Here is a 115343-nt window from a genome sequence, read left to right on the forward strand (position 1 = left end):
TCTGTTTCTCATCACGCGAACATGCGAAGTCGGGCCGCTGGTGCGCAGTTTCCTGGCGAGCGAATAGCGAAAGAAACGCGTATCGTGTCGGATACCTCGGACTCGCATCGTGCTTCATGAACCTCATTCGCCTCGACATGCGGCGCGCGATTGTCATCGCCGCCGCCAGCTTCATGCTCGCGCTGACAGGATGCGCGTCTTCTTCACGCGATGCGCAATCGTCGCTCGATGCCGCCATTAACGGATCGCAACGCAGCGACAAGGCGAGGGCGCGCGACGTCTATCGTCATCCGAGAGAAACGCTGCAGTTCTTCGAGCTGACTCCGACCCAGGCGGTGCTCGAAATCGCGCCGGGCGGCGGGTGGTACACGGACATACTCGCGCCCTATCTGCACGATTCGGGTCAGCTTTACGAGGCGCAATATCTGAGCATATCCGCCGACCTCGCCGCCGAGGACAGCGAAACCGACGCCGCTTATCGGCGCAAGCTCGCGGCTGCGCCCGCGGTGTATGGAAACGTCGTCGTCGGCACGTTGCACGCGGGGCGCTTCATCGGCTTTAACGCGCATGAGCGGTTCGACCGCGTGTTCACGTTCAGGAACATCCATAACTGGATCAAGGACGGCCAGATCGATGCAAACCTGCGCGCGTTCAATGACGCGCTCAAGCATGGCGGCGTGCTCGGCGTGGAGGAGCATCGCGCGCGGCCGGGAACGACCGTGCAGCAAATGATCGATTCCGGCTACGTGACCGAAGCATTCGTGATCGAGCACGCGCAAGCAGCGGGTTTCGTGCTGGTTGCGCGCAGCGAGATCAACGCGAATGCAAAGGATACGAAGGACTATCCGAACGGCGTGTGGTCCTTGCCGCCCACTTACCGGGGCGGCGATGTCGACCGGTCGCGTTACGCCGCCATCGGCGAGTCGGATCGCATGACGCTCAGGTTCGTCAAGCCTTAGTGACGTCTCAGACCTGAGCGATGCCGCCGTCGACGAAGAATTCCGCGCCCGCGACGAAGCTCGATTCATCGGATCCGAGGAACAGCACGACCTTCGCGACTTCGTCCGGATCGCCGACGCGTCCGAGCGGCACGTTCGACGCCATGTAGTCGAGCAGGCCTTGCTGCTGCGCCGGATCGGGGCCGGCCAGCTCGACGAGACCAGGCGTTTTCACCGGCCCCGGGCTGACGACGTTCACGCGAATTCCGCGATCCTTCAGGTCCAGCGTCCAGCTACGCGCGAGGTTGCGCACGGCCGCCTTCGACGCGCTATAGACGCTGAACGCGGCGGTGCCCACGCTGCCCGCCGTCGACCCGGTCAGGATCACCGACGCGCCGTCGCGCAGCAGCGGAAGCGCCTTCTGAACGGTGAAGATCGTGCCCTTCACGTTGCGCCCGAACGTGTCTTCGTAGTGCTCTTCGGTGATCGCGCCGAGCGGCAGCATCGAGCCGCCGCCGGCGTTGGCGAACAGCACGTCGATGTGCGAATGCTTCTGCTGAACGGCATCGTAGACGCGGTCGATATCCGCGAGGTTCGACATGTCCGCGCGGATGCCGACGACGCGGCCCTTCATCGACTCGACAGCCGCGTCGAGCTCCTTCTGACGACGGCCGGTGATGAACACCGACGCGCCTTCCGCCGCGAAACGCGCCGCCGTTGCATAGCCGATTCCGCTGGTGCCGCCCGTCACGACCACGACCTTGTTTTCGAATTTGCCAGTCATTTGAGTTCTCCGTTGGTTTCGCGTCGCACGTTGCGTCGCGTTGAAGACATCATGCCGATGAGACAATCGGCGCGGTAGACTGCGAAACTGGGTTTGATAGTTCCAAAAATGGGTCAATCGAGGCAATCGGCATGGCGGACATCAACGATTACGTTCTATTTGCGGAAGTCGTCGGGCATGGAGGCTTCGCGGCGGCGAGCCGCGTCCTGCGCACGCCTAAATCGACGATCAGCCGACGCATCGCCGGGCTCGAAGCGCGGCTCGGCGTGCGCCTGATCGAACGTTCGACGCGCCGCTTTCGCGTGACCGACGTCGGACAGGCGTTCTACGAGCGTTGCCGGACGATCGTGCTCGACGTGCAGCAAGCCGATTCGGTCGTCTCCGAAGCGCTCAGCGAACCGCGCGGCGTGATCCGCTGCAGTTGTCCGCTCGGTCTCATGCCGACTTTGTCGAAGGCATACAACACGTTTCTGACGCGCTTTCCGAAGGCGCGCTTGCAGGTGATCGCCGTGGATCGTCCCGTCGATCTGATCGAGGAACGCATCGACATTGCCATTCGCGTGCGCGTCAGGCTGGACACGGACGCGTCGTTGATCGTGCGGACGCTGGGGCATTCGAGCCGCATTCTGGTGGCCGCGCCCGTCGTCGCGTCGCTTTGCACGAGCGGCGACATTGCGGTGTTATCGACATTGCCGACGCTCGCGACCACCGATCAGATGGGCGAGATCGAATGGCAATTCACCGGACCGGATGGCGCGTCGCATACGATCCGCAGCGAGCCGCGCATGACGTGCGTGGACTATGTCTCACTGCGCGATGCGACGATGGCTGGGCTCGGCGTCGCCTTGCTGCCGGATCACGTTTGTCGCGAGCAGGTCGCGAGCGGCGAGCTCGTGCATGTATTTCCGTCGTGGAAAACCGAAACCGGGATCGTCCACCTCGTCTTCACGACCCGTCGCGGGCTGCCGCCTGTCGTCCGCGCGTTCATCGATCATGTGGCGTCCATCTTTCAGCTTTGAATCTCGCTCACGGAATGCGATAGCTGCCGGTCTTCTTGCCGACGTAGTTATATGTCCCTTTGTCCGAGGGCAGGGCGACGACTTGCTGCCAGTCGAACTGACCTTCGATGCCCTTGTATTTTCCCGTGCCCGAGCCGATCGTTCCCTTGCCCTTGGGCGTGCCGCCCTGATACGTGTAGGACTCGATGAACTTGTCGCCGTCCTTGTCCGAATAGACGCAATATCCGGTCGCCGTGCCCGCGCTGAAGCCGGCTTCGACGCAGCGCGCGGTGACGTTCTGCATCAGCGGCGATTTGTTGTTCGTCATCAGGAGCGTGGATTCGAAGAGATACACGGCGTCATCGCCGCTCACGCTGATATTGCGCACATCCGCGCCGGATGCGGTGTACGTGGCTTCGATATTGCCTTGCTTCGGAAGCGTCTGCGCCCAAGCGGCGGATGCGCCTGCCATCAGGCTCAGAACCGGCAACGCAAGGAGTTTCGTTGAACAGGGGAAACGGGTCATGATCAACCTCCAAAATTTTCTTCAGAACATATGGTTCGAGTTCCTAACTAATTCGAGCGAGCTTCGTCGCGGACGGATGCCTTTCGGACGGCGCTTGCACATCCCGTTATAGAAGTTTCAATCTGAAAGGTCCAGCGATTCGTCCGCACCGGTCCGGACGTTCGCGATGAAGCACGAACGTACGCGTTCCGCGCTACGCCGCCCGGCGGCTATGACAAAATCGGCCTCATGAGGCCTCCTTCCCCAACCGTTCCCATCTCGGTCGTCAACGGCTTCCTTTCGGGCGCCGACCGCGCCGCGGTCATCCGGCTCGCGGAGCATTCCGGCATTCCGCACGAGCTGCTCGGCATGCCAGCCGCGCGCGTCACACAGGAGCAGTTTTCGACGCTTTATCGCCTGCTTGCGATGGAACTCGACGACGAGATGCCGGGAATCTTCGCGCGTCCGCTGCGCAACGGCACGCTCAAATTCCTGTGTTTGAGCCTGCTCGACGCGCCGCGTCTGGAGGTCGCGCTGCATCGCTTCGGGCAGTTCTTCCATCTGGTGCTCGATGAATTCCAGCTCGTGTCGCGCCGCGAGGGACCGTATGCGACCGTCGAATTCGTCGCGAATCCCGCTGGACCGCCCGCGAGCGCGCTCGCGCGGGAACTCGTGCTGAAGCTCGTGCACGGCGTCGCGTCGTGGCTGATCCGCGCGAAGATTCCACTCATCGAAGCGGCGTTCGAATTCATGCGGCCCGCGCAGTCCGGCGATCTGCTGTACCTGTTTCCGGGGCCGGTGCGTTTCGGCCGCGACCGCACGCTCATCGCGTTCGATGCGCGCTATCTCGGCCGCCCGATCCGTCAGCGCAAGTCCGATCTCGACGCGTTTCTTCAGCGCGCGCCGGAGGACTGGATTTTCGTGTCGTTCACGGAAGAGATGGTGTGTCATCGCGTGCGGCAGTGCATCGCGACGGGCCTGCCGTCGACGCCGACCGTCGATGCCGTCGCGCAGCAGTTGCACTATTCGATGCGCACGCTCTGCCGACGTCTCGAAGCCGAGGGCACGACCTTTCAGGCGATCAAGGACGAAGTGCGCCGCGACATCGCGATCCAGCGTCTCACCCGTTCGAACGATGCCATCGCGGCCATTGCATACGACGTCGGCTTCGATAATCCGACCGCGTTTCATCGCGCGTTCCGTCACTGGACCGGCAGCACGCCCGCGGCGTACCGGCAAAGAAAAGGCGAGTGACGCGCCCAAAAGCGGCCGGCGCGTTTGGCAGATTTTGTCAGTGAAAGGGCAGATTCCGGTAGCTAAGGATTCCGGCGGCGTTGATACCATGCATCGCAACACATCAACGTTTGTTTGCCACAGCGCGCGTTTCGTCGAAAGGCTGTGGGCCCAGGAGTCATCGATGAATTACACGCCGCCCGTCAAGGAAATGATGTTTGTCATGGAAAAGTTGGCAGATATTGCAAGCATCAGCCAGCTTCCCGGACTTGCCGATTCGAACGCGGACACAGCGCTTGCCATTCTCGAGGAAGGCGCGAAACTCGCCGCCGAAGTCATCGCGCCGCTGAATGCGCGCGGCGACCAGCAGCCGAGCGAGTGGCGCGACGGCGAAGTGACGGCGACGCCCGGTTTCGCCGATGCCTTCCGTCAATACACGGAAGGCGGCTGGCAAGGCATCAGCCATCCGGCCGAATTCGGCGGACAAGGGCTCGCGAAACTGATCGCGTCGCCGTGCATCGAAATGCTGAACGCGTCGAACCTTTCCTTCGCGCTGTGCCCGCTGCTCACCGATGGCGCCATCGAAGCGTTGCTGCTCGCGGGCTCGGACGAACTGAAGGCGCGCTATCTGCCGAAGCTGATCGAAGGCGTCTGGACCGGCACGATGAATCTGACCGAGCCGCAAGCCGGCTCCGATCTCGCGCTCGTGCGTTCGCGCGCCGAACGGCAGGGCGACGGCACCTACAAGGTGTTCGGCACCAAGATTTTCATCACCTGGGGCGAGCACGACATGGCCGAGAACATCGTCCATCTCGTGCTGGCGCGCACGCCGGACGCGCCCGAAGGCGTGAAAGGCATCTCGCTGTTCGTCGTGCCGAAGTTCCTCGTCAACGACGACGGCAGCCTCGGCGCGCGCAACGACGTGCATTGCGTGTCGATCGAGCACAAGCTCGGCATCAAGGCGAGCCCGACCGCCGTGCTCCAGTACGGCGATAACGGCGGCGCGACCGGCTATCTCGTCGGCGAAGAGAATCGCGGCCTCGAATACATGTTCGTGATGATGAACGCGGCGCGCTTCGGCGTCGGCTTGCAGGGCATCGCGCTGTCCGACGCCGCTTATCAGAAGGCCGCCGACTATGCGAAGGAACGCGTGCAGAGCCGTCCCGTCGATGGTTCGAGCGCGGGTTCCGTCGCGATCATCCGTCATCCCGACGTGCGGCGCATGCTCGGCACGATGCGCGCGATGACCGAAGGCGCGCGTGCGCTCGCCTACGTCGCGGCCGCGCACGCGGATATCGCCCATCATCACGACGACGCCGACACGCGCGCCCGCCATCTCGCGCTCAACGAATTCCTCGTGCCGGTCGTGAAAGGCTGGAGCACCGAAATGGCGAACGACGTGACGAGCCTCGGCGTTCAGGTTCACGGCGGCATGGGTTTCATCGAGGAGACCGGCGCGGCGCAGCTCTATCGCGACGCGCGCATCCTCGCGATCTACGAAGGCACGACGGCGATCCAGGCGAACGATCTCGTCGGCCGCAAGACGCTGCGCGATCGCGGCGCGACGGCGCAGGTGCTGCTCGCGCAGATCGACGAGACGCTCGACGCTCTGAAATCCGTCGATGCCGGCGATGCCGCGCGCGTTTTCGAATCGATGCATCGCCGTCTCGCCGATGGCCGCGACGCGCTCGCGAACGTCGTCGCCTACGTGCTCGAATCCGCGAAGCGCGATCCGAACGCGGTGTTCGCGGGCAGCGTGCTGTATCTGAAGCTCGCGGGCATCGTGTTGTCGGGCTGGCAGATGGCGCGCGCGCTGCTCGTCGCGCAAGCCAGACGGGCCGACGATCCGGCGTTCCACGGCGCGAAGATCGCGACCGCGCACTGCTTCTCCGAATACGTGCTGACGCAGGCGCGCGCGCTGGAAACCGCGATCGTCTCGGCGCACGGCGACGATCCGCTGTTCACATTGAGCGAGGCGCAATTCTGACGCCTGCGCGCGAAATCAACAGGAGCGATGCAATGCGTGAAGTAGTGGTGGCAAGCGGCGTGCGAACTGCGATCGGCGACTTCGGCGGCAGCCTGAAGGATTTCTCTCCGACGCAACTCGGCGCGATGATCGTGCGCGAAACGCTTCAGCGCGCGAACGTCGCGGGCGACGACGTCGGTCACGTCGTCTTCGGCAATGTCGTGCATACGGAACCGAAGGACATGTATCTCGCGCGGGTCGCGGCGATCGACGGCGGCGTCGCGCAGCACGTTCCGGCGCTGACGGTGAACCGGCTGTGCGGATCGGGCTTGCAGGCCATCGTATCGGCTGCGCAGACGATTATGCTCGGCGACGCGGACATCGCGATCGGCGGCGGCGCGGAATCCATGAGCCGCGCGCTGTACGCGTTGCCGGGCGCGCGCTTCGGGCAGCGCATGGGCGACGGCAAGCTCGTCGACATGATGCTCGGCGCGCTGCACGATCCCTTTCAGACAATCCACATGGGCGTGACGGCGGAAAACGTGGCGCGCAAATACGGCATTTCCCGCGAGGCGCAGGACGCGCTCGCGCTCGAATCGCATCGCCGTGCGGCGCGTGCGATCGCGGAAGGCCGCTTCGGCGAGCAGATTCTGCCGATCACCGTGCGCGCGAAAAAAGGCGATGCCGTCTTCGACACCGACGAGCACGTCCGCCACGACGCGCGCCCGAGCGACTTCGAAAGCCTGAAGGCCGTGTTCGTCAAGGAGAACGGCACGGTGACGGCCGGCAACGCATCGGGCATCAACGACGCGGCGGCGGCCGTGCTGCTGATGGAGCGTGGCGAAGCCGAGCGGCGCGGCGCGAAACCGCTCGCGCGGCTCGTGTCCTACGCGCACGCGGGCGTCGATCCGGCGTATATGGGCATCGGTCCCGTGCCTGCGACGCGCAAGGCGCTGGAACGGGCGGGTCTGTCCGTCGATCAGCTCGATGTCGTCGAGGCCAACGAAGCGTTCGCCGCGCAGGCGTGCGCGGTGACGAACGAGCTCGGACTCGATCCGCGCAAGGTGAATCCGAACGGTTCGGGCATTTCGCTCGGGCATCCGGTCGGCGCGACGGGCGCGCTCATCACGGTGAAGGCGCTTTATGAACTGAAGCGCATCGGCGGGCGTTACGCGCTCGTCACGATGTGCATCGGCGGCGGTCAGGGCATCGCGGCGATCTTCGAAAATCTTCAGTGAATCAGCCGAACGCGGGGACGACCTGCAGGAGCGGCTCGGGCTTCACCGCGATCTCGCCGGAGAATGGGCGGTCGTGCGAGAGAATCAGCAGCATGGTCGTCGCGAGACTCGCGCAGAAGAGCCCGATCGCGACGGCCGATGTCAGCCGGTTTTCGCCATGAACGAGCGCGATCGCGAAGACGAGACACACGGCGAGAAAGCCGAGGCACAGCCATTTGATGCCGCTGACTTCGGACCGGCTCACCAGAATGCGCTCGCGGCGCGCTTCGAGCGCCCGTTCCAGCGATACCGCTACCTGCCGCTGCGCGGTCTGCTGTCCGGGGGTTATCGCGGGCAGGGCGAGCGCGAACTGAAGCGCCTTGTTCAGCGTCGGCGGACTGATTTTCAGCGTGACCGCGCCTTGCGCCATCATCGGCCATTCCGTATTGACGGTGTATTCGATGTATTCGCGGATCAGCTTGCGCAACTGGATCTGCGCGTCTGGCGGAAAAGCGGCGGATAGCACGACGACGGATCGCAGCGCGCCGGCTTCGGCATCGACGGCGCCGTTGGCGCGCGCGGTGTCGTTCCAGACCTGCGCGGCGGTGAACGCGATGAGCAAGCCGAAGATGACGCCGATCGGCGAAAGCAGGCCCGGCGAAAGCGTCGTGAAGGCGCGCCGATGCGCGCTGGCCGCGAGCCGGCCCGTTACGAAGTGGATCGCCGCCCCCGCGACGCCCGTCGCGCCGAATACCACGAGCGTCATCTGCCAAAGCGGAAGGTTGTGCAACCAGGTGCTCGTCATCGGATGCGCTCCGTGGACCCGAACGGAGCACATTAAATCACAGTCGATGGGGGGCTTCGAAGGTGCCCGTGCGCATTTCGCCGCTGGGCTGATAGCGGGTGATAGCCGCTTCCGAACGTCAGCACATTCGCGGCGCGGAAATCGACGCGGCGGTGAGTGCGGGCCACGCGCTAGCGAATTTTCTGTTGGCGGTCGAGTTCGCCGAGGTTCGCGAAGAATTCGTCGCCGTCGACGTGGTCAGCGCGATCGATTTGCGTATGCCCGATGGCAAGGATATCCAAGAGCGCGTTCGTTACTTGCGCGGTGGCGCCGCTTTGCGCCGCTTCGCTCTCAAGATTGATCGTCGGTTTCATGGGGTCGGCTATGTTCACGGTCAATTCAGTCAAGGAATGAACAACCGAATCTCGACCATATTCAGTCCCGTAGCAACGCGATTCCGCCCAAAATCGCCCGATTCACCGCCCGAGCCCGCTCGCCGCGATCTGCTGCTCGACATACTGCGCGAAGAGCGCGTGCATGCGCGTCGTCGGATGCAGTTCGTCGGCGAACATGTACGTCTGGTCCGCGTTCGACGTCACGTAGGTCGCCGGCGAGCACAGCAGCGACGTATCGTGCGGCGTCTTCGACGGATCGCACGCCTGCGCCGTGTTCGACACGGTGAATCCGTTGGCCTGATAGTTCGCGATGGTCTGCGTCGTCCACGTATAGGAATCGACGACGATGACCTTGCCTTGCAGCCCGTTCGTCTGCAACGCCGAGGTCAGCGTCGCATTGAAAAGCTGCGACAGTTGCGTGAGGTTGCCGCCGCCATCGGACTGGCGGAGGCCATCGGGCGAGAGTCCGATATTCGGCACGTTCACCACCACCACATGCGTGGCTCCGCTCTGCACGATCTTGCCGACGAGTTGCGCGAGCGTCGTCGCGGCGGTCTGCACGGTCGTGTTGGCGGCGGGCGGCGTGCCCGCGCGCAGAACATCGTTCGCGCCGGCCCAAACGAGCACGAGCTGATTCGAATTGAAACTTCCGTGCGACGACAGATAGCTCGAAATCTGCTGATTGACCGGCATTTCGATATCGCCGATCACATCGGTCAGGAACTGGTTCTGATCGGCCGGCGTGGCGACCGTGGAACCGCCTTGCGCGTAGCCCAAACCGCTTTGCGGCTTCAACTCGTGTCCGAGGTCGATCGTGAATGCCGCCGTCAGCGTGTCGCCGTAATACTGCGCGACATTCTGCGTCCAGACCTGGCCCGGATTGGTCGTGAAGCGCCCGCCTTTGACCGCGCTCGCGATGGGCGCGTACGTGCCGACATCCGACAAGCTGTCGCCGAACGCGACGACCTGCAGCTTCACGCCGCCCGCCGGCGCGGACGGACTCGTTCCGCCCGAGTCGCTATCGCTGCCGCTGCCGCCGCCGCATGAGGTAAGCAGTGCAATCAGCACGGCAGAAATTGCGCGGCGAATGCCGGGCGTGATTCCGATCTGGCGCATCGCTCCTCCGTCTCATCCTTGTCCGGGCCGGCTTCGCGCGCGTCGACGGAATGTCGTCCGGCGAGGAAGAAGTCGCGGCTCCGGGTATCGATGGCAACGTCAAGCAAGAAAGATGCGCTTCCCACTCCAGCGTCAGTAACCCGCTTATTCCGTCCCGCAGTCGTTGCAGGTGTTGTCGATGTACCTCGCCGGTTTGCCGTGCGTGGGCGGGCTGATCTGCATATAGCCGCCATCCAGGATGTTGTGACGCACGACGTTCCCGCTATAGTCGACGCCGCCTTCGCCATTCGCCCCGCCCGTGATGTTGCCCCCGTTGACCATGCGGTTGCATTCGAGCACGTTGCCGCCGGTGTCCTGCGTGGCGTCGTTGTTCTCGGGGCCCATGCGGCAGTTGTCGGCGAGGTTATAGGCCACGCGCCCGTTCACCGAGCCGACGAGCGCGATGCCGTACAGCGGGCAGTTGGCGAACGAGTTGAACATCAGCACGGCGCCGGTGCCGCCGCCCTGGCCTTCGGTCTGGAACATAGACTGGCCGAAGAAATCGCGGAAGCTGTTGCCCGCGAGGACGAAGTTGTCGACCGCGCCATTGGTCTGGACGGGAATGTCGTATTCGCCGGGGCGATCCCATTCGCGGATACGCGTCGGATTCGCGCCCACGAAGTTGCAGCCGACGAGACTGTTGCCCGTCGACGGCCCTTCGTAATTGAACATGTTGCCGTTGTTGCGGATCGTCTTCCTGAGCGTCACGCCCGGCTCGCACTGTAGATGCCGGTTGCTGGCCGTGACGACGACCGTGTGATTGAGCAGATACGTGCCGGCGGGCACCAGCACATCGCCGGCATCGATGGCGGCCTGGAACGCCTTGGTGTCGTCGGTCTTGCCGTCGCCGGCCGCGCCGAAATCCTTCGGGCTGCGCGGATCGACGAGCTTCGGCGGCGTGAACGACGTCAGCGGGCAACTCGGCGTCGCCGGGACCGGCGAACTCGTGAGCGTGGCGCGATGCGCGCCGCCGTAGTTCTCGTTCCTCAGCCGATGCCACCAGCGCACGAAGGTTTGCCAGTTCAGCCGGTTCAGAACCCGGCCATCGTCCCAGACTGCGTAGACCGTCTGCACATGCTGCGTCACGCGTGGCGTGTTTATCGCGAGCACGGAAACAACAATCATTATTACAACAACCCAAATGGATTTCTTCATTTGCCTTCCGTACGCGCATTGAGATTCACGATGACGAGGCTCCGATGACGCCGCGCGCAGCCGCCACTCTCGCACGTTATGAACGTGGACTTCTGCACGGTAGCGCACCCGGCAAGCGCGCAAACTGGCCGGGCGTGCCAGCATGACCGTGCAGAATCGCGGGGTTCGCGCATGGCATCGGCGCGCGCCGTGCTGTGGCGAACAGTTCGCGCATGCCGTTTGATGCACTCTCCCCCGGTGCGCAAGCAAGCATCCGTCTTGCGCGGATCGAGGTCAATTTGCCGGAGGGAGAGTGCTGACCGCAACAGTGCAATCGCTAAGAGAACGTCTGCTCGGGGTTCATCAGGATCACAAGCGCATCGCGAGGAGCGCCTTCGTCCTGCTGCTGTTCGTTCTTGCCGGGAAGCTGATCGGCGCATCGAAGGAAATGGCGATCGCGTATCGATACGGCGTCAGCGGCACCGTCGATGCCTATCAGCTCGCGCTCACGATCATTACCTGGCTGCCCGCGACGATCACGAATCAGTTGAGCGTGCTGCTCGTGCCCGCGCTCGTCGCGCTCAGGAACGACAAGCACCGGCAGAACCAGCTTCTCAGCGAGCTCGAGGGCGCGGGGCTTGCCATCGGCATCGTGGTATCGCTGCTGCTGTATTTTTTGTGGCCGCACATGGTCGGTCTCTTCGCCGGAACGCTCTCCGAATCGACGCGCGAAATGTGCCGGCAGATGGTCGTCGGGATGACGCCGGTCGGCGTGCTGGCCTTCACGATCTGCATTTCGGCGGCGCGGCTCCAGGCATCCGAAAGGCACATCAACACGCTGCTGGAATGCGTGCCGGCCATCGCGCTGCTGGTGTTCGTGCTGAGCGCGCGCAACAACACGTCGATCATGCCGCTCATCGTCGGCACGACGATCGGCATCGTGATTCAGGCCGTGTGGCTGCGCATCCTCGCCCGGCGCGCCGATGGCGTGCCCGCGCGCCCGCGTCTCTCCGTGCGCGCGCCGCATTGGCCGGGCATGACGCGCTCGCTCGGCATGTTGCTGATCGGCTCGGTGGTGGCGAACCTGTGGCTTCCCGTCGATCAATACTTCATGGCGCATATGGGCGATGGCGCCATCGCGACGCTCGGCTACGCGAACCGGCTGCTGTCGCTGCTCGTGAGCATGGGCGCGATCGCGATCAGTCGGGCGACCTTGCCGATTCTTTCGGAAATCCTGCATCGCGGCGATCACGCGCGGGCGCGCAGCACGGCGCGTAAATGGTCGTTCGTGATGCTGGGCGTGGGAACGGTCGGCGCGATGATCGCCTATGCGCTTGCGCCGTACGCGATCAAGCTGCTGTTCCAGAAGGGGGCGTTCACGAGCGAGGACACGATCGCGGTCACGAGCCTGTTCCGCTGCGGGCTTTCGCAGATTCCGTTTTCGTTCGGGATGTGCGTGCTCATTCAGTCGTTCGCGAGCGAGGCGCGCTACAAGGCGATCACGGTCATTTCCGTGCTGGGATTCGCGACCAAGCTAGCGGCCACGGCGATTCTGATCCGCTTTTTCGGATCGCAGGGCGTGCTGCTCGGGACCGGCGTGGGCGCGGCGAGCGTCTTCATCTGCTACTTCTTCCTCACCAGCTTCGCGCCGACCGCTACCGCACCGCGTTCCGATAGCCAGTGATTCATCGGCAGTCAGCCGCTCCGTTCGCGCGAGCGGCTGACCCGCTGGCAAGTCCTACGCGCCCCGCACCATCACGCCATGACCGCGACGCTGCATTTCGGTGTCGTCCTCGGCGCTGTAGTCGCGGTCGAGCGCGGCAGCCGCCGCATACACGCCCGGTTCCTCGATGACGCCCGCATGGTTGCCCGGCACTTCCGCGACCGTCAGCCCACGGCGCGCAATCTTGCGCCAGAGCGGCAGCGGATCGCCCCGGTCTTCCTCGCGCGACGCGGCCCGTACGTAGACGATCGGGCCGCCTTCGTACGGCTTCGGCCGATAGTTGTTCATCGCGGCGCGGAACGTGTCGCGCATGCGCCGCAAAACCGGCGGCATCGGATCGGCGGATGCGACTTGCGCCGGCGTCTGCGGCACGCGGCCGAGGCGCATCGCCAGCTTGTTCCCGGCGGCCGACAACTTCGCGCCCGCAAAACCGACGCGTTCGCGCGGCGACATCCCCGCGAGCGTCTTCCATAGACGGCTCGCGTAATCGCGGCGGAATTCGAGCAGCGCGAACCACGGCAGCCAGCGTTCCTGCACGTAGGTGTCGAGCAGACACACGAACTCTGTCTGCTCGCCTGCGCCGAACAACTGCTGCGCGATTTCGAGCGCGACCAGTCCGCCGAACGAGAATCCGGCGAGCGCATACGGGCCGTTCGGCTGAACCTTGCGAATCTGCTCGACGTAAGTCTTCGCCATGTCCTCGACGCGGCGTTGCGGCGCCGTCTCGCCATCGAGCCCGAGCGCCTGAAGGCCGTACACCGGGCGCTCCTTGCGCATGTTGCCGATCAGGCGCGTGCATTCGAGCACCGATCCCGTCACGCTATGCACGAGGAAGAGCGGGACGCCTTCGCCTTCGCGCATCGGCACGAGCACTTCCGATGTCTGCGGCAGCGCGCCGTTGTCGATGACATCGGCGAGCTTCGCGATGGTCGGCGCGCGCAACATCGTCGAGAGCGGGATTGGCCGTCCGATGATCGGTTGCAGTTCCGCCAGCAGACGCGCCGCAAGCAGCGAATGTCCGCCGAGTTCGAAGAAATTGTCGTCGCGAGCGATCGGGGCGAACGCGAAGAGCTGCTCCCATTTGGTCTGCAACAGCCGCTCCAGTTCCTCGCGCGTCGCGTAGCTCTGCGGCACGTCGCCGGATCGCGGCTGCAACGCGGGATGATGACGGATCGCATCGAGCGATGCCGGATTGCGCAGCGCGGCGGCGTTGGTCACATCGAGCCCGTTGACGGCATTGCGCACTGCGGCTTCCGTCAGCTTGCCGCTATGCGTGACCGGCAGATCGTCGACGGCCGCGATCACGTCGGGGACATGGGCGGCGGACGTGCGGCTCACGAGATCGCGCCGGATGCGCGCGATCAGCGTGCCGGTGAGCCGCGCGCCGGCTTTCAGCGTCACGAGCAGCACGAGCCGTTCGCCGACCGGATTGCCGGGCGCATCGGCATCGGCATCGGCGGCGCGCACGCGCTGCTGAACGACGATGCCCTCGCGAATCTCGGGAATGTCGTTGAGCACGCGATAGATCTCGCCCGGCCCGACATTGATGCCGCGCACGACGAGCACGCCGTCGCTGCGTCCGTGCAGACGCGCCGTGCCTTCCGGCGGAAACTCGATCTGATCGCCGTGCGTCCACACGCCCGCATTGGCGCTGAAATACGCCTTGTGAAAGCGCTCGCCGTCCGGATCGTTGAGAAATCCGAGCGGGCGCGACGGGAACGGGTTCACGCACACCAGATCGCCGACGCCTTGCGTGCGCGCGCCGTCGCGCCACGCCTGCACATCGAACGCGAGGCTCTTGCATTGCGCCTCGCCCGCATAAACCGGCAGGTCCGGGTTGCCGAGCACGAAGCAGCCGAGGATGTCGGTGCCGCCGGAAATCGACTGCAATCGCAGCGGCTTCACGTTGTCGCGGACCCATTCGAACTGCGCGTCGAAGAGGATCGCGCCGGTGGACATCATCGCGTGAAGGCCGCCCAGATCGAATTCGCGCGACGGCACGAGCCCGGCGTCCTCGCACATCTTCAGATACGCGGGACTCGTGCCGAACACGTTGACGCGTTCTTCGGCGACGAGCCGCCACAACGTATCGACCGATGCGATCGGCCCGTCATAGGTGACGATTTCGACGCCCGACGCGAGCGCCGACAACTGCCAGTTCCACATCATCCACGCGCAACTCGTGTGGAAGAACATGCGGTCGCCCGGCCGGAGATCGCAATGCAGCCGATGCTCCTTCAGATGCTCGATGAGGCTCCCGCCCGCGCCGTGCACGATGCATTTGGGCTTGCCGGTCGTGCCGGACGAGAACATCACGAAGAGCGGGTGATTGAAGTTAAAGCGCTTCCATTCGACCCGCGCCGGATCGCCGGCCGCGAGCAGCGCGTCCAGCGAGTTGACGGGCGGCGCGGCGTGCACGGCCGACGGATCGCCATCGAGACTGACGATGCCCGCAAGCGTTGGGAGCGCGTCGGCGAGCATCGATATCTTCTTGTCGAGCGGCGTGCCGGTGTCGAAGGACTTGGCGGCGGTATGCGCGAACAGGAAGCGCGGTTCGAGCTGCGTGAAGCGGTCGAGCAGCGTTTCGATGCCCATTTCCGGCGCGGCGGTGGACAACGTCGCGCCGATCGCGGTCACGGCGAGCGCGGTGACGATCGCATCGGCGTCGTTGCGCATCACGCCCGCGACGCGGTCGCCTTCGCGCAGGCCGAGTTGCGTGAGCGCGTCGGCGAGACGAGCCACGCGCGCACGCAAGTCGCCGCGCGTAAAGCGCACGCGGCGGCCATCGGCGTGACAGGCGGTGAGCGCTGGCGAATCCGCGGGCGCAATCGAGAAGCCGAGCAGATTCTCAGCGTAATTGAGCGTGACGTCGGGAAAGAACCGCGCGTGTTCGCAACTATCGCCGACGCATACCGGCTCGGCTTTGCCCGACCACGTCAATCCCGGCGTCCATTGCAGAAAGGACTTCCAGAAGCCGCGGTAATCGCGGATCGAGAAGTCGTGTAACTCGCTAAAGTCTTTTAATGGCTGGTCGGATTGCGCTCGCAGCGCCGCGGTGAATGCGGATATCTGCGATGGTGTGGTTTGGACGGTTTCCTGGACAAAAATCGGCAGACGCGACTTCGCCTCGCCGGGCGATTCCGAACGATCCATGAAGTGGCTCCCTCAGCAGTTATGGCAATACCTTTGGGCACTCGGTTTGCCTTCTTTTTTTAAATCTCTGGATTGTCTGCGGCGCTTTTTCGCGCTCTCGAATAGGTCCGATTCCGGCGGACATGTGCCATCGACGATTAAGCGTATCCAGACAGATCGCCCGGTAATGTGCGGAGAGAAACACAAGTCGTTCGCTGATTAATGAAGCGCGTTGGGAGTCGGTAGGAATGACGCGAATCGCCGGCTGGTCATGCCATATTATTTAATCAGGGGCTGAAGAGTTAATTCGCGCCCTCGCGCGACCGAAACAATGCGATTTGCGATGCGTGAATTCGACACGCTTATAAACATCGAATAACCGGTATGCGTGGCATTCCTAATTGGAAAGATTATGAAAGATTCGTGATGCTATTCGTCAGGCCGCCGTAAGTGTGTGCGGTTCCTGCTGCTCTAAGATGATGCACGCAACGATATTTCCAGCACGGACAATAAGCGTCGTGCATCATGTCATGTCGCCTGAAAAAATACTCCGAACGCAACATGCATTTTCCGGCAAGAAGAAAGTTCATTGCCCTCGCGCTGGCGGCATGCGTGGGCGGCGTCATAGCCGCGCGCGCGCTCGAACACGATAGCGAACGAGCCGACGGTATCGCGTACGGCACGGATCCGCGCGAGCGGCTCGACGTCTACGCACCCGATTCGGGCACGCCGGGGAATCGCCCGGTCGTCGTGTATTTCTACGGCGGAGGCTGGCAAAGCGGCCATCGCAAGGACTCGCGCAATATTGCCGAGGCGCTCGCCGCGCACGGCATCGTGACCGTCGCGCCGGATTACCGCATTTATCCGCAAGCCGTTTTTCCCGGCTTTCTCGATGACGCCGCCGCCGCCGTGCGCTGGGCACGCGATCACGCGCACGAATACGGCGGCGATCCCAATCGCATCTTTCTGATGGGGCATTCCTCCGGCGCGCACTTGGCGTCCATGCTCGCAACCGATCCGCGCTATCTCGCCACGCAAGGCATCGCGAATACTTCGCTGCGCGGGATGATCGGACTCGCCGGTCCGTACGCCGCGATCCCGACGAGCGATCCCCACATGGACGAGATCTTTCCGGCGGCGTTGCGCGCGGGTGCGTTGCCGATCGCGTTCATATCGGGAGACGAACCGCCGATGCTGCTCGCCGCAGGCACGGCCGACACCGATGTCGATCCGCGCAACAGCGATCGCTTCGCGGAAGCGCTGCGCGCGCATCATGACGCCGTCGTGCTGAAGAAATACGCGGGATACGGCCACGACACGATCATCGACACGTTCTCGGCGTCGCGCCGCAAGGATTCGCCCGTTCTCGCCGACGTCGTCGCGTTCATCGGCGCGCATTGAACGAGGCCGCGTCGGTTCGCCGCACGCGTGCTCCGGTGGATTGCTTGATGCAAGTCAATCGAGGATCGCGCAGCGCTCCTTAGAGTGATTCAGGACGCGTATGCGCGACCTTATTCATCGACCTCCGGAGCACATGATGCAAGCACGCGATGTAATGACTTCCCCTGTCGTTTCCGTCACGCCCGAAACGAGAGTGCATGACCTGGCGCGGCTCCTGGTGCAGCACCGCATCAGCGCTGCGCCCGTCGTCGATCAGGATGAGCGCGTCGTCGGCATGATCAGCGAAGGCGATCTGCTTCATCGCGAGGAAATCGGCACCGAAAAACGCAACCGCCGCTCGTGGTGGCTCGACATGCTCGGCTCCGATGGCGGCGCGGCCGACTACATCAAGTCGCATGCCCCGACGGTCGGCGAGATCATGACGCGCGAACCCATCTGCGTGAAAGAGGACACGTCGCTGGCCGATATCGCCGCGGTGCTCGAAAGCCATCACATCAAGCGCGTGCCGGTGCTGCGCGATGGCCGCCTCGTCGGCATCGTCAGCCGCTCGAATCTGGTGCAGGCGCTGGCGTCGGCGCTCGCCGTCGAAGCCGCGCCCGAGGCGCTCGCCAGCGATGCCGAGATCCGCGCCATGCTGATGGGCGATCTCGCGGGACGCGGCTGGGCGTTTCCGGGGCGCAATATCGTCGTGCGCGATGGCGTCGTGCATTTGTGGGGCACGGTGTGGTCGAGAGATCAGCTCGATGCCATGCGTATCGCGTCGCAAAGCATTCCGGGCGTGAAGCGCGTCGAGGATCACACGATTCCTTATCCGATCATGCCGGGGCTGTGAAAGTCCAAAGCCGATCAACGACAGGCGCGTCGCGGCGTAAGTCGTCTCGATCGGCCGATTTCTCCCACTATCCGGGACGACCCGAATTGCCGCGAACGGGCATCCGGTCCTACTATCGAATCCCGCTGCTATCGCGGCCAGAGGTACCCCCGGGTCATGCGTCCGAAGCGCATGCCTACATCAGCTAATCAAACGATGGGGAGACAGGTATGCTCAGCGCACACGAATTCGCAACCCTCATGCTCGTCAAGGATGCCGCCGATCAGATCATCGACCGGCACGAGCTCGACACGCTTCTTGAACGTCAACTGATCGCGATGGAACAACTCGTGAGCGGCGCGCAACTGCCGCGCATCACGGAAGATGGCGATTGGCTGCTGCGCGCCGTGCGGCGCACTCACTGAGTCGTCGGGACGTGTGCAGACGTACTGAGTCACGTCGGTACACATCGGCCTGACCGCACTATCGATATCACGATTTCTCGTTTAGCCCGCGAGGCATGCGTTGTTAGCATTGGCATCGGTAAAGATGCCTTCGCTCAACGAGGAAACACGCATGTCCGACCGCAAGAACACGCCTTCCATTCCCGCGCGCCGTCGCACGCTCTTCACGCTCGCCGCGCTCGGTGCGGGGCTGTCGGGCGGGCTCGCCACGCGCATCGCGCAAGCCGCCGATGCGCCGAAGACCTTGCGTATCGGCTATCAGAAGTACGGCAACTTCGTCGTGCTCAAGGCGCGCGGATCGCTCGACAAACGCCTTGCGGCGCAAGGTGTCACGGTGCAATGGCTCGAATTCCCGGCCGGGCCGCAACTGCTCGAGGGACTCAATGCGGGCGCGGTCGATATCGGCACGGTAGGCGAAACGCCGCCGATCTTCGCGCAGGCGGCGGGCGTCGACTTCGTGTATATCGGCCACGAGCCGCCCGCGCCGCACGCCGAGGCGATCGTCGTGCCGAAGGATTCGACTATCCGTTCGGTCGCGGAATTGCGCGGCAAGAAAGTGGCGCTGAATAAAGGATCGAATGTTCACTATCTGCTCGTCGAGGCGCTCAAAAAAGCGAATCTCACGTGGTCGGATATTCAACCGGTCTATCTCGCGCCCGCCGATGCGCGCGCCGCGTTCGTGCAGGGCAGCATCGACGCATGGGCGATCTGGGATCCGTATCTCGCCGCCGCCGAAAAGCAGGCGAACGCGCGTCAACTGACCGACGCAGAAGGCATCGTGCGCAACGTGCAGTACTACCTCGCGACGCGCAGGATCGCGACGGCGCAGCCGCAACTCGTGCATGCGGTGCTCGAAGAGCTGGATCAGGTCGATCGCTGGGCGCGCGACAACGTCTCCGCCGTGGCGGCGCAATTGTCGCCGCTCGTCGGGCTCGATACCGGCATCCTCGAAACGGCGTTGAAACGCACGTCGTACGGCGTGCAGCCGATCGATCCAGCCACGCTCGCGTACCAGCAGCAGATCGCCGATACCTTCACGAGCCTCAAGCTCATCCCGAAGAAGCTCGACGTGACCGAAGCGCGCTGGAACGTTGCCTGACGCGGCGACCGGCGTTAGCACGATCACGCACATCCTTAGCGCGAATCGATGGTTCAGCCGCGCGCGACGCGTCGTTAGACTCGTTCGAGCGCCGCTGCATTCCTGCGCGCGGCAAGCCCTCTCTCAGACACGACGAACATGAATGTTTTCTGGTTCATCCCCACGCACGGCGACAGCCGCTATCTCGGCACGTCGCAAGGCGCGCGCGCCGCGAATTACGATTACTTCCGTCAGATCGCGGTAGCCGCCGATACGCTCGGCTACGAAGGCGTGCTGCTGCCCACGGGCCGTTCCTGCGAGGACGCGTGGGTGGTCGCGTCGAGCCTCATTCCCGCGACGAAGCGCCTCAAGTTTCTCGTCGCGATTCGCCCTGGCCTGAGCTCGCCGGGATTGTCGGCGCGCATGGCATCGACGTTCGACCGGCTCTCGCACGGGCGTCTGCTCATCAACGTCGTGACGGGCGGCGATCCGACCGAACTCGCGGGCGACGGCGTCTTTCACGATCACGACACGCGCTACGAAATCACCGACGAATTCCTCACGATCTGGCGCGGCCTGCTCGAACAGTCGCACGACAACGGCAGCTTCGATTTCGACGGCAAGCATCTGCAATCGCAGGGCGGCAAGGTGCTGTATCCGCCGGTGCAGAAGCAGCATCCGCCGCTGTGGTTCGGCGGTTCGTCGGCGGCGGCGCACGATATCGCGGCGAAGCACATCGACACGTATCTCACGTGGGGCGAGCCGCCCGCGGACGTCGAGAAGAAGCTCGCCGATATCCGCAGCCGCGCGAAAGCGGAAGGGCGCGACATCAAGTTCGGCATTCGCCTGCATGTGATCGTGCGCGAGACCGAAGAGGAAGCATGGGCCGACGCCGACAAACTCATCAGCAAGCTCGACGATGAAACCATCCGCCGCGCGCAGGCCTCGTTCGCGAAGATGGATTCCGAAGGCCAGCGACGCATGGCCGCGTTGCACGGCGGCAGCCGCGACAAGCTGGAGGTGTATCCGCATCTGTGGGCGGGCGTCGGGCTCGTGCGCGGCGGAGCGGGCACCGCGCTCGTCGGCAATCCGGAGCAGGTCGCCGGGCTGATGAAACAGTACGCGGAACTCGGCATCGATACGTTCATCCTGTCGGGTTATCCGCATCTGGAAGAGTCGTATCGTTTCGCCGAACTGGTGTTTCCGCTTCTGCCGCGCAAGCAGCGCGAGCAGGCGAGCGGGCCGCTCTCGGGGCCGTTCGGCGAAGTCATCGGCACGTCGGAATTGCCGCGCGCATCGGCATCATGAAACTGGCATTCATTGCTCGCCGCGCGCTGCCGTGGCTCGTGCCGTTGATGATCCTCATCGCTTGGGAAAGCGCCGCGCGCACGGGCGGACTGTCGTCGCGCGTGCTGCCCGAACCGCTCGCGGTGGTGAAGGCGGCGTGGGCGCTGATCGAATCCGGCGATCTGTGGGCCAACGTCAAGGTCAGCGCGGGCCGCGCGCTCGCGGGCTTCGCGATGGGCGGCGGAATCGGCTTCGTGCTCGGTCTCGCGACGGGTCTTTTCAAGCCCGCCGAAATCGCGCTCGACTCGACCGTGCAGATGATCCGCAACATCCCCGCGCTCGCGATGATTCCGCTCTTGATCCTGTGGTTCGGCATCGGCGAGGAAGCGAAGCTCGTGCTCGTCGCGCTGGGCGTGTTCTTTCCGGTCTACGTCAACACGTATCACGGCATCCGCTCGGTCGATCGCGACCTGATCGAGATGGCGAGAAGCTACGGCTTGTCCGGCTTCGCGCTGTATCGCGATGTGATTTTGCCGGGCGCGTTGCCGTCGATACTCGTCGGCGTGCGCTTCGCCTTCGGGCTGATGTGGGTGATGCTGATCGTCGCCGAGACCATTTCCGCGCAGTCGGGCATCGGCTACATGACGATGAACGCGCGAGAGTTCCTGCAAACCGATGTCGTGGTCGTCGGCATCCTGCTGTACGCGCTGCTCGGCAAACTCGCCGACATGGCCGCGCGCGCGATCGAACGCGCGACCTTGCGCTGGCATCCGGCGTATCAAACGAAGGCGCAATCATGAATCTGATCGATATCGACACGCTGACGCCCGCGTTCAGGCGCGTCGAAACACATGCGCGCGCGCCGCTCGGCGGGCGCGATATCGCCGTGTCGCTGCGCGGCGTGGAGAAGCGCTTCGGCGAGCGCACGGTGCTGGATCGGCTGGACTTGTCGATCGAGCGCGGCAGTTTCGTATCGATCGTCGGGCGCAGCGGCTGCGGCAAGTCGACGTTGCTGCGGCTCATCGCCGGTCTCGATCAACCGACCGGCGGCATTCTGCAGCGCAACGCCGCCGCGCGATCGGACGAACTGCAAGTGCGGATCATGTTTCAGGACGCGCGTCTCTTGCCGTGGAAGAGCGTGCTCGACAACGTGATGATCGGCCTGCCGCGCGAGAAGCGCGACGAAGCCCGCGCGACGCTTGCCGAGGTCGGCCTCGCGGAACGCGAGAAGGACTGGCCGTCGCGTCTGTCGGGCGGGCAGCGTCAGCGTGTGGCGCTGGCGCGCGCGCTCGTGCATCGGCCGGATCTGCTTTTGCTCGATGAACCGCTCGGCGCGCTCGATGCGTTGACGCGCATCGAAATGCAGGGCTTGATCGAGCGTTTGTGGCGTGAACATCGGCTCACCGCGCTGCTGGTCACGCACGATGTGCAGGAAGCGGTGTCGCTCGGCGATCGCATCGTGCTGATCGATGCGGGGCGCATCACGCTCGATACCGACGTCCCGCTGCCGAGGCCGCGCACGCGCACGGCGCCGGGGTTTGCCGAACTCGAGGAACAGGTGCTTTCGCGGGTGCTTCAGCGAGGTTCGACGTGATCCTGGCGTGAGCGCCGCCCTCACTATCCCTCCAGCGGCACCGCGCTCACGCACTTCAACTCGTCGAGACATACGCTCGACTTCACGCCGCTCACGCCGGGAATACGCATCAGCGTGTCGAGCAGAAACTCCGACAAGCCCTTCAGGTCCCGCGCGATCACCTTCAGCATGTAATCGATATCGCCGGTCACGGCGAAGCATTCCTGAATCTCCGCGAGCTTGCCGACGACGCCCTTGAACTTCGCGAGGTCGCGCACGTGCCCGCGCTCCATCGTCACCTGAATGAAGGCGACGACGCCGAAGCCCAGCGCCTGCGCATCGAGCCGCGTCTCGTAGCCCTTGATGACACCCATCTCTTCCAGCCGCCGATGCCGCCGCAACGTCTGCGCCGGCGACAGGTTGATCGCTTCCGCCAGTTCGAGATTGGAGATGCGTCCGCGCGACTGCAGTATCGCGAGCAAACGCAGGTCGATACGATCGATCTCGATAGTCTGCAATTTTCTTTCTCCGATGAACCAATCGATGAAATCCGGACGCGCAAACTAGGGTTTGTCTGCGCGCGTTAGGAAATCATATTGTGCCGTAACAAATTTACACTGATTCCCCTAAATCGAGCACAAGGAGAGAGACACGTGACACATGAGGGACACGGCACGCTCAAGCGCGGCCTGAAGAACCGTCACATTCAGCTGATCGCGCTCGGCGGGGCGATCGGCACCGGGCTTTTTCTCGGCATCGCGCAGACGATCAAGTCGGCGGGGCCATCGGTGCTGCTCGGCTACGCGATCGCGGGCATCGTCGCCTTTTTCATCATGCGGCAACTGGGCGAGATGGTCGTCGACGAGCCGGTCGCGGGTTCGTTCAGCCACTTCGCGGACAAATACTGCGGACAGTACGCGGGCTTTCTGTCGGGCTGGAATTACTGGGTGCTCTACATTCTCGTGTCGATGGCCGAGCTGTCCGCCGTCGGCATCTACGTGCAGTACTGGTGGCCGGGCATCCCGACGTGGATCTCCGCGCTCGTCTGCTTCTGCATCATCAACGCGATCAATCTGACGAGCGTGAAATCGTATGGCGAGCTGGAGTTCTGGTTCGCGATCGTGAAGGTCGTCGCGATCGTCGGCATGATCGGCTTCGGCGGCTGGCTGCTGTTCTCGGGCAGCGCCGGGCCGGACGCGAGCGTGACCAATCTCTGGCGTCACGGCGGCTTCTTCCCGAACGGCGTCTCCGGTCTCGTCATGGCGATGGCCGTCATCATGTTCTCGTTCGGCGGGCTGGAGCTGGTCGGCATCACCGCGGCCGAAGCGGACGATCCCTCGCACACGATTCCGCGCGCGACCAATCAGGTGATCTATCGCATTCTGATTTTCTACGTAGGCGCGCTCGGCGTGCTCCTTTCGCTGTATCCGTGGCAGAAGGTCGTGACCGGCGGCAGCCCGTTCGTGCTCATCTTCCATGCGATGAACAGCAACTTCGTCGCGCATGTGCTCAATGCCGTGGTGCTCACGGCGGCGCTCTCGGTCTACAACAGCGGCGTGTATTGCAACAGCCGCATGCTCTATGGTCTCGCGCAGCAGGGCAATGCGCCGCGCGCGCTGCTCAAGGTCAACCGGCGCGGCATTCCGCTCGCCGCGCTCGGCGTCTCCGCGCTCGCGACGGCCGTCTGCGTGCTCATCAACTATCTGATGCCGGGCAAGGCATTCGAGTTGCTGATGGGGCTCGTCGTGTCGGCGCTCATCATCAACTGGGCGATGATCTCGCTCATCCATCTGCAATTCCGACGCGTGAAGGCGCGCAACGGCGAAACGACCGTGTTCAAGAGCCTCGGCTATCCGCTCACCAACTATCTGTGCCTCGCGTTCCTCGCGGGCATTCTCGTGGTGATGTGCCTGATCCCCGATCTGCGCATCTCGGTCTATCTGATTCCCGTGTGGCTCGCGGTGCTCGGCGTCGGCTATGCGATTCGCAATCGCCGTCGCGCGAGTGCGGCCTTGTCGCGCGTCTGAAGGAGACGGTCATGTTCGAACACATCGATGCCTATCCCGGCGATCCGATCCTTTCGCTCAACGAAGACTTCGCGAACGATCCGCGCGCGGACAAGGTCAATCTGAGCATCGGCATCTACTACGACGACGAAGGCCGTCTGCCGGTGATGCGCGCCGTGCGCGAAGCGGAAGCGCAGTTGCTCGCGGAACCCGCTGCGAAACCGTATCTGCCGATGGCGGGCTTCGCGGCGTATCGCGATGCCGTGCAGTCGCTCGTATTCGGCGACGATTCCGCCGCGCGCATCGAAGGCCGCATCGCGACCGTGCAGACGCTCGGCGGCTCCGGCGCGCTCAAGGTCGGCGCGGACTTCATCAAGCGCTATTTCCCGGCGTCGCACGTCTGGGTGAGCGATCCGACGTGGGATAACCATCGCTTCATCTTCGAGCGCGCGGGCTTCACGGTCGGCACGTATCCGTACTACGACGAAGCGAGCGGCGGCCTGAAGTTCGACGCGATGCTCTCGGCGATCCGCGATCTGCCTGCGAAGAGCGTCGTGCTGCTGCACGCGTGCTGTCATAACCCCACGGGCGTCGATCTGAACGATGCGCAATGGGCGATGCTCATCGACGCCATCAAAGCGCGCGACTTGCTTCCGTTCATCGACATGGCGTATCAGGGCTTCGGCGCGGGACTCGATGCGGATGCGTTCGCGATTCGCGAGCTGGTTCGCCGCAACGTGCCCGCGCTGATCGCCAATTCGTTCTCGAAGAACTTTTCGCTCTACGGCGAGCGTTGCGGCGCGTTGTCGGTGATCTGCGAATCGGCGGAGATAGCGGCGCGCGTGCTCGGTCAACTGACGAGCGCCGTGCGCGCGAACTACAGCAATCCGCCGACGCATGGCGCGAGGATCGTCGCGCGCGTCTTGACGACGCCCGCGTTGCGGCAATCGTGGCAGGAAGAACTGGCGTCGATGTGCACGCGCATCGCGCGCATGCGTAGCGCGATTCACGCGCGTCTTTCCGGCAACGTGCCCGATGCGATGCTTGCGCGTTACGTCGAGCAGCGCGGCATGTTCACGTACACGGGGCTTTCCGCCGCGCAGGTCGATGTGCTGCGCGAACGGCACGGCGTCTATCTGATCCGCTCGGGCCGCATGTGCGTCGCGGCGCTGAACGAGCGCAACGTCGATGCGACCGCAAGCGCCATCGGCGAAGTGCTGTCGAAAGCGATCGCGTAGCCGCTCATTTTCGCCTCATTGTGCGCGGGCACACTGCATCCATCGCTGATGAAGGAGGGATGCAGTCATGGAAACGTTTCGCTCTTATGTCGATGAGCTGCTCGACCAGCTCGACGCGCACGCCGATCGCACGGTGCTGCGCTATCTCGGCGACGACGTGACCGGCGCGGCGTTTCGCGCATCGATCTATCGATATGCGCGGGCGCTTGCGTCGTTCGGCGTCACGCGCGGCGGGTTCGTCGCGATGTTCGCGCCGAACTGCCCCGATGCGCTCGCGATCCGCTACGCGACCGGCCTGCTCGGCGCAACGACGATGTTCCTGCCCGCGATCACGCGCGCGGAACAGCGCGCCGCGTTTGTCACGCGCATGCAGCCGACGTTGCTCATCGGCTTCGAACAGACGAAGCATCTCGTGCCGGCGCATAGCGGCGCGCGTCTCGCGTATGTCGGAACGGGGCCGGCGCGTTTGCGGCTGGATATCCGGGCGCGCGTGCAGCACGATCTGCCGGTTGAGAGCCGTGCAAGACCCGACGATCTCGCGGTGGTGGTGTCATCGGGCGGCTCGACCGGCGTGCCGAAAGCGAGCCGCCGCAGCTTCGCCGCATATTCGACGATGGTAAGCGCGCCGAGCCCCGAGGATCGGCGGCAGCTCGTCAACGGCGCGCTTGCGTATCTGTCGCAAGTGCTCGTCGATAACACGTTGATGGGCGGCGGCATCGTCGTGCTGAAGCCTGGCTACGATCCCGCCGAAACGCTCGCGACGATCGAAGCCGAGCGCATCACGGACGTCTTGCTCGTCGAACCGCAACTGTTCGAAACGATGGATCATCCGGACGTTCATCGGCGCAATCTGTCTTCGTTGCGCTCGGTCGCGCATATCGGCGGATCGGCGCCCGCGATTTTGCGGCGGCGCGCGATCGAGCGCCTCGGCCCGGTGCTCACGCACATGTACGGCGCGAGCGAAGCGGGGCTCGTGAGCGTGTTGACGCCGTCGGACTATCTCGTCGATGCGAGTCTGCTCGAGAGCGCCGGGCGTATCCGGCCGGGCGTCGAGGTGCGGATTCGCCGCGCCGACGGCACGTTCGCGCGTCATGGCGAGCACGGCGCAATCGAGGTGAAATCGAAGGCGGTGGCGCAGGGCTATTACCGGCAGCCGATCGAAGCGGCGCAGAAGTTTCGCGATGGCTGGTGCATGACGGGCGATATCGGCTTCATCGACGGGAGGGGTTATCTGCATGTGATCGGACGTGGAGGGGATGTCGCCGAAATCGATGGTGCCGTCGTCGGTCCGGCGCAGATCGAAACGCCGCTTTGTGCGTTGCCCGATGTGCGCTATGCGCGCGCTGTTGCATCGGCCGATGCTGCGCGCCGTTATGTGTGGGATGTCGTAGTGGTGCCGTGGACAGGAAGGCGTGTGGATGTCGCGCGTTGCATGCGGGCGCTTGAATCGGCGTGTGGGGTCGCAGTGGCGAAGGTTGTGCGGATGGCTGCCGTGCAGCGCGTGCCGCTTACCGAGCAAGGGAAGGTGAATCGGGCGGCGATTGGGTTCTGGTGTCGGGAGGCCTTAAGTACCAGGTGTACATTCGGCCAAGCGCGTGCGATGCCGGCTGCAGTCAGTTGAAATATTGTCCTTGGTAAGTAAGCACGCCGATCGACGACGTAAAGCTACCGCCATCGACAAGTCCCTCACTCATGCTCCGGAGCACGATTAACGCATTTGCCGAATTGAGCGTGCCCGAAGATCGAACGCAGCCGTAATAACACCATTGCTACCGCCCTGCGCATTTTGAGTGGTGTATTCCTGTTTAACGCTCGCAAACGGGAGTTAAACATTCTCGGCATGGTAGCCACCCGATCCAATAGGATCGACGCCGCTAATACGCACGTCTTCAAGCGTGAACTTCTGGAAGTCGAGCGGCGTCCCGCCTGACTTGCGCGTCGTGAGGATGGCTCTCGGGATAACCGTGCGTTTTGAAGGCGTACACGCAAAGTCCGAATTAGCCCCTGTCCCTCGCCCGCCCCAACACCAAATGCGCCATCGTCCCCAGCACGATCCCCCAAAACGCCGACCCCAACCCGAGAAAACTCATATTCGAAGCCGTCGCGATAAACGCGATAAACGAAGCTTCCCGATGCGCCTCATCCTGCACCAGCCCCACGACGTTCGCCGCGATCGCGCCGAGCAGCGCGAGACCGGCGAGCACCGCAACGAACGCATTCGGCAGCGCGGCGAACAGCATGACGACCGTCCCCGCAAAGCATCCGCCGATCAGATAGAAGACGCCATTGGCGATGCCCGCAACATAACGATTCGCCGGGTCGCGATGCGCATCGGGCCCGGTGCATAGCGCCGCCGTAATCGCCGCGATGACGATGGTGATGCCGCCCGAAAACGCGACGAGCATCGATGCGAGGCCCGTCGTCATGAGCACGGGACGCGTCGGCGTTTGATAACCCGACACGCGCAAGATCGAAAAGCCAGGCAGGAATTGCCCCGTCAGACTGACGATGACGAGCGGCAACGCAAGACTCACGGTCGATTGCCAGGACCAAGTCGGCATCGTGAATACGGGGCGCGTGAGATGAAGGCTGACCGACTCGAAATGCGTCAGGCCGAGTGCCATCGCCAGCGCGCAGCCGGACGCGAGAACCAGAATGAGGCAGTAGCGCGGCGCCCATCGGCGAAAAACGAGGAAGCTCGCGATCATGCCCAACGCGAGCCACGGCGTAACGGCAATCGACTTGAATACGTTCGTGCCGAACTGAAAGAGAATGCCGGCCATCATCGCGCAGGCGATGCCCTTCGGTATGCGCTTGACGATCTCATCGAACCATCCCGACAAGCCGAGCACGAAGATGCACGCGCCCGCGACGATATACGCGCCGATCGCCTCGCTCACCGGCATGCCGGGAAACAGCGTGACGAGCAGCGCCGAACCGGGCGCCGACCACGCGGTGATGATCGGCTGCTTCAGCCACACACTCAGCGTGATGCCCGAAACGGCCGCGCCCATCGAGATGGACCAGACCCACGACGCGATCACGTCGTTGCCGACATGTGCCGCGTGCGCGGCCTGGAAGAGAATCGCGAGCGGTCCGGCATACGAGATGATGACGGCAAGCAACCCGGCGCTCACCGCCGATACCGACCCGCTTCCTTCCCGCGATACCGGAATCGACATGCGCGGCTTCAGCGAATCGACGACGGATGATGCGCGAGCGCCGTCACTTGCATCGTCATGTACGGGAAGAGCGGCAGGCCGGACAAGATCGTGTGCAGTTCATCGTGCGAATCGACATCGAAGACGCTGTAGTTCGCATATTCGCCGACCACGCGATGCAACTGCTGCCATTTGCCTTGCCGCTGCAGTTCCTGCGAGTATTCCTTCTCGCGCGCCTTGATTTCATCGGCTTTGGCGGCGGGCATGTCGTGCGGCAGATGAACGTCCATTCTGACGAGATAAAGCATGATGTCCCCAATCGTTGTTGATGCGTTGATTCGATGATTCAAGCGCGCTTGTCGCGACGATAAAACGCGAGCTTCGCTTCATCGATCTGAAGCCCGAGGCCCGGTCCTTCCGGCAAGTGCAGATCGAAGTCGCGATACTGCGGACGCGCCGTGACGATGTCGTCCTTCAACAGCAGCGGCCCGAACAGTTCCGTGCCCCACGCGAGCTGCGGCAACGCGCTGAAACCATGCGCCGATGCAATCGAGCCGATGCTGCCTTCGAGCATCGTGCCGCCGTAGAGCGAGACGCCCGCCGCATCCGCGATGGCGGCCGTGCGCATCATTCCGTAGATGCCGCCGGACTTCGCGATCTTCAGCGCGAACACATCGGCGCATGCGTGACGCACGAGTTCGAGCGCGTCCTCGGGGCCCGTCACCGCTTCGTCGGCCATGATCGGCACGATGAAGCGCGCCGCGAGCCGCGCGAGCGTGCCGCGCTGCTCGCGCGGAGTCGGCTGTTCGATGAGATCGATGCCCGCTGCCTGAAGCGCTTCGATGCCGAGCGACGCATCGGTCTCGCTCCATGCCTGATTCACGTCGACGGTGACTTTCGCGCGATCGCCGAGCGCGGCCTTGATCTTCGATACATGCGCGACGTCATCGCGCACGCCGCGCCGGCCGATCTTCAGCTTGAATGTGTTGTGACGGCGTTCGGCCAGCAGCATTTCCGCTTCTTCGATATCGCGCTGCGTGTCGCCGCTCGCGAGCGTCCAGAGTACCGGAAGCGTCTTGCGCACCGCGCCGCCGAGCAACTCCGACACCGGCACGTTCAACCGCTTGCCTTGCGCGTCGAGCAGCGCCGTTTCGAGCGCGCACTTCGCGAAGCGATTGCCGCGCGCGACCTTGTTGAGCTTCAGCATCGCCGCGTTGATGTTGCTCGCATCCTGTCCGATGAGCGCGGGCGCGAGATAGGTATCGATCGTCAGCTTGATGCCTTCGGGGCTTTCATCGCCGTAAGACAGGCCGCCGATGGTCGTGGCTTCGCCAATGCCCTCGATGCCGTCGCTCGTGCGCAGACGGACGATGACGAGGGTTTGCTGCTGCATCGTCGCCATCGCGAGTTGATGCGCGCGAATGGTCGGGAGATCAACCAGAATCGCTTCGACGGAGGTGATTTGGGCGTTCATACCTGAAATGTCGGAATGGAGAGGTTGATGCAGTATTGCGCGCCCGTTTGCCGCCTGTCCAAGACCATTCGCGTCTAGTGCGATACCCCCCAGGTATGACGCGCGTCATCGCCCCCGATCCGTGCGCGCCGTGTAAGGAATCTTCTCCTCGTCATACAGCCGGTAAATGAGTTCGAGCATTTCCTTGATGTCGCGCGATTCGTCGAGCGCGCGCATGCTCATGATGACCGGCGAAACGAGCGTGGGATCGTCAAGTTCCTTGTAGCTCACGTCGTCGCGCTTCAGGCCGTGGACGCTGCTCGGCACGACGGAAATGCCTTCGCCCGCCGCGACGAGCCCCAGCGCGATCTGCAATTCGCGCACTTCGTAGATCTTGCGCGGCGCGAGCCCGCGATCCTGAAACGCCGCGAGCACCTGATCCGCATAACTCGGGCGCGGCGACTTCGGAAAGATGATGAGCGTCTCGTTGACGAGATCGCGCAGCGAGAGAATGGGCTTCGCGAGCGAGAGCGGGTGCCCGAGCGGAAGCGCGACGATCAGTTGCTCTTCGCGCAAGATCACGCGACGGATGTTGGCATCCTCATGACGAATGCGCCCGAAGCCCACATCGATGCGGCCATCCTTGAGCGCGCGGATCTGGTCCATCGTCGACATTTCGTGCAGGCTCAGTTCGACGGTCGCGTTCTCGTCGCGAAAGCGCCGGATGATCTTCGGCAGCATGCCGTAGAGCGTCGAGCCGACGAATCCCACCGAAAGACTGCGCTCGATATTGCCTACGCGGCGCGTCATCGATTCGAGTTCGGCGGTCTGCGCGAGCAACTGCACCGCATGCGAATAAAAGAACTTGCCGGTCTCCGTGAGCTTGAGCGGCCGCGAGTTGCGTTCGAAGAGTTGCACGCCGAGCGTTTCTTCGAGTTGCTGTATTTGACGGCTCAAAGGCGGTTGTGCGATATGCAGCCTTTCGGCCGCGCGCGTGAAGTTTCTTTCTTCCGCCACCGCCACGAAGTAACGCAGGTGTCGCAACTCCATTCAATACCTCCTGGATATGGCCCGATACTAAATCAGTGTTGGACTGGGCTTCTTTACGTCCATTATCCTGCCTTCACGCTCTGTTTCAACACCCGACTATACCTTCCGAGCATATCTGCACAGGTGATGAAGCGAGGGTTAACCCCCACCAGAAAATTGCGAGATTCAGGAGAAGACATGAGCATCAAAGTGTTCGATACGAAGGAAGTGCAGGACCTGCTGAAGGCCGCTGCGAACATCGGGAGTCAGGACGGCAATGCTCGCGCCAAAGAGATCACGCATCGCCTGTTGAGCGACCTCTTCAAGGCGATCGACGACCTCGACATGACGCCCGATGAAATCTGGGCCGGCGTCAATTATTTCAACAAGCTCGGTCAGGATGGCGAAGCGGCGTTGCTCGCCGCCGGCCTCGGTCTGGAGAAGTATCTCGACATCCGCATGGATGCCGCAGACCGCGAAGCCGATATCCACGGCGGCACGCCGCGCACCATCGAAGGCCCGCTGTATGTGGCCGGTGCGCCGGTGCGCGAGGGCGTGTCGAAGATCGATCTCGATCCCGATGCGAACGCCGGCCCGCTCGTCATTCGCGGCACGGTCACGGGTCACGATGGCAAGCCGGTTGCGAATGCGGTCGTCGAATGCTGGCACGCCAACTCGAACGGCTTCTACTCGCACTTCGACCCGACCGGCGCGCAAAGCGATTTCAATCTGCGCGGCGCAGTGAAAACGGGCGCGGACGGCAAGTACGAATTCCGCACGCTGATGCCGGTCGGCTACGGCTGCCCGCCGCACGGCGCGACGCAGCAACTGCTGAACTCGCTCGCGCGTCATGGCAATCGTCCGGCGCACGTGCACTTCTTCGCGACGAGCGAGAAGCATCGCAAGCTGACGACGCAGATCAACATCGAAGGCGATCCGCTGATCTGGGATGACTTCGCTTATGCGACTCGCGAAGAACTCGTTCCGCATGTCGTCGAAAAGACGGGCGGCACGGCGCTGGGGCTGAAGGCCGACGCGTACAACGAAATCGTGTTCGACATCCAGTTGACGCCGCTCGTGCAGGGCAAGGACAACCAGCTCGTCCAGCGCCCGCGCGCATCCGTCACCGCGTAATTACGCAACAGCGGCGGTCAGCCCGCCGCCGCCCGAATCTCCGTACGACCCCTTCGATACCGATGCATGCGCTCCGTCGCCGGAACGCGCATAGGGAGAACTCATATGTCCGCCATCACCGACAAAGCCACGCAGCTCGATGAACTGCTGCAAAACGCCGTCCAGGACGACAAGGAGAGTGGCATCTTCCGTTGCCGCCGCGACATCTTCACGAACGCCGATCTGTTCGATCTCGAGATGAAACACATCTTCGAGAGCAACTGGGTGTATCTCGCGCACGAAAGCCAGATCCCGAACAACAACGATTACTACACGACGTGGATCGGCCGTCAGCCCATCGTGGTGACGCGCGACAAGACCGGCGAGTTGCACGCGGTCATCAATGCATGCGCGCACAAGGGGGCGATGCTCTGCCGCCGCAAGCACGGCAACAAGGGCAGCTTCACCTGTCCGTTCCATGGCTGGACGTTCTCCAACACCGGCAAGCTGCTGAAGGTGAAGGACGAGAAGACGACCGAATACCCGATCCAGTTCAACACGCACGGCTCGCACGATCTGCGCCGCGTGCCGCGTTTCCAGAACTATCGCGGCTTTCTCTTCGGCAGCCTGAATGCGGATTCGATGCCGCTCGAAGACTATCTCGGCGAGACGAAGGTCATCATCGATCAGATCGTCGATCAGGCGCCGAACGGCCTCGAAGTCTTGCGCGGCAATTCCTCGTACATCTACGACGGCAACTGGAAGATGCAGATGGAAAACGGCTGCGACGGTTATCACGTCAGCACCGTGCATTGGAATTACGCCGCGACGATGGGCCGCCGCAAGATCGAAGGCACCAAGGCCGTCGATGCGAATAGCTGGAGCAAGTCGGTCGCGGGCGTGTACGGATTCGATCATGGCCACATCCTGTTGTGGACGAAGACGATGAATCCGGAAGTGCGGCCGGTGTATCAGCATCGCGAAGAGATCAAGGCGCGCGTGGGCGAAGTGCAGGCGGATTACATCGTCAATCAGACGCGCAATCTGTGCCTCTATCCGAACGTCTTTCTGATGGATCAGTTCAGCACGCAGATTCGCGTGGTGCGCCCGCTTGGCGTCGACAAGACCGAAGTCAGCATCTTCTGCTTCGCGCCGAAGGGCGAGAGCGCCGAAGATCGCGCGACGCGCATCCGTCAGTACGAAGACTTCTTCAACGTGACCGGCATGGGCACGAGCGACGACCTCGAGGAATTTCGCGCGTGCCAGTCGGGTTATGCGGGCATCACGGCGATGTGGAACGACCTCTCGCGCGGCGCGCCGCTTTGGGTCCACGGTCCTGACGAGAACGCGCAGAACATGGGTATCAAGCCGCTCATTTCGGGCGAGCGCAGCGAAGACGAAGGACTCTTCGTCGTGCAGCACGAATACTGGGTCAACGTGATGCGCGACGCGTTGAAGAAGGAACAAGGGGAGGCACTGGCATGAGCTTCGACTACCTGAAAATCTGCGCGACGCTGTATCGCGAAGCGCGTCTGCTCGACGATCGTCAATGGGACGAATGGCTCGGCTGCTATGCGGAAGACGTCACGTACTGGATGCCCGCATGGGACGACGACGATCAGATCACCGATGACCACGAAAGTCAGATCTCGTTGATGTATTACCCGGATCGCGGCGGCCTCGAAGATCGCGTGTTCCGCATCAAGACCGAGCGCAGTGGCGCTTCGATGCCCGAGCCGCGCACGAGCCACAACGTCACCAACGTGGAAGTGCTGGCCGAGCGCGAGAACGAAGTGGATGTGCGCTACAACTTCGACACGCTCAATCACCGCTACAAGATCACCGATCATTTCTTCGGCACGATCTTCGTGACGCTGCGCAAGGTCGACGACATTCTGGTGATTGCGCACAAGAAGATTGTGCTGAAGAACGACTATATCCGCCAGGTGCTCGACGTCTATCACGTCTGACACTCGCGGTGACGAGACAGGAAGTAGGAGGCAACATGTCCAGCTACAACATTGCACTGAATTTCGAAGACGGCGTGACGCGTTTTGTCGAATGCAAGGCGGGCGAGAAAGTTCTCGACGCCGCATTCCGCGCCAAGATCAATCTGCCGATGGATTGCTCCGACGGCGTGTGCGGCACCTGCAAATGCCGCGCCGAAAGCGGCAACTATGATCTCGGCGACGACTACATCGAAGACGCGCTTTCCGACGACGAAAAGGAAAGCGGTCTCGTGCTCACCTGCCAGATGGTGCCATCGAGCGATTGCGTGATCGCGGTCCCGGCATCGTCGGCGGCATGCAAGACCGCGCAGAGCAAGTTCGCCGCGACGGTCACGAAGATCGAGCCGCACAACGACGCCGCCGTCGTGCTCGAACTGGATGTGGATGCCGCTACGCCCGCGCCGGTTTTTCTGCCGGGCCAGTACGTGAATATCGATGTCCCGGGCAGCGGACAGCATCGTTCGTATTCGTTCTCGTCGGCGCCGGGCGCGACGAAGATCAGCTTTCTCATCAAGAAGATTCCCGGCGGCGTGATGAGCACATGGCTCGAATCCGCGCAGGCCGGTCACACGGTCGAGCTGACCGGTCCGCTCGGCAGTTTCTATCTGCGCGGGGTGGAGCGTCCGCTGCTGTTCCTCGCGGGCGGCACGGGTCTCGCGCCATTCCTCTCGATGCTCGAAGTGCTCGCACGCGCGAACTCGCAGCAGAAGATTCACCTCATCTATGGCGTGACGCGCGATCTCGATCTCGTGCAAGTCGAAGCGATCGAAGCCTATACGGCGCGGTTGCCGAACTTCACGTTCAGCACCGTCGTCGCGGATGCGGATTCGAACCATCCGCGCAAAGGCTGGGTGACGCAGCACATGCCCGCCGAATCGCTGAATGACGGCGATGTCGATGTGTATCTCTGCGGCCCGCCACCGATGGTCGATGCCGTGCGCAAGCACTTCGACGATAGCGGCGTGAAGCCCAACAGCTTCCACTACGAGAAGTTCACGCCCAACGCCGCGCCGGTGGCAGCATGAACACGCAACGATTTGCCGGCAAGGTGATGGTCGTGACCGGCGCGGCGCAGGGCATCGGGCGCGGCGTGGCGCTGCGTGCGGCGGCGGAAGGCGCGAAGGTGGTGCTCGTCGATCGCGCGGACTTCATCGGGGAAGTGGCCGCCGAAGCGCAGGGCGCGGATACGGCCGGCTTCGTCGCCGACATGGAAACGTATGAAGGCGCGGCATCCGCGATGGCGTTCGCGGCGCGCACGTTCGGCGGCATCGATATCCTGATCAACGGCGTCGGCGGCGCGATTCGCATGCGTCCGTTTGCCGAATTCGAACCCGCGCAGATCGACGCCGAAATCCGGCGCTCGCTCATGCCGACGCTCTACGCGTGCCATGCCGTGTTGCCCCATATGCTCGAACGCGGGCGCGGAACCATCGTGAACGTGTCTTCGAACGCGACGCGCGGGATTCGTCGCGTGCCGTATTCGGCGGCGAAAGGCGGCGTCAACGCAATGACGCAGGCGCTCGCGATGGAATACGGCGAGCGCAACATCCGCGTGGTCGCAGCCGCGCCGGGCGGCACCGAAGCGCCCGCGCGACGCGTGCCGCGCAATGCGAGCGGCGACAGCGAGCAGGAAAAAGTCTGGATGGGCGAAGCGGTGAAGCAGGTCACCGAATCGACGTTCTTCAAACGCTACGGCACGCTGGACGAACAGATCGCGCCGATTCTCTTCCTCGCATCGGACGAAGCGAGCTATATCACCGGCGCGGTATTGCCCGTCGCCGGCGGCGATAACGGCTGATCTCACGGGAGACGCAATCATGAGTGAACGCAAGGCAATCGTTCCCGCGGGAATGGAAGCGGTCTACGAAAAGATCCGCTATGCGCCCGCGATCAAGGCCGGCAATACGATCTACGTGTCCGGGCAGATTGGACGCGATGCGAACATGCAACTGGTCGAAGACCGCGAAGCGCAGATCGTGCAGGCTTTCGACAATCTCGAGCTCGTGCTCGAAGCGGCGGGTGCTTCGTTGAGCGATGTCGTCGACGTGACGAGCTTTCATACCGACATGCGCGATCTGCCGTTGTTCATGCAGGTGCGCGAGCGTTATCTGAACACGCATCCGCTGCCGGCGTGGACCGCGATCGGCGCGCATATGCTCGGTGGTTCCGCGGGTTATATCGTCGAAATCAAGGCGGTCGCCGTAGTGACGGCGAGCGCGTCGTAACACGCAAGAAACGTCAACGTAAAAAGAACCGGCCTTGCTGCGCCATGCACGCAGCAAGGAGAACGCGCGCGCGTTCATCGTTCCGCCTGATCAATACATTAAAAATCGCGGAATCAAAGCAAGTCCTACATCCTTGGAGACACCCATGCGGCAAATAGACGTGCAAAAGCTATGCGACGATGCCCGGTTCAGCAAGTTTCATTTGCTGCTTCTGTTCTGGTGCGCGCTCATCATCATCTTCGACGGATACGATCTCGCGGTCGTCGGGATCGCGCTTCCGTCGATCATGAGCGACATGGGCATTCAGCCGACGAGCGCTGGATTCATGGTGAGTTCCGCGCTGCTCGGCATGATGATCGGCGCGGTGTTTCTCGGCACGATTGCCGACAGGATCGGCCGCGTGCCCGCCATCGTCATTTGTCTGCTGCTGTTCAGCGTATTCACGGCCGCGGCCGGATTGACGCGCGATCCCGTGACGTTCGGCATCGCGCGCTTTCTCGCGGGACTGGGCATCGGCGGCGTCATGCCGAATGTCGTCGCGCAAATGACCGAGTATTCGCCGCGCAAGATCCGCAGCACGATGGTGACGCTGATGTTCAGCGGATATTCCGTCGGCGGCATGCTCGCGGCGCTCGTCGGCAAGGGGATGATCGAGCGCTACGGCTGGCAATCCGTCTTCATCGCGGCGGGCCTTCCGGCGCTGCTCGCGCCTGTGATCCTCAAGTACATGCCCGAGTCGCTCGCATTCCTCGTGCGAAACGAACGCGCGGCGCGCCTGAAGGACATTCTTTCGCGCGTCGATCCGCGCTATGTGCCGCAAGAGGCCGACCGCTTCGCGCTTTCCGATCGCGAAGCCGCGCCCGGTTCGCCGATCGCGCGACTCTTCGCCGAAGGACGCGGCATGAGCACCGTCATGTTGTGGATCGCGTTCTTCATGTGCCTCTTCATGGTCTACGCGCTGAGTTCGTGGCTGACGAAACTGATGGCTGGCGCGGGGCACAGCCTCGGCTCGGCGCTCACGTTCGTGCTCGTTCTGAACTTCGGCGCGATGATCGGCGCGATCGGCGGCGGATGGCTCGCGGACCGCTTCAACATCAAGTACGTGCTGATCGCCATGTACGCGCTCGCCGCGATTTCCATCAGCCTGTTGGGCGTGAAGGTGCCGGTCGGCGTGCTGTTTTTCCTGGTGGGTCTCGCGGGCGCATCGACGATCGGCACGCAGATCGTCACGTATGCGTTCGCCGGTCAGTTCTATCCGACCGCGATCCGCTCGACGGGCATCGGCTGGGCGTCTGGCATCGGGCGCAGCGGGGCGATTCTCGCGCCTATCGTGATCGGCTTTCTCGTGAGCAAGGCGTTGCCGCTGCAGCAGAACTTCGTCGCCATCGCGGTGCCCGGCGTCATCGCGATGCTTGCCGTTTGTCTGATCGATGCGCGTCGTTCGCGCAATGACGCCATCGCCGTGGCCGCCGCCGATCCGGCGTAACGACGCGTGCGCCCGGCAGTCACTCCTTCGCGGGCTTCGGTTGCCGGGCCTTCTGCGGCTCGGATGGAGCGCCGCGCTGCGTCGGCGCGCGCGTGCAGGCATCGGGCGGCGTGACATAAGGCACGTCGTGGCAGCAGCACGCATAGACCGGAAAGCCGTACGCGTTCGTGCGGACGATGGTCGTCGGTCCATGCAACGGACACACCGCTTTCATGCAGCCTCCTGAAAATGAAAACGCAGTCAATCAGGTGGTTTCATGTTACTCGCGATATGCGCGTGCGCTTGATTCAAGTCAATCGGAGCCGCGGGCGTCCCGATAGAGTGAGAGCGTCGATTCACGTCACGCGCCACGCAACGGAGTTCGCAGATGAAAGCACTCGTCTATCACGGCCCCGGCATCAAGTCGCTCGACGAGCGGCCGAAACCCGCGCTCGCCGCCGCCACCGATGCGATCGTTCGCGTGACGCGCACGACCATCTGCGGAACCGATCTGCACATTCTCAAGGGCGATGTTCCCACCTGCGAGCCCGGCCGCGTGTTGGGTCACGAAGGCGTGGGCGTCGTCGAGGACGTCGGCGCGGCGGTGTCGACGTTCAAGCCGGGCGATCGCGTGCTGATCTCGTGCATTTCGTCGTGCGGAAAGTGCGAGGCCTGCCGACGCGGCATGTATTCGCACTGCGCGACGGGCGGCTGGATTCTCGGCCACAAGATCGACGGCACGCAGGCCGAATACGTGCGCATCCCGCACGCGGATACGAGCCTCTATCCGATTCCGGCAGATGTCGAGGAAGAGGCGCTCGTCATGCTCTCCGACATTCTTCCGACGGGCTTCGAATGCGGCGTGCTCAACGGGCGCGTGCAGCCGGGCAGCACGGTCGCGATAGTCGGCGCGGGGCCGGTCGGTCTCGCCGCCTTGCTCACCGCGCAGTTCTACGCGCCGGCGCAGATCGTCATGATCGATCGCGACGCGCATCGGCTCGAAATCGCGCGCACGTTCGGCGCGAGCGCGTGCATCGACATCGCGCGCACGGAGGCCGTCGCCGAGATCATGCGTCTGTCCGATGGCGCGGGCGTCGATTGCGCCGTCGAAGCGGTCGGCGTGCCGGCGACCTTCGAGCTGTGCCAGCAGATCGTCGCGGCGGGCGGCACCATCGCGAATGTCGGCGTGCATGGCGTGAAGGCCGATCTGCATCTCGAATCGCTCTGGGATCGCAACATCAGCATCACGACGCGTCTCGTCGATACGGTCAGCACGCCGATGCTGCTCAAGACCGTGCGCGCGGGGCGGCTGCAGCCGAAGCAGCTCATCACGCACCGCTTCACGCTCGCGCGCGCGCTCGACGCTTACGACACCTTTGGCCGCGCGGCGGAAACGAACGCGCTGAAGGTCATCATCGAAATTTGAAGTGGGCGGCCTTCAGCGGGAAGCCGTGCGGGCCGGAAAACGATGTACCGCAAAATCCTGGTTGCGCTCGATGGCAGCGAGTGCTCGCAACGCGCGCTCGACGAAGCGATCCGCATCGGCGCGCGTGCGCGAGTGAATGTCGTGTACGTGATCGACGTGGCCGCGCTTTCGTCGTATCCGGCGCAGTATCGCGTGAACGTGCGCGAGGAAGGCGGGCACGCGCTCGATATCGCGTATGCGCGCGTGATCGATGCGGGCATCGAATGCGAAACGGAACTCGCGGAGACGCGCAACGTCACCGATACGATCGCGAAGTGCCTGCAGCGCCGCGCGGTGCACATGCCCGCGGATCTCGTCGTGATGGGCACGCATGGCCGGACCGGGTTGCGCAGGCTCGCGCTCGGCAGCGTCGCGGAAGCGTTCGTCAGACGCTCGACGTGTCCGGTGCTGCTCACGCGCGCACCGAAGCATGTCGCGAAAGACGCGTGAGCCACGACGAGTGAGGCGCGCCCGCGCGATGGCCTGACCGGAGAACAATGACATGGGCCTCGGAATGCAGATCGCCTGCCTCGGCTTCGCGGGCTCGAGCGCGATCGAACGCGAAGCGGGCGTCGAACTCGTGCGGCTTGCGGGCGTCGCGAAAGACATCGTCGATTGCAGGCTCACGATCAAGGCGTCGCTCGATCGCGCGGGACGCACCGTCTTCGACGCGCAACTGGTTCTGCTCACGCGCGATTCCGAGCAGGTCACGGTGCAACGCAGCACACACGCCGACGTGAACGCGGCGCTGCGTCATACATTCGATGACGCCGTTCAGCTGCTGCTTCAGCGCGGCGCGCCAGACGCGATTTGATCCAGATCAATACGCGCTCCGAAACCGTGGCCAAGACTAAGTGGATATGCGCTGCGCCGGCTCGCGTCGCATCAACGTTCCACGAGGTATCGGCATGATCGTTACGTTTCCGAGTCAGCCGCCCGTCTATCAGGGCGATGTCCCTTCGCTCACTTTCGCCGCCTTCGCGGACGGTGAGCCGATCGAGTGCACCATTTCGGCCGAAGCGCTGGAGGATCACTTCGGCGCGGCGTCGTGGCGTGAGGAAGATCTGCAGCAGGCGTTCGAGAGCCATCGCTCGTCGATAGAAGGCGCCGCCGAACATGTGCTGAGCCGCGTCGGCGGCACGTCGGTGATGCTGCGCAGCGGATTTTTCCGCTTTCGCGAAGCGCGCGCTCAGACTGCTTCGAGCCGCGCCTGATCGAGGATCCGCACGTCCTTGCCGCGCGCGTCGATCACGCCGGCCTTTTGCAGCCGCGAGAACATGCGGCTGACGGTTTCGATCTTCAGCCCGAGATAGCTGCCGATTTCCTCGCGCGTCATGCGCAGCACGAATTGCGCGGGCGAATAGCCGCGCGCCTTCATGCGCGTCGACAGATTGAGCAGGAAGGCCGCGACGCGCTGCTCCGCCGTCATCGTGCCGAGCAGCATCATCAGATTGGATTCGCGCACGATCTCGCCGCACATCATGCGATGAACGTGATGCTGCACCGCCTTCACTTCGCGGCACAGCAATTCGAGCAGATCGAACGGAACGATGCAGACGACGCTGTCTTCCAGCGCGATGGCGTCGCACGCGTGGCGGTCGGTGCTCACGCCGTCGAACCCGAGGGGCTCGGCCGCCAGATGAAAGCCCGTGACCTGCTCGTGTCCTTCGCGATGCATGACGACGGTCTTGAAGCAGCCGCTGCGCAGCGCATAGAGACTCTGGAAGGGATCGCCGCTGCGGAAAAGCGTTTCGCCGCGCCGCACGAAGCGCGTCGAGCTGATCATCGCGTCGAGACGCTGATAATCGACCGGCGACAAGCCGGACGGCATGCAGATGCGCTTCATCGAACACGTCGAGCAACGCGTGCTCGGCGGCTTCGCGTCGACGTGCATGCCGGGACTGTCTGCGCTCGCGGAAATCATGCTGCGCCTCCTGTCGAACCGGATCGCGCATCGACGCGCGATCCCGCATGTCACCTGTCCAATTATGGAGTGCGCTGTCTCGAAAAAATGTCGGTGCTGGCTGATCGTGCCGTAGGCATTCGGGAAGACGTGTAGGGAAATGCCGACACGCGCCGCTTCGATTCAGGCGCTGTCGTCGTCGAAAAGCTGATGGCGCACCGCGTAGCGCACGAGCGCGGCTTCGTGGGGAATCTGCATTTTTTCGAGGATGCGCGCCTTGTAGGTGCTGATGGTCTTCGCGCTCACGCACAACGCCTCGCCGATATCGCTGATGGATTCGCCCGCGCACAGCCGCCGGAACACTTCGAACTCGCGGTTCGACAATCGCTGATGCGGTAGCGCATCGTCAGGTTCGGTGAGGCTTTGCGCGAAGCGTTCGGCCATCGCGAGGCTCACGTACGCGCCGCCCGACGCGACCTTGGCGACCGCCGCGACCAGCTCCGCGCTCGCGCTTTCCTTCGTCAGATAGCCCGACGCGCCGGCCTTGAACGCGCGCGCGGCGTATTGCTGCTCGGCGTGCATCGTGAGCACGAGAATGCGCAGCGCGGGCTTTTCGTCCTTGATCTGCTTGAGCAGGTCGAGGCCGCTGCGGCCGGGCATCGACAGATCGAGCACGAGCACGTCTGCCTCCGTTGCGCGCACGAGCGCGAGCGTGCCCGGCCCGTCGCTCGCTTCGCCGGCGACCTCGAAGCCGTGCGCGTTCGCGAGGATATGGCGCAGGCCGTCGCGCACGAGCGCGTGGTCATCGGCGATCAGGACTTTCGTCGTCATGGATTCGGTTCTTCCGTTTCGCGGCCCGGCACCAGCAGAACGGGACACCGCGACAGCCGAGCGAAACCTTCCGCGACGCTGCCGAGCACGATCCGCCGCAAGCCGCGCCGCCCGTGCGTGCCCATGACGACGAGATCGGCGCGGAAATCGTCGGCGCAATGACGGATGCGCTGCGGGATGTCATCGCCGAGATACTCGACTTCGCACACGCGCGGCGTGCCCTTGACGCCCGCTTGCGTCATGCGCTCCGTGGCCGTCGCAGCGAGCCGCCGGCCTTCCTCCAGCAATGCGTCGCGCAGGCCGGGATAGAACGCGCTCGTGGCGTCGTAGGAAACGGGCTGCATGTCGACGACGAAGAGCGGCTGAATTTGCGCCGCGCTCGCGCTTGCGATCCTGATCGCCTCATCGAGGGCGTGGAGGGAAGTCGGGCTGCCGTCGATGGGCACGAGAATGCGGTTGTACATGACGATCTCCTGATCCGGTGTGTTGGCGCGTCGCGGGTGTGCGATCGAGTCTACGGACGGCGTATGCAAAACGGTTGACGCAAGTCAAGGAACGGACCCGTCATCGGCGGGGCGATGAAGCGGAATGTCCACGACGACGCGAAAGCCTTCGCCCGGCGCGCTGCGAAACTCGATGACGCCGCCCAGTTGCCGCACGCGCTCGCCCATGCCGAGCAGGCCGAACGTGCCCGCCGCGCGCGGCCGTTCGATATCCGCGCCGCGGCCGTCATCCTCGATCGTCAGCGTGCAGCGCGCATACGCGCAGACGATCGCGATGCGAACTTCCGATGCCCGCGCGTGGCGCACGACGTTCGTCAGCGCTTCCTGCACGAGCCGGAAGAGCGACGTGGACGCAGTCGCCTCGAAGCCGTCCTCGTCGCCTTCGATATCCAGATGGATCGTCAGATCGTAGCGGCGGCGGTAATCGCAAACGAGCCAGTCGATTGCGGCGAAAAGGCCGAGATCGTCGAGCACGGGCGGACGCAGGCCCGCCGCGATGCGTCGCAGCGAACCGATGATCGTGTCGATTTGCGTGAGCGCCTGCTGTTTGAAGCGCGCGTTCGGCGCGGTGCTGTCGAGAATCGACAACTGCATTTTGAGCGCGGCAAGCTGCTGGCCGAGATCGTCGTGCAACTCGCGGGCAATCGACGCGCGCTCGTTTTCCAGCGCCGTCTGTACGTGCGCGGAGAGCTCGCGCGCATGCTGCAGTTCCGTGAGCCGCAAGCGGTCGGTCATGTCGCGCGTGACTTTGGCGAAGCCGATCAGACTACCCGACGGATCGTGCAACGCGGTGATGACGACGTTCGCCCAGAAGCGGCTGTCGTCTTTGCGGATGCGCCAGCCTTCGTCCTCGACGCGGCCCACGCGCGCCGCCGTCGAGAGGGCGTTGTGCGGCTTGCGCGCGGCGATATCGTCGCCCGGATAGAAGACGGAAAAATGACGGCCGACGATATCGCTCGCGTCATAGCCCTTGATCCGCCGCGCGCCGTTGTTCCAGGTCGCGACGTGGCCGTGCGCGTCGAGCAGGAAGATCGCGTAGTCCTCGACCGCTTCGACCAGCAGACGGAAAGGTGCGACCGTCAGCAGCGAAGGCGTGTTGCCGGGTTCGGTCGCGGAGCAGTCGATCATCGTTGCAATGGGCGGATGCGCTTGCAACGTCGACGCGTTGCGGCGCTATTGCTTCATCATCTGAAAGGGCGGCAAGGGCAGCTCGTCGCCGTCGAGAAACGCGGTCGCGCAGCGCACCGCGAAGCCGAGCGCGCCGTCCTTGCTTGCGAATGCGCCGAGATTGCCGAGCGAGGTGGCATGGCCGTCCTCTTCGAGAATCGACGCGGTCGCGACGAACGCGTTGCCTACACGGGTGGCGGAGGGCTTAAAAGCCGCTCCCCGATGATAGATGATCATAGATTTGACCGGTGGAGATGATCGAAAGGCTTATGCGGCAGGCATGCCGCGGCGTGAGAGCGAATGCGCGCGGATCAGCGCGGGTTCTGCACTGACTGTCGATAGTCGATCTCGGCCATGCCGTAAGCGAACGCGTAGCGCACCGCGCCCGTTTCGCTGGCGAATTCGCCGAGCATTCCGCTCGAACGGCGCGTGCCGTCCGGTTCTCGCACGATGAGCATCGCCGCGTATCTGTCCTGCTCCGGGACGGCGGTCGCGCTCAGTACGTGCCCTTTGTAGATCACGTCGTCGGGTCGATTCATTGCTCTCTCAGGTTCTAATGTTTTGCCGGCGTGGCAATTCTGACGTTTGCCTACATTCCGTAAGCAGTAAGCCTAACCGTTCAATTTTTGTCGCTTAATCCGATTTAAGCTTTTTTACTTTTCCCATGCAAATGCTTAAGTCCGACCAATCGGGCGGGCATCGGGTCGCGCCTCTGCGCATCGCGTTGAACAGTCTCGATACCGACTTCGCCGCGACGACGTACATCGCGCCGGAGAGCCCCGAATCGGAGCGCATCAGCAGATCGGCTGCGAAAAGCGCCGCGATCGCGACGAGCGGGTGGCACATCACCTGAGCGGTCAAGCGTTTCATCTGCGTCTCACCTCGAAAACATCTGTCGAAATCGGGCAAGACCGCACAGTGCTGCGATAGCGATACGAATCGGGTCCCGTCCTGAGCCTTACTGTGCCTTTAACGTCCGCTTGCAGTCCTGCCCGCACGTCCGCGCTGGCTGCCCGATCGTCCGGGTTTTTTTCCGCTGTCTGCGAATTCGTGAGACGCATACATACAGCCCGCCGACCGTTCCGCCAAAGCCTAGCGTTCAGCCGACCGTCGTCCACTTTTTTAAGCCGTTGCAGACAATAATCGCGACTGCACCGGGGCCGGCCCCTCCTGAACGGAGATCGCAGATGAAAGGGCATTTATCGGTTGGCGTGATCGCAGTCGCTATCGCAGCAATCATCGGTGGATGCAGCGGAGGAAGCTCCTCCGATCCGTCCTCGACATCCGGCGGCTCCGCGTCGGCATCCGGTCCCGCGTCGGCGTCGAGCCCAGCGTCGGCATCCAGTCCTTCGGCCGCATCGTCGGCAAACGGCGCGAGCGCGCCCGCGAGCGCAAGCGCTCCCGCGACGAACTCGCCGTCCGCATCGACTCCGATGGATGTCACCACGTATCACAACGACATCCGCCGCACCGCGCAGCAGCTCGCCGAGACCCGGCTCACGCTCGCCAGCGTGAAGTCGTCCACGTTCGGCAAGCTCGGCTTCTATGCCGTCGATGGCGCCGTCGATGCGCAACCGCTCTTTCTGGCCAACGTGCCGATCGCGGGCGGCACGCATAACGTGCTGTACGTCGCGACCGAGAACGCGACCCTCTACGCGTTCGATGCCGACACCGGCGCCGTGCTCTGGCAAGTCTCGACGCTCGGCGCGGGCGAAGTGCCGAGCGACGATCACGGCTGCGACCAGACCACGCCGAAAATCGGCATCACGGCGACGCCGGTCATCGACCGCTCGCGCGGGCCCAACGGCGTGATCTATGTCGTCGGCATGTCGAAGGACAGCGGCGGCGCGTATCACCAGCGCATCCACGCCATCGACATCGCAACGGGCGGCGAACTGTTCGGCGGCCCGACCGAAATCACCGGCTCGTATCCTGGCACCGGATCGGGCAGCGTGAACGGCGTCGTGCCGTTCACGCCGGGCCAGTACATCGAGCGCGCGTCGCTGCTGCTGCTGAACGGCGTCGTCTATACGGCGTGGAGCTCGCATTGCGACACGCTGCCGTATACCGGCTGGCTCATCGGCTACAGCGCGGACACGCTCAAGCAGACGGGCATCCTGAACGTCACGCCGAACGGCGAGATGGGCGGCATCTGGATGGGCGGCGCGGGCCTGGCATCGGACGGCACGTCGATCTATTTCCTCGACGGCAACGGCACGTTCGACGCGACCATCAACGCGCAGGACATGCCGATCAGGAACAACTTCGGCAACGGCTTCCTCAAGGTCACGCCGAGCGCGACGTTCGCGCTTCAGGTCAACGATTACTTCGAGCCGTCGAACACCGTGGTGGAATCGAACCAGGATCTGGATCTCGGCTCGGGCGGCGTGCTCGTGCTGCCCGATGTCACCGACATCAACGGCAACGTGCAGCATCTCGCGATAGGCGGCGGCAAGACGCGCGTCCTCTACGTCGTGAACCGCGATTCGATGGGCAAGTTCGATTCGAACGCGGATCACATCTATCAGCCGCTTTACTCGACGATCACCGGTCCGATGTTCACCGCGCCGGCGTTCTACAACAACACGATCTACGTCGGCCCGGCGGGCGATCATCTGAAGGCGCTGCCCGTCGTCAACGCGATGGTCGCGACGAGCGCATCGAGCCAGACGACGAGTCCCGCGGGCAACTGGAATTTTCCGGGCCTCGCGCCGGTCATTTCCGCGAATGGCAATACCGACGGCATCGTATGGGGCGTCGAGAACACCACGCCGACCGCCGTGCTGCATGCCTACGACGCGAGCAATCTCGCGATCGAGCTTTACAACAGCAATCAGGCGGGCACGCGCGATCAGTTCGGCAACAACAAGTTCATCTCGCCGACGGTCGCGAACGGCAAGGTCTACGTCGGCACGAAGACGGGCGTGATGGTGTTCGGTCTGCTCGGCGGATGACTGGCGCGGGTCGGGGCCGCATCGATATAAGATCGCGTTACCTCGACCCATGGAGCTTCCGATGCAACTGACCCGTCTTCTCGTTCCGACGTTCGTGCAGACGTTGAAGAACCTGTCGGCGTGGCTCGATAAAGCCGCTGCATTTCAGCACGAGAAAGGCGCGAATCCCGACGCGCTGATGACCTTGCGTCTCGCGCCCGACATGTTTCCGCTCGCCGCGCAAGTGCGCTTCGTGTGCTTTCAGGCACAGGAACCGGTGTACCGGCTGCGCGGCGAAGACCTGCCGCAGACAGTGCTGCGCGTGCGGAAAGAAGGCGCGCATTCGAACGAAGCGCCGGGCACGTTCGCCGATGCGCAAGCCTGCATCGCCGATGCGATCGCATTGCTCTCGAACCTCACTTCCGATGCGCTCGACGCCGGAACCGGCGAGCCGATCGCGCTCGATCTGCCGAACGGCATCGTCTTCGACATGACCGGCGAGCAATACGCGCGCGACTGGTCGCTGCCGCAGTTCTATTTCCACGCGATGACCGCTTACGCGATCCTGCGCAACCACGGCGTGCCGCTCGGCAAGCCGGATTACGTGGCGCACATGTTCTCGTATATCCGGCCCGGCACGCTGCCCCAATCGGGCTGAATCCGCGCGACTTCGGCACAATGCTTGCGCAGACACGAACTACGACCTTGCGCCATGCGACCCGCCGACCCGAACGTTTCTCCCGCCCTCGAATGCCGCCGCCTGACGAAAACCTACGGCAGCGGCCGCATCGTGCTCGACGCGCTCGACTTCGCGCTCGGCGCGGGCGAGTTCGTCGCGATCATGGGCGACTCGGGCGTCGGCAAATCGACGCTGCTCAATCTGATCGCGGGCCTCGACACCGCCGATAGCGGCGACGTGCTGATCGACGGCGCATCGATCTCGACGCTTCCCGACGACGCCGCCACGCGCCTACGCCGGCAAAAGCTCGGCTTCGTGTTCCAGGCGTTTCACGTCCTGCCGCATCTGACGCTGTATCAGAACGTCGCGGTGCCGCTGCTGCTGAACGGCATGCCGCCCGCGCCCGCGCGCGCCATGCTCGCGGCGGTCGGCCTCGACGGACGCGGCGATGACATGCCGCGCCAGCTTTCCGGCGGCGAGTTGCAGCGCGTGGCGATTGCGCGCGCGCTGGTGCATCGGCCGCGCCTCATTCTCGCCGATGAACCCACCGGCAATCTCGATCCGCAGACCGCGCACGAAGTGCTCGAATTGCTGCGCGCCGAAACCAAGGCGACGCGCGCCGCGACGGTGATGGTCACGCATTCCGAAGCGGCGGCCGCGTTCGCGGATCGCGTCGTGATTCTGCGCGACGGCGCCTTGCACGCCGCGACGCTCGCCCGATGAGCGATATCGCCGCCGGATGCGGATTCTTCGACACGCTCACGCGCTGGCTGCTCGGCGCGCAATGGCGCAGCCATCGCGGACGCGCGCTCGTCGCCATGCTGACGATCGCGCTCGGCGTCGGGCTCGGTTATGCGGTGCAACTCATCAACGGCGCGGCGTTCAACGAGTTTTCCGCCGCCGCGCGCAGCCTTTCCGGTCAAGCCGACTTGCAAGTGCGCGGCGCGCAGCCTTTCATCGACGAGAGCGTTTATCCGCGGCTCGCGACGCGCGCGGGCGTGGCCGCCGCGAGTCCGGTGCTCGAACTCGATGTCGCCGTGCCCGGCAAGAACGCGCCGCTCAAGGTGCTCGGCATCGACGTGTTCCGCGCGAAGCGCATCGCGCCGGACCTGACCGGCGTGCCCTCGCCGGAAGCATCGTTCGATGTTCTCGCCGATGACGCGATCTTTCTTTCGCCCGCCGCGCTCGCCTGGCTCGGCGCGCGCGATGGCGGACGCATCGAATTGCAAAGCGGCACGTCGCCGGTGACGTTGCGCGTCGCGGGCGGCATCGCGCGAACGCGTCCCGGCCAGCGCATCGCGGTGATGGATATCGCCGCCGTGCAGAACCGCTTCGGCATGGCGGGCAAGCTATCGCGCGTGGATGTGCAACTCGCGCGCGGCGTCGATCGCGATGCGTTCCGCGAGACGCTGCAACGCGAACTCGGCGCGCGGCTCGTCGTGACCGGCACGCAGGATATCGAGAGCCGGACGGACCGGCTGTCGCGCGCGTATCGCATCAATATGAACGTGCTCGCGCTCGTCGCGCTGTTTACCGGCGCGTTTCTCGTGTTCTCGACGCAAGCCGCGGGCGTCGTGCGCCGTCGCGCGCAATTCGCGATGCTGCGCGTGCTCGGCATGACGCGCGCATCGCTCGTGCGGCAGATCATGCTCGAAGGCGCGCTGCTCGGCGTGGTGGGCGGCGTGCTCGGCATCGCGCTCGGCTTCACGGTCGCGGCGCTCGCGTTGCGCTTTTTCGGCAGCGATCTCGGCGGCGGATATTTTCCGGGCGTCGAGCCGCGCGTCGTCTTCGATCCGCTAGCGAGCGCGATCTTTCTCGCGCTGGGCATCGGCGTCGCGCTCGCGGGCACGCTCGTTCCCGCGCTCGAAGCGGCGCGCGCCCGGCCCGCGCCCGCGTTGAAGGCGGGCAGCGAAGAAGCCGCGCTCGCACCGCTCGGCACGCCGTGGCCCGCGCTCGCGTGCCTCGCGGCAGGCGCGGCGCTGACGCAGGCGCCGCCCGTTTTCGATGCGCCCATCGGCGGTTATCTCGCCGTCGCGCTGCTGCTCGTCGGCGGCATCGCGCTGATGCCGCGTGTCACGGCAGTCGTGTTCCGCCGCGCGATGAAACCGCGCAACGCCGTCGCGACGCTCGCGCTCGCGCGTCTCGCCAATGCGCCCGGGCAGGCATCGATCGCGATGGGCGGCGTGCTGTCGAGCTTCACGCTGATCGTCGCGATGGCGATCATGGTGACGAGCTTTCGCGTGTCCGTCGAAGACTGGCTCGCGCATCTGCTGTCGGCGGATCTTTATGTGCGGATCGCATCGAGCGGCGACACGGGCGGCTTGCAGCCCGATCAGCAAACGCAGATCGCAGCAGTCGATGGCGTCGCGCACGCGGCGTTCACGCGCGCGACGAAGCTGACGCTCGATCCCGCGAAGCCGCCGGTCGCGCTGATCGCGCGCGAGCTCGACGCCGCCGATCCCGGCGCGACGTTGCAGATGACCGGCGATGCGTTGCCGCCATCCGCGTGGCGCGCGGGCGAAACGCCCGTCTGGGCCTCGGAAGCGATGGCCGATCTGTATGGCTATCGCGTGGGCGAGCGCGTGAGCTTGCCCGTCGGCGGCGCGGGCGAGCGTTTCGTCGTCGCGGGCATATGGCGCGACTACGTGCGGCAGACGGGCGCGCTGCAAATGCGTATCGCGGACTATCGGCGGCTGACCGGCGACACGGCCGCCACCGACATCGCCATTACGTTGCGCGCGGGTTCGGGCGCGGCGCAGGTCATCGACGCGATCAAAAAGCTGCCCTTCGGCGGCGCGCTCGAATTCTCGCAACCGGGCGAGATCCGCGCGCGCACGCTGACCATTTTCGACCGCAGTTTCGCCGTGACGTATCTGCTCGAAGCGGTCGCGATCGTCATCGGGCTGTTCGGCGTCGGCGCGACGTTTTCGATGCAGACGCTCGCGCGCTCGCGCGAATTCGGCATGCTGCGGCACGTCGGCGTGACGCGCGCGCAGATTCTCGGGCTGCTCGCTTCGGAAGCGGGCTGGCTCACGCTGCTCGGCATCGCGATGGGCTGCGTGCTCGGCTTCGCGATCAGCCTGATTCTCGTGTTCGTCGTGAATCCGCAGTCGTTTCACTGGAGCATGTCGCTGCACATTCCGTCGACGATGATCGCGGCGATCGCGTGCGTGATGATGGTGTCGTCGTGCGCGACGGCGGTGCTGTCGGGCCGGCGCGCCGTGTCGGTCGATGCGGTGCGCGCCGTGCGGGAGGACTGGTGATGCGCGCGCTGCTTTTCGCGTTGATGCTCATGTCGATGACCGCATTCGCCGGCGAGCCGAAGTTCGCGCCCGTCGCGCCCGGCCACGTCATCGACTGGCCGAAGGACAGCGGCGCGCATCCGCCGTATCGCACGGAATGGTGGTACGCGACCGGCTGGCTCGAGACGGCGGAGCACCAGCCGCTCGGGTTTCAGATCACGTTCTTTCGCTCGAACACCGGTAAGAAGCACGGCAAGAGCGCGTTCGATCCGTCGCAACTCGTCATCGCGCATGCGGCGTTGTCCGATCCCGCGTACGGGCGGCTCGCGCACGATCAGAACATCGCGCGGCAGGGCTTCGGTCTAGCGTACGCGAAGGAAGGCAACACCGACGTCAAGCTCGACGCATGGCGCATGTCGCGCGCGGCGGACGGCAGCTACACGGTCATCGCCGATGCCGCCGGATTCGCGCTCCATCTCACCTTCACGCCGACGCAGCCGCCGATGTTCCAAGGCGAAGGCGGCTACTCGCGCAAAGGGCCTTCGCCGGAGCAGGCGAGCTATTACTACAGCGAGCCGCAGCTCAAGGTGACGGGCAGCGTCGTGCGGCCATCGTCATCGGCAAAGGCGAATGCGGGCGTCGCCGTGACGGGCCGTGCCTGGCTCGATCACGAATGGTCGAGCACGTTGCTGCCATCCGATGCGGCCGGCTGGGACTGGCTCGGCGCGAATCTCGACGACGGCTCCGCGCTGATGGCCTTCAAGGTCCGCGCCCGCGACGGCCATTCGGTCTGGGCGCACGCCGCTTTGCGCGATCGCGACGGCCGCACCCGACAATTCGGCCCCGGCGATGTGGAATTCACGCCCGAGCGCGAGTGGCGCTCGCCACGCACGAACACGACGTATCCGGTGGCGATGAACCTGCGCGTCGGCGCAATGCGTTGGCGGCTGACTCCGCTCATCGACGATCAGGAACTCGACTCGCGCGATTCGACCGGCGCGCTGTACTGGGAAGGCGCGGTCACGCTCGACGGCGACGGCGGAAAAGGACGCGGATATCTCGAACTGACGGGATACGCAAGGACGATCGAGATCGAAAAGCGGTGAAGTGGCGGCATCCTCGTGCAACTGTAGCGAAACTTCGTACAAAAGCGTAAAAAGGGGCAGCTTAAGCTTCGTTTAAGAAAAGTCTCATAGTCTCGCTCGACACGCCTCCGCCGTCTCGCCTTTCCATGTCAGCGCGCCTTTTTGTCCAAAGATCCCCGACGATTTACCCGCTTTCGCGGCAGATCGAATGACGCGCGGGTTTCCCGACGCTCGCGGCCCGCGCCGCGCCTTCTGATCCCTCGACCGATGCGCCCTAAGCGCGCGTCGCTCGATCCGCCTCCCGCCGATGCCTTTATCTTCTTCCAACGCCTTGCCCGGCAAGGCAGGCCGACTGCTTTTCACTTGCGCGATCGGTTCCATCTGTACGGTCGTGATCTGCAACGCGCTGCATCGTCCGACCGCGGCTTTGGCCGATAAGGACGAGGCGCCCGCGGTCTCGCTGCCCCAACGCGCCGCGCCGAAAACGCCGCCCGCGCCGACACGCACCACTGAAAGCGCGACCGTCGACGAGACGTTCTCCGATGCCGCGCAAAGCCTCGGCATCGACCAAGGGACGATCGCGACGCTCACCGAAGCGTTCGCGAGCAACGTCGACATGCGGCGCGATCTCAGAAAAGGCGACACGCTCAGCGTGGTCTATGACCGTCCGCAAGGCAGCGCAACCGCCGATGACCCGCCGCTCGCCGTGCGTCTGACGACCGGATCGTCATCGCACGACGTGTTCCTTTATCGCGATCCGAACGGCGAAACGCGCTATTACGCGAAGGACGGCAAGAGCACGAAACCCGCGTTCTCGCGCTATCCGGTTGCGTTCACGCGGGTGTCGTCGGACTTCTCGCTGCGAAGGTTCGATCCGGTCGTGCATCGCTGGCAAAGTCACGACGGCGTCGATCTCGCCGCGCCCATCGGGACGCCGGTGCACGCGACGGCGCAGGGCAAGGTGACGTTTGTCGGCAGGCAGACGGGTTACGGCAAGGTCGTCATGCTGGAAAATCCGCCGCCGTATTCGACCGTCTACGCGCATCTTTCGCGTTTCGCGAAAGGCATCAGGACTGGCGGAACGGTGCAGCGCGGGCAGGTGATCGGCTATGTCGGCGAAACGGGTTGGGCGACCGGACCGCATCTGCACTACGAAGTGCACGTCGATGACGTCGCGATGGATCCGCTCACCGTCGATCTTCCCGGCGACGATCGTCTGCACGGCGAAGAACGCCAGCGATTCGCGAGGGAAGCGGAAGCGCTGAGCGCCGAGCTCAACGGCTGACGTTCAGACGGCGAGACCGGCCGATTCCCGCACGGCCGCAAGAACGCGGCGGCTCTTGCCTGCGCGCTTGGCTTCGTAGAGCGCGTTGTCGGCGTCGCGCAGCACGCCGTCGAGTTCGTCGTGATGATGATCGAACATCGCGACGCCGATGCTCACGCCGATCTCCAGCATCGCGCCGGCATCGGTGACGAAGGGCTTCGACAACTCGCGCACGATGACATCCGCGAGCGCGAGCGGATCGGCCTGCGGCGGCGTGACGATCACGAACTCGTCGCCGCCGAGCCGCGCGACCAGCGATCCTTCGCCCGACAGATGCCGCAAACGGCGCGCGACCAGCGCGAGCAGCGTATCGCCGATTTCGTGGCCGTGGGCGTCGTTGATGGCCTTGAAGCCGTCGAGATCGAGATAGAGCAGGGCGGTGTGCTCTGGCGCGCTCGACCGGACCGCCCGGAAAAGACCCGCGCGGTTGAGGAGCCCGGTCAGTTCGTCGTGGCGCGCGCGGCGATCGTTTTCCTGTTCGGCTTTCATCGTGGAGACGAGCATGCCGTTCAGACGCCACGCGGCGGCGCTCATCGCAAAAAGATAAAACGGGATTTGCAAAAGCGTGAGCCAGAGCGTCGGCTCGCCCGAGAGCACCGCGCCGATGCAGCACGGCCCGAGCGACAAAAAGATCATCACCGCGACGAGACGCGGCGCGCCGAAATTGCGGAAGCAGATGCCGCCGACCATCGCGGCGGCGGACAGAAACGACAGCGTCGCGGCGACCCAGTCGCCCGACAGCACGGAGACCAGCGCGCCGTAGCCGACGGTTGCGCCCCAAAGCGGCGCGAGAAGCACGTAGGTATCCGTCAGCGTCGATTTGCGCTCGCGCGCGCGGCGTCGCGCGACGACGAGCACGACGAGCCGCACGAGACACACGGCGATTTCGAGCGCGAGCCAGATGTGGAAAGCGGGCGTCGGATGGCGGTTGTCCAGCACCCACGCGACGGCGACCGTGTTCAGCACGCCGCCCGCGAATATCGGCAGCGTGCCGAACAGGCTTCCGACGAGGGCGACGCGGATCGCGCGGGGAATGTCGGCTCCCGCGTGCAGCAACCACGTCGCCGCACGTCCGCGCGGCAGGGTGAACACCTCAGTTTGTTGTTCCATATCGGGCTTTTCGCGTCACGGTCGGGCCGGACCACACTGCGGATAACGGTCGTTCGCATCGAAACTTTAGTAGGCCGCCGCTTAACAACGGCGCGCAATCGGTTGGAAATAGGCGATAAAAAATAGTTATTCGCGGCGTGTTCTTGACTTTTTGTCCGCTTCGCGCGCGCCCATATCCGCTCAGGGAATCCGTCCGAATCGCGCGAAACCTTACGACCTGCTGTCATGTAGGGCTTTATTGAGAACGATTCGCGTTTACGTTAGCTTCGCGACTCCTACGGAAGTGGAGCACGATTTATGGCTTACATGCACATACAGCCGGCATCGTCGAAGCGTTCTTCGACCTCGCCGCCGCCTTCGAATCTGCCTCTCGATGCTTACTGGCATCGGCGCGAACCCGCCGTCGCGCGTCCGGCGCCGCCCGAGCGCGAAGCCACCGGGCGCAGCCTGCTCGATCTCGCCATCGCCAACCGGCAGATGCTCGTGAACATGGCGCGCGGCGTCGTCGGTTGCGCGAGCCGTGCCGAGGACGTGGTGCATGACGTCTTCGTCAGTCTCATCGACTTGCCGCAGCAGGACGCCGTGCGTCAGCCGATGGGCTACATCGCGCGCATGGTGCGCAATGCGTCGATCGACGCGTGCAGGCGGCAAAGCCTCGAAAACATCTATCGCGCGGACGAGGAGGACGGCCTCGACGTGCCCTCGCACGAACTCTCGCCCGAAGCGCGCGCGCAGGCCCGCGATACGCTGCACCGCGTCTGCGATGCGCTCGCGCAGTTGCCCGAGCGCAATCGCGCCGCCTTCGAAATGGTGCGGCTGCGCGACGAGACGCTGCAAAGCGCGGCGCGCGCGCTGAACGTCTCGCAGACGCTCGTGCACTTCATGGTGCGCGACGCCCAGCAGCATTGCGCCGCTTGCCTCGACGCGCGCGAACGCAATGTCGCGTGTCCGGCGTTCGTCGGCGGTAAAAAAGCGCGCCGCTCATCCGTCTAGTCGATATAGGCCAACTCGCAGAGAGAGAGACATCACCATGTCGCAACAGCAGAACCACGCAGCCGACGATCTCGTCTACACGGTCGTCATCAACGACGAAGAGCAGTATTCGATCTGGCCGACGTTCCGCGACGTGCCCGCGGGATGGCGCGAAGCCGGCAAGCGCGGCGCGAAGGCCGATTGCCTCGCGTACATCGAACAGGTCTGGACCGACATGCGCCCCGCGAGCCTGCGCCGTCACATGGACGCCATCGCCACACAAGCACGCGCGAGCCTGAACTGATGAGCGCGCTCTCCGTGACCGCGCCCGCGCTCGCCGATCTGCGGATCGAGCCGGGCTTGCCGGTCGTCGTATCGCCGCGCGCGGGCGTCGATCTGTCGCTCGCCGATGCCGCGCCGCTGCTGCATTCGATCGTCGCGGAATCGCTCGAACGCGCGGGCGGCGTGCGCTTCACCGGCTTTCGCGTCGAGTCGATCGAGGCGTTCCAGCAATTCGCCGCGTCGTTCGGCGATCCGCTGATCGGCTACGAATTCGCCTCGACGCCGCGCAGCCAGGTCGAGGGCGCGGTGTACACGTCGACGGAATATCCGCCGCATCGCTCGATTCCGCTGCACAACGAGCAGTCGTACACGCGCGAATGGCCGATGCGCATCTGGTTCCACTGCGCGCTCGCGGCGCGTGCGGGCGGTGCGACACCGATCGCCGACAGCCGCGCGGTGTATCGCGCGCTCGGTCCGGCGCTCGTCGAACGCTTCGCGAAGCGCGAGCTGCTGTACGTGCGCAACTTCGGGCAAGGACTCGATCTGCCGTGGCAGAACGCGTTCGGCACGGACGATCCGCGCGAGGTCGAGCGCATCTGCGCGGCGCGCGGGATTGCGTGCGCGTGGCGCGACAGCGACGACGGCGAACTGCTGCTGCGCACGGAAGAGCGTTGTCAGGCGGTCGCGCGGCATCCGCGCACGGGCGACATGGTCTGGTTCAATCAGGCGAATCTCTTTCATCTTTCCGCGCTCGACGACGACATGCAGGAAGCGCTCGTCGATGCCGTCGGATTGGAAAACGTGCCGCGCAACGTCTTTTACGGCGACGGCGCGCCGCTCGAAGCCGATGCGCTCGCCGAGATCCGCGCGGTGCTCGACGAAAAGCGCATCGCATTTCCGTGGCTCACCGGCGACGTGCTGATGCTCGACAACATGCTGACCGCGCACGCGCGCGATCCGTTCGAAGGACCGCGCCGCGTCGTCGTGGCGATGGCGCAGAGTTACCGCGAGGCGCGATGACATTGCCCGTGGCGCTGCGCGCGCGTTCGTTGACGGTCGCCTATCGCGACGACGTCGTACTGGAAAACCTCGACATCGATATCGCCGAAGGGCGCGTCACCGCGTTATGCGGACCGAACGGCTGCGGCAAGAGCACGTTGTTGCGCACGCTCGCCGGTTTGCAGGCGGCGCGCGCGGGATCGGTCGACGTGAACGGCAAGCCGCTCGCATCGATGCGCCGCCGCGCGCTCGCCCGCACGCTCACCATGCTCGCGCAGTTCAATCAGATTCCGGCGGGACTCACGGTGCGCGAACTCGTCGCCTACGGACGCTACGCGCACGGCGGCTGGATGCGCGGTCTCACGCGCGCGGACCACGCGGCGATCGATGCGGCGCTCGACGCGAGCGGACTCGTCGACGATGCCGCGCGCGATGTCGCCGCGCTTTCCGGCGGCGAGCGTCAGCGTGCGTGGATCGCGATGGCGCTCGCGCAGGAAGCGCCGATCGTGCTGCTCGACGAGCCGACGACGTACCTCGATATCCATCATCAGCTCGACATCCTGCGGGAATTGCGGCGGCTCAATCGCGAGCGCGGACTCACGATCGTCTGGGTGCTGCACGACCTGAATCAGGCGGCGGCGTTCTCCGACGAAATCGTGCTGATGCGCGCGGGGCGTATCGTCGCGCAAGGCTCGCCCGAAGCGATGATCGATCCGCGTCATTTGCTGGAGACTTTCGGCGTTCGCATGCTGCGCGTCACGCATCCGCAGACGGGCGCGCCGATGTGCGTGCCCGCTTACGATGGCGTCGAAGAACGGAGCATCGCCGCATGACGACGCTCGCGACTCGCCGCCGCCTGCATCGCGCGCATTCGTTCTGGGCGCGCGTGTCGCTCGTCATCGATCTGATCGCCGGACGCCGAACGACATGACGACGCTCGCCACGGCAAACGCATCGCGGCATCGCGTGGCCGCGCCGAATCGCGCGGGCGCGATCGCGTGTGCGTTGATCGCGCTGATTCTCGCGCTGGCCGCGCTGCGTCTCTATCCCGAACTGCGCGCGTGGCTCGATGCGCCATCGGGCACGGATGCCGCGCGTCTCGCGCATGTCTTTCTCTTCGATCTGGGCGCGCCGCGCGTGGCCGCCGCGCTCGTCGCGGGCGGCTGTCTCGCGGTCGCGGGCACGCTCTTTCAGGCGCTGACGCGCAATCCGCTCGCCGCGCCCGATCTGCTCGGCATCACCGGCGGCGCGCAGCTCGGGCTGCTCGCGGCGATGATCGCGCCGGAGGTCGTCGGCGCGGCGTCGGTGCCGTTGCTGTTCGTATGCGGGCTCGCGGCGGCGGGTTGCGTCGCGGCCGCGGCGGGCGGCTGGCGCGCGACGCCCTTGCGCCTCGTGCTCGCGGGCAGCGTGTGCATGCTGCTTTTTTCCGCGGTCTCGACGCTCTTGCTCGCGTTCTTCGAGCAGACGGTCGTCGGCGCGTCGCTGTGGGCGAGCGGCAGTCTGTATCAGCCCGGCGCGACGGGATTGATGTCGGCGCTGCGCTGGCTCGTGTTGCCGCTTCTCGCGCTGCCGTTCGTGATGCGCCCGCTCGATCCGTTCGCGCTCGGCGACGATGCCGCTGCCTCCGCCGGCGTGAACGTCGATGCGACGCGCCTCTTCGCGATGACGGTCGCGGTCGGCTTCGCGAGCGTCGCGGTGGCGATCGCGGGCCCGCTGTCGTACGTCGGGCTGATCGCGCCGAATCTGCTGCGTCACCTGCGCGGCGCGAAAGCGTCGAAGCTCGCGGCGCTCGTGCCGCTCTCCGCGCTCGCGGGCGGCGCGCTCGTGCTCGCGACCGACAGCGCCGTGCTCGCGCTCGATCTCGATTCGACCTTGTCGACGGGCGTCGCGATCGCATTCGTCGGCGCGCCGCTGATGCTCGCGATGATCAGGAGCGGCGCGGCGTGGTCCGGCGCGCTGCACGCGGGCCAGGCGCGCGAATCGGCGCGGCGCGGCATGGGCGCGGTGCGGGCGTTGTCCGCGTGGCCGTCGCCTGCGCTCGCCGCTTTGCTCCTCGCCATCGGATGCGCGGTGCTCGCGATCGGCGCATCCATCGGTCCGACGATGCTCGGCCCCGCGCGCTGGATCGATGCGCTCGCGCATCGCGACGACATCGCCCGCATGCTGCTCGAACTGCGCGTGCCGCGTCTTTTGTGCGCGTTGCTCGCGGGCGCGCTGCTCGCATCGAGCGGCGTGCTGATGCAGAGCATCGTGCGCAATCCGCTCGCCGGACCGGAAGTGCTCGGCGTGACGCAAGGCGCGGGTCTCGCGACGCTCGCCGCGCTGATGATCTGGCCGCTCGCCGGGCATCTCTTTCTCGCGGCGGCCGCGTTGACCGGCGGCGGCGCGACGCTCGCCATCACGCTGCTTTTCAATCGGCGGCATCGATACGCGCCGCTCGCGGTGGCGTTGACGGGCATCGTCATCGGCACGTTATGCACGACGCTCGCGCAATGGCTCATCACGCAGCAGAGCGTGCAGCCGGCGCGTTTTGTCGTGTGGCTCGTCGGCGGCACGTATGGGCGAAGCTGGGGCGAAGTCGCGACGATCCTGCCGTGGTGCGCGCTCGCGCTGCCGGTGCTGGCGTTGCTCGCGCGTCCGCTCGATCTGCTCGCGCTCGGCGACGAACAGGCGCTGGCGCTCGGCCTGCCGATCGCGCTCCTGCGTCCGCTCGTGCTCACGGTCGCGACGCTCGCCGCGTGCGCGGCGGTGGCGGCGGTCGGACCGGTCGGCTTCATCGGCCTGATGGCGCCGCATCTCGCGACGATGCTCGGCGCGCGCACGCACGGCACGCGGCTCTGGCTCGCGGCATTGCTGGGCGCGCTCGTGCTCGCCGCCGCCGATCTCGCCGCGCGCACCCTGCTCGCGCCGCGCGAGATTCCGGCGGGCGTGCTGACCGCGCTGATCGGCGCGCCTTACATGCTGGCGCTGCTCGTCATCGAAACGCGTCGCGAGAAGGGTCGCGCGCGATGACAGAGCAAGCGCGTTCCTTCGCTGAATTCGCGCCGCCCGAGCTTGCGCCGTATCTGCAGAACGTGTGGCTCGGCAAGCCGGACGACGATGCACAACGCATCGCGCTGACATCGCTCGCCGATCATCGCGATGCATTGCTCGCCGCGATGATCGCGCTCTATGGCGGCGATGCCGCGCTTCATGCGCGCGCGCTGCTGTCGCAATGGAGCAAGTACTACTTCGGCCTCGCGGCGCCCGCGGGCGTGGCGGCGGCGAGGCTGCTCGGGCGTCCGCTCGATATGTCGCCCGAACGCACGCATCTCGTGCTGAAAGAGGGCATGCCCGCCGCGCTTCATTTCGATGCCGATGCATTGCGCGCACCCGATGCCGATCCCGCGCGCCGCTATGCGAGTCTCGTCGCGCATCTGGACCGCGTGATCGGCATGATCGCGGGCATGACGAAGATCGCACCGCGCGTGCTGTGGAGCAACGCGGGCAACGTGCTGGACTATTTGCTCGCGAATTGCCGGTCGATTTTTAGCGATGCCGATATCGACGCGGCCTGGCTCTTTCGCGCCGGCGATGCGAATCCGCTGCGCACGCCGATCCGCGATGCGACGCCGCGATCGACGCTTCTGCCCAACCCGTTTCGCGCGCGCCGCGTATGCTGCGTGCGCTATGAGATTCCCGGAGAGACGCAACTGTGCGCAAGCTGCCCGCTGCTTTTGACGATGCGCGACGAAGAACTCGCTTTGCAAGACGCCATCTCTCGATAGCGCTTGGAGCGTGTCTGTGCATCGCGTTCTCCGGTCAGCGCGCGCTCGCCTGCGCGCCGCTCGCCGGCAATCCGACCGTGTCGCAATTCAGTAAGACGATGCCTGCGCGCCCGTTGCGCATCGTCGTGCTCGAATTCATGTTCGCCGAAGACGTGGCCGCGCTCGACATGACGCCCGTCGGTGTCGTCGATCCCGAGTATTACGACGGCTGGATCGGCTACGACAGCGCGCGCTTCGAAGGCGTGCCGGCGGTCGGCACGCGTCAGGAACCGAGTCTGGAAGCGATCGCATCGACGCGGCCGGATCTGATCATCGGCGTGGGTTATCGACATGCGCCGATTTTCGCGGCGCTGGATCGCATCGCGCCGACGGTGCTGTTTCAATTCAGCCCGGATGTGCAGAACGGCAAAGCCGACGGCGCGCGCACGCAGCTCGAATGGACGCGCAGCATCTTTCACACGATCGCGTGCATGACAGGACGCGAAGAGCAGGCGCGCATCGCCGATGCCAAGCTCGATGCGGGACTGGCTCGCGATGCCGCGCGTCTGAAGGAAGCGGGTTTGACGGGCACGCGCTTCGCGCTGTTGCAAGACCTCGGCCTGCCCGACCGATACTGGGCTTATACGGGTAACAGCACGGCGGCGGGCGTCGCGCGTGCGCTCGGCGTTCATCTGTGGCCTGAAAAGCCCACGCGCGAAGGCACGGTGTATGTGACGTCGGCGGACTTCCTGAAGCGGCCGGATGTGGCCGTGCTGTTCGTGACGACATCGAATGCGGCGACGTCCGTCGATGCCACACTCGATTCGCCGATATGGCGCTTCGTGCCCGCGAAGAAGGCACAGCGCGTGACGCTCGTCGAACCGAATATCTGGGGATTCGGCGGGCCGATGTCGGCGTTGAAGCTCGGCGACATGATTACCGAAAAGCTGCTTGCGTTGCCGAAGCATTGAAAAAACGGGGCCTTGCGCCCCGTTCATCGTTCAACCCGATGTGCCATTCGCCTGAACGTCGAGCGTTGCCGCTCTCACGCCGCCGCCGCGCGTCTCGTTCACGACCATTCCGTTCTCCAGCTTCAGCACGCGATCCGCGATGGAGAAATAGCGGTCGTCATGCGTCACGACGATGACAGTCTTGCCACGCGCACGCAACTCCGGCAACAACTGCTCGTAGAACACCGCTTTGAATGCCGGGTCCTGATCGGCGGCCCATTCATCGAAGAGATAGAGCGGACGGTCTTCGAGATACGCGACCACCAGCGCAAGCCGTTTGCGCTGACCTGTGGAAAGCGAGCGCGTCGAGAACGCGCCATCGACGACCTTCACCTTGTGATCCAGCGACAGCTTCGCGACGAGCGCATTCGCGCGGGCATCCGCGGCCGCGCGCGACGCATCGTTCGGATCGACGATGCCGAGCAGCGCATCGAACAGATGGAAGTCGTTGAACACGGCAGTGAAACGCTCGCGATATGCAGCGCGATTCGTTGCATCGACCGCGACGCCATCGACTTCGATCACGCCCGATTCAGGCTCATAAAGCCCTGTAAGCACTTTCGCAAGCGTGGTCTTGCCGCTGCCGTTTCCGCCGACGATGAACACGAGTTCACCCGGCCTGAACGTCAGATCGACGGGACCGATGCGGAACATGCGCTCGTCGCGTTCATGGAAATACGAGTGCGCGACGCCGCGCATGGTGAGCGTGTGAAAGCCCGCATCATCGGCGGAGGAAACAGAAACAGAAGACACGCGCAGACTGCCGAACTCTGCCATCACCTTCTCGATGCGCGCCAGCGAAACGCGCGCCGCGTTCAGCGTGGGAATGTTGTTGAGCAGACCATCGAGCGGCACCAGCATGAACAGAAACACGACAACGTAGCCTGCTGTCGCGCCCGCATCCGCGCGCACGCCGAGCGATGGCCAGAACGCCGCAGCACCGAGAAAGCCGTAGAACAGAAAGATGATCCAGCCCACGCCGATCGCATAGGCGCTGAACGCGCGCCGCCGATGATCGCGCACTTCGCCGATTGCCGCGCCGAGTTGTCCATCGACGAACTGCTGCGAGCGCGCGCGATGCAGCTTCAATTCCTTCGCGCCCGCAAAGAGCGCGCCGAGATAGCCGAACAGCTTGTCCTGCGATTGCCCGGCCGCTTCGAGCGAAGCGATCGCGCGCTTGTCGCCGAGGTGATAGCCGAGCGATCCCGTGATGATCGCCGCGAGCGCGAGCAGGCAAACCGGCCACGACAGCCACGCGAGATAGCCGAGGCAGCCGAACACGATCGATCCGTGCATCACGATGTTCGGCAACGCGAAGAAGAGCATGGAGACATTGGTGGCGTCGTCGGTCAATACGGACTGAACGGGCGCCGCGCCGATGCGCTCGACATCGCGCAACTCCGCCGCTGCCACGCGCCGCGCGACATGCTCGCGCAGTTGCGCCATCGTGTCCTGCGAGAGCCGCGCGAACAGCACGCCCGATACGACGCGCGTGAAGAGCGCGATGACCGCGCACAACGCAAAGCGCCAGGCGAGCGCGCCATCGGCGGATGAAGGCGTCGATAGCGCGCGATTGAGCGTCGCGACGAGCATCACGCTCGCGATGCCGTTCATCACGCAGGCGACGAGCGCCACCGCGAATGCGCCGCGCGAGCGCTTGAGCAGCGCGAGGATGAGGCGCGCAGCGGGCTTCTGCGTGGCGGGAGAATCTAAAGGCTCGTGGATAGCAGTCATTGGCAGGGCATCACTGAACTGAAGTCGGAAAGCGGCGCTGAACGCACCTCTACATAGAGACGTTTCAGCACGACGAATCTTTAGCGCATGAAAAGCGGTAAAAATTTTTTCGCGCGAATCGTCATCCCGAATGAAGCCGCATTTTCAGCGGCCCACGTTCGTGCCGCAGCTTTTCCCGATGCGGCCGGAACCCGAAGGAATTCATGCCGATGACGAGTTTTCCGACCGCGCTGCATCTTCGTATCAAGGCACTCGCGCGCCTTCAACCGGATGCGCCCGCCCTCGCATTCAATGCACATGACGACGCACGTCTCACACGCGGCGAACTGGATGCCCGCGCGTCGCGGCTCGCGGCGCGTCTGCGCGCTGCGGGCGTCGGCGCTGAAGTGCGCGTCGGCGTATGCGTCGAGCGTTCTTGTGAATTGTTCGTCGCGCTGCTTGCCGTGCTGAAGGCGGGCGGCGTATTCGTGCCGCTCGATCCGCATCATCCTGCCGCGCGTCTCGACTGGATCGCGAACGATGCGCGCCTCGCGCACGGCATCGTCGATCGACACGCCGACGATGCGATGCGCGCGCGCTTCACGCGATGCTTCGACGCAGAGCAAGACCTCGCCGATGCGCCCGCATTCGACGACGCTGCGCCTGTGCATCCGCGCGCAGCCGCGTACATGATTTACACGTCGGGATCGACGGGCACGCCGAAGGCCGTCGTCGTCGAACATGGCCCGCTCGCCGCGCATTGCGATGCACTTGTGGCGGCGCTCGGCATCGGCGAGGGCGACAGCTTGCTGCACTTCGCATCGGTGAACTTCGATGCGGCGCACGAATGCTGGCTCGCGCCGCTGGCCGTGGGCGCGCGCGTCGTCATCACGGCGCCGCCGCCGTTCGCGCCCGAAGCAGCGCATACGTTGATCGAACGTGAACGCGTGAATGTGGCCGCGTTTCCGCCTGCTTATCTGCGCGAATTCGCTTCCGTTGCCGAGCGCAAAGGCGTGCCGGCCTCGTTGCGCGTGCTCGCGTTCGGCGGCGAGGCGCTGTCGCGTGAAGCGTTCGCGCGCGTGCGTCGTGTATTCGCGGCGCAGCGCCTCATCAACGGATATGGTCCGACGGAAGCCGTCATCTCGCCGATGCTCTGGCCCGTCGAGCCGCACGTCACGCCCGATCTCGACGATGCCGATGCGTATGCGTCGCTGCCCATCGGACGCGTGATCGGTCCGCGTGTCGCGCGCATCGACGATGGCGAGTTGCTGCTCGGCGGCGCGTGCATCGCGCGCGGCTATCACGGTCGCGCTGCCCTCACGGCGGAGCGTTTCGTGCCCGATGCTTCCGGCGAGCCGGGCGCGCGCATCTATCGCACGGGCGACCTCGCGCGCGAACGTGCCGATGGCGCCTACGACTATCTCGGCCGCATCGATGACCAAGTGCAGATTCGCGGCGTGCGCGTCGAGCCTGCGGAAATCGCCGCGTGTTTGCGCGCGCATCCATCCATTCGCGACGCAGCCGTGCTCGCCGATTCGACGAACGGACGCGTGCAACTAACCGCCTGTTTCGCGCGCGCACATGAAGCTGTAAGCGATGCCGCGTTGAAGGCATATCTCGCGGAACATTTGCCCGCAGCCTGGCAGCCGCATCGGTATGTGAGGCTCGCGCGCCTGCCCTATACGTTGAACGGCAAGCTCGATCGCGATGCGTTGAAGAAGCAGGCGGATCGCGCAACGTCGATGTCGCGCGACGCGGATTACATCGAGCCGGCGACCGATACCGAACGCCGTCTCGCGCAAACGTGGCAGCGCATTCTCGACCATGCCGCGCCCATCGGACGTGCTGATCGCTTCTTCGAACGCGGCGGCGATTCGCTCGCGGCGATGCAGTTGCAAGCGGCGATCCGCATCGACTGGCGCGTGAATCTGCGGCTCGATGCCATCTTCGACGATCCGCCGCTGCAAGCACTGGCCGCATCGATCGATGCGAGCGAGAAGGAGGCGAGCGATCCGGTCATCGTGAGAAGCGTGGTTTCGTCGGATGCGCCCTATGTCGATCGCGCGGCATCGTTCGCGCAGCAGCGCTTCTGGGTGCTCGCGCAAACGCGCGACGCGGGCGCGGCGTATCACGTCGCGGGTCGTTGGGACATCAGCGGCAGGCTGGATGCAAACGCATTGCAACGCGCGCTGGATCATTTGATCGAACGCCACGAGGCATGGCGCACGACGCTCGTCGAGAACGAAGACGGCGTCGTCATGCAGCGCATTCACAAGTCCTTGCCGGTGACGATTCAGCGTGTGAATCACAGTTCGAATGCTGATGAAGAACGTCACGCGAGCGAAGCGTTCGACTTGTCGAATGGTCCGCTGTTGCGCGCGACGCTCGCATCGTCCGGCGATGAATCGCACCGGCTGATGCTGGCGGCGCACCACGCGATCACGGATGGCTATAGCTCGCGCATCGTCTTCGATGAACTCGCGCATGTTTATAGCGCGTACGCGCAAGGCCAAACGCCTTCGCTTGCCGCGTTGCCGATTCAATACGCGGATTACGCGCAGTGGCAGCGCGAACTCGTCGCGGGTGAAGAGGGCGCGCGTCAGCTTCGCTTCTGGCGCAAGGCGCTCGATGCCGCGCCTGAACCGCTCGCGCTTCCTTTGGATCGCGCGCGTCCAGCCGAACGCGATCATCGCGGGCAACGCGAAACGTTGCGCTTGTCCGCCGATACGTCGAACGCATTGCGTGAGCTTGCACGCACGAAGCACGCGTCGCCGTTCGTGGTGTTGCTGAGCGCGTTCGACGCGTGGCTTCATCGGCTTACGGGCGCAAACGATTTCGTTGTTGCGACGCCGGTCGCGCATCGGCAGCGGCCCGAGACGGCGGCGCTCATCGGCCTGTGCCTGAACACGCTGGCGTTGCGTGCGCGCGTCGATGCGGCTCAAACGTTTTCCGATCTGATCGAAGCGACGCGCATTCATGCGCTCGATGCGTTCGCGCATCAGGACGTGCCGTTCGATCGCGTGCTCGATGCAGTGAAGCCGCCCGTCGCGCGTGGCGACGAGTGGCTGCGCGTGAAGCTCGCGCAGCAGTTCGATGCAGCGTTGACATCGACGTTGCCGAACGCATCGGCGATTGCAACGCCCGGCCCCGATCTCGCGGCGCGTTTCGATTTCGCGCTCGACTTCACCGACGATGTTCGCGGCATCGAACTCGTCGCGGCTTACGCGTGCGATTGCATCGATGAAGCCACCGCGCGCGCATGGCTTGCGAGCTTCGCGACGCTCGTCGCGGATGCGGTGCGCGATCCGTCGCGCCCGATCGCATCGCTCGATTGCATGCCCCAGCGCGACGTGCAACGAGGCCGCGCACTGAACTTCGAAGCCGACGATATCCTCGCGTTGATCGCGCATCACGCAAGCGCCACGCCGCATCGCATCGCGCTTGCGGACGCGCATACGCAGATCAGTTACGCCGAACTCGACGACGCATCGAACCGCATCGCGCTCGCGTTGCGTCATAAAGGCGCGAAGGCGGAGCGGGCGGTCGCGGTGTGCATCGAACGTTCGGTGCGCTTCGTCGTTGCGTTGATCGGCGCGATGAAGTCGGGTGCCTATGCGGTGCCGCTCGATCCGTCGATGCCGCACGCGCGCATCGATGCCGCGATCGACGCATGCGGCGCGCGTTTCGCGCTCGTCGCGATGAACGACGACAACGCGCCGCGCGCGCTCGGCAATGCTCAACTGCTCGATGTCGATACGCTCGCGCACGATGCATCGCTCGCGAATGCCGCCGTGCAGCGCGTGCAGCTTGCGCCTGCGCAGACCGCTTATGTCATCTTCACGTCGGGCTCGACAGGCACGCCGAAGGGCGTAGCGGTGCCGCATCGCGCGCTCGCCGACTACGTGCAAGGCATGCTCGATGAACTCGCGTTCGCGCCTGGCGCATCGATGGCGATGGTCTCGACGGTCGCCGCCGATCTCGGTCATACGACGCTCTTCGGCGCATTGTGTTCGGGACGCACGCTGCATCTGTTGCCTGCTCGATGCGCGTTCGATCCGGATCGCTTTGCCGCAGAAATGCGCGTGCGCGAAGTGGGCGTGCTGAAGATCGTGCCGAGTCATCTGCACGCGCTGCTCGAAGCGCAGCATCCTGCCGATGTGTTGCCGTCGCATGCGCTCGTGACGGGCGGCGAGTCGTTGCCGTGGGCGCTGGTCGATCGCGTGAAGGCGTTGAAGCCTTCGTGCCGCGTCATCAATCACTATGGTCCGACGGAAGCGACTGTCGGCGCCATTGCGTGCGAAGCGTCTGCATTCGCCGACGATGAACGCAATGCGCAGAGCATGCCGCTCGGACGCCCAATGCCCAATGCCGAGGCTTATGTTCTCGATACATCCGGCGCGTGCGTGCCGCCGGGCGGCATCGGCGAGTTGCATATCGGCGGGCCGGGCGTTGCGCGCGGTTATCTCGGACGCGCCGCGGCGACAGCGGAGCGCTTCATGCCGCATCCGTTCGTGCGCGGCGAACGCCTTTATCGGACCGGCGATCGCGTTCGTCTGCTCGCGGATGGACGTATCGCCTTCCTCGGCCGTCTTGACGATCAGGTGAAAATTCGCGGCTATCGTGTCGAGCCGGGCGAAGTGAGCGCGGCATTGCGCGCGATCGAAGGCGTGGCTCAGGCCGAAACATTGCCCGTCGATCGCGATGGGCGTCTTCAGCTTGTCTCGTTCGTGACCGGTTCCGCGCAAGACGATTCGACGTTGCGCGATGCGCTCGGCGCGCGCCTGCCCGACTACATGGTGCCCGCGACGATCGTCATGCTCCACGCGTTGCCGATGACCGCCAACGGCAAGATCGATCGTGCAGCATTGCGCAGCATCGCATCGAAGCCGGTCGAATCCGTCGTAACGAGCGATACGCCGCGCGGCGACACCGAGGAAGCCATCGCCTCAGTATGGCAGGACGTGTTGAAGGCGAAGCACGTCGGGCGCGATGACAACTTCTTCGAGCTTGGCGGCGATTCGATTCTCGTGCTGCAAGTAATCGCGCGTCTGCGCAAGCGAGGCCTTCGCGTCACGCCGAAACAGGTTTTCGATAACGCGACAGTCGCGCAACTCGCGCTAGTCGCGAAGCCTGTCGACACGAACGAAGCGAAAGCGCCTGTCGTCGCGACGAAACAGGCGGATGAAAGCGCAGCGTTGACGCCCGCGCAATTGCGCTTCTTCGCACTCGACATTCCGCAGCGCGGGCATTGGAATCAATCGGTGGAATTCGACGCGAATACATCGTTCGATCTCGACGCCTTTGCGCGCGCGTTGGATGCGCTGCTTACGCATCACGCTATCTTCAGGCAACGCTTCGAGCGCGATGGCACGACTAACGCATGGCGCATCGTGCAGGCATCGAAGGCATTCGATACGCTGCCGCTCGCAGCCGTCGCCGCGAACGATGAAACGGATGCGCTTGCGCAGTTCGATGCGATTCAGCGCACGCTCGACATTTCGCACGGGCCGCTCGCATGCGCGCTCGTTGCATCGCTTGCGGACGGACGCACGAAGCTCTATCTGGCAATTCATCATCTGATCGTCGATGGCGTGTCGTGGCGCATCCTGCTCGACGATCTGTCGAGCGCATATCAAGCGGCGCAGTCGCGCGGCACCGCGAGTCTTGCGCGTACCGGCGCGACGGCGTCGCAATGGGCCGCGCGCCTTGCGGCAGCCGCGCGTGACACACACTCTCCCTTCGCAGACGAGGCGAAATACTGGATCACCACACTCGCTGCGGGCGATGACCTGCGTCTCGATCATCCGCAAGCGAAGGCAACGAACGCAGACGCCGCGGTCATCGAACAGACGCTCGAAGTCGATCTCACGCGTGCCGTGCTCGCCGATGCCAACCTCGCCTATCGCACGCAGACGATCGAACTGCTGATCGCGGCGCTTGCTCATGCGACCGGCGCGACGTGCCGCATGGAGCTGGAAGGACATGGCCGCGAACCGCTCTTCGACGATATCGACGCAAGCCGCACGCTCGGATGGCTGACGAGTCACTATCCGGTTTCGATTCCGGTGCAGGCATCGCCGATCGAAACGCTCGCAGCCGCGAAAGACACGCTGCGCGCAGTGCCGAACAAAGGTCTCGGCTTCGGCGTGCTGCGCCATTTCGGCGACGATGCGACGCGCGCTTCGCTCGAAGCATTGCCGCGGCCGCGCGTGACCTTCAACTACCTCGGTCAGTTCGATTCGCTCGATTCGCGCGACGCAGCGTTCACGCCGCGCTTCGGCGGCGCGGGTTGCGAGCGCGATCCTTCCGGTCCGCTCGGCAACGCGCTCGCGATTCACGCTTATGTCGCCGATGGAGCGGAGCGCACGCTCAGGCTGCATTGGGTCTACGGCGCGACGCAATTCGAACGCGCGACGATCGAGGCGCTTGCGCAGCGATTCGAGGGCACGCTCGCCGATATCGTCGCTGCATGCGCCGGGCGCATCGCGATGAAAGGCGCAGGCGCGACGCCGGGCGATTTCCCGCTCGCCCGCGACGGCGGTTTGACGCAAGCGGCGCTCGAACGCCTGCCTGTGGATCTGCGCAGCATCGCCGATATCTATCCCCTCTCGCCGATGCAGCAGGGCATCCTGTTCCACTCGCTGTTCGCGCCTGAGCAGTCGACGTATGTGAATCAGTTTGCCGCAACGTTGATCGCGCCCGATGTAGACCGCTTGCGCGCGGCCTTCGAGGCTTCCGTGCCGCGTCACGACATCCTGCGCACAGGCTTCACCGCCGATGAAGCCGCGCCGATGCAGATCGTGCATCGCCAGGCGCGCTTGCCTTTCGATGTGATCGACTGGCGCGAACGTAGCGATGCATCGGCTGCCTTCGAAACGTGGCTCGCCGACGATCGCGCGCGCGGCTTCGATCTTGCCGCGCCGCCCCTGATGCGCGTCACGCTGATTCGCGTCACCGACGATGAATGGCGCATCGTGTGGACGCGTCATCATCTGCTGCTCGATGGCTGGAGCACGGCCCGCATGTTCGCGGATGTCCTGCGCGACTACATCGAGCCGCCGCGCGCGCAGCCGTTCGTCGCGCACGCGAAGGCGCGTTATCGCGACTTCATCGAATGGCTCGCGACACGCGATGCGCAAGCCGACCAAGCGTTCTGGACCGACCGTCTCGCACGCCTCGGCGAACCGACGCGCATCGCGCAGCGCGAAGCGAGCAAGGCGCCGACACTCGACGATCATCGCTCGTGGCGCGCGTCGCTCGACCCTGCGATGACCGCGCGTCTCACCGACGCCGCGCGCCGTCTGCGCGTGACGCTCAACACGCTCGTGCAAGGCGCGTGGGCGCTCGTGTTGCAGCGCATGACGCATCAGGCGAGCGTGGCGTACGGCGCGACGGTCGCAGGCCGCCCGGACTCCCTCGCCGATATCGACGGCGTACTGGGACTCTTCATCAACACGTTGCCGGTGATCGCCGAGCCGCTGCCGCAACGCGCCGCGTCCGCATGGCTGCGCGAATTGCAAGCGGATAACGCCGCAGCCCACGAACACGCTCACACGCCGCTCGCGGATATTCAACGCTGGGCAGGTCAAGGCGGCGGTGCGTTGTTCGACACGCTCGTCGTATTCGAGAACTATCCCGTCGATGAAGCATGGGCCGGCCGCGACGAACGCGCGCTAAAAATGCGCGCGTTGCGCAACATCGAAGCGACCGACTTCGCGTTGACGCTCGTCGTGGAGGCGGGCGAAGCTATCGTCATCGACTATGGATACGACGCGGCGCGTCTGGATGAATCGCGTGTGGCGGCACTGCATCGCGCGCTATCCACATGTCTCGACGCATTTGCGACGAACCCCGATGTGCCGCTCGGCACGATCGCGCTCGCGGATGACGTCGCGCGTTTCAATGCGACAGCGCGCGCATGGAGCGATATCGAAAGCCTGCCACTGCATCGGCAATTCGAACGCATGGCGAACGCCGCGCCCGATGCCATCGCGCTTGAGATGATCGCGGTCGACGGCATTGTGAATCGCATCACGTATGCGCAGTTGAACGAGCGCGCGAATCGCGTTGCCGCTGCGTTGCTTGCAGCGGGCGTCGCGCACGACACGGCGGTCGCGCTGTGCGTCGAGCGTTCGTTCCACATGGTCGTTGCACTGTTCGGCGTGTTGAAGGCGGGCGCGGCGTATCTGCCGATCGATCCGGATTACCCGGCGGATCGCATCGCCTATCTGCTCGACGATGCGAAACCCGCTGTCGTGTTGACGCAAACGCACTTGCGTGCGCGCGTGGAGTCGGTTGCTTCGACGGCGCGCGTGTTCGATGTCGATGCGCTCATGCAAGGCGACGCGACGCTCACTGCGTCCATCGACGTCACCGACGCGCATCTCGCGTATCTCATCTACACGTCCGGCTCGACCGGCAAGCCCAAAGGCGCGGGCAACACGCATGGCGCGCTGGCGAACCGTATTGCGTGGATGCAGGACGCCTATCGCCTGACGCGCGACGACGTCGTGCTTCACAAGACGCCGTTCGGTTTCGACGTTTCCGTATGGGAGTTCGTATGGCCGCTCGCGACGGGCGCGAAGCTCGCTATCGCCGCGCCCGGCGATCATCGCGATCCGGCGCGGCTCGTCGCAGCCATTGAGGCGCATCGCGTGAGCACGCTGCATTTCGTGCCGTCGATGCTCGCGGCGTTCGTCGCGCATATCGACGAGTTCGGCGATGCGAAGCGCTGCGCGAGCATCGAGCGAATCGTCGCGAGCGGTGAAGCGCTTGCGCCCGAGCTCGTCGCGCGCGTCGCGAGGCTCTTGCCGGACGCGCGGCTCTACAACCTCTATGGTCCGACCGAAGCCGCCATCGACGTATCGCACTGGACGTGCAGCGCGGGCGATATCGAATCCGCTTCCGTACCTATCGGTCATCCGATCGCGAACCTGCAACTGCATGTGCTCGATGCAGCGCTGCATCCGGTGGCCGCGGGCGGCATCGGCGAACTCTATCTCGGCGGTGCGGGACTCGCGCGCGGCTATCTCGGACGGCCGTCGCTGACAGCGGAGCGCTTCGTGCCCGACCCGTTCGTCGCGGGCGCGCGACTGTATCGCACGGGCGATCTTGCGCGCCGCCGCGACGATGGCGCGCTCGACTATCTCGGCCGCATCGACACGCAAGTGAAGCTGCGCGGACAACGAATCGAGCCGGGCGAGATCGAAGCGCTGCTGCGCGCCGAGCCGGATGTGCGCGATGCGGTCGTGATCGTGCGCGACGAGCAGTTGATCGGCTACGTCTCATGCGCGGCATCGGAGACCTTCGATGAAAGCGCCGTGCTGAATTCGTTGCGTTCGCAACTACCTGCGTACATGGTGCCCGCGCGTGTGATGGCACTCGACGCGTTGCCGGTCACGCCGAATGGCAAATGCGACCGCAACGCGCTGCCGGCCCCGGCGCGAACGCAACGCATCGTGACGGCGGCGCGAACGCAGACGGAACGCGAACTCGCCGCAATCTGGCAGCGCGTGCTGCGAATGGAGGCCATCGGCCGCGACGACGATTTCTTCACGCTCGGCGGCCACTCGCTGCTCGCGACGCAAGCGAACGCTCAGGCCAATCTGCACTGGTCGCTCACGTTGCCGCTGCGCACGCTGTTCGATGAACGCACGCTTGCGCGCTGCGCCGCCGCGATCGACGCCGCGCTGGCTTCACGCGATGAAAAGGGCGGCGCGCATGACGCCGCGAGCGTCATCGATGCCTTGCTCGATGAACTGGAGACGCAATGAAAACCGCAAGTCAAAGAGGATACGCATGACGCAGGCCAAACCCGATCTGCTTTCGCTCGCGACGCGCTTCGCGCAGTTGCCCGATGCGCAGCGCAAGGTGTTCGTCGCGCGACTCGCTGATGCAGGCATCGACTTTCGCACGCTGCCGATTCCGCCGCGCACGCGAGGCGATGCGTGCGAAGCGAGCGTGCCGGCATCGTTCGCGCAGACGCGTCTGTGGCTGCATGCGCGCATGATCGACGAGCCCGCGGCGTATCACATCACCGAGCGCCTTCAGCTCGATGGCGCACTCGATGCGAATGCGCTGCGCCTTTCATGCGATGCGTTGATCGCGCGTCACGAAGCGCTGCGTACGACGTTCAGCGAGGGCGCGGACGGCGTGCTGCAAACCGTGCACGCGCCCATGCGCTGTCCGTGGCATTCGGTGAATCTCGAGCATCTTCCGGTCGCCGAGCGTGAGGCACGCGCCACGGCGCTCGCGCTCACCGATGAATCGCGTCCCTTCGATCTCGCTCACGCCCCGCTCGTGCGCGCGCATCTGATCAGACTCGATGCGAACACGCACTGGCTTTCTCTGACGACGCATCACATCGTGTCGGACGGGTGGTCCGCCGATATCGCGCTTGCCGAGCTTGCTTCGTTCTATCGCGCGTATGCGTGCGGCGAAGCGGTGTCAGTCGGGCCGTTGTCCATTCAATACGCGGATTTCGCGCTTTGGCAGCGGCGCTGGCTCGATGCGGGCGAGCGCGAACGTCAACTGGACTTCTGGCGCGCACGGCTCGACCCATCGCGCGACGTATTGATGCTGTCCGGCGCGGCAGCGCGTCCCGGCGAGCGCAGCGCGCGCGGTGCGCGCCATTTTTTCACGCTCGATGCAGCGCTTGCGGCGCGATTGCGCGTCATCGCAAGCGAATATCGCGCGACGCCTTTCGCCGTTTTGCTCGCCGCGTTGAGCGCGCTCTTCGCGCGCGCATCGGGCGAGGCGCATATACAAATCGGCGTGCCCGCGGCGAACCGCGAGCGTGCTGAAACGGCAGGACTGGTCGGCTTCTTCGTCAACACGCTGACGCTCGCTTCGCGCGTCGATGCAACGCAGTCGTTCTCGATGCTCGTCGATACAACGCAAGCCGCGCTCGTCGATGCGCAGTCGCATCAGGATGTGCCGTTCGAGCAGGTCGTGGAAGCGCTCGGCGTCGTGCGCAGTGCGAGTCATCATCCGTTGTTTCAGGTCATGGCGGCATATGGCGCGCGCCGCATGTTGCCTTCGTTCGCCGATGTGCGCGTGACCGAATTGCCTTCGGGCGCGCCGTTCGCGAAGTTCGATCTGACCGCGAACTTCGAGGAACGCGCGGACGGATCGCTTGCGGCCGCTTTCGTCTACGCGCTCGATCTCTTCGAAGCCGATGCCATTGAACGCCTCGCGCGCCGCTTCGTCGAGTTGTTGAGCAATGCACTCGACGCACCGCCAACGCTCGTCGGCGATCTGCAATGGTTGCCGCAAGACGAACGCATGCAGCTCGACGCATGGAATCGCCATGCGCCTGAACATGCGCCCGAATTCGTCTCGGTGCATGAACGTATCGCACGCCATGCGCGTGCGCGACCGGATGCGCGCGGCGTCGCGGATATGGAGCGCGCCTTCACGCGCAGCGAAGTGGATGCACGCGCGACGCGCATCGCGCAGCGTCTCATCGATGCGGGCGTGCGCGCTGAAATGCGCGTGGGCGTCGCGTTGAGCCGTTCGGTCGATCTGCTCGTCGGCCTGATCGCGGCGCTCAAGTCGGGCGGCGCATTCGTGCCGCTCGATCCGAGTCATCCGCGCGAACGTCTCGCGCAGATTCTCGACGATGCGCGCATCGAGCACATCATCACCGAGCGCGCGAGCATCGATGCGTTGCCCCTTCCAGCGAGCGCACGCGTCCTGCTTCTCGACGATGAAACCCTCTACGCCGACGATGCAACATCGCGCATCGCATTGCCCGATGTCGTCGCGGAGCAAGCGGCGTATGCGATCTACACATCGGGTTCGACGGGCAAGCCCAAGGGCGTGATCGTCGATCACGGATCGTTCGCGCGCCATTGCGTCGCCATCGCGCAACGTTATGGCGCGACCGAGCGCGACACGTTCATGCTGTTCCAGTCGGTTAATTTCGACGGCGCGCACGAAGGCTGGTTCTCGCAGTACATCAGCGGCGCGGGGGTCGCGATCACCACCGATACGCTATGGCCACCCGCGCTGACCTGCAAGCTCATGCGCAAAGAGGGCGTGACGATGACCTACGTGCCGCCCGGTTGCGCGACGCAGCTTGCGGAATGGGCGCTCGTGCACGGCGCGCCGCCGACGTTGAAGTCGATCACGGTGGGCGGCGAAGCGACATCGCGTGAAGCCTTCGCGTTGATGCGCCGCGCGTTTCCTAATGCGCGCATCGTCAACGGATATGGTCCGACGGAGACCGTCATCACGCCGATGCTGTGGATGTTCAATCCCGGCGACGATCCCGCGAAGCTCGCGGATTGCGCCTATCTTCCGATCGGCACGCTTGTCGGCGCGCGCACCGCGCATGTGCTCGATGAGCGCTCGAATCCGCTGCCCGTCGGTGTGATCGGCGAACTGTATCTCGGCGGCGAAGGCGTGGGCGTCGCGCGCGGCTATCTCGATCGTCCTGCATTGACTGCCGAGCGCTTCGTGCCCGATCCGTATGGCGAGCCGGGCGCGCGTCTGTATCGCACCGGCGATCTCGTGCGGCGTCGCGCCGATGGCGTGTTCGATTTCATCGGCCGCGTCGATCATCAGGTGAAGCTGCGCGGCTTGCGTATCGAACTCGGCGAGATCGAAGCGCAACTCGCCGCACACGACGATGTGCGCGAAGCGTGCGCGGTCGTGCGTGGCAAGGGCGCGCACGCCGCGCTCGTTGCCTATGTCGAATTGAAAGCCGATGCACGCGAACGCGCCGCGCTGGGCCGCGCCGCCGATGCCGTCGAACTCGATGCGCATCTGCGCCGCACGCTGCCCGATTACATGGTGCCGGCGCATATTGTCGTGCTCGATGCGTTGCCGCGCAACGCAAACAGCAAGGTCGATCGTGCGGTGCTTCCCGAACCGCCGAAGAAGGAGCGCATCCACGAAGCGCCCGCTGCGGGCACGGAAGCCGCGCTCGCCAAGATCTGGCGCGACGTGCTCGATGTCGAACGCGTGGGCCGCGGCGATCACTTCTTCGAACTGGGCGGGCATTCGCTCGCCGCCGTGCGTGTGGTGACGCGCATCGCCGAAATGCTCGGGCGCGATGTGCCCGTGCGCGCATTGTTCGAAACGCCGGTGTTGTCGCAGTACGCAAAACGCGTGTTGCAGGCGGGGCTGTGCGAGGGCGCATCCGATGCAGGCCAAAGCGTATTCGAGGCCGACGAACACGGCGTGTGGCCGCTTTCCGCGGCGCAACTCGGCCTCTGGTTCTTATGGCGCGCGCAGCCGAAAAGCGCCGCATACAACATTCCGGTCGCGTTGCGGCTGCACGGATCGCTCGATTCCGATGCGTTGCGCGAAGCGCTTGCGCAAGCCGCCGCGCGTCATCCGGCGTTGCGCACACGACTGGTCGAACGCGATGGCGCGTTGCCGGGTCAGCGCATCGTGCCGATGTGGCGCTTCGAGTTGCCTGTGATCGATGTCGCCGGCAGCATCGACGAAGCGAAGCGCATCACCGATGAAGACGCGCTCACGCCGTTCGATCTCGCCAGTGCGAAGCAACTCTGGCGCGCGCGTCTCGTGCGTCTCGCCGATGACGATCATGTGCTCTCGCTCGTCGTGCATCACATCGTCTCCGATGGCACTTCGATCGATCTCTGGCTCGACGATATCCGCGCAACGTATGTCGCTTTGCGCAAGGGCGCATCGGTTGCAAAGCGCGCATCGAATGCGCTGGTGTTGCCTTCATCGGCGACGGGCGCGCGGCTCGCGTACTGGCGCGATGCGCTGAAGGATCTGACGGCGATTGCATTGCCCGCGCCGTCAGCGGGCCGTATCGAGAATCCGCAATGGCTCGCGAGCCGCATCGGATTCGATCTCGATGATGCGCTCATCGAACGCGCCCGCGCGCTCGCCGTGGAATGCCATGCCACGCTGCCGATGCTGCTGCACGCCGCACTCAACGCGGCGTTGCATCGCGTGACCGGCGTGCGCGATCAGCCGGTCGGCGTGCTCGCATCGACACGCGAATCGACGGGCGACAGCGCGCGCGATGCACTCGGACTCTTCATCAACGCAGTCGTCGTGCGCACCCGCATGACGCATGACGATACGCCCGCGACCTTGCTCGCGACCGTGCGCGATGCGGCGCTCGCCGCCTACGCACACGCCGACGTGCCGTTTGCCGATGTCGTGTCCGCGTTGAACGCGCAGCGTTCCGGCGCGGGCAATCCGCTATTCCAGGTGATGTTCAACTATCTGCGCCCCGCCGCGATGGCGACGCGCGACTGGGCCGGCCTCGCGATCGAAGGTTTCGACGATGTGCGTCATCGCGTCGTGTTCGACCTCGAACTGGACGTGACGGAGTATCCGGATGGCCGCGTGAGTTGCGCGTTCTCTTATGCGAACGAGCGCGTGGATGGGGCGTTCGTCGAAACGCTCGTTACTCGTTTTCTCGCGACTGTAGAGCTGTTTGCGCACGCGCCGCACGAAGTATTCGACTCATGCGACGCCGCGTTCGAAAAGACTGAAGGACTCGCGGCATCGATGGCATCGGATGAAGAGACCGATGAAGCGCGAGCGCTCGCGAGCCTATGGAGCGAACTCTTCGACGGCCAGACGCCCGCGCTGCACGACGATCTCTTCGCGGCGGGCGCGACGTCGTTCGCGGTCGTGCGCTTCGTCGATGCGGCGCGCAAAGCGGGCTTCGACATCGTTATTCATGACGTTTTCGCCACGCCGCATTTCGCAGGCCTCGGCGCGACGCTCGCACGCCGCGTCTCGCTTGCATCGATCAATGACATCTGAGAGACACAGGGAAATGAAAAAAGAAACCGTATTCGATCTGATCGGCGTGGGCTTTGGGCCGTCGAATCTGTCGCTTGCCGTGCGTCTTGCCGAAGAGCGCGGCGCGTCGAACATGACGCATTGCTATATCGAACGGCAAGCGGAATTCGGCTGGCATCGCGACATGCTGCTCGACGATTGCCGTATGCAGATTTCCTTCCTGAAGGATCTCGTCACGCAGCGCGATCCGACGAGCCGCTTCACGTTCATCAACTATCTGTTCGAGCGCGGACGTCTGAACGAATTCGTGAACCTGAAGAACTTCTATCCGACGCGCGTCGAGTTTCACGACTATCTGAGCTGGGTCGCGCAAGCCTTCGATGATCGCGTGCATTACGGGCAGAGCGTGACGGCGATCGAACCCGTGCTCGAAGCGAATGGCGATGTGAGCGCGCTGCGCGTCGTATCGCAGGAAGCGGATGGGCGCGAGTGGCGTCGCGTGACGAAGGCATTGTCGGTCGGCGTCGGCGGCGCGGCGCGTGTGCCTGAGCCGTTCGCATCGCTCGGGCCGCATAACGTGATTCATTCGTCGGCGTATCTGAGTTCGATCGAGCGCGTCGCGGGCGATGGTCGCAACGGCAAGAAGCGCATCGCGATCATCGGTGCGGGGCAGAGCGCGGCCGAAGTTTTCGCCGATGTCACGCGGCGTTTTCCGCATGTCGATGCGACGCTCGTGATTCGCGCGAGCGCGCTCAAACCGGCCGACGATACGCCCTTCGTCAACGAGATCTTCAGTCCGGAGTTCACCGATATCGTCTTTGCGCAATCGGAAGATGGGCGGCGCTCGCTGATCGAGCGTTTCCGCGATACGAATTACGCGGTCGTCGATCGTCCGTTGATCGAGCAGATCTACGAAATGCTCTATTTGCAGAAGGTTTCCGATGAAGCGCGACATCGTTTGCTGGCGAATACGCTCATCGAAAATGCGGCGCGTCGCGCGAATGGCGAGATCGAGTTGACGATGCGCGACGTGCTGACAGGTCACGCGCGCGCCGAGCGCTTCGATGCGCTCGTGCTCGCGACGGGTTATCGGCGCGACACGCATCTCGCGCTGCTCGACGGCCTTGCGCCGCATCTGGGCGGCGCGCTCGCGCAGCGCAATGTCGGCCGCGATTATCGGCTTGTCACGCCTTCGAACTTCAGGCCGCGCATCTATTTGCAAGGCTGCTGCGAAGACAGCCACGGTCTTTCCGATACCTTGCTTTCGGTGTTGGCCGTGCGCTCGGACGAGATCGCGGCATCGCTTGCCGATGCCGGACAGGAACACGCCGTGAAGCAAGCGGCGGAGACGAGCGGCAGCCGCATGGCCGTCGCGCTTTGACGACTATTACTGGCGATGTTTGAAACGAGCGGCAATCAATGACGAAGCTAAAACTGGTCTACATCATGTCCTTGCGCAACGCGGCGGCGGATCGCGCGGGACAGCATATCGAATACAAGGGCGGCACGCGGTATATGAAGTCGCCGCTGGAGTATCTCGTCGAGCAACTCAATGGATCGCCGTTGGGCGATCTCTATTCGCTCGAAGGCGTGATCTACGACGATGACGAAGGCTTGCCGCGGGATCGCGAAAAACTGGCTGGCTATGGTTTTCGTTATGCGCCGGGAGGGCAGTGGATTCATCCGCCGGAGCTCGCGGTGCGGGGCGTGCCGGTGACGAGTCTTCTTCATGCGATTCCTTCTTCTTATCGACGGTTGGCTTTGGATGCGGTGAGCGAGCGGGCGGCGCAGAAGAGCGCGTTCGAGAAGCGTTTGCTGGAGAAGCTGCGTGCGCTCGATGCGGACTTCGTCGTGCTCGACGGGCTGCTCGTGATTCTCGATGAACTCGTTCGGCCCGGTGCGGAATATTGCCGGCGTATTGCGAATATTCATCCTGGGATTACGCGGCTTGGTTCGCCGTTTGAACGGCGAGGGGCTTATGCGACGCTCGATGCCTTGCATGGGGCGCGTGGCGAGCGCGTAGTCGATTGGAACGCGATGCGCGTTGAACCGGCGCCGGTGATCGACCGGACAGGCGCTTCGTTTCATTACGTCGATAACGGGATCGATTCTGGTGAAGTCATCTTTGATGTGCTTGGCACTAGCATCGATCCTTTAGATTCCATTCTCGAACTGCGCTGGAATAATTTTCAGCGGAGTCTGTTTCCTGCTTTGGACGGCGGGCTGCTTGCTATGGCCGGGGTGTTGGCGCCGGATCCCGATTACGTGTCGGTTTGTTAGCGTTGCCCCTTTGCGGGGCGGCACCTACTTTCTTTGCTGTAGTCGCCGGATCCCGTATTCGTGTCGGTCTATTAGCGTTGCCCCTGTGCGGGGCGGCACCTACTTTCTTTGCTGCTGCAAAGAAAGTAGGCAAAGAAAGCAGCTTTTCAGGCCCGCGGTCACACGCAATTTGGGTAGTTCTCTCGTCGCAGATGGCACTCGCCTAAAGAGTGCCCTCATCACAATAACGGGGCTTGGCTCGCGCACGGTCTGCCGCCCAATAACTTCGAGGGCGCTGGTTCAGCACGAAACAGCATCGGCACAGCGCTACGCGCTGCCGCCGGGTATGCAAGGGACACCAAAGGGCGGCGATTGCAGTGAGATTGAGACGTTAGTAGCGAAGCACACGCAGACCCGATTGACCGGTCGGCCGCGAAGCGGGCTGGAGCTATTTGGTGCTGAACCAGTTTGGTGTGTGGTGCGATGAGACGGACCGTGCGCGATCCAAGCCCGGTTGGGCCTATGAGGGCACTCGTTAGGCAGCCCACGATGGACGAGAGGACTACCCAAATTGCGTGTGACCGCGGGCGTATCAGTAGCTGCTTTCTTTGCTTACTTTCTTTGCAGCAGCAAAGAAAGTGAGTGCCGCCCCGCACAGGGGCAGTGCTAATAGACCGACACGATTACAGGATTCCACGAAAGCACAAGCGAAACCAGAAGCGAAAGCCGAATACTTGAAGCAAATCCGGAGACTCACCGATGAATATACGTTTCGATCCCGAAGTAGCGGCGACTGTCGAACAATCGCCTGACCGCACGCTGACAGCGTGTCACACCGACGCGTTACTGACGGCCCTATGCGAAATCTACTGCAACGACCCTGAGCGCCGCACGGCAACGATCGCACTTCCACACGTTTCCAACGAAGCCCACCGCACAAGAACCTTCGTCGCGCAAGCGCGAAACGAGAACCTGATCGACATCGCACAGCAGCACGAAGATCACCTTCTCCTGACGACATCACGCAAAACGTTCTGGCAAATCGCGCGCCCATGGCTCAAGGCGCCCGCATCGAGCGACACGCTGCTGCGCTATACGCAAACCAACGGCGTCACACATCCGCAAAGACCAACGAACGCCGAAGGCACGATCTACGAACGTCACTTCCCGCAGATCGACATGACCTTCAGCCTGCGCACAGCTGACCCCGACCCCGATTCCGAAGTCTTCAGCGAATGGATGAATCTCGATCGCGTCGCATACTTCTGGGATCAGCGCGGCACGCGCGCCGAACACGCCGCTTATCTCGCGGAACGCCGCGAAGATCCGCACATGCATCCGATGATCGGCTATTTCGACGACAAGCCCTTCGGCTACTTCGAGTTCTATTGGGCGAAAGAAGATCGCCTGGGCCCGTTCTATGATGCAGGCGACTTCGATCGCGGGCTGCATCTGCTGATCGGCGATGCGCAATTCCAGAGCGCAGGCAAGCTCAAGGCATGGTGGAGCGGCGTGCTGCACTACATGTTCATCGACGATCCGCGCACGGAACGCCTCGTTGGTGAACCGCGCGTCGATCATGTGCGGCATATCGCTTACATGCATCGCATGGGCTTTTATACGCTGAAGGAATTCGACTTTCCGCACAAGCGCGCCGCGCTCACCGTGATGGAACGCGAAAAGTTCTTCGACGATTTTCGCTTTTGACCGGCGTCGAGGGAAAGTTGTACCGGTAACAGCGCGCTCTTATACTGACGTCACCGCGCTGCCTCCGACCCTAACTTTCCCTCAGACACCCATGCCCCTCATCAACTACATCACGCAGATTCAATTCGATTTCGGCGCGGTGCGCCTGCTTGCGGGCGAGTGCGAACGCATCGGCATTCATCGTCCGCTGATCGTGACCGATGCCGGCATCCGCGCGGCCGGCCTGCTCGACAAGGTGCTCGACGCGCTCGGTTCATCGTCGGCCGTACCCGTGTTCGATTCGACGCCGCCCAATCCGAACGAAGCCGCCGTGCGCGAAGCCGTCGCGATGTATAAGGAGAATCAATGCGACGGCGTGATCGCGGCGGGCGGCGGTTCATCGATCGATCTCGCGAAGGGCGTGGCCGTGTGCGCGACGCACGACGGTCCGCTACAAGGCTTCGCGGTCATCGAAGGCGGCCTCGCGCGCATCACGGCGAAGACAGCGCCCGTCATCGCCATTCCGACGACCGCGGGCACCGGCAGCGAAGTGGGCCGCGGCGCGATCCTGATTCTCGACGATGGCCGCAAGGTCGGCGTGATCTCGCCGCACGTCGTGCCGAAGGTCGCGATCTGCGATCCGGAACTGACGCTCGGCCTGCCGCCGATGCTTACCGCCGCGACCGGCATGGATGCCATCGCGCATTGCCTCGAAACGTTCATGGCGCCCGCGTTCAACGCACCCGCCGATGGCATCGCGCTCGACGGATTGTGGCGCGCGTGGCGGCACATCGAGCGCGCGACGCGGGACGGCTCCGATCGCACCGCGCGCTGGAACATGATGAGCGCATCGATGCAGGGCGCGCTCGCGTTCCAGAAGGGCCTCGGTTGCGTGCATAGCCTGAGCCACTCGCTCGGCGGCATCAATCCGAAACTGCATCACGGCACGCTCAACGCAATCTTTTTGCCGGCGGTGATCGCGTTCAACAGCACCGCGCCGACGATGCGCGAAGAAGGCAAGCTCGACCGCATCGCGCAGGCAATGGGCCTGAGGTCCGGCGATGAAGTCGGCGGTGCGCTGCGCTCGATGACCGCGACGCTCGCCCTGCCACGCGGCCTCGCTGAACTCGGCGTGACGCGCGAGATGTTTCCGCGCATCATCGCGGGCGCGCTCAAGGATCACAGTCATAAGACGAATCCGCGCGAGGCGTCGAGCGCGGATTACGAGGCGATGCTCGAAACGTCGATGTGAAAAGGGCCGGAGCGCAACGACAGTAACGGCGCGTGATTTGCGGCATTGCAACAGTGAGATAGGGGAAAACCCTTAAGTCTGTTACAATGTCGCAAAGTTTGAGGAACAAATCATGCGCCGCCGCTACGAAGTGCTCGAAAAAATCGCTTTCGCCTTGCTTACGCTTTCCGCTGTCATGGACGCCAGCTACATCACCTGGGAAAAACATCCGAATTTCCGCGAAAACGTCACGGAGATCGTGAAGATCAGCGCCGATCTGTCTTTGGCGAACCCGGGTGTAGGCGATTCGACGCCGCTCGTCCCGATGGCGTTCAACTAAGTTTCGGTTTTACCCGGCGCGACACTCGTCGCGCCTTCTGCGTCAAGCCACATACAGGTTATTCGGCCCGCCGCCGCACGGCGTGCGCCGGCTGCTTTATGCTGGCGGCTTTCCATGCCGTCGCCGTCCAGCATGTCCACCGCTCTCCAATCGAACGCCGCCTTCGGCGATCAACTCCGCAGCTTCGCTCGCGCGATGGGACAGATCGTCCTTCAGCGCAACGCCGCGACCGGCGCGCTGCTGTTCCTCGCGGTGCTGAGCGCGAGTCCGCGCCTCGCGTGCGGCCTTCTGATCGGCACGCTGACGGGCAATGTCATCAGCGTGATCGTCGAAAACGACGACGCACCCGCGTTCCGCGACGATCTCTACGGTTTCAACGGCGCGCTCGCGGCGCTCGCCGCATTCACGTTTCTCGACGATGCATCGCGCGCCGCGGCCGTCGCGATCGTCGCGGCGATGTTCGCCACTTTCCTCGCCAACGTGCTTTCGCGCGTGCTCTCGCGCTACCGGTTGCCGATCTTCTCCAGCCCCGCCATCATCGTGACGTGGTGCTGGCTGCCGCTTTTGACCGAGCGCGGCGACACGGGCGCGATTCCCCAAGTCGCCGCCGGTTTCATTCCAATGCTTCAGGCCGCGTTCGCGGGTCTCGCGCCGATCACCTTCGCGACCGGCGCGCTCGCCGGCGCGCTGATCGCGGCGGGATTGTTCGCGTCGCGGCCCGCGCAGGCGGGCTGGGCGCTCGCGGGCAGTGCGCTCGGCGCCATGTTGCACGCACTCGGCGGTGCAAGCGATGCCGTCGTGCTCTCGGGCGCGTGCGGCTTCAATGCGGCGCTTGCGGCGCTCGCGGCCGCGAAGCTCGGCACGCGTTATGCGCTCGTCGCGATCGTCGCGGCGGTGCTGATCGAGCGCCTGATCGATTGCATCGGCATCGCTGCGTTGACCGCGCCGTTCGTGCTTGCCTCCTGGGCGGTGATTCTGCTCGAGCGGCGTCTGTCCGGATCATCCAAACAAGGAGACTCGCATGTCGTTCACCCACACGCCTGAGCGCAGGATCGCGGAAAGCGGGCCGCGATCGGCAGCCGAACAGGCCACGCGCGTCGATCTCGCGGCCGCGTATCGGCTGGTCGCGCTCAACGGCTGGGACGATGTCGTCTACACGCACATTTCCGCGAGCGTGCCGGGCGAGCCGGGGCGCTTTCTCATCAATCCGTTCGGGCTTTCGTTCGATGAAGTCACGGCGAGCAATCTCGTGAAGATCGATATCGACGGCAACGTGATCGGCGAGCGCGCGCATCCGGTGAACGCGACGGGCTTCACGCTGCACGGCGCCGTCCATGCCGCGCGGGAGGACGCCGTGTGCGTGATGCATCTTCACGTGCGCGAGGCGATCGCGGTATCGACGCAACCGCACGGCCTGCTGCCCGCATCGCAACACGCGATGCGCTTTCATGGACATCTCGCGTATCACGATTACGAAGGGCTCGCGTTCTCGCCGGCGGAAGGCGAGCGGCTCGTAAAAAGTCTCGGCGCGCATCGTGCGATGTTGCTGCGCAATCATGGACCGCTCACGCTCGGGCGCACGATCGCCGAGGCTTATGTGCTGATGGATATGCTCGTCAAGGCATGCGATATTCAGCTTCGCGCGCTTGCGGGCGTGGGCAAGATGATCGTGCCGACGCCGGAAGTCGTCACGCGCACCGCGGCGCAACTGCATGACGATGACGCCGTCGAAGGCGCGCTCGAATGGCCGGCGCTATTGCGCAAGCTCGATCGCATCGACGCGTCGTATCGCGACTAATACCGCTTTCAAAAGGAGATCAACGCAATGCCGACATTCAACATTCAACTGTTCGAAGGCCGCACGGTGGAAGAGAAGCGCAAGTTCGTCGAAGCGATCACGCGCACGACGTGCGAAACGCTCGGCTGCGAGCCGGGCTCGGTGGACATCATTCTGACGGACGTGAAACGCGAGAACTGGGCGACCGCGGGCAAACTCTGGTCGGAGCAGTGAAAGACAGCGCGCGCACGCCGATTCGTGCGCGCGCTTTGACCGTTACATCGATTCCTTCGCGGCGAGACGGAACTTGTGCAGCAGCGGTTCCGTATAGCCGCTCGGTTGCGTGCGTCCTTCGAAGACGAGCGCGCACGCGGCCTTGAATGCGAACGAACTGTCGAACGCGGGCGACATCGGGCGATAGTACGGATCGGCTTCATTCTGCTTGTCGACGACGGCGGCCATGCGTTCGAGCGTCGCGCGAACCTGCTCTTCCGTGACGATGCCGTGACGCAGCCAGTTCGCGATATGCTGGCTCGAAATGCGCAGCGTCGCGCGGTCTTCCATCAGGCCGACATCGTGAATGTCCGGCACCTTCGAGCAACCGACGCCCTGATCGACCCAGCGCACCACATAACCCAGAATGCCCTGCGCGTTGTTTTCGATTTCGTTCCTGATGTCGTCTTCCGACCATGACGGCTTGTCGACGACGGGAATCGTCAGCAAGCCATCGAGCAACTCGTTCTTCTGACTTTCGTAGTCGACGCTTTCGAGTTCCTGCTGAACCTGTTGCACGTCGACCATGTGATAGTGCAGCGCGTGCAGCGTGGCCGCGGTGGGCGAGGGCACCCATGCGGTGTTGGCGCCTGCCTTCGGATGCGCGATCTTCTGTTCGAGCATCGCGTGCATCAGATCGGGCATCGCCCACATGCCCTTGCCGATCTGCGCGCGACCGCGCAAGCCGGTGTTCAGGCCGACGAGCACATTGCTGCGTTCGTACGCGGCAATCCACTTAGAGGACTTCATGTCGCCCTTGCGCATCATCGGGCCGGCTTCCATCGACGAATGCATTTCGTCGCCGGTGCGGTCGAGGAAGCCCGTATTGATGAATGCGACGCGCGCGCCCGCCGCCGCGATACACGCCTTGAGGTTCACGCTCGTGCGTCGCTCTTCGTCCATGATGCCCATCTTGATCGTGTGACGCGGCAGGCCGAGCAGGTCTTCGACGCGCGTGAAGAGCTCGTCCGCGAACGCCACTTCGGCGGGGCCGTGCATCTTCGGCTTCACGATATAGATCGACCCCGTGCGCGAGTTCATCTTGTTCTTGAGATCGTGCATCGAGCCGAGCACGGTCATCACCGCATCGAGGATGCCTTCGGGAATCTCGTTGCCATCTCGGTCGAGCACCGCGGGATTCGTCATCAGATGGCCGACGTTGCGCACGAACAGCAGCGAACGTCCGTGCAGCTTGACGGTTCCGCCGTTCGGCGCGGCGTACTCGCGGTCCGGGTTCATCGCGCGCGTGAAGGTCTTGCCGTTCTTCGTGACCTGCTCGGCGAGATTGCCTTGCATCAGGCCGAGCCAGTTGCGATAGAGCTGCGTCTTGTCGGCGGCATCGACGGCCGCGACCGAATCTTCGCAATCGATGATCGTGCTCACGGCCGCTTCCATCAGCACATCCTTCACGTGCGCCGCATCGGTCTTGCCGATGAAGTTGTCCGCGTCGATCTGAATCTCGAAGTGCAGGTCGTTGTGCTTGAGCAGAATCGCGGACGGCTCTTTCGCGTCGCCCTGAAAGCCCGCGAACTGCTCGGCGTTCGCAAGGCCGGTCTTGCCGCCGTCCTTCAGCGTGACGACGAGCTTGCCTTGCTCGACGCTGTATTTGGTCGCGTCGGCGTGCGAGCCGTGATCGAGCGGGGCGTTGTCGTCGAGGAACGCGCGCGCATAGGCGATCACTTTCGCGCCGCGCTTCGGATTGAACTGCGCCGCGCGCTCGGCGCCGTCGTTTTCGTCGATGGCATCGGTGCCGTAGAGCGCATCGTAGAGGCTGCCCCAACGCGCGTTGGCCGCGTTGAGCGCATAGCGCAGATTCGACAGCGGCACGACGAGTTGCGGGCCGGCCTGCTCGGCGATTTCGCGATCGACATTGGCGGTGCTGGCCTTCACATGCGCGGGCGCGGGCACGATATAGCCGATCTCTTCGAGAAACTTGCGATAGGCGCGTAGATCGCGCACGGGGCCGGGGTTGCTGCGATGCCAGTTGTCGAGCTCGGTCTGGAGGCGGTCGCGTTCGGCGAGCAGTGCGCGGTTCTTCGGCGCGAGATCGTGAACGATGGCATCGAATCCCTTCCAGAAGGACGCGCTATCGACGCCCGTGCCGGGGATGGCTTCTTCGTCGACGAACTTCGCGAGATTCGCGTCGACCTGCAGGCCGTGTTGTTTGATCATGTCGTTCATGGGCACTCCGGCTGAGATGGCTGCTACACAGGGGTTTGGGGAATGGGCTGGTGCCTATGGTAGCGCGTCTTGGGGGAGGGGCGAAGCGTGGGGGAGGTGCAATGCGCGTGCCTGGACGGGCCGCCCGTTTAGCGTCCCGTGAGGGCGGGGTAGCCGTCGACGGATAGCGTTCTCAGTGCATCGGCCCGGCCTCGCGCAAACAAACCGCGCGAAAAACCGGGCCGCTCGAACAGCGCGACGAGACCGACGCTACGCCTTCAACAAATCCTCGATCATCACCGGCAGCTTTCGCACACGCACGCCCGTCGCGTGATACACGGCACCCGTAATCGCCGCCGCGATGCCCGCCAGCCCGATCTCCGCGATGCCGCGCGCGCCCAGTTCGTTGAAGACCGTATCGGGATAATCGAGAAACGTGACGTCCATCTTCGGCGTGTCGGCATTGGTCGCGACGACGTAATCCGCGAGGCTGCTGTTCACCGGCGCGCCGCTTCGCTCGTCGTATACCGTGTGCTCGAAAAGCGCCATGCCGACGCCCATCACGACCGCGCCTTCGATCTGATTACGCCCCGCGCGCGGATTCAGGATCTTGCCCGCATCGATCACGGTCACGACGCGGCTCACGCGCAGACGCGCGGTCGCCGGCTCCCACGTCACCTCGGCGAAATGCGCGCCATACGAATGGATCGACCAGTCCTTCTTGAGCGGATCGTCGAAGCCGCCTTTCGCGCTGCCGCTGCCCGATGCCGCATGCAGTTTCGCCGCGTCGAGAATGCGCGCGAACGGCACGCCGCTTTCCGGCGCTTCGTTCTTGCGATGCACATGTCCGTTGCTCATCGCAAGCTCGTCGGCCTTCGCGCCCGCGAATGGCGATCCCTCGATCTTCGCGGCGCGCGCCAGCAGCGTCTTGATCGCCTCGCGCACCGCATCCGATACCGCCGGAATCACCGATGCCGTCGCCGCCGATCCGCCCGAAACAGGACCGAGCGGCAGCGCCGTATCGCCGAGGCCGACTTCGATCTTGTCGAGCGGGATGCCCGTATGTTCCGCGACGATCTGCGCGAGGATCGTGTACGTGCCCGTGCCGATATCCTGCGTGCCGCACGCGACGCGCGCGGTGCCGTCCGCACGAAGATCGACCGTCGCGTCCGCCGAGAAGCGCAGCCCCGGCCAACTGCACGCGCCCACGCCCCAGCCGAGCGTGAGGCCGTCGCGCTTCATCGAGCCTACGTCCGGCGTGCGCTTCGACCAGCCGAATTTCTCCGCACCGGTCTTCAGGCATTCGACGAAATGCCGCGACGAAAACGGCAAGCCGCTGCTTTCATCCACTTCGGGCTCGTTGCGCAGGCGCAGTTCGACCGGATCCATCTTCAACGCAATGGCCAGCTCGTCCATCGCCGATTCGAGCGCGAAGAGGCCGGGCACCGCGCCGGGTCCGCGCATCGACGTCGGCGAGCCGACATTGCGTTTCACCGTGCCGCCCGTCACGCGCAGATTGGGCGTGCTGTACATCGAAGGCGTCGCTTCGCCGCAATCTTCCGTGTAATCGTCGGCGATGGCCGCGTGATTCACGAAGTCATGCCGTAGCGACACGAGCTTGCCGTCCTGCGTCGCGGCGAGCCGCACGCGCTGCTGCGTGGTCGGCCTGTGCCCGACGTTCTGGAACATCATCTTGCGCGAGAGCACGAGCTTGACCGGGCGCTCCAGTTGGCGCGTCGCGGCCGCGGCGAGCAGCGAATGCGGCCACATCCACAGCTTGCCGCCGAAGCCCGAGCCGAGATAGCGCGAAATCACGCGCACTTTCTCTTTCGGCAGGCCCATCATCTGCATCAGCGTGCCCTGATGATTCGCGACCGCCTGGCTCGTTTCGTAGAAGGTGTAGCTCTCGCCGTTCCAGTGCGCGATGGTCGCGTGCAGCTCGATCGGATTATGCGTTTCGACGGGCGTCACGTACGTTTCATCGATCTTCACGGGCGCATCGTCGAACGCCTTGTCGGGATCGCCGCGTTCGCTGTGCGTGTCGAGCTTGTCGCCGGCATCGAGCTTTGCGCTCACATCGTGCGGCGTCTTGTCGTAACTGACCTTGACCGCGGCAGCCGCGGCGCTTGCCGCTTCGAACGTCTCCGCAACGACGAGCGCGACATACTGCCCGTAATAGCGAATGATGTCGTCTTCGAAAGGCGGACGGTTTTCATCGACGTAGCCGGTATCGATCGAGTTGCCGGCGATGCGATAGAAGCGGCCGATATTGCCGCGATGAAGAATCAGCTTCACGCCGGGCATCGCTTGCGCGGCGGCGAATTCGAGCGACGTGATCCTGCCGCTCGCGATGGTGCTGCCGACCGGCACGGCATGGAGCATGCCGGGCAGATCGACGTCGGTCGTATAGGTCGCGCGGCCGCAAACCTTCAGCGGTCCGTCGATGCGCGACTGAGGCCGTCCGATGAATGCGGACGGTTTGATATCGGGCGCCGTGGACATGTCGCGATCCTCAGGAAGTTTGCGTGGTAACGAGCTTGAGCGTATGAACGATGCAGCGCTTCGACAACTCGACCTTGAAGCCGTTCTCGCTTTGCGGCTTCGCATCGGCGAGCGCAGCATCGGCAGCGCGTTTGAACGTGGCTTCATCGGGCGTCGCGTTCATCAGCTCCTTCTCCGCTTCGCGCGAGCGCCACGGCTTCGTGCCGACGCCGCCGAGCGCGACGCGCGCATGCTCGATGCGCCCGTCCTTCACGCCGATCACGACACCCGCCGACGCCAGCGCGAACTCGTACGATGCGCGATCGCGCAGCTTCAGATAAGCCGAGCGCGCGCCGTCGGCCGGCGGCGGCAACGTGACATGCGTGACGAGATCGCCGGCATCGAGCACGTTCTCGCGATCGGGCGTCGTGCCCGGCAACAGGAAGAACTCGTCGATGGGGATCGCGCGCTTGCCGCCCGTGCCTTCGACGTGGATCGTCGCTTCGAGCGCCTGCAACGCGACGCACATGTCCGACGGATTGCTCGCGATGCACGATTCGCTCGTGCCCATGATCGCCATCATGCGATTGAAGCCCTGAATCGCGGAGCAGCCGCTGCCGGGCTCGCGCTTGTTGCACGGCGAGGTCGTATCGCGGAAGTACACGCAACGCGTGCGCTGCAGGATGTTGCCGCCCGTCGTCGCCATGTTGCGCAACTGCACCGACGCGCCCGCGAGCACCGCTTGCGACAGCACCGCATAACGATCGCGGATCAGCGGATGATGCGCGAGATCGGAGTTGCGCGAAGTCGCGCCGATACGCACGCCGCCGTCCTTCGTTTCCTCGATCTTGTCGAGCGGCAAACGGCTGATATCGACGACGCGCATCGGCCGCTCGACGTTGAGCTTCATCAGATCGAGCAGCGTCGTGCCGCCCGCGAGAAAGCGCACTTCGGCGCCTTGCTGCGCGGTATGCGCGAGCGCGCCCGCATTGATCGCGTCGCGCATGTCGCGCGCGCGAGAGAGCTGGAACATATCCATGTCGCTCTCCTTATTTCGACGACGGCTTGTTCGCGCGTACCGACTGGATCGCGCTGACGATGTTCTGATACGCGCCGCAGCGGCACAGGTTGCCGCTCATCGCTTCGCGCACGTCGTCGTCGCTCGGGCCGATCGGTTCATCGAGCAGCGCGACCGCCGACATCAACTGGCCGGCCGTGCAGTAGCCGCACTGATAGCCGTCGCATTCGACGAACGCGGCCTGCAACGGATGCAGTGCCTCGATTTCGCCGATGCCTTCGATGGTCGTGACGGTGTCGCCCTCGCACGCGGCGGCGAAGCACAGACACGAGTTCACGCGGCGTCCGTTCACATGAACGGTGCATGCGCCGCATTGGCCGTGATCGCAGCCTTTCTTCGTGCCGGTCAAATGAAGATGCTCGCGCAATGCATCTAAAAGCGTGGTGCGGGGGTCGAGGGAAAGCGTTTCGCTGCGGCCGTTGACGGTCATGGTGAAGCTGACGGTCGAGTCGCCTGCGGGTGCGGCTTGAAGCGTCTTGTTCGGTGTATCGGCGTGCGTGGTTTTCGATTGGGGGATGGGACGTTGTGGCATCGGGCAATCTCCTGGAATTGCGCAGCAAGCTGCTGCACGAATGCGGCGATGAAGCGGCGGAACATGAGAGAGGCGAAGATGCGGCGAAGCGTGTCGCGCGCCGGTGGCGCGGAGGAACGGCGGCGAAAAGGGTCTGCGCGGCGGCGCAGGACTTTCGTGCGCCGGCAATGCGGCGAAAGACGACACTCAGCCAGTATAGGCATCCGCCGCGAAACTTTCTCGATCGAAAGCCCGCGCGGGCCGCGAGATTCTGAAGGGGCACGAAGCATGCCCGCAGCCGATGAAAGCCTTCAGTGCGAAATCAGGCCGCGCGCGAAAACGGAAAGGATGGACACGCCGACCGTCGTGAAGAGAACGAGCACGACGAGGATCACGATCATGCGGAGAATCATCTGCATCGCGTCGCTCCAAAAAAAATGGCCGCTTGCGCGGCCGGAAGGAGGGTGGGTCGGTCAGACTTCAGATTAAGCGCGCTTCCTTAAATCAGACTTAAGCGTGCGCGACTTCCATGCGGGCCGTCCATTCTCCTTCCTTTGGGAACGGGATGCAGCGAACTTACCGCAGCGCCTCGCTGTATCGGTCGCGCAGCGGGAAGATCGTCACGAGCGCGACCGCGCTGCCGAAGATCACGTAGTAGCAGATCGACAGCGGATCGCCCGTGGTCATCGTGAGCCATTGCACGATCGCGGGCGCGAAGCCGCCGAAGATCATCACCGCGACGTTGTAGCTCACCGAGATGCCGGTCGAACGCACGCTCGAAGGAAGCAACTCGGAGATGAACGCGGGATAGCAGCCCTGAAAGATGCCGAGATAAGTCATCAAAAGCGCCTGACACACGATCAGCATCGGCAGGCTCGGATGCGCGGTGAGCACGGCGAAGATCGGATATGCGGTGACGAGCGACAGCGTGAGCGCGGTCGCCATCAGCTTCTTGCGGCCGATACGGTCCGAGAGCCGGCCGAATATCGGACAGCAGACGAGATAGACGAGCGCGCCGATCGTCGAGCTGATGAGGCCGTCGGTGAGCGCCATGTGCAGCACGCGCGTGGCGTGCGTCGGCAGATACAGCAGGAAGATGTACGTGCCGATGGTGCCGAACACCGTCAGGCCGAAGCCAGCGAGCACGGACATCCAGTGTTTCGTGGCGGTATCGCGGATCGGGCGTGTGCTCAGTTCGTTCTTTTGCGCCTTCTCGACGAAGACCGGCGATTCATCGAGCTTCGAGCGCAGATACAGGCCGACGGGCACGATCAGAAGACCGATCACGAACGGAATGCGCCAGCCCCAGCTATTCAGATGTTCGGGACTCAGCGTGCGCGTGAGCACGGCGCCGAAAAACGAGCCGGCGAGACTCGCGGCGGCCTGCGCGACCATCTGGAAGCTGCCGAAATAACCGCGCTTGTTGGCGGGCGCGTATTCGACGAGAAACGCCGTCGCGCAGCCGACTTCGCCGCCTGCGGAGAAGCCCTGAATCAGGCGGCCGAGCAGCATCAGCAAGGGCGCGGCGATGCCGATTGCCGCATAAGTCGGCGCGAACGCGATGATCGCGATGCCGACCGCCATCAGCGAAATCGTGAGCGTGAGCGCTGATTTGCGTCCGACGCGATCCGCGACCGCGCCCAAGACGATGCCGCCGAGCGGACGCGTCAGAAAGCCGACGCCGAAAGTCGCCCAAGTCGCGAGCAGTGAAATAGTGGGATTCGTTGCGGGAAAGTACAGCTTGGCGATGATGACGGCGAAGAAGCCGTAAACCATGAAGTCGAACCATTCGAGCGCGTTGCCGATGGTCGACACGACGATCGCTCGTCGGCCGGAAAGATTCGATGCGGCGTTTTGTTCGGCCGCGTGCGCTGCAGGTAGTACGGTGCTCATCGAATGTACTCCATGAGGTTTTCTCGTTGACGACATCCGCTTCTCGGATGACTCGCTTCGAACGGAGCGAGCCGCTGCAACACGCAAACATTACGCCGAGTTGAAATAAGAAAATATAGAATTTCTGAACTGACACACAAGCAAACCTGATCGAACGATCCGGGATAACCCTCACGCACGATGAGCAATATCCGCTTTTTGCGCACGTTTATCGCTGTCGCGCGTTACGGTTCTTTCGCCGCCGCCGCGGAAAAAGTCGCGCTCACGCAGGCCGCCGTCAGCATGCAGATGCAGTCGCTCGAAGACGATCTGAAGCGGCCGCTGTTCGATCGCGTCGGGCGCACGAACCGGCTGACGAGCATCGGCAAGCAGGTGTTGCCGCAAGCGGAGCGCATCGTCGCGCTGTACGACAGCATGCGTCTCACCGGTCTCGATGATGAAATCGCCGGATCGGTTTCCATCGGCGCGGTCGATTCGGCGATGGGCGCGCTCGCGGCCGTCGTCACCGAATTGAAAGGTCAGTATCCACGGCTCGATGTGCGGCTCTTCACCGGCAAGGCGCTCGCGCTCGCGCCGCAAGTCGAGGCGGGCGAGATCGATGCGGCGGTGATCGTCGAGATGGCGGGCAAGACGCCGGCGAGCCTCAACTGGACGCCGCTCTATTCGGAACCGCTCGTCGCGATCGGTTCGCCGGGCGCCGTGGCCGCGAATGCCGCCGAGATGCTGGCGAGCCGTCCGTTTCTGCGCTTCGATCGCGCGCAGCGCACCGGCGCGCTGATCGATCGCGCGTTGAAGCACAATCGCCTCGCGGTGAACGAGTTCCTCGAACTCAATTCCCTCGAAGTGATCGTCGAGCTCGTGCGGCAGGATGCGGGCGTCTCGGTCGTGCCGTTGCTCGAATACGGCTCGTGGGCGAGCGATCCCGCATTGCGCGTGATATCGCTTGCGAAGAACACGCCGCGCCGTGTCGTCGGCATGCTGGAGCGCAAGATCCACGATCGTCACGCGGTGATGAGCATCGTGCAGGAACGCATACGGATGCGTTCGCACGGCGCGATCGAGCCGAGTGAAAGCTAAAGATTTCCTTAAGTCACGGACAAGGAATATCAGCTTTCCCTGTGAATTGCGGCCATCGACAATGCTTCGGTCACTCAACAACGCAAGAGGAAAGCATGTCGATCATTCCCGAGATCGCGCAGTCGCGCGACGAGATTCAGGCCATTCGCCGCGATATCCACGCGCATCCCGAACTCTGCTATGAAGAAGCGCGCACGGCGGAGCTCGTCGCTCGGAAGCTCGAAAGCTGGGATATCGAAGTGACGTGCGGACTCGGCAAGACGGGCGTCGTCGGCGTGTTGAGGAAAGGCGCGAGCAAACGTGCGATCGGCCTGCGCGCCGACATGGACGCGTTGCCCATTCCCGAGCTGAACACGTTCGCGCACGCATCGCGCCACGAGAACAAGATGCATGCGTGCGGTCACGACGGACACACCGCGATGCTGCTCGGCGCGGCGCAATATCTCGCGAAGCATCGCGACTTCGACGGCACCGTCGTCTTCATCTTTCAGCCTGCCGAAGAAGGCGGCGGCGGCGCGAAAGCGATGATCGAAGATGGCTTGTTCGAGCGCTTTCCGGTCGATGCCGTGTTCGCGCTGCACAACTGGCCGGGCATGCCGGCGGGCGGATTCGGTGCGCGCGTCGGCGCGACGCAGGCATCGAGCAACGAGTTCGAGATTCGTATCGAAGGCGTGGGCGCGCATGCGGCGATTCCGCACGATGGCGTCGATCCCGTGTTCACCGCGCTGCAGATCGGCACGGGCCTGCAGAGCATCGTGACGCGCAACAAGCGGCCGATCGACGCCGCCGTGCTTTCGATCACGCGCATGCAGGCAGGCCACGCGGTCAACGCGATCCCGACGACCGCGACGCTCGCGGGGACCGTTCGCACGTTTTCCGTCGACGTGCTCGATCTCATCGAGACGCGCATGAAGGAAATCGTCGCGGCGACGGCGGCCGCGTATCGCTGCAAGGCCGAAGTCAGTTTCGTACGCAACTATCCGCCGACGGTGAACACACAAGCGGAAACGGACTTCGCACTCGGCATGATGCGCGATGTCGCCGGCGCGGACAAAGTGAACACGAACGTCGATCCGACGATGGGCGCGGAGGACTTCTCGTACATGCTGATGGAGCGTCCCGGTTGCTATGCGTATATCGGCAATGGACTGGGCGCGCATCGCGATCACGGTCACGGAATCGGACCCTGCATGCTGCATAACAGCAGCTACGATTTCAACGACGATGTACTCACGCTAGGCTCGACGTATTGGGTGCGGCTCGTCGAGAAGTTTCTCGCACGCGTCTGAGGAGGCGACATGTTTTCATCGACGTATCGCGAAGCACGCCAGAGATTTCTCGATACCGCCGCCGCGCGAAAACTCGCTGTCGATACGCGCGTGCTCGAAGGCTTCGATGGTCTGGAAGGCGAGACGCTCGCAACCGATGTCGTTCGCATCGGTCCCAAAGATGCAAAGCGCCTGCTCGTGCTCACGTCCGGCACGCACGGCGTCGAAGGCTTTTGCGGCTCGGGCGCGCAGATCGCGTTGATGCGCGACGAAGTATTGCCGGCGTTGATGGACAAGCTCGGCGTCGCAATGCTGCTCGTTCATGCGATCAATCCGTATGGCTTTTCCTATCTGAGCCGCACGACGGAGGGCAATGTCGATCTGAATCGCAACAGCGTGAATTTCGATGCGCCGTTGCCGCAGAATCCCGGCTACGCGGAACTGCACGACTTGCTGATTCCGACGAGCTGGCCGCCCGACGAAGCGAATATCGCGGCGATTCGCGCGTATATCGGCAGGCATGGACAATGGGCTTATCAGCAAGCGGTCACAACCGGTCAGTACACGCATGCGCAAGGCATGTTCTATGGCGGCGCGGAAACGGCGTGGAGCACGCGCACCATGCGCAATCTGCTCGCGGAATACGGCGAGACGTGCACGGCGATCGGCTGGATCGATTTTCATACGGGACTCGGGCCGAGCGGCTTCGGCGCGAAGATATGCGTCGGCGATGTCGCGCGTGCGCGGCGCTGGTGGGGCGCGGACGTGACGAGTCCGTCGGATGGCACGTCGATCGCGGCCGATGTAGCCGGTCCGTTGCTCGATACGTTGCGGCAGACGTGCGCCCATGCGGCGATCGCATCGATCGCGATCGAGTACGGGACGGTGCCGCTCACCGACATGCTCGACATGCTGCGCGCGGACGTCTGGGTGCGTCATCATCCCGATGCGCCCGACGCATTGAAAGCCGGCATTCGCCGCCAGATTCGCGCGGCCTTCTACATCGACGACGATATCTGGCGCGGCATGATCGCGGGTCAGGCGCGCGCTGCCGTGTTGCAGGCGCTATACGGGTTGTCGCGCGAAGAGGGCGCTTAATGCAGTTCGAGCCACATCGGCTGATGATCCGATGAACGGCTCGACTGATCCGCTTCGCATCCGGCGATGCGCGCCTTCAGGTCTTCGCTCACGAAGATGAAGTCGCATGCGAACGGGCCATCGGGCCACTGGTCGCGATCGTACAGGCCGACGGTGGCCGCGCGCGGCTCGTTCGGATGCGCGCAAGTCCATGCATCGACGAACACGGGCGCATCGGCAATCGGTTCGAGCATCGCGCGATACGCCGATCCATCGAACGCGCTGTTGAAGTCGCCGCAGACGATCGCGGACGCGGGCCGCGCGGTATCGGCGAACGGGCTCGCCTGACTCTCGGCCTTCGCGGGCTGACGCTCGTGCGCGCACGCTTCGGCGTGAAGCTCGCGCAGACGCGCGACTTGCGCGAGACGTTGCTTCTCCGAATAGAACTCGAGATGCGTGCTGACGATGCGCAACGGTCCGACGTCGGTCTCGATGACGGCTTCGAGCGCGACGCGAAGCATCGACGGCTTCGCGGGATCGGCAGGCCACGGCAGCGAATGGCGCAACACCTGGCGCACCGGCAGACGGCTCACGATCGCGTTGCCGAACTGACGGCGCGCGATGCCCGCACCGACTGGCGGAAGATCGGAGCCGATTCCGTCGATGACCGTCGCGCCGGGAATCAGCGCTTCGAGCTCGGCGAACTGGTCGGCGCCGGGGCCGCCTTTGAGTCCGCCGGCCTGCTCGCTTTCGTGAAAGCCGCGCGTCACTTCCTGCAGACAGAGCACGTCGAAGTCGTGCAGGGCTTTCGCCTCGGCGACGATGCGCGCGAGATCGACGCGGCCATCCACGCCGCGTCCCCATTGGATGTTCCAGTCGACGAGTCGCATGGTGAACCTCGACGGTAGCGTCGGATGTTGACGTTCGCTATTCCGGCAGCAAGGCGTGTGCTTGCCCGGCAACGGACGCCGGAACTGCCAAATTCTGAAAATAAGTATTTCTTACCGTAGGCAGCGTGGGCGGCGATACAATCGGCGCCAAAGAACCTCACGTCGTCCGAATCATGAAAGCAAGCATCCGTTTTTCGCTGGCTGCGTTCCTGCTGATATCGAGCAGCATTGCGTGCCACGCTCAGGAAACTCAATCTTCGGCGACTCGTTCGCTCACGAAGGAGCAGCAGGCCGCGCTCGACAAACAGGATCAGGACATCGCGCAGGTTGCGTCGCAGATCATCGCGTTGATCGATCAAAACCGGGCGGGCGACGTGTGGGACCAAGCCTCGCCCATCGCAAAGCAGATCATTTCCCGCGACGACTTCATGAAGAAGGTCGCGCGCGACCGTTCGCCGCTCGGCGCGCCGGGACTGCGCATGCCGATGGGCGTCAAGCACTACCGTTATGACGGCACGGGCAACATGCCCGCGGGCGCGTACATCAACATTCTCTTCGACACTCAGTTCGGCCAGGCGAGTCAGTCGTCGCGAGAAATGGTGACCTTCATTCTCGACTCGGACAAGATCTGGCGTTTCGTCGGCTATTCGGTGCGCTGAAGCCGCGTCACATGTTCGTCCACGACGCGCACCATCCTTTGCCGGCTACCAGCTTGTCGCCGAAGAGCGTGCAACCGCCCCAGGCATCGCTCGCTTTGCCCTGATACAGCGAGCAGTTCGCGCAGGTCTGATCGGCCGCGAAGTTCGGGTACTTCGCTTTGTCCACTTTCGCGGCGTTCTCCTTATAGCCGACGGCGACCGCCGCCGGATCGGATTCGCTTAAGTGCGGCGCATCGGCGCGTGCTCGCGAGAGCCATAGCGCCGTGCCCGCGCCGATGCTGACAACCATGAAGTTGCGGCGGGACGTGTTCATTGTCGTGGACCGGTTGTTCGTATGTGGGATGTCGTCGCGCGCTCTCGGGCGCTAGTCGAACGATACGCCCACGTTGGCGAATCGAACGAGCGGTCGGTTTCCTCGGTCATCGCGCCGCCAACGTCGTTCATTGCATCGCGCTAAACCTTTGCGGGCGCGTGCCGTAAATCAGCCAGAACGTAGTTGCAATCGTGTGGATCACCCCTGCGGCGCCCCGGCCGCGGATCAATTCGAAGGAGAACAACCGTGAGTGAACTCGACTGGATGATGGCCGGCGTTTATATGGCAGCGCTTGTGTGCGGCACGCTTTTCATGAGCGTCCTCGCGCGCCGCAGCTTGAACAAGGTGGAGGATCGCGGGCACTGAGCATTCCGGAAGCATCGGTGCACGACGTCCCCGTCGCTGGCGAACAGGAAGCGAAGCTCGATGCGTTGCGCTCGGCGCTCGAAGCCGGCGAGCGCTCCGGCCCCGCCAAGCCGCTGGATTTCGATGCCTTCATCGCTCGCAAGCGCAAGTCCGCTCGGTGAAGCGTTGCGTATCGATTCAGATCGTGCGCGTGCGCCATCAGCAGATGGATTTGCCCGCTCATCTCGGCGAAGCCGAATAGCATTGACGTCAAGAAACAAAACGCGCGCCGTGAGCCGATTCAAACATCGGCCATCCGGCGCGCGTGGACTTCACCTACAGAATTACTGGAACAGCTTGACGGCCTGCGAGAGCGTATTGGTCACGCCCCATGCGAGCGGAATCAGCACGTAGGCCCAGAACACCAGGAGCAACCCCTTGTTCGACGGATGCACTTGCTGAGTTTCGATGCGGTCATTCATCGCGGATCTCCTCGTTGATTCCTAGATTGCGGTCTGCGCCGACGTGTTCATGTGATGCTTCTCATGCACGCGCGAGACGAGCAGATTGCAGACGAAGCCGATCACCAGCAGCGCCGCCATGATATGCAGCGTCATCGTGTACGCCTCTGCGCCCACGACGCCGTGCGAAACCTGGAACGCGCGCACGTAGTTGACGAGCACCGGACCCGCGACGCCCGCCGCCGCCCACGCGGTGAGAAGCCGGCCGTGAATGCCGCCGACGAAAGCCGTGCCGAACATGTCGGCGAGATACGCGGGAATCGTCGCGAAGCCGCCGCCGTACATCGAAAGGATGATGCCGTACGCCAACACGAAAAGCGCGATATTGCCGGAGCCCGCGAATTGCGGCACAAGGAAATACAGCACCGCGCCGAGCGTGAAGAACACGAAGTACGTATTCTTGCGGCCGATCCAGTCCGACGCCGACGCCCACGCGAATCGCCCGCCCATGTTGAAGAGCGACAGCAGCCCGACGAAGCCCGCCGCCGCGCCCGCCGTGATCGACGCCTTGAAGCTTTCCTGAATCATCACCGACGCCTGGCCGAGCACGCCGATGCCGGCCGTCACGTTCAGGAACAGCACGAGCCACAACAGATAGAACTGCGGCGTCTTCAGCGCCTGATCGATATGCACGTGGTTCTTCGTGATCATCTTGTTGGACGTCGCGGGCGGCGTCCAGCCAGCCGGCTTCCAGTCCGCCGGCGGGATGCGGATCGCGAGCGCGCCGATCGTCATCGAGATGAAATAGAGCACGCCGAGCACGAGGAACGTCTCGGCAACGCCCGAGCTCGTCGCGCTCTTGAAGTGGTTCATCAGCGCGACGGAGCCGGGCGCCGCGATCATCGCGCCGCCGCCGAAGCCCATGATCGCCATGCCGGTCGCCATGCCGCGACGGTCCGGAAACCAGCGTATCAGCGTCGAAACCGGCGACACATAGCCGAGCCCGAGCCCGATGCCGCCGATCACGCCATAGCCGAGATACAGCAGCCAGATCTGATGCAGATAGACGCCGAGCGCCGAGACGAGAAAGCCGCCGCCGAAGCAGCAGGCCGCGGTGAACATCGTGCGGCGCGGGCCGACTTTTTCCAGCCACTTGCCCGCGAATGCCGCCGACAAGCCCAGAAACACGATCGCGAGCGAGAAAATCCAGCCGAGCGTGGTCAGCGACCAGTCATCCGGCGCGGACTTCGTGATACCGATAACCTTCGTGAGCGGCGCATTGAACACCGAGAACGCATATGCCTGCCCGATGCACAGATGAACAGCCAGCGCGGCGGGCGGCACCATCCAGCGCGAGAATCCGGGCCGGGCGATGGTCGCCTCCTTGGAAAAGAAATTTGTCGGGCCGTGGGCGGCCCCTTGATTGATTGTGCTGTTCATTGTGGTCTCCGTGGCGCGTCATGCATGCACGTGCGCGCACATCGTTTACTTTGACGTGCCGTCCGGGGTCGCCGGACAGCAGCCCGCCGTGGTCATGCGCTCGGCGATACGGTCCGCATCGCGCGCTCGCAAGGCCATTCCGCGCCGCTCACATGCGATGGAACCACATATAGATGCGACGCTTTGCCACGGTTGGGCATGACCATAGACAACTGCGATGCCCTTTGCAATATGAACACTCGTGCCATAAGCGTTTGCCCGCAGCGTGTCTGTGGTTTGCGCCACGCTCCGCGCGCATTGCGGAGGCGATGACGTCCGTCGATGCCGCTGTACCGCATCGCTACAGAGCGGGGCAGGTGTTCTGAATGTGAACAGGTCCCATCGCCCTCGTACAAACCCTGACGATGTGCCGCGAAACCGCATGACGATGCGGCTCGCGCGGGCCTCGCATCGTGCCGCGCGCGATGGCATGGAACTCGCAAACAGAAGCGACCGGCGCCGGACATCGGCAGTGCCGGCCCGTTCACGTCGACATGCGAGGAGCACATAGAATGAATCACGCGGAGATGCAGTTCCTGAGCACCGAATATCCGTACAAGAAGCAGTACGGCAACTTCATCGGTGGCAAGTGGGTGCCGCCGGCGGGCGGTGAGTATTTCGACAACATCTCGCCGATCACCGGCGAGCCGTTCACGTCGATTCCGCGTTCGCGCGAAGCCGACATCGAAGCCGCGCTCGACGCCGCGCACGCAGCGAAGACGTCGTGGGGCAGAACCTCCGTCACCGATCGCGCGAATCTGCTGCTGAAGCTCGCCGATCGCATGGAGCAGAACCTGTCGCGTCTCGCGCTGGCCGAATCGATCGATAACGGCAAGCCGCTGCGCGAGACGATGGCCGCGGACATTCCGCTCGCGATCGATCACTTCCGCTATTTCGCGAGCGCCGCGCGTTCGCAGGAAGGCGGCATTTCGGAGATCGATCACGATACGGTCGCGTATCACTTCCACGAGCCGCTTGGCGTCGTCGGGCAAATCATTCCGTGGAATTTCCCGATCCTGATGGCCGTGTGGAAGCTCGCGCCCGCGCTCGCGGCCGGCAACTGCGTCGTGCTGAAGCCGGCCGAGCAGACGCCCGCGTCGATTCTCGTGCTGCTCGAAATCATCGAAGACATCTTGCCGCCGGGCGTGCTCAATGTCGTCAACGGCTTCGGTCTGGAAGCGGGCAAGCCCCTCGCATCGAACAAGCGCATCGCGAAGATCGCTTTCACCGGCGAGACCACGACGGGCCGACTCATCATGCAGTACGCGAGCCAGAACCTCATTCCGGTGACGCTGGAACTGGGCGGCAAGAGCCCGAACATCTTCTTCGAAGACGTGCTCAACGCCGACGACAGCTTCTTCGACAAGGCGCTCGAAGGCTTCACGATGTTCGCGCTGAATCAGGGCGAAGTGTGTACGTGCCCGTCGCGCGCGCTCGTGCAGGAATCGATTTACGAGCGCTTCATGGAACGTGCGCTCAAGCGCGTCGCGGCGATCGCGCAGGGCCATCCGCTCGATACGAAGACGATGATCGGCGCGCAGGCTTCGCAGGAGCAACTGGAGAAGATCCTGTCGTACATCGATCTCGGCAAGCAGGAAGGCGCGCAGTGCCTCTCCGGCGGCGAGCGCAACACCTTCGACGGCGAACTGAAGAACGGCTATTACGTCAAGCCGACGGTCTTCAAAGGCCACAACAAGATGCGTATCTTTCAGGAGGAAATCTTCGGGCCGGTGCTTTCGGTGACGACGTTCAAGACCGAGGAAGAAGCGCTCGAGATCGCGAACGACACGCTGTACGGTCTCGGCGCGGGCGTGTGGACGCGCGACGGCACGCGGGCGTATCGCTTCGGCCGCGCGATTCAGGCGGGACGCGTGTGGACCAACTGTTATCACGCCTATCCGGCGCACGCGGCGTTCGGCGGTTACAAGCAATCGGGCATCGGCCGTGAGAATCACAAGATGATGCTCGACCACTATCAGCAGACGAAGAACATGCTCGTCAGCTATAGCGACAAGCCGCTCGGCTTCTTCTAAAGCGGGTGAGGCCGCCGCTGCTTCCCGCGGCGGCCGATCAAACCGACGGGGACATCATGAGCGAACAGGAAGTGCAGCGCGTGACCGCGACGCCCGCCGCCATCGACTTGATCGAAAGGCTCAAGGCCGAGCATGGCGAGGTGCTGTTTCATCAATCCGGCGGATGCTGCGACGGCAGCGCGCCGATGTGCTTTCCAGTCAGCGAATTCATGGTCGGCGGCTCGGACGTGAAACTCGGCTCGATCGGCGGCGTGCCGTTCTACATGACCGAATCGCAGTACGAGTACTGGCAGCATACGCAGCTCATCATCGATGCCGTGCCGGGCAATGGCGGCATGTTTTCGCTGGAACGCCCGAGCGGTTTGCGCTTTCTTACGCGCTCGCGTCTGTACAGCGACGAAGAGAACGCGTGGCTCGACAGGCATCCGGTCGAGCACGTGAGCTGAGCGTCATTTCCAGCGCGGCGCGCGCTTTTCGATGAAGGCTTGCGTGCCTTCGAGCGTGGCGTCGTGCATCATGTTGCAGGCCATCGTTTCCGATGCGAGCGCGTATGCCGCTTCGATGCCGGTTTCGAGTTGCCGATAGAACAAGCCCTTGCCCGCCGCGACCGCTTCGCGCGGCTTGGCGGCGATGGTCGCGGCGAGCGTGCGCACGGTATCGTCGAGTTCGCCAGGCGATGCGACGCGATTCACGAGGCCGCGTTCGCGCGCGGTGGCCGCATCGATGAACTCGCCGGTGACGAGCATTTCGAACGCGGCCTTGCGCGATACGTTGCGAGACAGCGCCACGCTCGGCGTCGCGCAAAAGAGCCCGAGATTCACGCCCGATACCGCGAAACGCGCTTCGCTCGATGCGACCGCGAGATCGCACATCGCGACGAGCTGACAACCCGCCGCCGTCGCGATGCCTTGCACGCGCGCGATAACGGGCTGCGGCATGCGCTGGATCGTCAGCATGATGCGCGAGCAGTGCGCGAAGAGCTCGCGATAATAATCGAGCGCGGGCTCCGCACGCATCTCTTTGAGATCGTGCCCGGCGCAAAACGCGCGGCCTTCTCCTGCGAGCACGACCACGCGCGCATCTGATTCGGCGATGTCCTTCAATGCGCGTTCGAGCGCTTCGAGCATCGATTCAGATAAGGCATTGAACGCATCGGGCCGATTCAGCGTGAGCCTGACGGCACCCTTGATGTCATACGCATCGCGTTCGATCAGAACGAGTTCGCTCATTGTCGTGGTCTCCATCAGACGTCGATCGCGGTGACGGACCCCGCGCGCTTGCGCAACTCGAACTTCTGGATCTTTCCCGTCGATGTCTTCGGCAGTTCGCAGAACTCGATCGCGCGCGGCACCTTGAAGCCGGCGAGATGCTTCTTGCAATGCGCGATCAACTCTTCCGCGCTCGCGTGCGCGCCGCTTTTCAATTCGACGAAAGCGCAGGGCGTCTCGCCCCAGCGCGTATCGGGCTTCGCGACGACCGCGACGGCAAGCACCGCCGGATGCCGGTACAGCACGTCCTCCACTTCGATGCTCGATATGTTCTCGCCGCCCGAGATGATGATGTCCTTGCTGCGATCCTTGATGCGTACATAGCCGTCCGGATACGCGACGGCGAGATCGCCGGTATGGAACCAGCCGCCGCGAAACGCTTCTTCGGTCGCGGCCGCGTTCTTCAGATAACCCTTCATCGCGATGTTGCCGCGGAACATGATCTCGCCGATGGTCTCGCCATCGGAAGGCACGAGTTCCATCGATATCGGATCGCGCACCGTGACCGCATCCTGCAAGTGATAGCGCACGCCTTGCCGCGCATTCAATCGCGCGCGCTCGCCGATATCGAGCGCGCTCCATTCGGCCTGCTGCGGGCAGACCGTGGCCGGGCCATAAACTTCCGTGAGCCCGTACACATGCGTCAGTTCGAAGCCCATGCGCTCCATGCCTTCGATCATCGCGGCGGGCGGCGCGGCGCCCGCGACCATCGCATGGACTTTCTGATCGAAGCCGGTCTTCATGTCGTCGGGCGCGTTGACGAGCAGGTTCTGCACGATCGGCGCGCCGCAATAATGCGTGACGCGTTCGCTGCGAATCAGATCGAAGATAGTCTTCGCATCGACGCGGCGCAGGCACACGTTCACGCCCGCGCGCGCGGCGACGGTCCACGGAAAGCACCAGCCGTTGCAATGGAACATGGGCAGCGTCCACAAGTACACGGCATGCTTCGGCATGTCCCATTCGAGGATATTGCTCACCGCATTCGTATACGCGCCGCGATGGTGATACACGACGCCCTTCGGATTGCCTGTCGTGCCCGACGTGTAATTCAGACAGATTGCGTTCCACTCGTCGGATGGCGGCGACCATTCGTATGCGGGATCGCCGCTCGCGAGCAGCGCTTCGTATTCGATTTCGCCGATGCGCTCGCCCGCGCCCGCGTACTGCGGATCGTCGACATCGATGACCAGCACGTCCTGCGGCACGTCTTTCAGCGCGCGGCGCATCACGTCCGAGAACTCGCGATCGACGAGCACCGCCTTCGCTTCGCCGTGCGTGAGCATGAACGCGAGCGTGGCGGCGTCGAGCCGCGTGTTGAGCGTGTTGAGCACGGCGCCCGTCATCGGCACGCCGAAGTGCGCTTCGACCATTTCGGGCGTGTTCGGCAGCATCGCGGCGACGGTATCGCCGAGGCCGATGCCGCGTGCCGCCAGCGCCGATGCGAGCCGCCGCGTGCGCGCGTAGGTGTCGGCCCAGTTGCGCCGGACATCGCCGTGCACGATAGCGGGAAGCGTCGGATATACGGACGCCGCGCGCTCGATGAACATGAGTGGCGTCAGCGCCGCGTAGTTGGCGGCAGTTTTGGGAAGGCCATCGTCGTACATGCTGGCGGTCATGATTGTCTCCTCGGGCGCGAATCTATCGGATGGCGTCAGTGTCGCTCACGTTTCTTAGAAGATCGTTATCACGCGCGCAACTTACGTTAGCCTGACGCTCCGACTCATGGTTTGCCCTGATCAGCCGAGATCGTCGAGCTTGACTTCGAAGCCCCGCTTCACGCCCGGGCGCGCGAAAAGCGCCTCATACCAGCGCTTGACGTTAGGGTAATCATCGAGCGAAACCTGATGACGTTCATGCCGCCACGCCCAGCCGAGAATCGCGAAATCCGCGACGGACATATCGCCCGCGACGCATTCCACTTGCGCGAGGCGCTTGTCGAGCACGCCGTACAGGCGGCGCGTTTCGTCGGAATAGCGCTTTAAACCATAACGCCGGTCGCTTTCCGCTTCGACCATGCGGAAGTGATGCACCTGTCCCGGCATCGGGCCGAAGCCGCCCATCTGCCACATCAGCCATTCGAGCACGGGCACGCGATCGCGCAAACTCGCGGGCAGAAACTTGCCCGTCTTCTCGCCGAGATAGAGCAGGATCGCGCCGGACTCGAACACGCTGATCGGCTGGCCGTCGGGTCCGTCCGGATCGACGATCGCCGGAATGCGATTGTTCGGGCTGATGCGCAGAAACTCAGGCGTATGCTGCTCGCCCTTCGTGATGTTCACCGTTTTCACGGTGTACGGCAGTTGCATTTCCTCCAGCGCGACGCTGATCTTGCGTCCGTTGGGCGTGTTCCATGTATGCAGTTCGATGGTCATGGCAATCCGTCCCGTTCAGGTCAATGCAGGCGAGACGTGACGCGCGAAGCCCGGACGCTGCGTGATGCCCACATACCAGCGTTCGAGTTCGGGAAGCGCGGGGCGAACCAGCTCCGCGATGCCGAACCAGCGGCGCGCATACGCGGCGACGACGAGATCGGCGAGCGTGAACGTGTTGCCTTCGAGATAGTCGCGGCCCTTCAGATGCGCATCGATAACGCACCAGAGCTTTTCCACCTCGCTCGCGGCGGCAGCGAGTTGCTGCGCATCGCGATCCGCGGCGCTCGTGCGGATATAGCCCCAGAAAACCGGACGTTCGGCGGGCTGCAGGGTCGAAAGCGTCCAGTCGAGCCAGCGGTCCGCGCTCGCGCGCACTTTCGGCTCGGCGGGATAGAGCGTGCTGGCGCCGCCGTATTGCATCGCGAGATAGCGAATGACCGAGTTCGACTCCCACAGCACGAAGTCGCCGTCGACGAGCGTGGGCACGCGGCCCATCGGGTTCATCGCGAGATAGTCGGGCTCGTTGTTGCGCCCGAATTGCAGGCCCGCGTCGATGCGCTCGTACGCGAGCCCCAGTTCATCGCAGCACCACAGCACTTTCTGCACATTGACCGAGTTGGCCCGGCCCCAGATCGTCAGCATTCGATGTCTTCCTCCGTACTTGTCGAAGGATCCATCTTAGCTGTGTTTCGCGTTTTGCCTCAGTCGATGTGCGCCGCGAAACCGGTCTTTCCGGCTGCGAGTTCGTCGCGCAGCGTGAGCTGAGGAATCGCGTAGTCGCCGTGATTCTGCTTGCGGAATGCAATGGGCGCATCGTCCCAGAGACCGTCGAGACGCCGGCCGAGCGCATCGTATGTGGCTTGCAGGCGCGCTTCATCCATGCGATGCGTTTCATAGAGAACGAACGGCGGCAGCACATCGAAGCCTGGATAAAAAAGCATGCCGTGCTGGATGTGAAAGAGAATATCGTCGATGGGTCCGTTGATGCCGCGCGGACTGTAATGCGATTCCCAACCGCCCGTCGTGACGACGATCATCGCGCGCTTGCCCGCCATCAGACCTTCGCCGTAGCGGTCGCCCCAATGCGTTTCCGAATGCTCGCCGACGCCGTAGCCGAAGCCGTACGCATAGACGCGCTCGACCCAGCCCTTCATGATCGCGGGCATCGAGAACCACCACATCGGAAATTGCAGAATCAGCGCGTCGGCCCAGCGCAGCTTGTCCTGCTCCAGCTCGATGTCGCGGCTTTGCAGGCCGTTTTCGAACGCGTGCTTCGAATCGAGGCTCGCGTGAAACGGCGTATCGGCCTTGCGGTCGCGCACGTCGTTCGCATCGAGCGGCGCCTTCCAGTTCATTGCATACAGGTCGGAGACTTGCACGCTATGGCCGTTCGCGCGCAAACGCTCGACGGTGAAATCATTGATGGCGCCATTCAGCGAGCGGCGTTCCGGATGGGCATACACGATCAGCACATTCATGAGGCTTTCTCCACTTCGTTTCTGGAATGGAGACCAGCTTAAGAGCCTCTCGGGTATATTGGAAATGAATATCTGAAATTACAGGAATTGCCATGACTAATACCTTAAGAAGGCTCGATCTGAACTTGCTTCTCACGCTCGACGTTTTGCTTGCCGAGCAGAACGTCACGCGTGCAGCCGAGCGCCTTCATTTTTCGCAACCTTCCGTGAGCGTGCATCTGTCGAAGCTGCGCGACATCTTCGGCGATCCTCTGCTGTTGCCCGGCCCGCGTGGCATGCGCCCGACAGCGCGAGCGGAAAGTCTGCGCGAGCCGTTGCGCGAAGCGCTGGCATCGCTCGAACGCGCGGTGTCGCCGGAAGCCGCGTTCGATCCCGCCATCGCCGACAACACATGGCGCATCGCCGCCACTGACTACAGCGAATCGACCGTGCTGCTGCCTGCGTTGAGCGGCTTGCGCGCCGCCGCGCCGCACACGCGGATCGCCGTGCTGGAGATGTTGCCGCCGCGTCTTGCGAAGCAGGCGGAGAACGGCGAGATCGATCTCGCGTTTCACATCACATCGCCCGAGATGGCCAATTTTCATCAGCAAGCGCTCTTCACGGAAAGCTATGTGCTCGTGGGACGCAAGGATCATCCGCGATTGAAGCGGCGTCCGACGCTCGCGCAGTTCTGCGCACTGGAGCATGTGATCGTGTCGCCCGATGGCGGCGGATTCTTCGGCCCGACGGATGACACGCTCGCAACGTTCGGCATGAAGCGGCACGTCGCGCTGTCGGTGCCGCACTTCCTCTTCGTGCGCTCCGTGCTCGCGACGACCGATCTGGTTTCGATGCAACCGGCGAGGCTCGCGAAGCGCTGGCCGGAGTTGCGCATCGTCGCGCCGCCCGTCGACGTGCCCGGCTACGAGATGTCGATGTACTGGCATGAACGCGTGCATCGCGATCCTGCGCATCGATGGCTGCGTGAGTTCATCGCGCAAGCTGTTTGAAAGAGTGACGCTGCATTGATGATCTTTTCGCATGATCGTCTTTATCGTTATTACTGATTCAGTGCTCGAAAGGCGAGTGCTACTGTTTGTCGGCAAATCCTTAATTGCTGCATGTGTCATGTGTCTGGCTGGCGTCGCTCCACGATCGAATACACAGAGGAGACTGATGATGTCAAAGCGCAAGACGTGGCGGGGAATGAGTACCGTCATTGCAACGGGTACGGCGATGGCGGCCTTGAGTCTCACGGTCACGGCGCACGCGGCAGGGGAGCCGATCAAGATCGGCGTCATCAGCGAAGAGTCCGCGGTGGCGGGCGCTTCGATCAGCAAGGCCGCGCAACTCGCAGCGGAGGAGATCAACGCGAAGGGCGGTGTCGATGGCCGGCAAATCCAGATCATCGCGTATGACGATCACTCGTCGGCATCGGACGGCGTGCGTGCCTTTCAGCGCGCCGCGAGTCAGGACAAGGTGGTCGCGATCATCGGCAGCTACATCAGCGAAGTCGCGCTCGCGATGGAGCCATGGTCCGCGCGCCTGAAGATGCCTTTCATCACGCCGGGCGCGGCGAGCAACGAAATCTCGAAGCGCGTGCATGACGACTACGATCACTACAAGTACACCTTCCACGGCTGGATGACGTCTGCGTTCATCGCGCAATCGATCTGCGATTTCTCGCATGACGTGCTTGTCGGCGAGTTCAAGATGAAGACGACCGTCGTGATGAGCGAGGACGCCGCGTGGACCAAGCCGCTCGACGAGCGCTACCTCGAGTGCCTGCCGAAAGCGGGCCTCAAGGTGCTGGATCACATCCGCTTCAATCCGGACACGTCGGACTTCACGCCGATCTTCAACCAGATCGAAGCGAAGCATCCGGACACGATCACGACGGGCATCAGCCATGTCGGCGTGCAGCCGACCGTCCAGTGGCACGATCAGCAAGTGCCGATTCCGATGTCGGGCCAAAGCTCGCAAGCGACGACCACGAGCTTCTGGAAGGACACCAACGGCGCGACCGAAGGTGTGATCACCGCATCGGCGGCGGCGCCGGGCGTCGCGTTGACGCCGAAGACCGTGCCCTTCGTCGAGTCGTATCAGAAGCACTTTGCCGGCGTATCGCCCGCGTATGACGGCTTCACGAGCTATGACCTCGTGTACATCATCGCGGATGCGATTCATCGCAATGAAGGCTCGACCGATCCCGACAAGATGGTCGATGCGCTCGAAAAGACCGACTATGTCGGCACCATCGGACGCTGGCAGTTCTACGGCAAGAACGATCAGTTCACGCACGCGTTGAAGTACGGCGAAGGCTATATCACCGGCATCAACCTGCAATGGCAGAACGGCAAGCAAGTGGCGATATGGCCGAAGTCGGTGGCGAACGCAAAGGTCAAGTTTCCGGCCTTCGTGAAGGTGCAGGCAGCCGCGAACTAAGCGCGTTTGCGTCGTCGCGACGCGCGTGCGCTGCCGATAGCGCGCGCCTTGCGGCGCATGTTGCGGGGACCGGTTCCACGTTGGCATCGACATGGAAGACATAAAGGGCCGCTATGTTGCCACTGCAAATACTCATCGATGGCTTCGCGATCAGCTCGCTCTACGCGCTCGGCGCGATCGGCTTCACGCTGATATTCGGCGTATCCGGCGTGCTCAATCTCGCGCATGGCGGCGTGATGCTGGTATCCGCGCTGCTCGGCTGGGCGCTCGCGGGCGAAGCCGGATTGGGCACCTATCTCGGCACGCCGCTCGGCGTGGTCTGCGGGATGATTGCCGCATACGTCACCTATTTCATGGTGGTGCGGCCCATTCAACGCTCGACTGCGATCCCGCGTGAAGAGAAAGAGATCTTCGTGCTCACGGGCACGCTGCTCTGGGGCATCATGATCCAGCAGGGCATGGCGTATCTCTTCTCCGATAACCCCATCACGATGCGTCCGCTGATTCCCGGCGTCGCGAGCGTCGCGGGCGTGCGCGTGCCCTATAACGAGATTATGATCGCGGTCGTGTGCTGGGTCGTGATCGGATTGCTGTGGCTCTTCGTGAATCGCACGAAGGCGGGCAAGGCGCTGCTCGCGGCGTCGATGAATCCGCGCGGTCTCACGCTGCTCGGCTTCGAGTTGTCGAATATCTATCTGCTCGCGTGGACCATCTACGGTGTGCTCGCGGGCATCGCGGGCGTGCTGCTCGCATCGTTCCTTGGCGTGAGCACGAACAACACCGGACAGCTCACGGCGAGCGCGTTTTCCATCGTCGTGCTCGGCGGCCTGGGCAGCGTGTCGGGCTCGTTGATGGCCGCGTATGTCGTGGGTTATCTGGAGACCGTCACGGCGTACCTCATCTCGCCGACGCTGCGGCCATTGCCCGCGCTGCTGCTGCTCGTGCTCGTCGTATATGTGCGGCCGCAAGGCTTTCTCGGACGGCGCTAATCATGAAAGACATCGTTCGTTCGCGCTTGATCTGGTCCGCGGTCCTGCTCGCGATCGTCGCCGCGACGCTGCCGTGGTGGCTCACCGGGTATATCCTCGGCGTGCTGACGGTCGCGTATTACTTCGGCGTCTTCGCGATGTCGTGGGACTTGCTCTTCGGCTTCGCGGGCGAAGTCAATTTCGGACCGACGTTCCTGATCGGGCTCGGAGCGTATTCCGCCGCGATACTGAACGCGCACGCCGCCGCGCCGATACCGGTATGCGTGATGGCCGGCGGCCTCGTCGCTCTCGTCGGCGGCCTGCTGCTCGCCGTGCCCGCATTGCGATTGCGCGGACCGTACTTCGGTCTCGTCACGCTCGTCGCGGTGTTGCTGCTGCAGAACGCGATCGTGATCTTCGCGGGCGTCACCGGCGGCGAGATCGGCATGATGGTGCCCGACGTGATGTCCGTCGATGCGAGCCACAACTACTGGATCGCGCTCGCGTTCCTCATCGTCTGCGCGATCATTCTGTTCGGCTTGTCGCGCTCGGCCATCGGTCTCATTCTGCAGGCGAGCGGGCAGGATACCGTCGGCGCGCAGGCGCTCGGCTTCAACGTCGTGAAGCACAAGCTCGCGGCGTTTTGCATCAGCGCGGTGTTCTCAGGCGTCGCGGGCGCGATGCTCGTGTTCTATCAGGGCACGGCGTCGGTGAGCACGGTGGTCGATATCGGCATCGGCGTGCAGATCATCATCGCGGCTGTGCTCGGCGGCCGGCGCACGATACTCGGCGCGGTGCTCGGCTCGATCTTTCTCATCGTCGCGGGCGAATTCCTGCGTCCGCTCGGGCAGATCAATACGTTCGTGGTCGCGGCTGTCGCGCTCGCGGTCATCCTGTTCTTTCCCGATGGATTGCTCGGCAACATCCTGCGTGTGAGGGAGCGCGAATGAGCGATACACCTTTGCTTTCGGTGCGCGGCCTCACGAAGCGCTTCGGCGGTCTCGTCGCGGTGAAGGACATCGGCTTCGATATCGAGCCCGGCGAGATACTCGGCCTCATCGGTCCGAACGGTTCCGGCAAGTCGACGGTGATGAAGCTCATCATGGGCATCGAGCGGCCCAACGCGGGATCGATCAAGGTCGATGGCGTCGAGATGGCCGGATGGCTGCCGCATCGAATCGCGCGCGCGGGCGTGGGCATCGTGTTCCAGCATTCGCGGCCGCTGCATCGGCAGACAGTGCTCGAACACATCAAGCTCGCGCTATTGCCCGATTCGCTCGTGAAGCTCGCCGCCGATCCGCATGTGAATCGCCGCGCACGCGAGATCGCGGAGCGCGTCGGACTCGGCAAGGTGATGCATCGTCATCCGGCGACGCTGCCCTTCGCCGATCTGCGTCGCATGGAGATGGCGAAGGCGATCGCACGCGATCCGCGTGTCGTGCTCGTCGACGAGCCTTTCGCGGGTCTCACCGCCGCCGAATCGGAAGCGTTCTCCGAACTGATTCGCGGCTTTCGCGCGGAAGGGCGCGCGGTGCTGCTCGTCGATCACAACGTGAAGAGTCTCGCGGCGCTCGCGGATCGCGTGCTTGCGATGTATCTCGGCGAGTACGTCGCGGAAGGCACCGCCGAACAAGTGATGCAGAACGAGACCGTGCGGCGCGTCTATCTCGGCGGCAAGATCGAGGCACGCGAGCGTGGCGCGGAAGTCGTGAGCAACAAGCCGTCGATTCTTCAGGTCGAGAGCGTCGGCGTGTTGTACGGCAAGGCGCGCGCGCTCGATAGCGTGGACATGCATGTGCGCGAAGGCGAATTCGTGTCGGTCGTCGGATTGAACGGCGCGGGCAAGACGACGCTCTTCAATGCGATTTCCGGACTCGTGGCGTATCACGGAACCATTCGCTACGGCTCGCGCGATTTGAAAGCCATGAGCGGCGCGGCGATCGCGCGTGGCGGCATCGTGCAGTGCCCGGAGACGCGCGAGCTGTTCGGCGACATGACCGTGCGCGAGAATCTCGATCTCGGCGGCTATCATCTTTCCGACAAGATGCGCGCCGATCAGCTCAAGTGGCTCTTCGAACTCTTTCCGATACTCGAATCGCGTCAGGCGCAGACCGCGCGCACGTTATCGGGCGGCGAGCAGCAGATGCTCGCGATCGCACGCGCGCTGATGATGCAGCCGAAGCTCCTCATCCTCGATGAGCCGACGCTCGGCCTCGCGCCGGTGATTCTCGAGCAACTGTCGAAGGCGATGGAACGGCTGCAGAAGACCACGCCGATCACCGTGCTGCTGGGCGAGCAGAACGTGACGTTCGCGTTGCCCCATGCGGACCGCGTGTATGTGCTCGAACATGCGCGCATCGTGTGGGAGGGCAGTCCGTCGCGCTTCGAGAAGGAGATGGGACGAGGCTTTCTCGAAGCGGTGCGGTCGGAGGCAGCGCAAATTGCGCAGGCGAAAGTTTGAAGCGTAGCGCGCGCAACTAAACACGCGCGCCTTGTTGCCTAAAACGCCACACGTATTGCACCGAATGGGCATCGCGTCATTTGATGTGTTAAAAAACCGCGAGCTTTCGATGCGTCGCGCCAAGCTGCTTTAGCCAAGACAGTTATCTGAAAGGCGACGCGTCGAAGCCATGAAAAACGGCTAACGAATACGCGCTCCCAATACATCATGAAGACATTCACATCGCGTGCCATCGCGGGCATCGGCGCGTCGGTCGTCGCGCTCGCGTGTCAATCCGCATTCGCGCAAAGCTCGGTCACGCTGTACGGCGTCGCCGATGTCAGCGTGCGTTACCTCACGAACGCCAACGCCAACAACGACGGCAAGCTGTTCATGACGAACGGCGCCATTACCAATAGCCGCATCGGCTTCAAAGGCGTCGAAGATCTCGGCGGCGGCCTGAAAGCGATCTTCCAGCTGGAAAGCGGCGTGGAACTGGAAAACGGCCAATACTCCGACAGCGCTCGCGCATTCAATCGCGCGGCTTTCGTCGGCCTGTCGAATCCATATGGCACGCTGACGCTCGGCCGTCAGAAGACGCCGCTCTTCGACATGCTCGGTGACGTCTACGATCCGCTCACGGTCGGCAATTACTTCGAGAACGCATGGTTGCCGGTTGCGTTGGGCGCGGGTCTCTATGCGGATAACGCCGTCAAGTACAACGGCACGTTCGCGGGCCTCACGATCGGCGCGATGTACTCGTTCGGCACGAACTATACGTCGACGGGCGCGGGCGGCTTCTCGGGCCAGGTTCCGGGTCATATGGGCGCGGGCAACATGTACGGCTTCACGGCGTCGTATGCGATGGGCCCGCTGTCCATCGGCGGCGGCTATCAGCAGAACAGCGACAACGCCGCGAACAAGCAGAAGATCTGGAACGCGAACGCGGTCTATGCGATCGGCGCGGCGAAGCTCTATGTCGGCTATCTGCATTCGACCGATGACACCGGCTTCGTCGACAGCATCCTGCAACAGCGTGGCCTCGTATCGGGCACGGATATTCTGAAAGGCTCGGGCCGTCGCGACGATGGCCCGTTCGCGGGCGTCACCTATCAGGTC

The 115343-nt window shown here is 63.9% G+C and carries 101 protein-coding genes (2 of these 101 running past the window's edge); 65 read left to right on the forward strand and 36 right to left on the reverse strand.

What is annotated here, in order from left to right:
• Together phaZ and NCS03_RS24660 are read left to right on the forward strand one after the other, a co-directional pair.
• A protein-coding gene (gene phaZ, locus NCS03_RS24655) for a poly(3-hydroxyalkanoate) depolymerase (protein ID WP_008347529.1) crosses the window boundary here: on the forward strand, window positions 1-67 show its final stretch. The gene continues 749 nt to the left of window position 1, outside the view; only the last 67 of its 816 coding nucleotides appear in the window; the start codon falls outside the window, past its left edge; its stop codon occupies window positions 65-67.
• A 49-nt stretch (window positions 68-116) separates the two neighbouring features.
• Window positions 117-959 (forward strand): class I SAM-dependent methyltransferase, encoded by an 843-nt coding sequence (locus NCS03_RS24660; protein ID WP_250441296.1) that lies wholly within the window; start codon window positions 117-119, stop codon window positions 957-959.
• A gap of 7 nt (window positions 960-966) precedes the next feature.
• Here NCS03_RS24660 and NCS03_RS24665 read toward each other — a convergent pair whose 3' ends face one another.
• Entirely contained in the window at window positions 967-1722 is a 756-nt protein-coding gene (locus NCS03_RS24665) for an SDR family NAD(P)-dependent oxidoreductase (RefSeq protein WP_250529997.1), read from the reverse strand.
• 131 nt (window positions 1723-1853) lie between these two features.
• Here NCS03_RS24665 and NCS03_RS24670 point away from each other — a divergent pair, with 131 nt between their 5' ends.
• The gene (locus NCS03_RS24670; protein WP_175980514.1) at window positions 1854-2741 is read left to right on the forward strand and encodes a LysR substrate-binding domain-containing protein; all 888 of its coding nucleotides are present in this window, start codon (window positions 1854-1856) and stop codon (window positions 2739-2741) included.
• A gap of 7 nt (window positions 2742-2748) precedes the next feature.
• Here NCS03_RS24670 and NCS03_RS24675 read toward each other — a convergent pair whose 3' ends face one another.
• Window positions 2749-3246 (reverse strand): hypothetical protein, encoded by a 498-nt coding sequence (locus tag NCS03_RS24675; RefSeq protein WP_051079011.1) that lies wholly within the window; start codon window positions 3244-3246, stop codon window positions 2749-2751.
• A gap of 228 nt (window positions 3247-3474) precedes the next feature.
• On the opposite strand from NCS03_RS24675, the gene NCS03_RS24680 reads away from it, so the two are divergent.
• From NCS03_RS24680 to bktB, 3 genes are all read left to right on the forward strand, one after another.
• Window positions 3475-4479, forward strand: a complete 1005-nt coding sequence (locus tag NCS03_RS24680) for an AraC family transcriptional regulator (RefSeq protein WP_250529998.1) — start codon at window positions 3475-3477, stop codon at window positions 4477-4479.
• 163 nt (window positions 4480-4642) lie between these two features.
• The gene (locus NCS03_RS24685) at window positions 4643-6445 is read left to right on the forward strand and encodes an acyl-CoA dehydrogenase (protein ID WP_250529999.1); all 1803 of its coding nucleotides are present in this window, start codon (window positions 4643-4645) and stop codon (window positions 6443-6445) included.
• Between the two features lie 32 nt (window positions 6446-6477).
• The gene (bktB, locus tag NCS03_RS24690; protein ID WP_008347546.1) at window positions 6478-7662 is read left to right on the forward strand and encodes a beta-ketothiolase BktB; all 1185 of its coding nucleotides are present in this window, start codon (window positions 6478-6480) and stop codon (window positions 7660-7662) included.
• Window position 7663: 1 nt separating this feature from the next.
• Here bktB and NCS03_RS24695 read toward each other — a convergent pair whose 3' ends face one another.
• From NCS03_RS24695 to NCS03_RS24710, 4 genes are all read right to left on the reverse strand, one after another.
• Window positions 7664-8446: a bestrophin-like domain gene (locus tag NCS03_RS24695; RefSeq protein WP_008347548.1), complete on the reverse strand. Its 783-nt coding sequence runs from the start codon at window positions 8444-8446 to the stop codon at window positions 7664-7666.
• A gap of 170 nt (window positions 8447-8616) precedes the next feature.
• A complete protein-coding gene (locus NCS03_RS24700) occupies window positions 8617-8832 on the reverse strand; it encodes a prevent-host-death protein (RefSeq protein ID WP_250530000.1) in 216 nt (71 codons plus the stop codon).
• A 69-nt stretch (window positions 8833-8901) separates the two neighbouring features.
• Window positions 8902-9936, reverse strand: coding sequence for an SGNH/GDSL hydrolase family protein (locus NCS03_RS24705; RefSeq protein ID WP_008347551.1), 1035 nt, complete (start codon window positions 9934-9936; stop codon window positions 8902-8904).
• A gap of 144 nt (window positions 9937-10080) precedes the next feature.
• Complete coding sequence (locus tag NCS03_RS24710; protein WP_144403709.1) at window positions 10081-11130, reverse strand: glycosyl hydrolase family 28-related protein; 1050 nt, start codon at window positions 11128-11130, stop codon at window positions 10081-10083.
• Window positions 11131-11422: 292 nt separating this feature from the next.
• Between NCS03_RS24710 and murJ the strand changes: the two genes are divergently transcribed.
• Window positions 11423-12793 (forward strand): murein biosynthesis integral membrane protein MurJ, encoded by a 1371-nt coding sequence (gene murJ, locus NCS03_RS24715; protein ID WP_008347555.1) that lies wholly within the window; start codon window positions 11423-11425, stop codon window positions 12791-12793.
• 54 nt (window positions 12794-12847) lie between these two features.
• On the opposite strand, the gene NCS03_RS24720 is transcribed toward murJ, so the two are convergent.
• Complete coding sequence (locus NCS03_RS24720) at window positions 12848-15985, reverse strand: acetoacetate--CoA ligase (protein ID WP_250522214.1); 3138 nt, start codon at window positions 15983-15985, stop codon at window positions 12848-12850.
• Between the two features lie 540 nt (window positions 15986-16525).
• Between NCS03_RS24720 and NCS03_RS24725 the strand changes: the two genes are divergently transcribed.
• The 7 genes from NCS03_RS24725 (at window position 16526) to NCS03_RS24755 (ending at window position 22599) form a co-directional block, all read left to right on the forward strand.
• Entirely contained in the window at window positions 16526-17365 is an 840-nt protein-coding gene (locus NCS03_RS24725) for an alpha/beta hydrolase (RefSeq protein WP_033536427.1), read from the forward strand.
• A 136-nt stretch (window positions 17366-17501) separates the two neighbouring features.
• Complete coding sequence (locus NCS03_RS24730; RefSeq protein ID WP_033536426.1) at window positions 17502-18197, forward strand: CBS domain-containing protein; 696 nt, start codon at window positions 17502-17504, stop codon at window positions 18195-18197.
• A gap of 209 nt (window positions 18198-18406) precedes the next feature.
• Window positions 18407-18601, forward strand: a complete 195-nt coding sequence (locus tag NCS03_RS24735; RefSeq protein ID WP_008347565.1) for a hypothetical protein — start codon at window positions 18407-18409, stop codon at window positions 18599-18601.
• A gap of 151 nt (window positions 18602-18752) precedes the next feature.
• Complete coding sequence (locus tag NCS03_RS24740; RefSeq protein ID WP_250437132.1) at window positions 18753-19739, forward strand: sulfonate ABC transporter substrate-binding protein; 987 nt, start codon at window positions 18753-18755, stop codon at window positions 19737-19739.
• A gap of 138 nt (window positions 19740-19877) precedes the next feature.
• Window positions 19878-21026, forward strand: coding sequence for an FMNH2-dependent alkanesulfonate monooxygenase (gene ssuD / locus NCS03_RS24745; protein ID WP_250530001.1), 1149 nt, complete (start codon window positions 19878-19880; stop codon window positions 21024-21026).
• Window positions 21023-21805 (forward strand): aliphatic sulfonate ABC transporter permease SsuC, encoded by a 783-nt coding sequence (ssuC, locus tag NCS03_RS24750; RefSeq protein ID WP_008347569.1) that lies wholly within the window; start codon window positions 21023-21025, stop codon window positions 21803-21805. The genes ssuD and ssuC overlap by 4 nt, the downstream gene beginning before the upstream one ends.
• Window positions 21802-22599 (forward strand): ATP-binding cassette domain-containing protein, encoded by a 798-nt coding sequence (locus tag NCS03_RS24755; protein ID WP_175980525.1) that lies wholly within the window; start codon window positions 21802-21804, stop codon window positions 22597-22599. The genes ssuC and NCS03_RS24755 overlap by 4 nt, the downstream gene beginning before the upstream one ends.
• A 23-nt stretch (window positions 22600-22622) precedes the next feature.
• On the opposite strand, the gene NCS03_RS24760 is transcribed toward NCS03_RS24755, so the two are convergent.
• Window positions 22623-23096: an Lrp/AsnC family transcriptional regulator gene (locus NCS03_RS24760; RefSeq protein WP_250530002.1), complete on the reverse strand. Its 474-nt coding sequence runs from the start codon at window positions 23094-23096 to the stop codon at window positions 22623-22625.
• Window positions 23097-23231: 135 nt separating this feature from the next.
• Here NCS03_RS24760 and NCS03_RS24765 point away from each other — a divergent pair, with 135 nt between their 5' ends.
• The 3 genes from NCS03_RS24765 to NCS03_RS24775 all read left to right on the forward strand — a co-directional run bounded on the left by NCS03_RS24765 (window position 23232) and on the right by NCS03_RS24775 (window position 27443).
• Entirely contained in the window at window positions 23232-24605 is a 1374-nt protein-coding gene (locus NCS03_RS24765; RefSeq protein WP_008347574.1) for an amino acid permease, read from the forward strand.
• An 11-nt stretch (window positions 24606-24616) separates the two neighbouring features.
• Complete coding sequence (locus tag NCS03_RS24770) at window positions 24617-25822, forward strand: amino acid aminotransferase (RefSeq protein WP_250530003.1); 1206 nt, start codon at window positions 24617-24619, stop codon at window positions 25820-25822.
• Between the two features lie 67 nt (window positions 25823-25889).
• Window positions 25890-27443, forward strand: coding sequence for a class I adenylate-forming enzyme family protein (locus NCS03_RS24775; RefSeq protein ID WP_250530004.1), 1554 nt, complete (start codon window positions 25890-25892; stop codon window positions 27441-27443).
• Between the two features lie 376 nt (window positions 27444-27819).
• Here the strand turns inward: NCS03_RS24775 and NCS03_RS24780 are convergent, their stop codons facing one another.
• The 4 genes from NCS03_RS24780 to NCS03_RS24795 all read right to left on the reverse strand — a co-directional run bounded on the left by NCS03_RS24780 (window position 27820) and on the right by NCS03_RS24795 (window position 31486).
• Entirely contained in the window at window positions 27820-29004 is a 1185-nt protein-coding gene (locus tag NCS03_RS24780) for a benzoate/H(+) symporter BenE family transporter (protein WP_250530005.1), read from the reverse strand.
• An 8-nt stretch (window positions 29005-29012) separates the two neighbouring features.
• Window positions 29013-29291 carry a muconolactone Delta-isomerase gene (catC, locus tag NCS03_RS24785; protein ID WP_008347582.1) on the reverse strand — a complete coding sequence of 93 codons (279 nt, stop codon included), beginning with the start codon at window positions 29289-29291 and terminating at the stop codon, window positions 29013-29015.
• Between the two features lie 38 nt (window positions 29292-29329).
• Complete coding sequence (locus tag NCS03_RS24790; protein WP_008347583.1) at window positions 29330-30457, reverse strand: muconate/chloromuconate family cycloisomerase; 1128 nt, start codon at window positions 30455-30457, stop codon at window positions 29330-29332.
• Between the two features lie 105 nt (window positions 30458-30562).
• The gene (locus tag NCS03_RS24795) at window positions 30563-31486 is read right to left on the reverse strand and encodes a LysR family transcriptional regulator (RefSeq protein WP_008347585.1); all 924 of its coding nucleotides are present in this window, start codon (window positions 31484-31486) and stop codon (window positions 30563-30565) included.
• A 177-nt stretch (window positions 31487-31663) separates the two neighbouring features.
• On the opposite strand from NCS03_RS24795, the gene catA reads away from it, so the two are divergent.
• The 7 genes from catA (at window position 31664) to NCS03_RS24830 (ending at window position 38298) form a co-directional block, all read left to right on the forward strand.
• Window positions 31664-32599 (forward strand): catechol 1,2-dioxygenase, encoded by a 936-nt coding sequence (gene catA / locus NCS03_RS24800; RefSeq protein WP_008347586.1) that lies wholly within the window; start codon window positions 31664-31666, stop codon window positions 32597-32599.
• Between the two features lie 105 nt (window positions 32600-32704).
• Window positions 32705-34063 carry a Rieske 2Fe-2S domain-containing protein gene (locus NCS03_RS24805; RefSeq protein ID WP_033536408.1) on the forward strand — a complete coding sequence of 453 codons (1359 nt, stop codon included), beginning with the start codon at window positions 32705-32707 and terminating at the stop codon, window positions 34061-34063.
• Window positions 34060-34548, forward strand: coding sequence for a benzoate 1,2-dioxygenase small subunit (benB, locus tag NCS03_RS24810; protein ID WP_008347590.1), 489 nt, complete (start codon window positions 34060-34062; stop codon window positions 34546-34548). The genes NCS03_RS24805 and benB overlap by 4 nt, the downstream gene beginning before the upstream one ends.
• Window positions 34549-34583: 35 nt before the next feature.
• Window positions 34584-35612: a benzoate 1,2-dioxygenase electron transfer component BenC gene (benC, locus tag NCS03_RS24815; protein WP_250530006.1), complete on the forward strand. Its 1029-nt coding sequence runs from the start codon at window positions 34584-34586 to the stop codon at window positions 35610-35612.
• On the forward strand, window positions 35609-36385 hold the full coding sequence (benD, locus tag NCS03_RS24820) for a benzoate diol dehydrogenase BenD (RefSeq protein ID WP_250458636.1): 777 nt from the start codon (window positions 35609-35611) through the stop codon (window positions 36383-36385). Before benC ends, benD begins: the two co-directional genes overlap by 4 nt.
• Before the next feature lie 19 nt (window positions 36386-36404).
• Window positions 36405-36812, forward strand: a complete 408-nt coding sequence (locus tag NCS03_RS24825) for a RidA family protein (RefSeq protein WP_033536407.1) — start codon at window positions 36405-36407, stop codon at window positions 36810-36812.
• Between the two features lie 145 nt (window positions 36813-36957).
• The gene (locus NCS03_RS24830; protein WP_008347599.1) at window positions 36958-38298 is read left to right on the forward strand and encodes an MFS transporter; all 1341 of its coding nucleotides are present in this window, start codon (window positions 36958-36960) and stop codon (window positions 38296-38298) included.
• A gap of 19 nt (window positions 38299-38317) precedes the next feature.
• Here NCS03_RS24830 and NCS03_RS24835 read toward each other — a convergent pair whose 3' ends face one another.
• The gene (locus tag NCS03_RS24835; RefSeq protein WP_008347602.1) at window positions 38318-38512 is read right to left on the reverse strand and encodes a hypothetical protein; all 195 of its coding nucleotides are present in this window, start codon (window positions 38510-38512) and stop codon (window positions 38318-38320) included.
• Window positions 38513-38665: 153 nt separating this feature from the next.
• On the opposite strand from NCS03_RS24835, the gene NCS03_RS24840 reads away from it, so the two are divergent.
• The 4 genes from NCS03_RS24840 (at window position 38666) to NCS03_RS24855 (ending at window position 40956) form a co-directional block, all read left to right on the forward strand.
• Entirely contained in the window at window positions 38666-39703 is a 1038-nt protein-coding gene (locus NCS03_RS24840) for a zinc-dependent alcohol dehydrogenase family protein (RefSeq protein ID WP_250530007.1), read from the forward strand.
• Window positions 39704-39745: 42 nt separating this feature from the next.
• Window positions 39746-40192 (forward strand): universal stress protein, encoded by a 447-nt coding sequence (locus tag NCS03_RS24845; protein ID WP_008347606.1) that lies wholly within the window; start codon window positions 39746-39748, stop codon window positions 40190-40192.
• Between the two features lie 52 nt (window positions 40193-40244).
• Complete coding sequence (locus NCS03_RS24850) at window positions 40245-40556, forward strand: hypothetical protein (RefSeq protein ID WP_239294878.1); 312 nt, start codon at window positions 40245-40247, stop codon at window positions 40554-40556.
• Window positions 40557-40650: 94 nt separating this feature from the next.
• Window positions 40651-40956, forward strand: a complete 306-nt coding sequence (locus NCS03_RS24855) for a DUF1488 family protein (protein ID WP_008347608.1) — start codon at window positions 40651-40653, stop codon at window positions 40954-40956.
• On the opposite strand, the gene fnr is transcribed toward NCS03_RS24855, so the two are convergent.
• The 6 genes from fnr to NCS03_RS24885 all read right to left on the reverse strand — a co-directional run bounded on the left by fnr (window position 40932) and on the right by NCS03_RS24885 (window position 44685).
• Entirely contained in the window at window positions 40932-41666 is a 735-nt protein-coding gene (gene fnr / locus NCS03_RS24860) for a fumarate/nitrate reduction transcriptional regulator Fnr (RefSeq protein ID WP_051078981.1), read from the reverse strand. The genes NCS03_RS24855 and fnr overlap by 25 nt on opposite strands.
• Before the next feature lie 162 nt (window positions 41667-41828).
• Window positions 41829-42476: a response regulator gene (locus NCS03_RS24865; RefSeq protein WP_008347611.1), complete on the reverse strand. Its 648-nt coding sequence runs from the start codon at window positions 42474-42476 to the stop codon at window positions 41829-41831.
• Window positions 42473-42940, reverse strand: a complete 468-nt coding sequence (locus NCS03_RS24870) for a universal stress protein (RefSeq protein WP_008347612.1) — start codon at window positions 42938-42940, stop codon at window positions 42473-42475. The genes NCS03_RS24865 and NCS03_RS24870 overlap by 4 nt, the downstream gene beginning before the upstream one ends.
• A gap of 84 nt (window positions 42941-43024) precedes the next feature.
• Window positions 43025-44134, reverse strand: coding sequence for a PAS domain-containing sensor histidine kinase (locus NCS03_RS24875; RefSeq protein WP_250530008.1), 1110 nt, complete (start codon window positions 44132-44134; stop codon window positions 43025-43027).
• An 18-nt stretch (window positions 44135-44152) separates the two neighbouring features.
• Window positions 44153-44383, reverse strand: coding sequence for a hypothetical protein (locus NCS03_RS24880; protein WP_008347614.1), 231 nt, complete (start codon window positions 44381-44383; stop codon window positions 44153-44155).
• 74 nt (window positions 44384-44457) lie between these two features.
• A complete protein-coding gene (locus NCS03_RS24885) occupies window positions 44458-44685 on the reverse strand; it encodes a hypothetical protein (RefSeq protein ID WP_008347615.1) in 228 nt (75 codons plus the stop codon).
• Window positions 44686-44816: 131 nt separating this feature from the next.
• Here NCS03_RS24885 and NCS03_RS24890 point away from each other — a divergent pair, with 131 nt between their 5' ends.
• The gene (locus NCS03_RS24890; protein ID WP_144403708.1) at window positions 44817-44999 is read left to right on the forward strand and encodes a hypothetical protein; all 183 of its coding nucleotides are present in this window, start codon (window positions 44817-44819) and stop codon (window positions 44997-44999) included.
• Between the two features lie 246 nt (window positions 45000-45245).
• Here NCS03_RS24890 and NCS03_RS24895 read toward each other — a convergent pair whose 3' ends face one another.
• Window positions 45246-45593 (reverse strand): hypothetical protein, encoded by a 348-nt coding sequence (locus NCS03_RS24895; RefSeq protein ID WP_235366246.1) that lies wholly within the window; start codon window positions 45591-45593, stop codon window positions 45246-45248.
• On the opposite strand from NCS03_RS24895, the gene NCS03_RS24900 reads away from it, so the two are divergent.
• From NCS03_RS24900 to NCS03_RS24925, 6 genes are all read left to right on the forward strand, one after another.
• The gene (locus NCS03_RS24900; protein WP_235366245.1) at window positions 45580-47100 is read left to right on the forward strand and encodes an outer membrane protein assembly factor BamB family protein; all 1521 of its coding nucleotides are present in this window, start codon (window positions 45580-45582) and stop codon (window positions 47098-47100) included. The genes NCS03_RS24895 and NCS03_RS24900 overlap by 14 nt on opposite strands.
• 61 nt (window positions 47101-47161) lie before the next feature.
• Window positions 47162-47737, forward strand: coding sequence for a DUF1993 domain-containing protein (locus NCS03_RS24905; RefSeq protein WP_008347619.1), 576 nt, complete (start codon window positions 47162-47164; stop codon window positions 47735-47737).
• 54 nt (window positions 47738-47791) lie between these two features.
• Window positions 47792-48481, forward strand: coding sequence for an ABC transporter ATP-binding protein (locus NCS03_RS24910; protein ID WP_008347621.1), 690 nt, complete (start codon window positions 47792-47794; stop codon window positions 48479-48481).
• Entirely contained in the window at window positions 48478-51021 is a 2544-nt protein-coding gene (locus NCS03_RS24915; RefSeq protein WP_250530009.1) for an FtsX-like permease family protein, read from the forward strand. Before NCS03_RS24910 ends, NCS03_RS24915 begins: the two co-directional genes overlap by 4 nt.
• Entirely contained in the window at window positions 51021-52106 is a 1086-nt protein-coding gene (locus NCS03_RS24920; RefSeq protein WP_250530010.1) for a lipocalin-like domain-containing protein, read from the forward strand. The genes NCS03_RS24915 and NCS03_RS24920 overlap by 1 nt, the downstream gene beginning before the upstream one ends.
• A 286-nt stretch (window positions 52107-52392) precedes the next feature.
• Window positions 52393-53370 carry a M23 family metallopeptidase gene (locus tag NCS03_RS24925; protein WP_250437153.1) on the forward strand — a complete coding sequence of 326 codons (978 nt, stop codon included), beginning with the start codon at window positions 52393-52395 and terminating at the stop codon, window positions 53368-53370.
• Window positions 53371-53373: 3 nt separating this feature from the next.
• Here NCS03_RS24925 and NCS03_RS24930 read toward each other — a convergent pair whose 3' ends face one another.
• Complete coding sequence (locus tag NCS03_RS24930; protein ID WP_250530011.1) at window positions 53374-54519, reverse strand: GGDEF domain-containing protein; 1146 nt, start codon at window positions 54517-54519, stop codon at window positions 53374-53376.
• A gap of 297 nt (window positions 54520-54816) precedes the next feature.
• Here NCS03_RS24930 and NCS03_RS24935 point away from each other — a divergent pair, with 297 nt between their 5' ends.
• The 7 genes from NCS03_RS24935 (at window position 54817) to NCS03_RS24965 (ending at window position 61489) form a co-directional block, all read left to right on the forward strand.
• Window positions 54817-55512 carry an RNA polymerase factor sigma-70 gene (locus NCS03_RS24935; RefSeq protein ID WP_008347629.1) on the forward strand — a complete coding sequence of 232 codons (696 nt, stop codon included), beginning with the start codon at window positions 54817-54819 and terminating at the stop codon, window positions 55510-55512.
• A 37-nt stretch (window positions 55513-55549) separates the two neighbouring features.
• Window positions 55550-55795, forward strand: a complete 246-nt coding sequence (locus NCS03_RS24940; protein WP_008347630.1) for an MbtH family protein — start codon at window positions 55550-55552, stop codon at window positions 55793-55795.
• Window positions 55795-56793, forward strand: a complete 999-nt coding sequence (locus tag NCS03_RS24945) for a TauD/TfdA family dioxygenase (protein WP_008347633.1) — start codon at window positions 55795-55797, stop codon at window positions 56791-56793. The genes NCS03_RS24940 and NCS03_RS24945 overlap by 1 nt, the downstream gene beginning before the upstream one ends.
• Window positions 56790-57605: an ABC transporter ATP-binding protein gene (locus tag NCS03_RS24950; RefSeq protein ID WP_250437156.1), complete on the forward strand. Its 816-nt coding sequence runs from the start codon at window positions 56790-56792 to the stop codon at window positions 57603-57605. Before NCS03_RS24945 ends, NCS03_RS24950 begins: the two co-directional genes overlap by 4 nt.
• A 94-nt stretch (window positions 57606-57699) precedes the next feature.
• Window positions 57700-59784 carry a Fe(3+)-hydroxamate ABC transporter permease FhuB gene (fhuB, locus tag NCS03_RS24955; protein WP_250530012.1) on the forward strand — a complete coding sequence of 695 codons (2085 nt, stop codon included), beginning with the start codon at window positions 57700-57702 and terminating at the stop codon, window positions 59782-59784.
• On the forward strand, window positions 59781-60539 hold the full coding sequence (fhuF, locus tag NCS03_RS24960; protein ID WP_250530013.1) for a siderophore-iron reductase FhuF: 759 nt from the start codon (window positions 59781-59783) through the stop codon (window positions 60537-60539). Before fhuB ends, fhuF begins: the two co-directional genes overlap by 4 nt.
• Window positions 60536-61489, forward strand: a complete 954-nt coding sequence (locus NCS03_RS24965) for an ABC transporter substrate-binding protein (RefSeq protein WP_051996440.1) — start codon at window positions 60536-60538, stop codon at window positions 61487-61489. The genes fhuF and NCS03_RS24965 overlap by 4 nt, the downstream gene beginning before the upstream one ends.
• Window positions 61490-61519: 30 nt before the next feature.
• On the opposite strand, the gene NCS03_RS24970 is transcribed toward NCS03_RS24965, so the two are convergent.
• Window positions 61520-63262: a cyclic peptide export ABC transporter gene (locus NCS03_RS24970; RefSeq protein ID WP_250530014.1), complete on the reverse strand. Its 1743-nt coding sequence runs from the start codon at window positions 63260-63262 to the stop codon at window positions 61520-61522.
• Window positions 63263-63471: 209 nt separating this feature from the next.
• Here NCS03_RS24970 and NCS03_RS24975 point away from each other — a divergent pair, with 209 nt between their 5' ends.
• The 10 genes from NCS03_RS24975 (at window position 63472) to NCS03_RS25020 (ending at window position 85507) form a co-directional block, all read left to right on the forward strand.
• Window positions 63472-73014, forward strand: coding sequence for a non-ribosomal peptide synthetase (locus NCS03_RS24975; protein ID WP_250530015.1), 9543 nt, complete (start codon window positions 63472-63474; stop codon window positions 73012-73014).
• Between the two features lie 25 nt (window positions 73015-73039).
• Entirely contained in the window at window positions 73040-78001 is a 4962-nt protein-coding gene (locus tag NCS03_RS24980) for a non-ribosomal peptide synthetase (RefSeq protein WP_250530016.1), read from the forward strand.
• 13 nt (window positions 78002-78014) lie between these two features.
• Window positions 78015-79361, forward strand: coding sequence for a lysine N(6)-hydroxylase/L-ornithine N(5)-oxygenase family protein (locus NCS03_RS24985; protein ID WP_250530017.1), 1347 nt, complete (start codon window positions 78015-78017; stop codon window positions 79359-79361).
• 38 nt (window positions 79362-79399) lie between these two features.
• The gene (locus tag NCS03_RS24990; protein ID WP_250441331.1) at window positions 79400-80260 is read left to right on the forward strand and encodes a formyl transferase; all 861 of its coding nucleotides are present in this window, start codon (window positions 79400-79402) and stop codon (window positions 80258-80260) included.
• Between the two features lie 738 nt (window positions 80261-80998).
• Window positions 80999-81946 (forward strand): GNAT family N-acetyltransferase, encoded by a 948-nt coding sequence (locus tag NCS03_RS24995; protein WP_250530018.1) that lies wholly within the window; start codon window positions 80999-81001, stop codon window positions 81944-81946.
• A gap of 91 nt (window positions 81947-82037) precedes the next feature.
• Complete coding sequence (gbd, locus tag NCS03_RS25000; RefSeq protein ID WP_250530019.1) at window positions 82038-83177, forward strand: 4-hydroxybutyrate dehydrogenase; 1140 nt, start codon at window positions 82038-82040, stop codon at window positions 83175-83177.
• A 112-nt stretch (window positions 83178-83289) separates the two neighbouring features.
• Window positions 83290-83496, forward strand: a complete 207-nt coding sequence (locus NCS03_RS25005; RefSeq protein ID WP_008347655.1) for a hypothetical protein — start codon at window positions 83290-83292, stop codon at window positions 83494-83496.
• A gap of 132 nt (window positions 83497-83628) precedes the next feature.
• Complete coding sequence (locus NCS03_RS25010) at window positions 83629-84540, forward strand: urea transporter (protein WP_250530020.1); 912 nt, start codon at window positions 83629-83631, stop codon at window positions 84538-84540.
• Complete coding sequence (locus NCS03_RS25015) at window positions 84518-85294, forward strand: class II aldolase/adducin family protein (protein ID WP_250530021.1); 777 nt, start codon at window positions 84518-84520, stop codon at window positions 85292-85294. The genes NCS03_RS25010 and NCS03_RS25015 overlap by 23 nt, the downstream gene beginning before the upstream one ends.
• 27 nt (window positions 85295-85321) lie before the next feature.
• The gene (locus tag NCS03_RS25020) at window positions 85322-85507 is read left to right on the forward strand and encodes a 4-oxalocrotonate tautomerase (protein ID WP_008347661.1); all 186 of its coding nucleotides are present in this window, start codon (window positions 85322-85324) and stop codon (window positions 85505-85507) included.
• A 42-nt stretch (window positions 85508-85549) separates the two neighbouring features.
• Here NCS03_RS25020 and NCS03_RS25025 read toward each other — a convergent pair whose 3' ends face one another.
• From NCS03_RS25025 to NCS03_RS25045, 5 genes are all read right to left on the reverse strand, one after another.
• Window positions 85550-87727 carry a malate synthase G gene (locus tag NCS03_RS25025; RefSeq protein ID WP_250440863.1) on the reverse strand — a complete coding sequence of 726 codons (2178 nt, stop codon included), beginning with the start codon at window positions 87725-87727 and terminating at the stop codon, window positions 85550-85552.
• 249 nt (window positions 87728-87976) lie between these two features.
• Window positions 87977-90208 carry a xanthine dehydrogenase family protein molybdopterin-binding subunit gene (locus NCS03_RS25030; protein WP_008347664.1) on the reverse strand — a complete coding sequence of 744 codons (2232 nt, stop codon included), beginning with the start codon at window positions 90206-90208 and terminating at the stop codon, window positions 87977-87979.
• Window positions 90209-90218: 10 nt separating this feature from the next.
• Window positions 90219-91226, reverse strand: a complete 1008-nt coding sequence (locus NCS03_RS25035; protein ID WP_284504446.1) for an FAD binding domain-containing protein — start codon at window positions 91224-91226, stop codon at window positions 90219-90221.
• 10 nt (window positions 91227-91236) lie between these two features.
• Entirely contained in the window at window positions 91237-91797 is a 561-nt protein-coding gene (locus NCS03_RS25040) for a (2Fe-2S)-binding protein (protein WP_033536177.1), read from the reverse strand.
• A gap of 555 nt (window positions 91798-92352) precedes the next feature.
• Window positions 92353-93669 carry an MFS transporter gene (locus tag NCS03_RS25045; RefSeq protein WP_008347670.1) on the reverse strand — a complete coding sequence of 439 codons (1317 nt, stop codon included), beginning with the start codon at window positions 93667-93669 and terminating at the stop codon, window positions 92353-92355.
• A 180-nt stretch (window positions 93670-93849) separates the two neighbouring features.
• Between NCS03_RS25045 and NCS03_RS25050 the strand changes: the two genes are divergently transcribed.
• From NCS03_RS25050 to NCS03_RS25060, 3 genes are all read left to right on the forward strand, one after another.
• Window positions 93850-94746, forward strand: coding sequence for a LysR substrate-binding domain-containing protein (locus NCS03_RS25050; protein WP_250530022.1), 897 nt, complete (start codon window positions 93850-93852; stop codon window positions 94744-94746).
• Window positions 94747-94841: 95 nt separating this feature from the next.
• On the forward strand, window positions 94842-96035 hold the full coding sequence (locus tag NCS03_RS25055) for a M20 aminoacylase family protein (RefSeq protein WP_250530023.1): 1194 nt from the start codon (window positions 94842-94844) through the stop codon (window positions 96033-96035).
• 9 nt (window positions 96036-96044) lie between these two features.
• The gene (locus tag NCS03_RS25060) at window positions 96045-97112 is read left to right on the forward strand and encodes a M14 family metallopeptidase (protein WP_250530024.1); all 1068 of its coding nucleotides are present in this window, start codon (window positions 96045-96047) and stop codon (window positions 97110-97112) included.
• Here NCS03_RS25060 and NCS03_RS25065 read toward each other — a convergent pair.
• Complete coding sequence (locus tag NCS03_RS25065; RefSeq protein WP_250530025.1) at window positions 97109-97981, reverse strand: endonuclease/exonuclease/phosphatase family protein; 873 nt, start codon at window positions 97979-97981, stop codon at window positions 97109-97111. The two genes, NCS03_RS25060 and NCS03_RS25065, sit on opposite strands and share 4 nt — an antisense overlap.
• A 173-nt stretch (window positions 97982-98154) precedes the next feature.
• Here NCS03_RS25065 and NCS03_RS25070 point away from each other — a divergent pair, with 173 nt between their 5' ends.
• The gene (locus tag NCS03_RS25070; RefSeq protein WP_250530026.1) at window positions 98155-98640 is read left to right on the forward strand and encodes a DUF4019 domain-containing protein; all 486 of its coding nucleotides are present in this window, start codon (window positions 98155-98157) and stop codon (window positions 98638-98640) included.
• Window positions 98641-98647: 7 nt separating this feature from the next.
• On the opposite strand, the gene NCS03_RS25075 is transcribed toward NCS03_RS25070, so the two are convergent.
• Window positions 98648-98953 carry a high-potential iron-sulfur protein gene (locus NCS03_RS25075; protein WP_250457178.1) on the reverse strand — a complete coding sequence of 102 codons (306 nt, stop codon included), beginning with the start codon at window positions 98951-98953 and terminating at the stop codon, window positions 98648-98650.
• Window positions 98954-99336: 383 nt separating this feature from the next.
• On the opposite strand from NCS03_RS25075, the gene NCS03_RS25080 reads away from it, so the two are divergent.
• On the forward strand, window positions 99337-99480 hold the full coding sequence (locus tag NCS03_RS25080; RefSeq protein WP_250437175.1) for a type II toxin-antitoxin system ParD family antitoxin: 144 nt from the start codon (window positions 99337-99339) through the stop codon (window positions 99478-99480).
• Between the two features lie 162 nt (window positions 99481-99642).
• Here the strand turns inward: NCS03_RS25080 and NCS03_RS25085 are convergent, their stop codons facing one another.
• Entirely contained in the window at window positions 99643-99780 is a 138-nt protein-coding gene (locus NCS03_RS25085) for an MFS transporter small subunit (RefSeq protein ID WP_008347687.1), read from the reverse strand.
• A 21-nt stretch (window positions 99781-99801) separates the two neighbouring features.
• Entirely contained in the window at window positions 99802-101199 is a 1398-nt protein-coding gene (locus NCS03_RS25090) for an L-lactate MFS transporter (protein WP_008347689.1), read from the reverse strand.
• A 551-nt stretch (window positions 101200-101750) separates the two neighbouring features.
• On the opposite strand from NCS03_RS25090, the gene adh reads away from it, so the two are divergent.
• Window positions 101751-103271, forward strand: coding sequence for an aldehyde dehydrogenase (gene adh, locus NCS03_RS25095; RefSeq protein WP_008347691.1), 1521 nt, complete (start codon window positions 101751-101753; stop codon window positions 103269-103271).
• A gap of 56 nt (window positions 103272-103327) precedes the next feature.
• Window positions 103328-103717 carry a DUF779 domain-containing protein gene (locus NCS03_RS25100; protein WP_250522245.1) on the forward strand — a complete coding sequence of 130 codons (390 nt, stop codon included), beginning with the start codon at window positions 103328-103330 and terminating at the stop codon, window positions 103715-103717.
• A gap of 3 nt (window positions 103718-103720) precedes the next feature.
• Here NCS03_RS25100 and NCS03_RS25105 read toward each other — a convergent pair whose 3' ends face one another.
• From NCS03_RS25105 to NCS03_RS25125, 5 genes are all read right to left on the reverse strand, one after another.
• A complete protein-coding gene (locus NCS03_RS25105; RefSeq protein ID WP_008347695.1) occupies window positions 103721-104500 on the reverse strand; it encodes an enoyl-CoA hydratase in 780 nt (259 codons plus the stop codon).
• A 14-nt stretch (window positions 104501-104514) separates the two neighbouring features.
• The gene (locus NCS03_RS25110) at window positions 104515-106158 is read right to left on the reverse strand and encodes an acyl-CoA synthetase (protein ID WP_250530027.1); all 1644 of its coding nucleotides are present in this window, start codon (window positions 106156-106158) and stop codon (window positions 104515-104517) included.
• A 120-nt stretch (window positions 106159-106278) separates the two neighbouring features.
• The gene (locus NCS03_RS25115) at window positions 106279-106914 is read right to left on the reverse strand and encodes a glutathione S-transferase family protein (RefSeq protein ID WP_175980593.1); all 636 of its coding nucleotides are present in this window, start codon (window positions 106912-106914) and stop codon (window positions 106279-106281) included.
• 15 nt (window positions 106915-106929) lie between these two features.
• Window positions 106930-107556, reverse strand: coding sequence for a glutathione S-transferase family protein (locus NCS03_RS25120; protein WP_250522248.1), 627 nt, complete (start codon window positions 107554-107556; stop codon window positions 106930-106932).
• A gap of 59 nt (window positions 107557-107615) precedes the next feature.
• Window positions 107616-108392 (reverse strand): NAD(P)H-dependent oxidoreductase, encoded by a 777-nt coding sequence (locus NCS03_RS25125; RefSeq protein WP_250530028.1) that lies wholly within the window; start codon window positions 108390-108392, stop codon window positions 107616-107618.
• Between the two features lie 92 nt (window positions 108393-108484).
• Between NCS03_RS25125 and NCS03_RS25130 the strand changes: the two genes are divergently transcribed.
• From NCS03_RS25130 to NCS03_RS25155, 6 genes are all read left to right on the forward strand, one after another.
• Window positions 108485-109381, forward strand: coding sequence for a LysR family transcriptional regulator (locus NCS03_RS25130; RefSeq protein ID WP_008347704.1), 897 nt, complete (start codon window positions 108485-108487; stop codon window positions 109379-109381).
• 196 nt (window positions 109382-109577) lie between these two features.
• Window positions 109578-110816: an ABC transporter substrate-binding protein gene (locus tag NCS03_RS25135; protein WP_502801542.1), complete on the forward strand. Its 1239-nt coding sequence runs from the start codon at window positions 109578-109580 to the stop codon at window positions 110814-110816.
• Between the two features lie 113 nt (window positions 110817-110929).
• Window positions 110930-111805 carry a branched-chain amino acid ABC transporter permease gene (locus NCS03_RS25140; protein ID WP_008347709.1) on the forward strand — a complete coding sequence of 292 codons (876 nt, stop codon included), beginning with the start codon at window positions 110930-110932 and terminating at the stop codon, window positions 111803-111805.
• A gap of 2 nt (window positions 111806-111807) precedes the next feature.
• Entirely contained in the window at window positions 111808-112734 is a 927-nt protein-coding gene (locus NCS03_RS25145) for a branched-chain amino acid ABC transporter permease (protein ID WP_250437188.1), read from the forward strand.
• Window positions 112731-114245, forward strand: a complete 1515-nt coding sequence (locus NCS03_RS25150) for an ATP-binding cassette domain-containing protein (RefSeq protein WP_250530030.1) — start codon at window positions 112731-112733, stop codon at window positions 114243-114245. The genes NCS03_RS25145 and NCS03_RS25150 overlap by 4 nt, the downstream gene beginning before the upstream one ends.
• Window positions 114246-114452: 207 nt before the next feature.
• Window positions 114453-115343: the 5' portion of a porin gene (locus NCS03_RS25155; RefSeq protein ID WP_008347714.1), read on the forward strand. Its footprint extends 246 nt past the window's final position; the window shows 891 of its 1137 coding nt (coding positions 1-891); its start codon is at window positions 114453-114455; the stop codon falls past the right edge of the window.

The organism is Caballeronia sp. ATUFL_F1_KS4A, from assembly GCF_023630905.1.
Taxonomy (GTDB): domain Bacteria; phylum Pseudomonadota; class Gammaproteobacteria; order Burkholderiales; family Burkholderiaceae; genus Caballeronia; species Caballeronia zhejiangensis.

Bases quoted from the DNA above. Each gene is read 5' to 3' on its own strand.
- NCS03_RS25130 (WP_008347704.1), top strand. From the start codon at position 108,485: ATGACTAATACCTTAAGAAGGCTCGATCTGAACTTGCTTCTCACGCTC.
- NCS03_RS24790 (WP_008347583.1), bottom strand. From the start codon at position 30,457: ATGAACGCCCAAATCACCTCCGTCGAAGCGATTCTGGTTGATCTCCCG.
- NCS03_RS24740 (WP_250437132.1), top strand. From the start codon at position 18,753: ATGTCCGACCGCAAGAACACGCCTTCCATTCCCGCGCGCCGTCGCACG.
- NCS03_RS25030 (WP_008347664.1), bottom strand. From the start codon at position 90,208: ATGTCCACGGCGCCCGATATCAAACCGTCCGCATTCATCGGACGGCCT.
- NCS03_RS25025 (WP_250440863.1), bottom strand. From the start codon at position 87,727: ATGAACGACATGATCAAACAACACGGCCTGCAGGTCGACGCGAATCTC.
- NCS03_RS24885 (WP_008347615.1), bottom strand. From the start codon at position 44,685: ATGAATCGACCCGACGACGTGATCTACAAAGGGCACGTACTGAGCGCG.
- NCS03_RS24945 (WP_008347633.1), top strand. From the start codon at position 55,795: ATGAGCGCGCTCTCCGTGACCGCGCCCGCGCTCGCCGATCTGCGGATC.
- gbd (WP_250530019.1), top strand. From the start codon at position 82,038: ATGCCCCTCATCAACTACATCACGCAGATTCAATTCGATTTCGGCGCG.
- NCS03_RS24890 (WP_144403708.1), top strand. From the start codon at position 44,817: ATGCTTAAGTCCGACCAATCGGGCGGGCATCGGGTCGCGCCTCTGCGC.
- benC (WP_250530006.1), top strand. From the start codon at position 34,584: ATGTCCAGCTACAACATTGCACTGAATTTCGAAGACGGCGTGACGCGT.
- NCS03_RS24880 (WP_008347614.1), bottom strand. From the start codon at position 44,383: ATGATCATCTATCATCGGGGAGCGGCTTTTAAGCCCTCCGCCACCCGT.
- fnr (WP_051078981.1), bottom strand. From the start codon at position 41,666: ATGATTTCCGCGAGCGCAGACAGTCCCGGCATGCACGTCGACGCGAAG.
- NCS03_RS25100 (WP_250522245.1), top strand. From the start codon at position 103,328: ATGAGCGAACAGGAAGTGCAGCGCGTGACCGCGACGCCCGCCGCCATC.
- NCS03_RS25140 (WP_008347709.1), top strand. From the start codon at position 110,930: ATGTTGCCACTGCAAATACTCATCGATGGCTTCGCGATCAGCTCGCTC.
- NCS03_RS24680 (WP_250529998.1), top strand. From the start codon at position 3,475: ATGAGGCCTCCTTCCCCAACCGTTCCCATCTCGGTCGTCAACGGCTTC.
- ssuD (WP_250530001.1), top strand. From the start codon at position 19,878: ATGAATGTTTTCTGGTTCATCCCCACGCACGGCGACAGCCGCTATCTC.
- NCS03_RS24905 (WP_008347619.1), top strand. From the start codon at position 47,162: ATGCAACTGACCCGTCTTCTCGTTCCGACGTTCGTGCAGACGTTGAAG.
- NCS03_RS24735 (WP_008347565.1), top strand. From the start codon at position 18,407: ATGCTCAGCGCACACGAATTCGCAACCCTCATGCTCGTCAAGGATGCC.
- NCS03_RS24975 (WP_250530015.1), top strand. From the start codon at position 63,472: ATGACGAGTTTTCCGACCGCGCTGCATCTTCGTATCAAGGCACTCGCG.
- NCS03_RS25055 (WP_250530023.1), top strand. From the start codon at position 94,842: ATGTCGATCATTCCCGAGATCGCGCAGTCGCGCGACGAGATTCAGGCC.
- catA (WP_008347586.1), top strand. From the start codon at position 31,664: ATGAGCATCAAAGTGTTCGATACGAAGGAAGTGCAGGACCTGCTGAAG.
- fhuB (WP_250530012.1), top strand. From the start codon at position 57,700: ATGACGACGCTCGCCACGGCAAACGCATCGCGGCATCGCGTGGCCGCG.
- NCS03_RS25110 (WP_250530027.1), bottom strand. From the start codon at position 106,158: ATGACCGCCAGCATGTACGACGATGGCCTTCCCAAAACTGCCGCCAAC.
- NCS03_RS25105 (WP_008347695.1), bottom strand. From the start codon at position 104,500: ATGAGCGAACTCGTTCTGATCGAACGCGATGCGTATGACATCAAGGGT.
- NCS03_RS24835 (WP_008347602.1), bottom strand. From the start codon at position 38,512: ATGAAAGCGGTGTGTCCGTTGCATGGACCGACGACCATCGTCCGCACG.
- NCS03_RS24940 (WP_008347630.1), top strand. From the start codon at position 55,550: ATGTCGCAACAGCAGAACCACGCAGCCGACGATCTCGTCTACACGGTC.
- NCS03_RS24705 (WP_008347551.1), bottom strand. From the start codon at position 9,936: ATGCGCCAGATCGGAATCACGCCCGGCATTCGCCGCGCAATTTCTGCC.
- NCS03_RS24780 (WP_250530005.1), bottom strand. From the start codon at position 29,004: ATGTCGATTCCGGTATCGCGGGAAGGAAGCGGGTCGGTATCGGCGGTG.
- NCS03_RS25120 (WP_250522248.1), bottom strand. From the start codon at position 107,556: ATGCTGACGATCTGGGGCCGGGCCAACTCGGTCAATGTGCAGAAAGTG.
- NCS03_RS24795 (WP_008347585.1), bottom strand. From the start codon at position 31,486: ATGGAGTTGCGACACCTGCGTTACTTCGTGGCGGTGGCGGAAGAAAGA.
- NCS03_RS24850 (WP_239294878.1), top strand. From the start codon at position 40,245: ATGGGCCTCGGAATGCAGATCGCCTGCCTCGGCTTCGCGGGCTCGAGC.
- NCS03_RS25115 (WP_175980593.1), bottom strand. From the start codon at position 106,914: ATGACCATCGAACTGCATACATGGAACACGCCCAACGGACGCAAGATC.
- NCS03_RS24980 (WP_250530016.1), top strand. From the start codon at position 73,040: ATGACGCAGGCCAAACCCGATCTGCTTTCGCTCGCGACGCGCTTCGCG.
- NCS03_RS24805 (WP_033536408.1), top strand. From the start codon at position 32,705: ATGTCCGCCATCACCGACAAAGCCACGCAGCTCGATGAACTGCTGCAA.
- NCS03_RS25090 (WP_008347689.1), bottom strand. From the start codon at position 101,199: ATGAACAGCACAATCAATCAAGGGGCCGCCCACGGCCCGACAAATTTC.
- ssuC (WP_008347569.1), top strand. From the start codon at position 21,023: ATGAAACTGGCATTCATTGCTCGCCGCGCGCTGCCGTGGCTCGTGCCG.
- NCS03_RS24855 (WP_008347608.1), top strand. From the start codon at position 40,651: ATGATCGTTACGTTTCCGAGTCAGCCGCCCGTCTATCAGGGCGATGTC.
- NCS03_RS25035 (WP_284504446.1), bottom strand. From the start codon at position 91,226: ATGGATATGTTCCAGCTCTCTCGCGCGCGCGACATGCGCGACGCGATC.
- NCS03_RS25085 (WP_008347687.1), bottom strand. From the start codon at position 99,780: ATGAATGACCGCATCGAAACTCAGCAAGTGCATCCGTCGAACAAGGGG.
- NCS03_RS24920 (WP_250530010.1), top strand. From the start codon at position 51,021: ATGCGCGCGCTGCTTTTCGCGTTGATGCTCATGTCGATGACCGCATTC.
- NCS03_RS25065 (WP_250530025.1), bottom strand. From the start codon at position 97,981: ATGCGACTCGTCGACTGGAACATCCAATGGGGACGCGGCGTGGATGGC.
- NCS03_RS24770 (WP_250530003.1), top strand. From the start codon at position 24,617: ATGTTCGAACACATCGATGCCTATCCCGGCGATCCGATCCTTTCGCTC.
- NCS03_RS25015 (WP_250530021.1), top strand. From the start codon at position 84,518: ATGTCGTTCACCCACACGCCTGAGCGCAGGATCGCGGAAAGCGGGCCG.
- NCS03_RS24915 (WP_250530009.1), top strand. From the start codon at position 48,478: ATGAGCGATATCGCCGCCGGATGCGGATTCTTCGACACGCTCACGCGC.
- NCS03_RS25020 (WP_008347661.1), top strand. From the start codon at position 85,322: ATGCCGACATTCAACATTCAACTGTTCGAAGGCCGCACGGTGGAAGAG.
- NCS03_RS24865 (WP_008347611.1), bottom strand. From the start codon at position 42,476: ATGACGACGAAAGTCCTGATCGCCGATGACCACGCGCTCGTGCGCGAC.
- NCS03_RS25145 (WP_250437188.1), top strand. From the start codon at position 111,808: ATGAAAGACATCGTTCGTTCGCGCTTGATCTGGTCCGCGGTCCTGCTC.
- NCS03_RS24660 (WP_250441296.1), top strand. From the start codon at position 117: ATGAACCTCATTCGCCTCGACATGCGGCGCGCGATTGTCATCGCCGCC.
- NCS03_RS25060 (WP_250530024.1), top strand. From the start codon at position 96,045: ATGTTTTCATCGACGTATCGCGAAGCACGCCAGAGATTTCTCGATACC.
- NCS03_RS24910 (WP_008347621.1), top strand. From the start codon at position 47,792: ATGCGACCCGCCGACCCGAACGTTTCTCCCGCCCTCGAATGCCGCCGC.
- NCS03_RS25045 (WP_008347670.1), bottom strand. From the start codon at position 93,669: ATGAGCACCGTACTACCTGCAGCGCACGCGGCCGAACAAAACGCCGCA.
- NCS03_RS24900 (WP_235366245.1), top strand. From the start codon at position 45,580: ATGGATGTCACCACGTATCACAACGACATCCGCCGCACCGCGCAGCAG.
- NCS03_RS24695 (WP_008347548.1), bottom strand. From the start codon at position 8,446: ATGACGAGCACCTGGTTGCACAACCTTCCGCTTTGGCAGATGACGCTC.
- NCS03_RS24725 (WP_033536427.1), top strand. From the start codon at position 16,526: ATGCATTTTCCGGCAAGAAGAAAGTTCATTGCCCTCGCGCTGGCGGCA.
- adh (WP_008347691.1), top strand. From the start codon at position 101,751: ATGAATCACGCGGAGATGCAGTTCCTGAGCACCGAATATCCGTACAAG.
- NCS03_RS24970 (WP_250530014.1), bottom strand. From the start codon at position 63,262: ATGACTGCTATCCACGAGCCTTTAGATTCTCCCGCCACGCAGAAGCCC.
- fhuF (WP_250530013.1), top strand. From the start codon at position 59,781: ATGACAGAGCAAGCGCGTTCCTTCGCTGAATTCGCGCCGCCCGAGCTT.
- NCS03_RS24730 (WP_033536426.1), top strand. From the start codon at position 17,502: ATGCAAGCACGCGATGTAATGACTTCCCCTGTCGTTTCCGTCACGCCC.
- NCS03_RS24845 (WP_008347606.1), top strand. From the start codon at position 39,746: ATGTACCGCAAAATCCTGGTTGCGCTCGATGGCAGCGAGTGCTCGCAA.
- bktB (WP_008347546.1), top strand. From the start codon at position 6,478: ATGCGTGAAGTAGTGGTGGCAAGCGGCGTGCGAACTGCGATCGGCGAC.
- NCS03_RS24685 (WP_250529999.1), top strand. From the start codon at position 4,643: ATGAATTACACGCCGCCCGTCAAGGAAATGATGTTTGTCATGGAAAAG.
- NCS03_RS25075 (WP_250457178.1), bottom strand. From the start codon at position 98,953: ATGAACACGTCCCGCCGCAACTTCATGGTTGTCAGCATCGGCGCGGGC.
- NCS03_RS24830 (WP_008347599.1), top strand. From the start codon at position 36,958: ATGCGGCAAATAGACGTGCAAAAGCTATGCGACGATGCCCGGTTCAGC.
- NCS03_RS24720 (WP_250522214.1), bottom strand. From the start codon at position 15,985: ATGGATCGTTCGGAATCGCCCGGCGAGGCGAAGTCGCGTCTGCCGATT.
- NCS03_RS24825 (WP_033536407.1), top strand. From the start codon at position 36,405: ATGAGTGAACGCAAGGCAATCGTTCCCGCGGGAATGGAAGCGGTCTAC.
- NCS03_RS25150 (WP_250530030.1), top strand. From the start codon at position 112,731: ATGAGCGATACACCTTTGCTTTCGGTGCGCGGCCTCACGAAGCGCTTC.
- catC (WP_008347582.1), bottom strand. From the start codon at position 29,291: ATGCTTTATCTCGTCAGAATGGACGTTCATCTGCCGCACGACATGCCC.
- NCS03_RS24755 (WP_175980525.1), top strand. From the start codon at position 21,802: ATGAATCTGATCGATATCGACACGCTGACGCCCGCGTTCAGGCGCGTC.
- NCS03_RS24935 (WP_008347629.1), top strand. From the start codon at position 54,817: ATGGCTTACATGCACATACAGCCGGCATCGTCGAAGCGTTCTTCGACC.
- NCS03_RS24930 (WP_250530011.1), bottom strand. From the start codon at position 54,519: ATGGAACAACAAACTGAGGTGTTCACCCTGCCGCGCGGACGTGCGGCG.
- NCS03_RS24675 (WP_051079011.1), bottom strand. From the start codon at position 3,246: ATGACCCGTTTCCCCTGTTCAACGAAACTCCTTGCGTTGCCGGTTCTG.
- NCS03_RS25125 (WP_250530028.1), bottom strand. From the start codon at position 108,392: ATGAATGTGCTGATCGTGTATGCCCATCCGGAACGCCGCTCGCTGAAT.
- NCS03_RS24840 (WP_250530007.1), top strand. From the start codon at position 38,666: ATGAAAGCACTCGTCTATCACGGCCCCGGCATCAAGTCGCTCGACGAG.
- NCS03_RS25070 (WP_250530026.1), top strand. From the start codon at position 98,155: ATGAAAGCAAGCATCCGTTTTTCGCTGGCTGCGTTCCTGCTGATATCG.
- benD (WP_250458636.1), top strand. From the start codon at position 35,609: ATGAACACGCAACGATTTGCCGGCAAGGTGATGGTCGTGACCGGCGCG.
- NCS03_RS24950 (WP_250437156.1), top strand. From the start codon at position 56,790: ATGACATTGCCCGTGGCGCTGCGCGCGCGTTCGTTGACGGTCGCCTAT.
- NCS03_RS25135 (WP_502801542.1), top strand. From the start codon at position 109,578: ATGAGTACCGTCATTGCAACGGGTACGGCGATGGCGGCCTTGAGTCTC.
- NCS03_RS24990 (WP_250441331.1), top strand. From the start codon at position 79,400: ATGACGAAGCTAAAACTGGTCTACATCATGTCCTTGCGCAACGCGGCG.
- NCS03_RS24665 (WP_250529997.1), bottom strand. From the start codon at position 1,722: ATGACTGGCAAATTCGAAAACAAGGTCGTGGTCGTGACGGGCGGCACC.
- NCS03_RS24710 (WP_144403709.1), bottom strand. From the start codon at position 11,130: ATGAAGAAATCCATTTGGGTTGTTGTAATAATGATTGTTGTTTCCGTG.
- NCS03_RS24670 (WP_175980514.1), top strand. From the start codon at position 1,854: ATGGCGGACATCAACGATTACGTTCTATTTGCGGAAGTCGTCGGGCAT.
- NCS03_RS25005 (WP_008347655.1), top strand. From the start codon at position 83,290: ATGCGCCGCCGCTACGAAGTGCTCGAAAAAATCGCTTTCGCCTTGCTT.
- NCS03_RS25040 (WP_033536177.1), bottom strand. From the start codon at position 91,797: ATGCCACAACGTCCCATCCCCCAATCGAAAACCACGCACGCCGATACA.
- NCS03_RS24775 (WP_250530004.1), top strand. From the start codon at position 25,890: ATGGAAACGTTTCGCTCTTATGTCGATGAGCTGCTCGACCAGCTCGAC.
- benB (WP_008347590.1), top strand. From the start codon at position 34,060: ATGAGCTTCGACTACCTGAAAATCTGCGCGACGCTGTATCGCGAAGCG.
- NCS03_RS24995 (WP_250530018.1), top strand. From the start codon at position 80,999: ATGAATATACGTTTCGATCCCGAAGTAGCGGCGACTGTCGAACAATCG.
- NCS03_RS25050 (WP_250530022.1), top strand. From the start codon at position 93,850: ATGAGCAATATCCGCTTTTTGCGCACGTTTATCGCTGTCGCGCGTTAC.
- NCS03_RS24985 (WP_250530017.1), top strand. From the start codon at position 78,015: ATGAAAAAAGAAACCGTATTCGATCTGATCGGCGTGGGCTTTGGGCCG.
- NCS03_RS25010 (WP_250530020.1), top strand. From the start codon at position 83,629: ATGTCCACCGCTCTCCAATCGAACGCCGCCTTCGGCGATCAACTCCGC.
- NCS03_RS24870 (WP_008347612.1), bottom strand. From the start codon at position 42,940: ATGTACAACCGCATTCTCGTGCCCATCGACGGCAGCCCGACTTCCCTC.
- NCS03_RS24925 (WP_250437153.1), top strand. From the start codon at position 52,393: ATGCCTTTATCTTCTTCCAACGCCTTGCCCGGCAAGGCAGGCCGACTG.